Genomic DNA, 106,002 nt, shown 5'->3' with positions numbered 1-106,002 from the left:
AAAGAACCATTTTGGAAACGGTAACAGAATTCTATGGAACGCATATAGTTTAATAAAAAAAGGAAAAAAGGGGATAGGGCAATGGAAATCAATGATACCCAATACAAAGAGGTGGAAGTAAATAAAATGATCATTAATGGGAAGGAACAGGCGGGAAACATTATTAATGCTGAGGACACAAAGAATAAACAGGAGTTGAATGTAACCGTATATACCGCAGCATTACGGAACCCCCGGAAAGCGGAGGGAGGCATAATAAATTTTATGAACTGCTTCAAAAAAGTCCTCATTAAGAATAAACGGAGCTAAGCTCCAATCCTACCCGGAATATCATTTTGACATCCAGCTGGAAAAGCAGAATTACCAGATCGTAAATGGAACCGTATACGTCCAGGACCATAAGCCCTGTGCAGGAGCTGTGGTCCAAATCACCCAGATCAACAGCAGGGATAACACCAGAAGCCTGTTGGGCTATACCCTGACAGATGAGAACGGGTATTATTTATTCTCTATTAAAGCAAAGGCCAACATGAATTATGAATTAGCGGTCTATGCTTCCCTTCTATGATGCAGAAAGGAGGAACCCCATTGAGCGGCTATACAGAAATCATCCTGTCACCAAAGCATTTTAAAAACCGCGACATTTTAAAGACGACCATTACCCTTGAAAAATCTGATGAGGTTTTATTAACAGGTACGATTTATAATTCACGCAGGCAAGCTTTGGAGGGCGCGGTTGTCCGGGTCATAAAAATCACCGGAGAAAAACAGAGAGTGAACATAGGCTATGTGATCACCAACCAGTCCGGGGAATTTGCCATAGCCGTGGAAAAAGACAAGTGTGCCTGTTATCAGCTGGATATTTACGAACCACTGATAACCACATAGGCGGGGTTGCGCATTATGGATCAGATTAATCATGAATACTATATGGAAGGTATATTAATAAAAGGAAGGGTCCGTTACAAAGATTCCTGCCCGGTTAAGGACGCGGTTGTTATATTAGAAAAGCTTGTCCCTGTATATGACCAGGAGTCGCAGGAGCAGGAATTTGAAGAAACCTGTCTTGAACATACGACGACCAATGACCAGGGAGAATTCTACTTTTCTATTACAGATAAAATGAGCAGTTATAAAATAAAGGTTTTCGATAACCATCACAGGTAAAGGAGGAAACATGAAAAAGGTTCTGGTTACAGGAGCGGATGGATTTATAGGAAGTCACTTAACGGAAACACTTGTTGAACGGGGCTACGAGGTAAGGGCGTTTACCTTTTATAACTCCTTCAATACCTGGGGCTGGCTGGATTCTCTTTCTGATGAAATAAAAAAGGAAATTGAGATACAGCCAGGAGACATCCGGGATCCAAACGGCGTAAGAAACGCCATGACAGGAATAGAATCGGTCTTTCATCTGGCCGCATTGATCGCCATTCCCTTTAGCTACCATTCTCCTGATTCCTATGTGGATACCAATATAAAAGGAACGTTAAATGTCTTGCAGGCCGCAAGAAGCCTTGGTACGGATAAGGTGCTCATCACCTCTACCTCTGAGGTCTATGGCAGCGCCAAATACGTTCCCATTGATGAGGCCCATCCCTTTCAGGGACAATCACCCTATTCCGCAACGAAGATCGGAGCCGACCGGCTGGCGGAATCCTTTTACAAAAGTTTTTCCCTTCCGGTGACCATTGTCCGGCCATTTAATACCTATGGCCCCAGGCAGTCTGCAAGGGCTGTGATACCGGCCATCATCAGCCAGCTGCTGACCGGAGCCAGGGAGATACGCCTTGGCAGCCTGACTCCCACCAGGGATTTTAATTACGTAAAAGATACGGTAAACGGGTTTATTGAAATAGAAAAGTCCGAAAAAAACCATTGGGGAAGAAATCAACATTGCAAGCCAGAAGGAAATCTCCATCGGAGAGCTTGCATCGGAGCTGATCCGGCAGATCAATCCCCATGCCAGTATTGTCTGCGGGCAGGAAAGACTGCGTCCACAGAAAAGTGAGGTAAACAGGCTCCTTGGGTCTAATAAAAAGCTAAAGGAGCTTACGGACTGGAACCAGGAATACACTCTTTCCCTTGGTCTTAAAAAGACCATTGAATGGATGGAGAGAAACCTGGATAAGTATAAAGCCGGCATCTATAACCTATAGGAGGGGAGGAAGGAGAATGATACCTTTATCAGTTCCCAACTTAGCAGGGAATGAAAAAAAATATATATTGGAGGCCCTTGACAGCGGCTGGATATCGACAGCCGGCAGCTATGTGGCAAGATTTGAGCAGGACATGGCCTCTTATTTAAATGCCTCCGGCGCAGCGGCTGTTCAAAGCGGAACTGCCGCAATCCATCTGGCCCTGCTTTTATCCGGTGTGAAACCGGGACAGGAGGTGATCGTGCCCACCCTTACCTTTATTGCCTCAATCAATCCGGTGACCTACATAGGTGCCACCCCTGTTTTTATGGATTGTGACGACTCTCTGAATCTGGACTGTGACAAGCTTGAGGATTTTTTTGAAAAAGGAATGTGTCATGACTCCTTCCGGGCTGGTAAACAAGAGCACAAACCGGATCATTAAGGCGGTTGTCGTGGTCCATGTCTTTGGCAATATGGCGGATATGGAACGGCTGAATGCATTGTCTGAACAATATGGAATAAAACTGATCGAGGATGCTGCGGAAGCATTGGGGACCTGCTATGAACAGGGAAAATACCAGGGACAATTTGCAGGGACAATCGGCGATTTCGGTGCTTATTCTTTTAACGGCAATAAGATCATCACCACAGGGGGAGGGGGGATGATGACAGCAAAGGATGACAGCCTTCTGGAAAAAGCAAGGTATCTTGCCGCCCAGGCAAAAGACGATCCCTTCTATTATACTCACAATGAAGTGGGCTATAACTACCGAATGACTAATCTGCAGGCAGCCCTGGGAGTTGCCCAGCTGGAATGTCTGGAGGATTTTATCCGGATCAAGGAAGAAAATTATGATTACTACGAAAATGCCATAGCTTCCATGGAAAGCTTTGAACTGCTTCCGTTTAACCATAAAGCAAGAAACAACCGGTGGTTCTATTCCCTGTTCTTAAAAAAAACAATGGATTAGACCGGGATACAGTCATGAAACAGCTGAAGGAAAATGATATTGAAACAAGGCCCATCTGGCAGCTTTCCCATACCCAGAGGATGTATGAGAACAGCCAGGCTTATTTCATAGAGAAGGCTCCCTTTTACCGGAACCGGGTCATCAATATCCCCTGCAGTACCAGTCTTTTAAAAAAAGGAGATGGATCATATCATTCAAGCATTGAGCCGCATTTAGCAGTCTGAAAGAGGGATAGGCATGGAAGTTCGTAAATTTATTATTGCACCGGATGCTTCTATTCGGGATGCAATCAGACAATTGGACCAGACAGCAAGAAAGATCCTTGTTGTTGAAGAAAATAATAAGCTGGCCGGTGTTCTCACTGATGGGGATATCAGGCGGTGGATCTTAAAGAATAAGGATATTTCCATGCCCGTACGCCTGATCATGAATCCTGCTCCTGTTGTTATAAAAAAAGAAAAAAAGCCATCTGGCCCTGGAGATCATGAAGGAAAAGCAAATCGAAGGGCTTCCCATGGTAAATGACAACAATGAGGTAACTGATATCCTGTTTTGGAATGAGTTAAACGATCATGAACCAGGCCGACAAAGCCGGACCCAGACGCCGGTAGTCATCATGGCAGGCGGCAAAGGTTCCCGGCTGTATCCATATACAAAAATCATTCCAAAGCCTCTGATTCCAATCGGCGACACCCCCATTGTAGAACGGATCATGAATCAGATGATGGAGTACGGGTTTTATGAGTTTTATCTTACCATAAATTATAAAAAGGAGCTTATTAAGGCTTATTTTAATGATGACCATCCCTATCATCTGCACTTAATTGAGGAAGATAAGCCTTAGGGACAGCCGGTTCCTTAAACCTGGTGAAAAAGGATATTAAGGGCAGCTTTCTTGTAAGCAACTGCGATATTTTAGTGGATGTCAATTATACCAAGCTTCTCCTTTATCATCAAACCCATAAAAACAAGATCACCGTTGTCACTGCCATGAAAAACTATGAGATTCCCTATGGGGTGGTTGCCTTAGGGGAAAACGGATCCATTGATGCTTTAAATGAAAAACCCAGATACGAGCTGTTAGTGAGCACCGGTCTTTATGTATTGGAGGAAGAAATATTAAAATACATCCCTGAAGATCAATATTTTGATATGACAGACTTAATCCGCAGATGCCTAAAAAAATGGCCAGCAGGTGGGGGCCTATCCGGTCATGGACAGCGCCTGGCTGGATATGGGGGAATTCAGTGAAATGAAAAAAATGGCTGAGAGAATGAAACTATGAAAGAGGAACTGATCCTGATCGGCGGAGGCGGCCATGGGCAAAGCATCATAGATACCATCAGAGGACAGGAAAAATATAAGATCACCGGCATTCTGGACCCCAGCAAACAAGCGGGCACAGAGGTTCTGGGCATAAAGGTCATAGGAAGTGATGAGGATCTGGCAGACTGTTTTAACCGTGGAATCAGGAATGCGGTAATTGCCATAGGAAGCGTGGGAAATCCCGGTCCAAGGCGCAGGCTGTACGAACAATGCAAGAAAATAGGCTTTGAATTTCCCAATATCATGGATAAAAGCTCCATCCTTTCTGGAACCCTTACCATCGGGGAAGGAAACTTTATCGGAAAGGGAGCCATCATCAATTCCGGAGTTACCATAGGGAATGGAACCATCATCAATACGGGCGCTATCATTGAGCATGGCTGCAGGATTGATGATTTTGTCCATATTGCTCCGGGATGCGTCTTATGCGGAAATGTCTGGATAAGGGCCAATTGCCATATTGGAGCCCATTCCACCATCATACAGGGCCTGACCATTGGGAATGACACCATGATCGGCGCTGGAAGTCTTGTCATAAAAAAATATAGCGTCAAATAAGCTGGCTTATGGAAGTCCGGCAAAGGAGGTAGCTTTCCATGAGTAACGTTATGATAATCGCCGAAGCAGGGGTAAACCATAACGGCGACTTAAACATTGCCAAACAACTGGTGGAGGCCGCAAGCGTCACAGGTGCAGACGCCATTAAATTCCAGACCTTTCGGGCAAAGCACCTTGCAGTACCGGATGCGAGAAAAGCGGACTACCAGATTGAAAATACCGGCCAGACCATGTCACAATACGAAATGTTAAAAGGCCTGGAATTGTCCTGGCAGGAATTTGAAGAGCTGTTTCAGTACTGTTCCTTCCGGCACATTCAGTTCTTATCCTCTCCTTTTGATGAGGAAAGCCTCCTTTTTCTTGACCGGCTTGGAGTGGATCTCATTAAGATTCCTTCCGGGGAGATCACAAATTATGGCTATCTGAAAAGGATAGCATCGTTAAAAAAGCCTGTCATTTTGTCTACGGGAATGTCCACTGAGGAAGAAGTAGGGGAAGCCCTGGAAATCCTGGAGGAAGGCGGAGAAGAAATCACACTGCTCCATTGCTCCAGCTCCTATCCTGCCCTGATGCAGGATGTGAATTTAAATGCCATGGGCACCTTAAGACATAAATTTCACAAGCAGGTGGGCTATTCCGACCATACACCCGGAATCGAAGTTGCCATTGCTGCCGCAGCCCTTGGCGCCTGTGTCATTGAAAAGCACATGACCCTGGATAAAACCATGCCAGGACCGGATCATAGAGCCAGTTTAGAGCCGAATGAATTTAAGCAAATGGTGGACAGCATCAGAAATATTGAACTGGCCCTGGGTGACGGAGTGAAAAAGCCCACGCAGGCTGAATTAAAAAACAGGGACTATGTGAGAAAATACCTGGTGGCTTCCAGGGAAATTAAAAAGGGGGAAGTTTTTACCCTTCAAAATCTATGCGCCAAACGCTGCGGATATGGGATCTCTCCCATGAGGATATACAGTCTGTTGGGAAAGACCGCCGAAAGGAATTATCAGAAAGACGAAAGGATCGGACCATGATCAAATTATGCGTAGTAACCGGAAACCGGGCGGAATACGGCTTATTAAAGCCTGTGATGGACCGTGTCGGACAGGACCCGGATTTTAAGCTGCAGGTCATTGCAACGGGAAGCCATCTGGATACCAGATACGGACAGGGCTGCCAGGACTTTGAAAACAGCGGCATAAACATTGATGAAAAAATAGAGATGAACCTGGCCTCTGATACCTCTCTTGGAATATGCAAATCCATGGGCCTGGAATTGATCAGCTTATCCGAAGCTTATGAGCGGTTAAAACCGGATATGGTTCTGCTTCTTGGGGACCGGTATGAAATCTTCACAGCTGCAAGTGCCGCCCTTATCTGTAAAATTCCCATTGCCCACATTCATGGCGGGGAAATAACAAGGGGCGCATACGACGACTCCATGAGGCATGCCATCAGTAAGATGAGCTATCTTCATTTCACCAGCACAAGGGAATACCGGAAACGGGTCATTCAGCTAGGGGAAGCCCCTGACAGGGTCCATTGGGTAGGCGCTCTTGGCATTGAAAACATGAAAACCATAAAGCTGTTAACCAGACAGGAATTGGAAGAAAAGCTAAAGATCTCACTGGCTCCTCCCATGGCTCTTGTCACCTTTCATCCTGCCACTTTGGATCATGACAGTGCTCCGGCACAGTTTCAGCCGCTGGAAGAGGCCCTTTTGCATTTCCCGGATTTATTTACTGTTTTTACAAAGAGCAATTCCGACACAGGAGGAAACCAGATCAATGAAAGGATTGAGGCTTACGTAAGCAGGAATCCAAAAAAAATCAGCGGTGTTCCCCTCTCTTGGCGTCCGGAACTATTTAAGCCTTATGAACTGCTGCCAGGCTGTGATCGGAAATTCTTCCAGCGGAATCATGGAAGCGCCTTTCCTTAAGGTGCCTTCCGTTAATATAGGAAGCAGACAGGATGGAAGGATTCAGCCTGCCTCTGTCATAAGCTGCAGTTCTTCCGTAAGCGGGATCGTGTCTGCAATCCAGAAAGCCCTTACCTTTGTCCGGTATAAGGAAGAAGCGCCAAACCCTTACGAGGGCCAGGATACCAGCAAACAGATCGTCTCGATTATTAAGCAGGCGTTTGAAAAGGGAATTCAACCGGAAAAGAATTTTTATGACGTGGAATGGAGGCTGTAATGTATAAAAATAAAACTTTTTTGGCAATCATACCTGCCAGATGCGGCTCAAAGGGAATTATAGATAAAAATATCAGAGAAATTAATCACAAACCTCTTATGGCGTATACGTTGGAAGCCTGCAAACGTTCCGGAATATTCGATGATATGGTGGTATCCACAGACTCTGAGAAATATGCCGGGATCGCAGAACGTTTCGGAGCCAGCGTGCCCTTTCTGCGCCCAAAGGAACTGGCTTCCGATGAGGCTTCCTCCAATGACGTCATACTGCATGTCATAGATGGGCTGCGGCATCTTGGAAAAACCTTTGATTGCTTTATGCTTTTACAGCCCACCTCTCCTCTCAGAAACGAAAAACACATAATCGAAAGCGCTGATGTCCTGTTAGAAAATAATGCCGATTCTGTGGTCAGTATCTGTAAATCAGATTCCAGCTCCTGCTTAACCGTTGAGCTTACAGGTGAAGGAAGGGTGAAAGCCCTGTTTTCGGACAAAAAACAGGTCAGAAGACAGGATATGCCGCCGGAATACAGAATAAACGGGGCTATTTACCTGGCTCTGACCAGTTATTTTGTGAAGCATAAAAGCTTTTATGAGGGCGAAACACTGCCCTATTTTATGAATGCCTTTGATTCCATTGACATTGATGATGGGTTTCAGATGAAAATAGCGGAATTGCTTCTGCTTGATAAAAATTTATCAAATCCGTCCTAGTTAAAAATACCATTAATTTCCTTCTGTGATCAGTCCCAGGGCCAGGAGGGCACTTTTTTTCAAGCTCATCTTCCGTTGTAAATTCATTTGGCGTATGGACCTCATTCATTCCGCAGGCCACTACGATTCCCCGGATTCCGCCCCGGACAAAGTGGTTGTTATCGCTTCCGCCCAGGGTATACTGGGTGGAGCCTTTAAAGCCAAGGGACCGGCAGACATCCTTGAACCGTTCCACCACTTCTTCGCCGTCACTTAGTTCATAGGCTTCGATCTGCTTTTCAACAGATATCTCCAGGCTTCCGCCATATCCGGCCGCAGTACCTTCAAAGGCATCCTTTAGCCTGTTCCATTCTGCCAGGGCTTTATGATCCTTTAAGCTTCTAATCTCTCCTGCGACTACGCATTCATCGGAAACAATGTTGGTCTGCTTTCCTCCGCTTATTTTTCCAATGTTTACGGTGGTTTCATTGTCAACCCAGCCCTGCTTTAACTGGGAAATGGCACGGGCCGTAATTTCAATGGCATTGATCCCAAGCTGAGGGCAAAAGCCTGCATGGGCATTCTTGCCCTTCACCCTGATTTCAAAGGAAAGGATGGTAGGCGCTGCGGTTGCGGCTAAGCCGATCGTTCCGCTTAAATCAAATACATAAGCCAGCTTTGACTTTATTCTGGAATAATCGATGAGCTGGCTTCCTTTTCCATAGTTCTCTTCTGCAACCGGGAACAGGACCTCAATATCCCCATGGGGAAGGTTGTTTTCCTTAATCACCCGGACTGCCTCCAATATGGCAGCGATTCCGGAAAGGTCGTCGGCTCCAAGCACGGTATCTCCTTCCGAGGTGATTCTCCCCCGCTCATCCTGGACCGCGCGTTTCCCTATGCCAGGCTTTACCGTATCCATATGAGCCGACAGCAAAATAGGGGCGGAACCGGTGGTTCCCTTTAAATAACCGTAAAGATTTCCTGTAGGAACGGCGGTTCCATATTCAGGAAGCTTTTCTTTCAGCCGGTGACCGGCATCATCTTCCCACACCTCAAATCCAAGCTGTTTTAATTCGCCTGTCAAATAGTCCGCAATTTCCCGTTCATGATAGGTTTCGGAATCAAATTCCACCATTTTTTTAAATTGGCTTACCAGCCTGCTTTTATGAATCATTTTGCCACCTGCTCTTTTCCTATGGGTTCGTTTTATTTATTATCATATCTTGTCAAGCGGATCTTTGCAATCCGCTTCACTACTTACTTGATTCGGTTAAACTTTTCTTCCGGTGTCCTGCTTAATTCCTTCCGGTTTTGTGGAGCAGACCAGATGCCTTCGTAATCGATCTGGTCCACAAAACGGGAATTAAAATCCTGGAAAAAGGACTTGTTTTCCGACTGGGGCGCTGCTATATCCCGGAAGTAGGTATTGTTTCTGAATGCAGGTATCTCATATAAGTCCCTGCAATATTCCCAGATGTTTTTGTAATCAACGATCCTGTGCTTAATGGGGCCCAGGTTCCGGTAATAATGGGTATCAAACCTTGCCAGGGTTACAAAAAGCCTTACATCGCTGTCGGTCACATAATCTCCAAATAAGAAACGGCTTCCTGAAAGACGTTCTTCGATCGAATCCAGTGCATGGTAAAAGTCTTCAAATGCCTCTTCATAGGCTGTGATGGACTGGGCAAACATCATCCGGTAGGTCCCGTTGTTCACATTGGGAAAAAGCCAGTCGTTGTATTCATCAATGTCTTTTCTCAGTTCCTCAGGATACAGATCAGGGGCATCCGGACTCTGAAAGGGACGGAATGCTGTTTCAAAATAATTGGTCAGCCTGTGGTAATCATTATTGACCACCTTTTTTGTGGTAACGTCCACAAGGGCCGGCACGGTGCAGCGCCCTTCATAACCTGGGTCAGCGTTATAGTAAAACTCACTTAAATACCGGGTTCCAAGGACCGGGTCTTTTCTGTCCTCATTATACACGAATTCCCAGCCGTATGCACTGTTTTCTTTGCTGTGACCGACTAAATTGATGCCGATGGCATCCTGAAGGCCCAGCAATTCCCGTACAATAGAGGCCCGGTTGGACCAATGGCAGCCTTTGGCCCAAAAAGCCGGTACCGGCCGCTTTCTGCCTTTAAATCATTCTCCCCGTCTCCAAAGGGGGTTGTAAAACGGTTGGGCTGACGGATAAATGCACCTCTTTCATCGATTTCTTTTTCTATTTCCTTTGGGCGTACCTTTTGCCCGCTATTTGAATCTGACATTAAAATTTTCTCCCATTCCCTCAATATTTTTCCGTATAGATGATCTAAAAGATACCTGCATCAATCTTCCTGACGTAATCCAGTTTGCAGCCAAAGCTTTATAAAATCATACCGTCTCTTCCTTTATTAAAGATTCCCTGGTCCAGTTCTCAGCCTTTTGCAGCACCAACTGCTCCCCATATTAAAATTTGATCCGTTCTCTTCCATGAGGTACTTTCCATATAGAAAGGTCCGGCCCCTTGGGAACGATGCCATAAGGGTTACTGGATACCGCACACAAATGATAGTGCTTTTTGATGGCCTCGAAATCCGTGGTATCTCCAAATCCAGGCTGTGAATATAAGTCCCTTACATATCCCCATAGATTGGGAAAATCGGAAATAAGGTTTCTATTGAGAAGAAAACCATTGTAATAAGCCACATCAAAACGTACCAGGGTCACATACAGGCGGATATCGGATTCCGTGATCTTATCTCCAAACAGATAACGGCTTCGGCCCAGCCGCTCTTCCAGCCAGTCAAGGCGGTGAAATACCAGATGGTATGCCTCTTCGTAGGCCTCCTGGCTTCTGGCAAACCCTGCCTTGTAAACCCCGTTGTTGATTTCATGAAACAGAATTTCATTTAATTCATCGATTTCAGCTCTCAGCTCTTCCGGATATAAATCCGGTGCTCCCGGCTTATGGTATTTCTTCCACTCCACTTCCCAGTACCTGGTCAGGTTAAAATAATCGTTATTCACCACTTTCCCTGTAGTCAGGTCAACAACAGCGGGCACCGTAAACCTTCCCTTATAATCCGGATCTGCCTTTAAATAGGCTTCGCTTAAATATTTGATCTTTAGTACCGGATCTTCCTCATTTTCATCAAGGGTAAAAGCCCAGTCCGTCCGTTCCACATCAGGTCTCACTGGATCCAGAGTACCCAGGCCGATCACTTCTTCAAGCCCAAGCAGGCTCCTTACAATAACGGAGCGGTGGGCCCAGGGGCAGGCCGGAGACCAGACCAGGCGGTACCGGCCGGCCTCTACAGGCAGATTCTCTTCCTCTGCCCCAAAGGGTGTGGTAAACCGGTTTTTCTGCCGTTTGAATTTCCCATTGGATTCAATCTCATCGGTAATAAACTTCTTTGACATATTAATTTCCTCTTTTCTTTCTCATAGCCTGCCTAACCCTTCATATCCTCTCTGCCATATTCATCAACAAAGCGGTATTTTTCAGGAAGCAGAAATCCTTCCTTATCCATCCAGTTAAGAGATTCTTCCGATCCACAAAACCGGCACATGGCCGTTTTATTCCTTTGGAATCCCATTTTTTTCGTATAGGGCAACCGTCCTGGGATGGGTGTATAGGATCACATTCTGGCCCCTGATCTGATCAAGGAGCAGCTCAATCAGTTTTCTGCCGATTCCGTATCCCTGATATTCGTCATCAAGAGCGATATTGTAGATGGCCGCCTGGCAGACGCCATCGGATAAGGCCCTTCCAACACCAACGATCCTTTCTTTGTCACAGACAAACACTACTGCATAGCTGTTTGTAAAGATGGTTTCCTGATCCTTTGCCGACCGGTCTGATAATCCGGAACGCCGAAGCACATCGGCAACCTCCTGCCAGTTAATCCCTTCTTTTACTGTCTTGTATGTTATATCATTCATGGGTTACCTCGATTCCTTCTGTCATATCCTTGCCCCGTTAAATCGTATAATCAGCGCTTTCCAGCATATGAATCTTTACTAAAAACTCCTTTAACCGTGGGTTTTTCGGATTATCAAAAATCTCTTTCGGCGTTCCGTCAGCTACGATTTTTCCGTTTTCCAGGAAAATGATCCGATTTGCCACGTTCCTCACAAAGTTCATTTCATGAGTGACAAGGAGTATGGTATTCCCCTCCTGGGCTGCCTTTTTTATGGTCACCAGCACTTCGCTTACCAGCTCCGGATCCAGAGCCGAGGTTGGTTCATCCATAAGAAGCAGTTTGGGGTCCATGGCCAGTGCCCTTGCGATGGCCACTCTTTGCTGCTGCCCACCGGATAAATGCCTGGGATAGTGGGATAAACGGTCTCCCATTCCCACCTTCTGCAAATGCTTTTCCGCAATGCTTCTGGCCTCGCTTTTCTTTAACCTTTTTACCACCAGCAGCCCTTCCATCACATTTTCCAGGGCAGTCCGGTTCTTGAAAAGATTAAACTGCTGAAATACCATTTCCGTATTTTTCCGCAGCTCCAGCTTTTCCCTGGCTGATTTTGTGGTTAGGTCGATTACCTGATCATTCATTTTAACGGTTCCCTTTTCCGGCTTTTCAAGCAGATTAATGGAACGGAGCAAAGTGGATTTACCGGTTCCTGATGGTCCGATGATGGCTACCACATCACCTTGGTGAATGACCAGATCAATATTATCCAGCACTACGTTATCACCGAATTTCTTACTTAATCCCTGAATTTCAATAACGCTCACACTTATACCTCCTTATCCTTATCCTTTTCCTGTTCCTGCCCATGCTTTTTGGACAGAGCCCGCTCCGCTTTACAGCGTGCCCCGCACCGCCGGGCATCGGGTGTAATGGTATGCCCATAGGGCGTTTCCGCCGAAAACATCTCCGGTACGCTCATTCTTTTCTCGATGTATACAAACAGCCGTTCAATAAAGATTGTCAATACCCAGTAAATGATAGCCAAAGAACAGTAAGCTTCAAAATACCGGTAGCTGTTTCCAGCCAGGATCTTGCCCTGAGCCGTTATTTCAACGACTGAGCAGGTAAATGCAAGTGAGGTTCCTTTTACCAGGCTTATGAGAGAGTTCCCCAGGGAGGGGAGGGCCACTGTCACAGCCTGGGGAAATAATACCCTTCTGAATATCTGGAACCCGGTCATCCCAAGGGCTTGGCCGCCTCAACCTGCCCTTTTTCCACGGACTGTATGGCCGCCCGTATGGTCTCCGAATCAAAAGCAGATTGATTAAGCCCCAGGGCCACGATGGCAAAAATAATTGGCGGTATTCCATTTACGTTATAAGAAGTTCCATTGTAATAGTTATAATATTTTAAAGCGATAGGAATTCCAAAATACGTAAGATATAGCTGGACAATAATAGGGGTTCCCCGTACAACCGAAACAAATAAGGTACATAATTGCCGAAGGACCGGGATATTGTGAATTTTTACTACAGCGATCAAAAGCCCTGCCACCCAGCCAATGATAAGGGCAATTGCCGTCAGCTGCAGTGTTACGGGTAGGTATTTCAGCAATGCGGGAATTTCCGTAAACACCAGCTGCCAGTCAAATATTTTGCTCATCTTGCTCCTCCGGTTTTATTGATAGGATGGGGAATAATCGGATCCAAACCATTTTAAGTTGATTTCCCTGGAAGTCCCGTCCTCTGTCACTTCTTTTAACGCCTTGTTGATATCCTCTACCAGTTTCTCATTCCCTTTGCTGACAATCAGATAGCTGAAGGGTTCTTCCATTAAATCCTTTGAAAGGGTGTTGCTGATGGAAACTCCGGCCACATTAAAATTAAATTCTTTCTGATAATATTCAAACATTGGTTTATCCATTAGCACGAAATCATATTTCCCAGCTTCCACATCCTGGATCTGCAGCACAAGGTCTTCATCGCTGTATTCGATGGCAATGGGATTCTGGGGGTTAGAAGCGTTATAGTTTTCCAGAGCTGTGGTAATATTGATTCCCGCCGAGGAAATGGTTTTTAAGCCGGCAAGGTCATCCCATGTCTCTATTCCTGCTGCTTTATCATTGTTCTTTGCAAAGATGGCAACGTACTCATTGGCAAAGATCGGGTCCGTAAATAAATACTTTTCTTTTCGTTTCTCATTCTTTGCAAAATTGTTTACACCGATCTGATACCTGTCGGAATCCAGACCTGCAAAAATAGATGGGAAATCAGTCACTTCGATCTCAAGCTTATATTGGGGAAGCCGGTCGAAAACGGCTTTGATCAGTTCAATGTTATGACCGGTCAGCTGGTTGCTGCTGTCCACAAAAGTAAAGGGCTTTGGAGAACCTCCTGTTGCCGCATGAACGACTACCGGTTCCGATGTGCCGGCAGCCTCACTGCTCTCTTCCTGGTTTTCCGGTTCCGCTGAACTTTCTGTTTTTGTTGTTTCCTCACCTGCTTTGACGGCTGCCGCATTGGTACTGCCCTTGCATCCAGTCAGGCTCCTAATATGGCCACTGCCGTAAGCACTCCTGCTATTGATTTACCTGCAATATTTCTTTTCATAATTTTTCTCCTATCTTTCCCTTTATTGATGGAATTTCCGCAAACACTGTCTGCCAGTCAAATTTTTGTTCTTCCGGTTTTATTCATAAGATGGGGAAGGTTTCCGTAATCTGGTGATAAAACGTAGAATCAGACTTAAAAGGCCCTGCCTTTTCCGAATTTTTCGTCCCTGTTATTAGGTTCATCAGATGGAACCATCCGGTCCCAGGGGAAGAATGCTGTATGGGTTATGTCCATGGTTCCCCAGGAGATATCCTCTTTTGATGGAATCAAATCCGTGGCTTCTTTAAATGCCGGAATTGTGTACAAATCCTTTGCATAATTCCACAGATTGTCAAAATCTGCAATACGGTTCCTGTTTGTCTTGTGGCTGAAATAGTAAGCCACGTCAAACCGGGCAAGTGTCACGAATAACCGGATATCAGAATCAGTAAGCCGGTCTCCGAACAGATATCTGCCCTTTGAAAGACGCTCTTCCAGCCAGTCAAGCCTTTGAAACAGCACAGCATATGCAGTTTCATATTCTTTCTGGGACTGGGCAAATCCCGCTTTGTAGACTCCGTTATTCACTTCATGGAATAAGATTCCGTTGAGCTCATCGATTTCCTGCCTCAGATCCTCAGGATATAAGTCCGGTGCTCCTGGTTTATGAAATGGCTTCCATACGGTTTCCCAGTAATTTGTCAAGCGGTGATAATCGTTATTGACCACTTTTCCGGTCTTTAAATCCACTACAGCGGGAACGGTTGCCCTTCCTTCATATTCCGGGTCCGTGGCTGCATAGACCTCCGGAAGATAGCGAATTTTAAGAACCGGGTCCACACCTCCCTCAGCAAGAGAAAATTCCCAGCCGTTTTCAGTTCTTACAGGGCTTACCTTACCGACGCTGATCACGTCTTCCAACCCCAGAAGCTTAAGAGCAATGATCTGTCTCGTGGCCCACGGGCAAAGGGGTGTCCATATGAGCCGGTAACGCCCGGCTTCCACAGGAAGCTCTCCTTCCCCCTTGCCAAAGGGTGTGACGAAATAGTTATCCTGCCTTACAAAGGCGCCTGTTTCGGATACTTCATGAGTATCTTCCGTAGTCGCTACCTTTCCGAATCTCTCTTCTATTGCCATATTTTCTTCCTTCTTTCCTAAATTTGAGTACAAAAAAAGCAGATGCCCTCTGACACCTGCCTTCTATGCATAAACGCCATGCACAGGAGTTTCAAGTTTCAAGGCACAAGTAAAATGACCATTTCTTACGCATTTACAGCAACAACACATCGGCATCATTTTTCCATTTCTCTTAAACATTTTTAACTCCTTTCCCAGGATTCCTGTTTCTTTGCATTTCTGCTTCCTGGCATTTTAATTTCTTTGCCTTCCTGTTTCTTTATACCGATATCATACCATTCCTATAGGTTTTTGTATAATAGGTTAAAAATACAGCTGGCAATAAGATAATCTTATAACCAGCTGTTTCCCAAACCACCAGTCATTTTATTTCATAAAACGATTTAGCCAGGTCAAGCCTGCCTAACCTTGGCTCATTGCTTCATGAAAATAAGGGGGTAGACAGATACCGGTCGCCGGAATCCGGCAGCAGGACCACAATGGTCTTTCCCTTATTTTCCGGTCTTTGTGCCAAAAGCTTTGCGGCTTTTAATGCAGCGCCGGAAGAGATTCCCACCAGAATTCCTTCTGATACTGCAAATGTCTTACCTTCCTTAAATGAATCCTCATTCTCAATGGTAATTATTTCATCGTAAATTCCCGTATCCAGGACTTCAGGAACAAAGCCTGCGCCGATTCCCTGAATCTTGTGAGGTCCTGGCTTGCCACCGGAGAGCACCGGACTGCTTGACGGTTCTACTGCTACGATTCTTACATCCGGTTTCTTTTCCTTTAAATACTGGCCCACACCAGTAATGGTTCCGCCTGTACCTACACCGGCAACAAAAATATCTACTTTCCCCTCCGTCTGTTCCCAGATCTCCGGACCGGTAGTTTCCCTGTGAACTTTTGGGTTGGCCTGGTTTCCAAACTGTCCCAGGATAATAGAACCAGGGATGCTGGTTTTCAGCTCCTCTGCTTTCTCAATGGCACCCTTCATACCCTTTGCTCCTTCGGTCAATTCCAGTTCTGCACCATAGGCTCTTAATAAGTTTCTTCGTTCCACGCTCATGGTATCTGGAAGCGTCAGGATGGTCCGGTAGCCTTTGGCTGCCGCAACGGCTGCCAGACCAATTCCGGTATTTCCTGAGGTCGGCTCGATAATGGTCGCTCCGGGCTTTAATATCCCTTTTTCTTCGGCATCCTCAATCATGGCAAGTGCAATCCGGTCCTTTACAGAACCAGCCGGATTTAAGTATTCCAGTTTCGCCAGCAGTGTGACATCCTGGATTCCTTCCTTTGCACTGTATCTGTTTAATTTGAGTATCGGTGTTCCTCCAATGAGCTCCACTGCGCTTTCTTTAATTGTTCCCATATTCTTTACCTCCGTTTTTATATGATATTTAACTTTTTTTGACTAATAAAATAAAAAGAAGCGGCTGCCAATTACGGCACCTGCTCCTTTGTTCCGCTGATAATATGGAAATTTCTCATATTCCAGGCTGCCAGGTATCATAATAAGCACTACAACAAAACTGTATCTTTATTCATACATACAGCCTGACAACAACATCTATTATTATAAAATCCATGATTTCCTGCTACCTTATATTCCATCATATTGATCATTCCTTTTCATTACCTATATGTTTAATAGGTTTATATGTTATAATTATATTAATACAAGGAGAGAAATGTGTCAATACCTTTTTATAATATTTTTTTACAGATTTCCTTACCGGGTATGTACTCATATTGCTGCTTTTCCTGCCACTGAATATTGGAAGTTTTCCATTTTTTTCCTTTTTTTCTTAATAAATCAGGAGAAATCTGGTAACACTAATGGAAAACAAATTAGGAGGAATAAACAATGGTCACACTGAAAGACAGCGTTACAAAAGAGAACCTTTTAAAAGCATTTGCAGGGGAATGCCAGGCTTGGCGCCGTTACGAGTTTGCTGCGTCCCAGGCAAAAATCAAAACCTTCAGGTCTTATACTGGCTTTTCCATTATACCGGAAGCCAGGAAAAGGAACATGCCGAGATATTTTATAATCACTTAAGGGAATTTCATGGACAGGAAATCTCCATAAATGCTGACTATCCCATTGACAATACCAATAACATCCTGGAGCTTTTGCAGCTTTCCGCCAAACATGAAGCTGCCGAGCACGACACAATTTACAAATCCTTCGGCGACAAGGCTAAAGAGGAGGGATTCTCCAATATCGCAAATTCTTTTTATATGATCGCCGAAATAGAAAAAATACACAGCCAGCGTTTTGGCCAGTACGCACAGCTGGTACAGAACAATAAACTATTTGAGAATGATACGCCCACGGAATATATCTGCTTAAATTGCGGCCATATTCACAAAGGCACCAGTGCGCCACAGGTCTGCCCGGTTTGCAGTCATAACCAGGGATTTTTTTGTCCGCCGGGAAGATTCTCCATTTGGAAAATAACAAAGGTCTCCCAGCATGGGCAGCCTTGCCTGCTTTTTTTCAACAATCACAGGCATAGAAAAAACGCCAAAACCCCGCAAAGTATAATGCTTATGCAGCTTTGGCGTTTTTCCATAACAGGAGCTGCCCAAAATCACGATTGGTGAAAGAGAAATTCCATCTTTTTTACAACGTCCTTATGGCTTTCTCCAGGTTCCCCAGAGCCTGTTCCAGAATAGACCGGGGGCATGCGATGTTGATCCTTTCAAATCCCTCTCCCACTGGGCCGAACATAGCTCCGCTGTCCAGCCAAAGCCCTGCTTTCTTTATGATCAGGTCTTCTCTCTCCTCTTCTGTTAAGCCCAGTTCCCGAAAATCCAGCCAGACAAGGTAGGTTCCTTCCGGTTCTATGAGCTTGACCCTGGGTATTTTTTTCCTTTATAAATTCCCGCACATAGGTAATGTTGGCCCTTAAATATACCATAAGCTGCTCATGCCATTCTTCTCCCTGGCGGTACGCCGCTTCACATGCGGTTAATCCCAGGGTATTAAGCTGACTGTACCCGGCTGCAGCTACCTGCCTGCGAAACCTCCGTCTCAGCTTTTGATTGGCAATAAATATATTGGAAATCTGCAGGCCAGCCAGATTAAAGGTCTTACTTGGCGAGGTACAGGTAATGGTCCTGTTTTTCAGTTCCTCGCTTAGACTTGCAAATACCAGGTGCTTTCCCTCAAACACAAAATCCTGGTGAATCTCATCGCTGACCACAAGAATGTCTCTTCGAATGCAGATTTCCCCTAATTTCTCCAATTCCTCCAGGCTCCAGACTCTTCCTACCGGATTATGGGGATTGCACAGTAGGAACAGCTTCACATGGAACACCTCTGCTTTTCTTTCAAAGTCCTCAAAATCTATGTGGTACCTGCCGTCTTCTCCAAGATACAGGGTATTATCAACAATTACTCTGTCATTATCCTCAATGACTTCGCTGAAGGGATAATATACGGGCTGCTGGATCATGACTCCATCCCCGGGATCTGTAAATGCCTGAACAGCCATGGCTAAGGCAAATACAACCCCCGGCGTTTTGACCAGCCATCTGCTTTCCACATTCCAGTGATGCTTTTTTTCCATCCAGTCCCGAATTGCCTCAAAATATTCTTCCTGGACTTCACTGTAGCCAAAAATCCCATGGTCAATCCGCTCATGAAGGGCGTCCAGAACCTTCCCGGATATCTTGAAGTCCATATCCGCTACCCACAAAGGCAGCAGATTTTCCGGTTTTCCCCTTCGCACTGCAAAATCATACTTAATGCTGTTTGTATTTTTACGGTCAATAACTTCGTCAAAATCAATCTTTACCTTACACATAAAATATCCGCTCCAATTCCCTTATCAAATCTTCCGTATCCTCAATTCCCACTGATAATCTTAAGATCCGGTCGGTAACGCCGTTAGCTGCCAGAACCTCTTTGGGCACATCAGCATGGGTCTGGGTAATGGGGTAAGTGATCAGCGTTTCTACGCCGCCCAGGCTTTCCGCAAAGTGGATCAGCTTCACCTCTTTTAAGATCCGATGGGCCAGCTCCTTTGACTCCACCTCAAAGGTAACCATACAGCCAAATCCTGTTGCCTGCTTTTTGCAGACCTCATGGCCGGGATGGTCAGGAATTCCGGGGTAATACACTTTTGTGATCTTTTTTTCCTGACACAGCCATTCCACCAGCTTTCTGGCATTCTCTTCCCCGCGCTCCATCCGGATCGCAAGAGTTTTAATTCCTCTTAATATGAGCCAGCTGTCAAAGGGAGCCAGCCCGGACCCCACCGTTTTAATAATAAACCGGAGCTTTTCGGATATCTCCTCTGAGGAGGTGACCAGAAAGCCTGCAATGGTATCATTATGACCGCCCAGATATTTGGTTCCGCTGTGGACAACAATGTCCGCTCCCAGCTTCAGGGGGTTCTGAAAATAAGGAGACAAAAACGTATTGTCCACGATCAAAAGCAGATGATGCTTTTTTGCAATTTCCGCCAGCCTTCTAATGTCTATGACATTCATCATAGGATTTGTGGGAGTCTCAATATATATTGCTTTTGTGTTCTCGCCTATCAGGTTTTCAAATTCTGCCAGGTCCCCCCGGGAGCAGTCTACGGAACTGATTAAAATCCCGTTCTTTTTGCTGATATTGTCAAACAAACGGATGCTCCCGCCATATAAATCACAGTCGGTTATCATGTGGTCCCCCGGCTGAAACAGTTCCATTAAAGCCGTGATTGCCGCCATCCCGCTGGAAAATGCCAGGGCATCCACCCCATTTTCAAGGGAAGCCACCACCTTTTCCAACTGCTCTCTGGTCGGATTCTGCAGACGGCTGTAATCATAACCGGTGCTTTCCCCGATCCCCTTATGAGCAAAGGTAGCTGTCTGATAAATAGGAAAGCTGATGGCCCCAGACTTGTCTGTCGTGACCCCTTCCCCATTGCCGTATAAACATTTTGTAGAAATCCCGTATTCCATATTCATTCTCCTCTTTCTCATGTTTGGAATCATGCTTCTATTCTTTCCATAAGTATACCAATGGAGTACTGTCAATGGTTATTACTAAAAAACAATCGCCTGCTATAGTTTATTTCTATTGCAAAAGAATTTCATTTCATGGGTTGAATACCTATTCAACCCATGGTAAAATAGGTATTGATACACAAAATAGTTTTGTAAGGTGGTATACTATGAAAATATCGACTCGCGGCCGCTATTCTCTTCGGATGATGATTGATTTAGCCGAGCATTATAACGAGGAGTTCATTGCCTTAAAGGACATTTCCGAAAGGCAGAGCATCTCAAAAAAAATATCTGGAACAGATCGTTCCTTTTTTTAAACCGCAGCAATCTGCTCACTACTTACCGGGGCCACATGGGGGGTTATAAGCTGGCAAGACATCCCTCTCAGATAACCATCGGAGATATATTACTCAGCTCAGAAGGCAGCTTAAATCCTGTCAGCTGCATGGACAATGACCCCAATGTATGCTCCAGGCAGGCGGACTGTCTGACTCTTCCCATCTGGCAGGGGCTGGCAGAAGTCATTGAAAATTATTTAAACAGCATTACCTTACAGGACATTCTTGACAGGCGTCAGGAATCTCCTGAGTACTATATTTAGCTCATCAGAGCACTTCTTTTTCATACTGTTTCAGTTCCGCAATATATTTTTCTCCAAGGATACTTAAGGGCATTTTCTTCTTTTTTATATAACCGATTTTCATTTTATCATCGGTATTAAGAGGAATTGCCCTGTATTCATTTCCGTTTAAATCTTCACAAATAATCCCGGAGCACAGGGTATAGCCGTTTAATCCTACCATGAGGTTTAAAAGCGTGGCCCTGTCATCTGCCTTTATGATCTGCTTATATTCATAAGTGCTGAACACTTCCTCTGCCAGATAAAAGGAATTATTGTTTCCCTGCTCAAAGGACAGGCAGGGATAATTCTTTAAATCTTCGAATTCAATCCGCTCTTTTTCTGCCAGTGGATTGCCTTTCCACAGAAAAACATAAATCCCGCACTGAAATAATTCCACAAACTCCAGCCCGTTATCGTATAGAATTTTTTTTATGGCTTTCTGGTTGAAATCATTTAAGTACAGGATTCCTAATTCGCTTTTCTGGTTCCTTACATTTTCGATGACTTCAAAGGTTTTGGTCTCATGAACGGCAAACTCGTAATCATCCATCCCAAATTCCTTTGCCATATGAATAAAGGCTGAACGGCAAAGGTATAATGCTGCATGGAAACGCTGAATTTCTTTTTAAATTTTTCCTTTTTTTACGAACCGTTCTTCCATCTGGCGGTACTGCTCCAGCATTTGTCTGGCATATCCAAGGAACTCCTCTCCTTCCGGGGTGATCACGATTCCCCGGTTTGAGCGCAGAAACAGCTTAAGGCCAATCTCTTCTTCCAGATCCCGGATGGTACTTGACAGGCTGGGCTGGGTAATAAACAGCTCGGCAGCTGCCTTGTTTATGGATTTTTGGTTTGCAATGCATATGGCATAACGAAGCTGCTGTAATGTCATGGTTTCTCCTTTTCTAATTCTTGTCCACTCTTTTAGGGCAGAACCCACCCCGTTTTGGGGGTTTAAGGGATACCCGAAGGATATTATTTCCCTTCATATCGTACTCAAAGGGCTGCCATAGGAACATGGCAGCCTGTTTTAATCCTGTTAAACTTAACGGTTACTGAACCGCCTTAAATGCTTCTTCCAAATCCTCTATGATGTCAGCCGCATGTTCCGTTCCAATGGATAACCGGATGGTGTTGGGCCTGATTCCTGACTTTTCCAATTCCTCTTCCGTCATCTGGGAATGGGTCGTGGACGCCGGATGAATGACTAATGATTTTACATCGGCTACGTTGGCTAACAGGGAGAATAATTCCAGCTGGTCAATAAAGTCTTTTGCTTTCCTGGCATCTCCCTTGATTTCAAAGGTAAATATGGAACCTCCGCCATTAGGGAAATACTTGCCGTATAATTCCTGCTGCTCCGGATCCTCTGAAATGGAAGGATGGTGCACCTTTTCCACCTGAGGATGATCCTTTAAATACCTGGCCACTTTCAGCGCATTTTCCACATGGCGCTCTACACGAAGGGATAAGGTTTCTAAGCCCTGGAGGAAGAAAAACGCATGGAAGGGAGAAAGAGCTGCTCCTGTATCCCTAAGTAAAATTGCGCGGATCTTTGTTACATAAGCTGCCGCTCCTACTGCCCTGGTAAAGCTGATTCCATGGTAGCTTGGGTTCGGTTCTGTAAGGGAAGAGAACTTTCCGGAAGCCTCCCAGTCGAATGTTCCGCCGTCAATGATGACACCGCCAATGGATGTTCCATGGCTCCGATAAATTTTGTGGCGGAATGGACTACAATATCTGCTCCGTATTCAATGGGTCTCACCAGATAAGGAGTTGCAAAGGTATTGTCTACAATCAACGGGATTTTATGTGCATGGGCGATGCCTGCCAGCTTTTCAATATCAACCACGTCGGAATTGGGATTGCCAAGAGTCTCAATGAATACCAGCTTTGTATTCTCCTGAATGGCTTTTTCAAAGGCTTCGTAATCAAAGGGATCCACAAAGGTCGTTTTAATCCCGTATTCAGGCAGGGTATGCTCCAGCAGATTATAGGTGCCGCCATAGATATTCTTGGCCGCTACGATATGATCTCCGTTTTTTGCAATATTTTCAATGGAATATGTAACTGCGGCCGCACCGGAAGCCACTGCCAGGGCTGCGGCTCCGCCTTCCAGGGCTGCAATCCTGCGCTCAAATACATCCTGGGTGGGATTTGTCAGCCTTCCATAAATGTTGCCTGCGTCTGACAGGTTGAATCTCGCCGCAGCATGATCGCAGTTATGGAACACATAGGAGGAGGTCTGGTAAATGGGAACTGCTCTCGCATCAGTGACCGGATCCGCCTGCTCCTGTCCAACATGTAATTGTAATGTTTCAAATTTAAAATTTCTCTCAGTTCTTGTCTTCTTAGCCATATGAATTTCCTCCTAAATGATATATTGTTTATTTATTTCATATCTTCTTAGTAGGTATTATACCTTGTTTCACGGCTAAGTGTTAATAGATATTATTATGACCTGGTTATAAATAAAACCTATAACAAAGCCTATATGGATTTCTTTCCCAAGCTCCTGCTTATCCATCATATATCCTTAAGTTTTGAATATATATATACAAATTAATAGCGAGGACATTAACCATGAATGAACATTATCCCTTTGTAAATATGCCGCTGCCGTATCCATACGATGCACTGGAACCCTACATTGACACCCAAACCATGTATCTGCACCATGACAGGCTTCAGCAGCGGTATGTTGCAAATCTTAATGGGATCCTTAGGGAATATCCCCAGTTGCAAAACATGTCTTTGGAGGAGCTGCTGTCCGATACGGAAAGCCTTCCTGCGGAAGCCCGTCAGGGCATCATCAATAATGGAGGGGGAGTCTATAACCACATTATTTATTTTGCCGGAATGACCAATTCCATGACCAGGTCCCAGGCCGAAACATTATATCCTGCCATTCAGGATAGTTTTGGATCAGTGGAACAGTTTTTTGATGAATTCAAAAATACGCGCTGTCTGTGTTCGGTTCCGGATATGCATGGCTGGTAGTGGACTCCAACACAAGGCTTAAGTTCGTAACAACACCAAACCAGAATTCCCCTATCTCAGATGGACTTTGTGTGATTGCAGGTATCGACTGCTGGGAACACGCCTATTTTTTTGAAGCGGTTCAACGACAGGGCCGCATACATAGAAGACTGGTTCCATGTGGTAAGCTGGGAGGCGGCGGACGAACGTTATAAAGCGTGCATCAACGCTGAGTCTTAATATGGACGGTCCGGATTATCAAATTCAAATTATTTTTATTGCTGTTTTAAAAAACCTTCAAACCGATGATTTTTAAGATTATCTGTTTGAAGGTTTTCTTTTACCCTCCGGGCATTTTTGTTTCTCATAAAAAAAGTTACTGGTTCATTTCTGCGACAGAATCCATACTTTTAGCAGTCACCTCGACCCAGGCCGGCTTAAAGCCGCTTTTTATGGCATTCCGGACCGATTTGATATTGGACCAGGCGGTGCAGTAAAAGGGGACTTTTCCCCTGTCTAAAACCTCCAAAGCCAGGCGGCTGGTCAAAGCGCTGGCAATTCCCTTCCTCCGGTATTCCGGCAGAACATCAATACCGATCTGCCACATGGTATCGCAGTCAGCGGAGCAGCCCGCCAGCCCTGCCAGTTTCCCATTGTCATAAACGGCCGCTGCTAAAACGTCCAGATGCTTCCGCTTTTCACACAACGCATTGCTCCACTGGGGAGTATAGAAATCCTGAAACTCCTCTGGCTGCAAAATCCTGATTTCATAACCGCAGTCTATGGGGGCAAGGATATTTAAATCTGGGAGAAAGTATTCGGCCATAAAGCAGATTCTCATTCCCTTCTCCTGAAGCTCGTCGTTCAGGATGTGGAGGTTGGGCGTTTCAAAACAATTAATAACAGGATATTTATTGATATATTCTTTAACAAATTCGGCAATCTCCTGGACCACCGATGCAACAATATTGTTTCCATAAGAGATTAAATTACAATATAATGGCAATTCCAGATATTTTCTGGCATTTGCATTTTGAGCTGAAATCATAACCTTATTTTCACTGGTACAAAAATCTCCGGGCTGACAGTTTGCATCAATTGCAGACTGGTTCATTGCGATTTCTATAATTCTTTCATTGGTCATACCGTTTCCTCCTGACCGGATATTCTAATAATCAAAAAGAAGAACCGGCAAAGCGACTCCTCTTTTCTAAAAATAAGGTTCTTGTAAGATCAGGGTATTCCTTAGAATTTACCTTCCTTGCACTTTCTTCAACAGAAACTGTTAAGGCTTGATTTTCAAAGAATTCCAGGGTGTTTGTATGCTATGGACGGGCTCTCTGCCACACTGATTGCTGCTCATAACTCTCCATAATTTTTAATCTACAATACCATAGACAACACTTTATTAAGAAGATATAATTAAATTGCTGTTGACTCTTTCCAGCAGGAAGGAGGTGACACAGTGCAATACATACTTTCATTTCTCATTTCTGTCGTGGCCGGTATATTCTGCTACTATATTGGTAAATGGTTAGACAGAAAAAAGTAACAGCAGCTAGCCTGGGTTACTCCACCCTATAAGGAAAAAGATACCCCAGAAAGTTGCCGCTTTCTGGGGTATCGCTTTGTGTCACAGTACACACACTTTCATTTCTCTGCTAACCTCATATTATATCAAATCTGATAAAATGTCAAGTTTAAGCATAATAGGGATAGCAAACTTTATTGTTCCAGCCACCAGACATTTTTATATTCTTCAAAAATCCTTATTCCATCAGCATTTTATTAAAATTTACCGTCTCTTGCACTCTCTTCGATTCCTACAGCCACAGCCACGGTAGCTCCAACCATTGGGTTATTACCCATACCGATCAGACCCATCATTTCCACGTGAGCCGGAACGGAAGAAGAACCTGCGAACTGGGCATCAGAATGCATACGTCCCATGGTATCAGTCATACCGTAGGAAGCAGGACCTGCTGCCATATTATCCGGATGAAGGGTACGTCCTGTACCGCCGCCGGATGCTACGGAGAAGTATTTTTTTTGCCCTTCTCTGTACATTCCTTCTTATAGGTTCCTGCTACCGGATGCTGGAATCTGGTTGGGTTGGTGGAGTTTCCTGTGATGGAAACGTCAACGCCTTCCTTCCACATAACTGCAACGCCTTCTGTTACATCGTTTGCGCCGTAGCAGTTAACCTTTGCTCTTAAGCCTTCTGAGTAGGACTTTCTCCAAAGCTCTTTTACTTCGCCTGTGTAATAATCCATCTCTGTTTCAACATATGTAAATCCATTGATTCTGGAAATGATCTGAGCTGCATCCTTTCCTAAACCATTTAAAATAACTCTTAATGGTTTCTGACGAACCTTGTTTGCCTTCTCAGCAATACCAATTGCGCCTTCTGCTGCTGCAAAAGACTCATGGCCTGCTAAAAAGCAGAAGCAATCAGTATCTTCTTCCAGAAGCATCTTTCCTAAGTTACCATGTCCCAGACCTACTTTACGCTGGTCGGCAACGGAACCTGGAATACAGAAAGCCTGAAGACCTTCTCCAATCGCTGCTGCTGCGTCAGCCGCTTTTCTGCAGTCCTTCTTGATTGCAATTGCTGCGCCAACGATGTAAGCCCAACAGGCATTTTCAAAGCAGATAGCTGAATCTTCTTCACCTGCTCGTATACATCCAGACCTGCATCTTTTGTAATCTTTTCAGCTTCTTCAATAGAAGCAATGCCATAGCTGTTTAATACAGAATTGATTTTGTCAATTCTTCTTTCATATGATTCAAATAATGCCATTATCTTGTCCTCCTTATTATTGGCCAAATATCTTCGCTTTGATAACCGGTAACCGACAGGCTTGTGCCAAACCGATTATTCATGTCTTGGGTCAATGATCTTAGCAGCTTCGGCAACGCGTCCGTACTGTCCCTTTGCCTTTTCCCAAGCAGTATTCGGATCATCACCCTTCTTGATGAAGTCAGTCATCTTTCCAAGGCTTACGAACTGATAGCCAATGATCTGGTCTTCTTCATCGAGAGCAATACCGGTTACATAGCCTTCCGCCATCTCTAAGTAACGAGGACCTTTCTTTAATGTTCCGTACATGGTACCAACCTGTGAACGGAGACCCTTTCCTAAATCTTCCAGTCCCGCACCTACCGGAAGTCCATCCTCAGAAAATGCACTCTGTGTTCTGCCATATGCGATCTGTAAGAATAATTCTCTCATAGCGGTGTTGATAGCGTCACAAACAAGGTCTGTATTTAATGCTTCTAAAACGGTAAGTCCTGGCAGGATCTCTGCTGCCATAGCAGCGGAGTGTGTCATACCGGAGCAGCCGATTGTCTCTACTAATGCTTCCTGAATAATACCCTCTTTTACGTTAAGAGTCAACTTGCATGCACCCTGCTGAGGAGCACACCAGCCAACGCCATGTGTCAGACCGGAGATATCTTTAACTTCTCTAGATTTTACCCATTTTGCTTCTTCTGGGATTGGAGCAGCGCCGTGATGAACGCCCTGTGCCACTGTGCACATCTCTTCTACTTCCTGTGAATAAATCATGTTAAAACTCCTTTCGAATAAGTAATAATTGTGAACAGTACTTTGTTAAATATATCACATCATACTTGATTACATTTTCTCATATAATGTCGAATTCCGCAAGCCTTTTTTAAGGAAACAGGGGGGATATGATTATCCCCCCTGTTTCCGGATGCCCTATAAAATTCTTCTTACGGAAAGGATCGTCCTGTAAGTAGCTGTTCCCACCTTAATTCCCGTTGCCGGAGAACTGGCATGAACAATTTGTCCATTACCGATATAGATCCCGATATGGCCTGCATAGCAGATAAGATCTCCCGGCTGGGCCTCGGAATAGGATACCTCCCGGCCAGCAGAGCGCTGCTCCGAAGAGCTTCTTGGAAGAGAATACCCGAAATGCCTGTAAATAGCCTGTACAAATCCGGAGCAGTCTGCACCATTGGTCAGGCTGGTTCCTCCAAATACATAGGGGTTCCCCACAAACTGAAGTCCGTAATCTGCGACCGCACGGCCTTCCGCTGTTCCGCCATTGCTCTTGGCTGCAGATGGACCGGTGTACTTGTTGTTGGCATTAGAGGACTTGGGTTTCGAGCTGGTGTTTGCCGCAGCCTTCCTTCTGGCCTCTTCCTCCGCCTTTTTCCTGGCTTCTTCGGCTGCCTTCTTCCTGGCCTCCTCTTCTTTTGCCTTGCGGATCTCCTCATTCTTCTTTGCTACCGTCTTGGCATAAGCAGCCGCATCCTGCTTAGCCTGTGCAAGCTGGCTGTCAAAATTAGATACTTCTTTTTTTCTTCGTGGAGATCAGAGTTTCAAGTGCGGACTGCTGTTCCTTATACTCTAACTCCATGACCTCCATCTCAGCCTTGTCCTCTTCTAAGTCTGACTTATAATCGGCCACCTTCTGCTTTGTCTCCTGGAAGGTTATCAGCATATCCCGATCGTATGTATAAATTCCTTCTACGTATTCCGCCTTATTAAGAAGGTCAGACATGTTCTTCACCTGAAGGAAAATATCCAGATATTCTGTATCTCCCTTTTCATACATGTACTGGATCCTCTTCTTCATGGAGACGTACTGCTTTTCTTCATCTTTCTTAGCCTCTGCATAATCAAGCTCAGCCTGCTTGATCTCTGCTTCCTTGCTTGCCATATCACTTTCCAGAACCTTGATATCAGACAAAAGAGTAGTCAGATCAGAGGTCAGCTTTGACACCTGATTCTGTGCAGCGCTCTTTTTGCTTTCTGCATCCTGGGCTTTTTTATTTGCCTCTTCCAGCTTTTTTTGCGCTTCCTGTTTTTTTCTTTTTCCGCTTTTGACGTGGCCCAGGCGGGAACAGTCTGGCCGCAGACCATTGCACTTACCAACAGACCGCAGAGAAGCTTTTTGAACATTCTCCTGTTTCTTTCATACATATTCTGTATTTTTCGTTTCATCGTCAGTTCCTTTTCCCTTTTTTTTCTACCTTATATGTTAGCGTATAATCATGGTAAAATTCAAGTACTATTTTGTTAAATTTTGATATATTTATGAAATAACCGGATGATTGGCCTCTTTAACCCTCATTCTCTTCTATTCCCCAGTAGTGCGCAGATCATTATTACTGTAAAAATACGGCTAATGCCCATTTCTCTTTTAATCCGCCTGTTCAAGACCCGTTTCCGCCTGGACCAGGTGTTTATCCCTGGGCAGTTTTCCCGACACAATAAGGAAAGAAATAAAAAAATAAAATTCCTTTGATGATGCTTGAAATCGTGAAAGCCCACCAGATTCCGTCAAGCCCAAGGGAGGTACTGCTTAACACCATGGCAAGAGGTATCCTGGCAGAAGTAAACACAACGCTGATGACTGAGCAGAGAAGGGTCCGGCCAAGGCCGGAGAGGGCCCCTACTGTTGTCAGTTCAATGCACATGAACATCTGGCAGATGCCCAGGATCACCAGATAGCGCACTCCCATGGGAATAACCTCTGGTTCATGGATGAACAATCCGAATATTTGCTCCGGAAAGGCGATCAGAAGAACCGTGCAGAACAATCCCCATACAAACATAACTCCCGTAGCCGTAAAATAGCCTTTTTTCACTCTTCCATACTGTCTGGCCCCGTAATTTTGTCCCACAAAGGAATTAATGGCTGCCCCAAATCCATCTGCCGTCATCCATGATATGGATTCGATCTGGCCGCCCACCCGGAGCACTGCCACCGCTGTATCTCCAAATCCGGTCACAAACCGGGTCAGGATCATGGAAATGCTGGTATAGATAAAGTTCTGAACAGAGGCAGGGAAACCGATCCGGATCATGGCTTTCATATAATCCCAGGGAACCTTACAGAGTACCTTCACCTTATCAAACACCACCTGGTCCTTTCGTATGGCAATGAGAAATACTGTGGTGACGACTGCCTGGGCCATGACCGTGGCAATGGCCGCTCCCGCCACTCCTGAACCCTTCAGCGGACCCACTCCAAAGATCAGGACAGGATCCAGTATCATATTCAAAACCAGGCCGATGAAGTTAGCAAGCAGCGGTGTTCTGCTGTCACCCATAGCTGTCATGATCCCGGTAATAATCGAATTCAAATAGGAAAATATAATCAAACCACAGGTGATCTTTAAGTAGACCTGGGCATTATAGGCAACGGAAGCATCGTTCAGTCCGAAAAATCCGATCAAAGGCCTAGCCCCAAAAAATGTTACCAGGCCATACAGCAGCGCAAACAAAAGCCCCATCTGAATCGAACCGGAAGCATAGATTGCCGCTTCCTCTTTGTTGCCCTTTCCAAGAGAATGGGCTACCTTTACCTGGCCGCCCATCTTTGCCAGAGCGACAACGCCCTGGGAAAGCCAGACGTACATTCCCCCTGCGCCGACCGCCGCTACAGCCGGAGAACCGACAAAACCAATCCAGCCATATCTGTCAGACTATAGGCCATCTGAACCAGGGCCGTGACCATGATCGGAAGGGCCAGGCCGGTCAGTGATGTAAAAATGTGTCCTTTTAATAAATCAATTTTCTTGTTCATAAAGTATGTATCACAACCTTTCAAAAGGACCGCCAATAAATGGCGGCCCTTAATTTCTACAGGCAATGAGCCAGACGCAGGAATGGTTCATTCCTGTATCCGGTGAATGCTGCGGATATTTGACTATCTGGATTATTCCTGGGAGGAAAGATATTCATGAATCCCTCTTGCTCCAGCCCGTCCGGCTTCCATAGCCAGAATAACGGTTGCAGCACCTGTTACCGCATCTCCTCCTGCATAAACGCCTTCCTTGCTGGTCTTTCCAGTCGATTCCTCAGCAATGATACATTTGCGCTTATTGATATCCAGTCCTTTTGTTGTATTTGATATAAGTGGGTTAGGTGAAGTGCCCAGGGACATGATAACGGTATCCACATCAATGATGAATTCAGATCCTTTTATCTCCACAGGTCTTCTTCTTCCGGAAGCATCCGGCTCGCCAAGCTCCATTTTGATGCATTTCATTCCTTTTACCCAGCCTTTTTCATCGGTGAGAATCTCTACCGGGTTGGATAAAAGATTGAAAATGATTCCTTCTTCCTTTGCATGGTGAACTTCTTCCGCTCTTGCAGGAAGCTCCGCCTCACTTCTTCTATATACAACATGTACCTCTGCGCCAAGACGAAGGGCCGTTCTGGCAGCATCCATGGCAACGTTACCACCGCCTACCACTGCAACCTTGCTGCCCGCTACGATAGGAGTATCATAATCACTGCGGAAGGCCTTCATCAGGTTGCTTCTGGTTAAATATTCGTTAGCAGAGCATACGCCGTTTGCGTTCTCTCCCGGAATTCCCATAAACATGGGAAGACCTGCTCCGGAACCGATGAATACGGCCTGGAATCCTTCTTCATCCAAAAGCTCGTCAATGGTCACGGACTTGCCGATGATCACATTGGTCTCGATCTTAACGCCAAGCTTTCTTACGTTGTCAATCTCCGGCTGAACTACCCCTTCCTTTGGAAGACGGAATTCAGGAATGCCGTAGGTCAATACGCCGCCCGGCTCATGAAGAGCTTCAAAAATAGTAACCTCATAGCCCAGTTTAGCCAGATCGCCGGCACAGGTCAATCCGGAAGGACCGGAACCGATGACAGCCACCTTCTTGCCATTGGTCTTTTCCGGGGCAGCCGGTACGAAACCATGTTCTCTGGACCAATCCGCCACAAAACGCTCCAGCTTTCCGATGGAAATGGGTTCACCCTTGATTCCGCGGATGCACTTGCCTTCGCACTGGCTCTCCTGAGGACATACCCGGCCGCAGACTGCAGGAAGTGCAGAGGACTGTGCAATGATCCTGGCAGCCTCCTCATGATTTCCGTTTTCTACTTCCTTAATAAATCCGGGAATATTAATGGATACCGGGCAGCCTGCCACGCATTTCGGATTCTTGCAGTTAATGCAGCGGCTGGCTTCTTCTTTTGCTTCTTCTTCGTTATATCCAAGACAAACCTCTTCAAAGTTGGTCGCTCTTACTTTTGGGTCCTGTTCTCTTACTGGTACTTTCTTTAATACATCCATTACTCGTTACCTCCACACATTCCGCAGCCGCCGTGATGAGTATCGCCTTCACGTTCTTTTAAAACCGCGCGCCCTTCTTCAGATTTATACATCATCTGGCGCTTCATGGCCTCGTCAAAATTTACCAGGTGGCCGTCAAACTCCGGTCCATCCACGCAGGCAAATTTCACTTCATCGCCAACTGTAACACGGCAGGCGCCGCACATGCCGGTTCCGTCTACCATGACCGGGTTTAAGCTGACAACGGTAGGAATATCCAGTTCCTTGGTCACAAGGCAGACGAACTTCATCATGATCATCGGTCCGATCGCTACGCACACATCGTATTTATTCCCCTGGTTCTGAACCAGGTCCTTGATTACCTCAGTTACCAGGCCTTTTCTTTCATAGGATCCGTCATCTGTGGTCACATATAAATTTCCGGCCTGCTCTCTCATGGCATCTTCCAGAATCAATAAATCCTTGGTTTTTGCTCCCATGATGACATCCACTTCAATGCCGTGTTCTCTCATCCATTTCACCTGAGGATAAACAGGGGCCGTTCCCACACCTCCGGCTACAAATAAATATTTCTTTTTCTTCAGTTCTTCTATGTCATCGTGTACGAATTCTGAGGCATTGCCCAGAGGACCTACCACGTCTGCAAAGCTGTCTCCGGTCTTTAATACAGCCATCTTTTCTGTACTTGCGCCTACTGTCTGGAATACAATGGTAATGCTGCCCTTCTCACGATCATAATCACAGATGGTCAGGGGAATTCTCTCTCCTTTTTCATCCATCTTGACAATAACAAATTCTCCAGGCTGGCAGGCTTTGGCAATCCGAGGTGCTTCCACATCCATCAGATAGATCTTGTCAGCTAACATCTCTGCTTTTAAAATCTTATACATCTTCATCCTCCTAATGTCTTCGTGAATATACCTGTACACCTTTCCTGATAGCCTTCCCCAACGATCAGGTGAAATAGTACTCGTATCATCTTACCATTTTTAAAGGGTACTGACAACATTTATTAAAAAAATATCAATAAAAATTTATAGATACGGTCGAATTTTGCCGATTTTTCACCGGATTTTGTATCCTGATGAATCAACTGAATATGCCTGTATATCCCGTTGATTCACAAAAGAAAGGCTGAAAAACGCCTTACTCTCAGCCTTTCCTCCGGTACATGCGGAAGGTATAGCATAAATCAAAATAGGTCTGTTCGTCGCTTTCCGCCACCATTTCCCATGTCGGATCCTGGTCTAAATTGGGAAAATGGGTATCAGCGCTGTACATATAGTCAATATAAGTCACATGGGCCGTATCACAATATGGGAGAAACTGCTCATAAACGCTTTGCCCTCCTATAACAAAACAATCCTCTTCAGGATATTTGCTTAGTTCTTCAAGGGCCTCCAAAAGGCTGTGGCAGACAACCGCTCCCTTTACTTTGTAATCCGGGTTACTGGTCAATACGATGTTGGTTCTTCCATAGAGCGGCTGCTTACCGGGAAGGCTCTCAAGGGTCTTTCGTCCCATGACGATCACCTTTCCCATAGTTTCCTCCCGAAACAGCTTTTTATCCTCTGGGATGGAAACAAGAAGCTGGCCCTGATTGCCGATAGACCAGTTTTTATCCACTGCAACAACGATATTCATAGGTCAACCCCTCCTTTTCCTTTATTCTTCTTCCCCAATGATCAGTTCTTTTGCATAAGGAAGAGTTTCGATCCACCGGCATAAGGCATGCCATTCTTCCAGCTTGTGGCTGCGTCTTGCAAAATAGATGTTGATCAGGGTTTCGTAATTTAAAGTGCATGTCCTCATCTGGTTATAGCCGGAGGGAAGAAGCTGGATTAAATCGTACCAGTCTTCTTTTTTTCTTGGTCTCTATGTAACGGAGACGGATCTTTTCCAATTCAGCCACCACGGTTTCCATAAAAGCCAGCGTCCCTTCTGTCATATGGTCATGGCTGAAGTCTTCCAGTTCAAAGGGCTTGCTGTGGATCTTGTGCATGGTACTGGTGGAATTGGCCACGGTGGCAACTTTGTAGGTATCGTATTCTTTCCACCAGTAAAGGGGAGCCGTAATATCCACAGACACCAGGATCTGTCGGATGTATTTGCGGTGATCGCTTCCAGCCTTTCTCAGCCTTTTAGCAAGGCCAAGATCATTGGGTCCAAGGATGTATTCTCCCTTTTCATTATATTCGCTGTCCATACGGTCCCAGCTGTTCATGGGATTTCTTGCACCCCGAATGGCATTTTCTATGTTCATTACACTGGTTCTTTCGCAGTTTAACATGGTATCTTCCTTTCTGTTTGTGTTAATCCTTGTTTCATGGCTCTATTCATTATAGAGCAAAATACCCGTTTCATCCATTGAATTATTTGTCAAGAAGTCTTATATTGTATAATTTCTTTTGAGCCGTATAAATGGATCTGTTTCCATTAAATATATACGCAATGCTGCAGACCACAAAAAAATATGGCAGATAGGAATAACCGAAAACCTCGGCACCTATAAAAACAGGCGCTAAAAGAGTATTTGTGGCACTGCCGAAAACCGCCGCATATCCCATTGCTGCAACAAATTCAACAGGTAACCCCAGGATTCCCGCAATGGCTGCCCCCAGGCTTGCTCCTATGGCAAACAACGGTGTGACCTCTCCTCCCTGAAACCCTGCCGCAATGGTGATGATGGTCAGAATAAGCTTTAAAATCCAGTCCCAGCTGTAGATACGGCCTCCATGAAAACCGGCTGAAATCAAATTCGTTCCCAGCCCGGAATATCTTCCCATTCCAAGCAGAATAAACAAGATTGCCAGAAACGTGCCGGCTATAGCTGCTTTTTTAACCGGATCCTGGAAGATTTTCCCAAGCTTACCTTTCATAAAAGCCAGACCGTATGCAAACAATGACCCTGCCAGACCGAACAGGATCCCTATCAGGAGCAGCTTCACCACAAATGGAGCATTCATCTGGAGCTTCACACCAAGGTCATAATGGAACTTTTCCAATTTCAGTGCTTTTGATACCGTACTGGCTGTAAAGGAGGCGGCTATGGCGGGAAACAGGGCAGAGTACTCCAGGGTACCTGCCGTTAAAACTTCCAGTGCAAAAAAAGCAGGCTGCGATAGGCGTTTCAAATAAACCGGAAAAACCTGCTGCCATACCTGTGACCAAAAAGATCTTGGAGTTATTTTTCACCTTTATTTTACGGCCGACCCAATGGGAAAATGTTGCTCCGATCTGTACGGCGACCCCTTCCCGCCCGGCGCTTCCGCCGAATAAATGGGTGATCCAGGTACTCAAAACCGTTATCGGTATCAGCCGCAAAGGAATTCTGTCTTCATCCCCATGGCCGACCTGAAAAATCAACCCCATTCCTTTTATGCATTTTCCTTCGTCCCAGCGATACAATCTGACTGCCAAAGCTCCTGCCACAGGAAGAAAAATAATCAGCGGAATAAAATATTTTTCCTGTAATTCCGTCACATAAAGCAGAACTTTGCCAAAGCCTGTATCCAATATCCCCACGACTCCGCCGATCACCACTCCGCAAATCCCTAAGATCAGTAATTCCTTGTACTTTATCAGTTTCTTCTCCAGCATATACCAATTCCTCCATGAGATCATGACAACCTGTAAAACCTTCGGTCACTTTATATTTTGCATTTTTATACGAATTCAAACACTGGCAGCTGCGAAAAGCCCGCAAAGTGTGTTTTTCACAACTGCCGCGGCATTCACCCAATGAATATTCCAGCCTATTCATTGGGTTCATTGCCCGCGCAAATAAAAAGCTGACAGTTCCTGTATATTCAATCAAAATATACAGAAGCCATCAGCAAATTGCGGTTTTGATATTCCTATCATGGGAGCGCTTCATTCCCATTTCAAATTTATTATACAGGTTTCTCTTCTCCTGTCAAGGTTTTAATTATTCAATTGGATTTGCCTCTTTGGAACTGTCCCATTGGGTAAATACAGAAATTCCCCCTGGTCTTCTGTCAAACACCGCCGGGAAGGGTATCCATATCCCACAAAATCCGGCTTCCCTTTTCTGTCTTTTTCACCACCAGCTTCTTTCCGATCTGTTCCTTTAATTCCGTCACATGGGAAATGATTCCGATCAGCCGTCTCTCCCCTGCCAGCTCCTGCAGGATGCGGACCGATTTAAGCCTGGATTCTTCATCCAGAGAGCCAAAGCCTTCGTCAATGAAAAGAGCATCCATGCTCACATTTCCTGCCGTGCTCTGAATGATATCCGCCATGCCAAGGGCCATGGCCAGAGCCGCCATAAAGGATTCTCCGCCGGAAAGGGTCTTTACATCCCGCACTTTATCCGTTGCCATGGTGTATACATCCAGATCCAGGCCCACCTCACCCTGTTTTCCAAGGGTTTCTAAATCCCTGCACTGAAGCAGGAACTGACCGTCTGTCATGACATCCAGCCGTTTGTTGGCCGCATGGATCATCTGGTTAAAATACTGTCTCTGGACATAGGTCTGAAAATCCAGGCTGGCAGTACCGGCCATTTTCCCATTGGCTGTCTGGAATAAGGTGTGATACAGCCGGTACGTTTCTTCCAGCTGTTCTCTCTCCTTCCACATCCGTCCCAAATTTTCGGCCGCCTGAAAAGCCCTGCTGCCAATCGCTGTGACCCTGGCTTCTTTAGCCTGTAACTGTTTCTGCTCCTCCTTAAGAGACTCGGCCTGTTCCTTCCACTGCTCCGTTTCTATCCGTTCACGCCCCTTTGTCTGCTCCTCATACTGGCTGCAAACGGTGCGGGCCTTTAACAGTTCCTTTTCGTAATTCCCGGTTTCCTGGTCCCACTGCTTTAAGGTTTCCGGCGTCTGCCTTGCCCTGCGGTAATTCTCTTCCCCTGAAAATCCCAGGGTATTCAAAGCAGACTGAAAGGCTTGATACGCCTGTTCCATGGCAAGCCTCCGCATCTCCCGGTTTTCCTTTTCCGAAGCCAAACGTCCCTTTTCTTCCTTTTCTTTTTCCAAAATATTCCGGTATCGTTTATCCGCCTGCTCCTCTGCCCCTAAAAGCTCTTCCTTCCTCTTTTGGAAGCGTTCCAGCTCTCTTACAGCCTTCTCTTCTTCAGGATATGGCAGAAGGTTCTTCACGTGATCTGCCTCTGCCAGAACGGCTGCCTTATTCACCTGTTTCTGCTGCCAGTCTTTCATGGCCTTTTCTTTTTCAAGCTCCAGCTCCTCAAGTCTGTTCCGGTCCGCTTTTCTTTCTTCCAGGATCCTCTTTAAGAGGCTGTCCGCTTCCAAAGCCTCCTGTTCTTCCTTCTCTGCTTCCTTAAGAAGTGTGCCGGCCCGATTCCTTTCATCAGACATAAGAGCTTTCAGCTGTTCCTGAGGGAAGGTGGCCTTAAACCACTTTTTTTCCTCCTCTTCCAGCAGCTCCTTCTTCTGGCGGAAGCTTCCAACGCCCTGACTGCCGCCTGGGCGGTTTGGGAACGCCGTTCCTCCGCCTGGTTTCTGGCCGCCTTTGCCTGTTCCACCTCTTCCTGGGTAACAGCGCCCTCTGTCAGTTCCGCTTTCACGGGATGATGAATGGAACCGCAGACAGGACAGGGCTTTCCCTCTGTCAGCTCTCTGGCCATAATTCCGGCCTGCAATGCCAGAAATTCCTGAAACCTGGCATTGTAATGCCTTTCTGCCCGTTCATATTCTCCCTGGGCCAATAAAGCTGCTTCCTGGCATCTTCCTTTTCTTACGCCTGCCGCTTCCTCTTCCCTGACCGCCCTCTCAAGAGTTTCCATGGCCTGCTGCCGCTCCAAAAGTTCTGTTTTCTTCTGCCTTATATCCGGCAGATTCCCTGCCTTCTTCTCCGCCTGCTCCTGCCTTGTTTCGTTTGCTGACAGCCGGGCCTTTAGCCGGGACAGTTCTGTTTCAATGTTGCGAAGGCATTTCTCCCCTTCCGCTTCCTCCCGTTTCTTTTCAGCAGAAGTCTTTTCTACTGCCTTCCATCGCTGGTAAAGGGGCATGGCTTCCTGCAGCCGGGCAATGAGAACCGACAGTTCCGGCACCTCACCTGCAGAAGCCTCTCTGGTTTCCTTTGCCTCTTTTTCCGCAGAAGAAAGGGCAAGGGTTATGTCCTCCAGCTCTTTTTCAAGCTGCCCGGCTCTCTTTATGGCCGCTTCATATTCTTTCTTTTTATCCACATACTGGGCCTCCGGGCCATTTGCCTTTTCCGCCCGGACGGCTTCCTTTAACCGCTCCGTCAGCTCCAGCCATTGTTCCTTCCTGGCTTCCAAAAGCTCCAGATGAGCCTTTGCCTGCATAAGGCCGTCAAAAAGGCGGTTTACCTCCTGGGCCCGGCTCAACTGCCCTTCCACCTGGGAAAGAAGCTTTCCTTTATGATCCCGTTCCTCAGAAAGCTTTTGTTCCTTTTCCTTTATCTCTTCCAGGATGGAGCCTAACAGGTTCTGGATCTCTTCCGTCCTTGTTTCCTTAAAACCTAAAAGCTCCTGCCATGGTTCCTTATAAGGACTTTCTTCTAAAAGCTCCACATTTTCAAGCTCATGGAAGCACATCTTGCGGTTGTCTTCCAGACTGTCATAAAGCTGGTTGTTCTTCTCTTTTAATTTCATCTGGATCCGGCTGTAGATCCCGGTGTTGAAAATCCTGGAAAATATCTCTTTCCGCTCTTTGGAAGAGGCATGAAGGAGTCTTAAATAATCTCCCTGGGCGATCATGGCGATTTGGGAGAACTGGTTCTGGTCCACGCCCACGATTTCCTGGATCTTCTGATTAATATCCCGAAGGCTGCCTGCATATTCCGACCCATCGGGCAAAAGAAGGGAGGCCTTTGCCGGAACCGGGACAGTGGTATATTCCCCGTTTTTATTCTTTCGTTTGCTGATCCTTGTATAGGCAGGACTTCTGATAATTTCATATGCTTCCCCGTCCTGGGAAAATTTCAGGGAAACATAGGTTTCCTGGTCTTCTGCCGCATACTGGCTGCGCATCATGGAAGGCTCCCGCTTCTGTCCGCTGGTTTCCCCGAACAGGGCAAATGCCACCGCATCAAAAACAGTGGTTTTTCCTGCCCCCGTATCTCCGGTAATGAGGAAAATGCCATGGCCGATTTTCTCAAAATCCACGGCTTCCTTTCCCCCATAAGAACCAAAGGCGGACATGGTCAACTGCAATGGCTTCATAATCCTTCTTCCTCCTTTGCTTCCTGGACGATCCGTTCCATGGCCTTTTCTTCCTCTTTTGTCATCTCTCCCCCTCTTACCGTCTTGTAAAACTGCCGGAATGCCTCCAATGGCCTAAGGACCGGCACCGTCTCTCCTTCTTCCATCCGTTTTTTCCTGGTCCGCTCATTGTCCACCCGAAGCTCCAGCAAATGATCGAAAACCTCTTCCAAACGCTCTCTGACACGGTAAGGATCCTCTTCATCGGTAAGGGTAACGCTGACAAAATCATGGCGGTTTTCTTCCGTCGCCCTTTTAAGGATTTCAGATAAGCTTCCTCTTTCCCGCCTTACATCCTGGATTCCATGAAGGGGGAGAAATTCCAGTTCCGGCTCTTCCCCCTTTTCCCCCAGATTCACCATTGTGATGGATTTTTTATGGTTTTCCTCACTGACGGAATATTTATAGGGTGTCCCGCAGTACCGGACCGAAGCCCTGCCTACTTTTTGGGAACCATGAAGATGGCCAAGAGCCACGTAATCAAATGCAGAAAGAACGTCAGCCTCTATCCGGTCCAGGCCGCCTGCCATGATGACTGCCTGCTCCGATTCACAGGTTTCCGGGTCTTTATTTCCTGCTGTGTAAAATTGATGGGATAAAAGGACATTCCGCTCCCCTGTATCAATGGTTTCCCTTTCTAATACAGCCTTTACGGCACTCTCGTATCCATTCGGCTGATTCTCCGGAAAAACCTGCCTTACGTACTGGTTTTAAAAAGGGAAGAAAATAGAAATTCACCGGGCCGTTTTCATCCTGCAATACCACCTTTTTTTAAGTACTCCTCAGGGCTTTTTGGAGGGAACACGGATAAATGAATGTGGTGCCGTTCCAAAAAAGCCCCTGCATAGGACAGACGCTCCGGAGAATCGTGGTTTCCTGCAATGATCAAAACCGAAACCTGAGGCTTTATCCCGGAAAGAGCTTCCAGAAAATTGCCGAACATGGTGTAGGCTCCCCGGAAGGAGCCGTTTTATCATAAATATCGCCACAGATCAGGACCGCATCCGGATGATGGACCAACCCATAATCCACGATCTGGTTTAAGACCGCTTCCTGGTTCTCTTTTAAGCTGTAGCCGTTTAACTGCTTTCCGATATGCAGATCAGACAAATGAAAAATTTTCATGGTTTCCTCTTTCCTGCCCATGCCTTTTGGGCATAGCCCGTCCCGCTTTACAGCGTGCCTCGCACCACCGGGCATCGGACATTGGGCGTGAAGGTATGGCCCCAGGCTCTTACCTCACAGGCATTTTTATCTTAAATGTTTAAAATACTCTTCCAGCACATGTTTTATATAATAATACCGTCTTGCATAAGAGTTCTCCACCCGGATCAGTTCAAATCCATGTTGCCGGCATATGGCCTCTTTCCTCTTATCCCGTTTTTTTACGGACTCATCTGCCAGATGTTCCTTCCCATCCAGCTCAATGGCAAGTACCGGGATCTCCCTGTCGCCGAAATCCTTTTCATACAGGACAAAATCAAACCGCCCGTTATAAAACAGGCCGTCTCCCGTGGTATTTTCTTCAAATACCTGGGATATGGCTACCTCTTTTTTTACCGAGCATTTCCTGTTATCACCCAGTATATTTTCAAGGGCGTGATTTAAGCTGGTCAGAAAGGCTTTTTCCGTTTCCGTGCTGTAAGGCTTTACGCCCAGCGCCCGGGAATGGACCTCATCAGGAGTGACCTTACAGTTTCCTCTTGTTTTTACGTATTCCACCAGTTCATATACATCGTCCTTTTCTTCTCCGCAGTGAAGCCTGTCCAGGTTCTTCCTGTCAGATACAATTACAAGCTGTTCCCTTGCCCTTGAAGTGGCTACATTAATCAGCTCCCGGTTGTTCTTAAGCCATTCATAGGTCTTTTCTGAAGTCTGGTTCGTAAGCGCCAGGGAAAACAGAATGATATCCTTTTCATCTCCCTGAAATGCATGGACTGTGCCGCAGCTTACGTCATGGATTCCGTTTTCAGCCAGCATTTCACTAATGCATTCCTTTTGATTGGTAAAGGGCGTTATGATACCGATTTTCCGGTCCGGATTGGCTTTTACATATTCTACGATTTTTTTCGGCCTCCCTGGGAGCCGTGTTTTTATAATCGGTCCGGTTATCCTGGACCTCCATAAAGACCAGGGGATTTTCCGACTGGACCCTGCTTTCTATATTCAGCCGGTTGTTATAATATTTCATGTTATTGAACTGAATGATCTGCTTGCTGCAGCGGTAATGATGGCGGAGAAGGATCTCGTCACTGACGGAATCATTGGCAAGGAATGCCTTGTATATGGAATTTTTGCAGTAATCATATTCATCCGGAACCATATACCGTTTTTTTTAAGATGTCATTGTCCTTTTTATCCAGAAGGATCACCGGATTTAGCTGCTGGGGATCTCCCACCAGCATTAAATTCTCCCCTCTGATAATGGGAACCAGGGAAAGGGCCGTGTTGCACTGGCTTGCCTCATCCATTACCACCAGATCAAAGTAAGGCTCCGGATGTCCGATTTTATGGGAAGAAATACAGGTTGATGCCACCACGGGAAAAATACGGAGGAATTTTCTCACATTCTCAGGATTTCCCAGATATTCATTAAACGCCTTCACCTGATCTGCTTTGTCTTTTATCTCCAGAATATTCCAGAGGCCCGCATTTTTAGGTTCCCCAAGCCTTTTTAAATATTTCACGGAGGTAAAATAAAGATATTTTTTAAACTCCTCTTCATCATCTTCCAGAAGAGCCAGGGCCTGTTCTTCGGTCACCTCTCCGATTTTCTGAAGCTTTTCCTTTACGCGCTCCAGTTGCCGCCCCTGAAGATCGGTCTGGAAGGTCAGATGCTTATTTGCCGTCATCAGGCATTCAATGGCTTCCTTTTGTTCCCTTAAAGCCAAAATCTCTTCGTGCCTTTTAAGAAGAGCGGTCAGCTGCTTCATGCGGTTTGCCTTATCGTCCCTGTTCTTTTCCAGGGTGTTTTCAAATACCTTCCATTTCTTCACCTGCTCATAAAGCTCCTTTATATAAGAAAGGGCTTCATAAACTTTTTCATCGCTTCCCAGACGGATTATTGGAAAGGGAATCAGACCGTTTCCTTTGTAGGAAATGGACTGGAGATCCTTTACCACCGTATCAATGGGATGGTTGTTATAGGAGGTGAGAAGCACAGTTTTTTCGTTAAAAAAATGCCGTAACAATGGTATTGACAATGGAATAGGATTTTCCGGTCCCAGGAGGGCCCTGGACATAGGTCACCGGATATTTTACCCCATTATGGATGGCAAGAAGCTGGTCTAAATTTGCCCGGCGCTGAAGCAGGGTAATGGGATAGTCCTTTCTTCTGTCAGCTTGGCAGTCAGATTTCCAAAAAAAGGCTTTGACCGGATAGGTTGCCCGGTTTTCCTCAAACATGGTGAGTATGCCGCCGTATTCATAGGTTAGATCCACCTTCACATCTGACTCCAGGGCAATGAGATAGGGCCTGTCATCCACTCCCCCAGCGGCACGGCTTTCGTTTATGATCCGGTCTTTTATAAGCTCCTGGTTCTTTTCAAAATCCTCCAAAAGCTCATAATCGGAAGGATCCAGAAACTTCCGGATGCTCTGACTCTCTCCCCCAATGGTAAACTCCCTGCATATGGCGATCTCCTTTGCCGGTTTCAGCACGCGCCGCTTTACATCAAGAAAGAGCCGTTTGTATGCCAGGACATAAAGAGACTCCCGCTTCCTTCCTTTCCCCTTGACTACAATGCTTAACACATTCATGCAAAGCTGGCGCAGCTTCCAGTTTTTCCTGCTTCCTGTTCCCGCTGCATCTTCCTGAAAACGGTTCACGATCTCTTTAAACTGCTGGTCGCTTAAGGGATACTCCTCATTGTTTAAACATTCCCCATCCAGATGGTGGATGAGCGAATAATCGCTTTGATAGGGTCTTGTGTCCAGTCGGCTGCAATCCGTCAAATAATCCAGTATCTTTAAATTCACAGGGGAGGCAAAAAGATTCCGGTATTTTTCAGGATTTTCATTGATATCCTGAACAAGTAAGGGATCTGCTTCATAGTAAGACCCATCCACCACAGAGGAAGAGAGAATGGAATCCACATAAATGCAGGGAAATTTATCCACCGTAAACAAGGTGAGATGAAAGCCCTCCACCTCTAAGGTTTTCTTCTTTGGGTCAATGCCATGAACAGCGATCCAGTATTTGGTTATTTCTTCTTTTTTTATTCCTGTACTCAATGCTCAGCCACTTTCCTTCATGGACTGCTCTGAAAATATTTCTGGCTGTCTGTTCCATAAAAATTCGTCCTTTGCCCTCTGTACCTGTAATCTGTTTTTTTCAATCATACCATAATTCTTAAGTACTGAACAGGGAGAGATAAGAGGTTCCGGCAGTTGATTGGGGCGGCTCTTTTGGAAAACTTCCGTGAGTCTGTCATAACGGACCTGTTCTTCGTCTGTTTCCATAGAGTTTAGGCTGCCCCCAGGACTTTATGGCGTCTTGTATCTTATTTTTTTAAAACAATCCACTCTTCCCTGGCAGCAATACAGAATACTCTTGCCAGAGTACCGAGAATTTGCCTGCATCATGGTACCTGCATATAAGCCATATAATATTTTCTAAAAACGGTAGGGAATTTTTCTGAATTGTGATATTGGTAGATTCAAAGAAAGACAAAGGTTAATCTTGAATTATTGTTTCACTCATGCTATAATATAGGTAGAAAAAGGAACAACCGCCCACATAGGTGAGTTGACCGGAAATAACATTGAGAAGCAAAGCCACCCGAACCGTCCAAAGTTTCAGGGTGGTTTTTACTTTATACTAATGACTCATCAAATAAATGAATGTCAGTAGTGCTAGCAAAAATAGTCTGAACTGCATCAAGTCACTAAAACTGAATTTGTTCTTCATAAGCACCACCCCCATTCTATGTAGAATGAAGGCCAAGCCACCCTGTAACACGATTGTCCCATACATGTATTCTATCATTACATCGAGTCAACGATCTATGTTATACTATAATTTCGTATAACACAAGTTTATATTGTATTTATCTCAATATGTGACATACTATTTGTGTCGAATACTCTATTCGTGGATTGAAAGGTGTTGTATGAGATTTGCATCCATTCTTAAAAAAGCGGTTGCTTGTATAAACAAGCAGCCGCCCTTTTTTTCACTTACTTACATTTTTTTCATTCTTTATTATCTAATTTCAGGCGTCGTTCTACAATCTTATTCTATACCTTCTCCATATAAAAGAATACCTCATACCCTCATCTTTACACTAATCTGCTTTTCAGTTTCATTCCCAAATTCCTAATGTTTGTACGTCAACCGTTTGAACGTGATTCCTTCACACAGGCTAAAAACCGCTCTCCACATTTTTCATTGGATAAACAATCAAAACCGCACCCGGTTTCTGCCTTCTTTTTTTAGCTTGATACAGGAGACAGTCAGCGCTTTCAAGGAAACCTTCCAGTTGTTCCCGTTGATATGGATGGTACAGATCGCACTAATACTGGCAGTTATTCTTGTAATTTCATCCGAATTACTCCTTGGCACTTCCAAAGCCTCAATGCCTGAACGTATTTTCTCCGCAATTAATAATACTTTTTCCAGACTGGTTTCCGATATGAGAACTGCAAATTCTTCGCCGCCCCAACGGCACGGTAAGTCAGTGGCCCGATTTAAAATTTTATTCAAAACCCCTGCCACAGCTTTTAGCATAATATCTCCCTGCCTGTGGCCATATGTATCATTGTAATTCTTAAAGTTGTCCAAATCCATCATCAGCAGTCCGATGGTAGTCTTTTTCCGCAATGCCCTTTGCCATTCATATCCCATATGGTAATCAAACTTACGGCGGTTCGCAAGACCGGTCAACCCGTCATAAAAACCAAGTTTTTCAATGGTAAGCAGTTGTTCTACTATTTTAATATGGATCTTCACGCGTGCATTCAACAAAACTTTATTAAAAGGCTTCCGTATATAGTCGACTGCACCTAAACACAGTGCTTTCTCCTCGTCCTGATCGTTATCCAGTCCTGTGATAACGATAATGGGAACGTTCTGAGTGGATTGGGTTTCTTTCAGTTCCTTTAGAACATCGAACCCGTTGGCATCCGGCAGTATGATATCAAGCAATATTAGATGGGGCCGGAATTGTTTGACCATTTGCATTGCTTCTTTACCAGTGGAAACGACCCTGACGTTATATGTATCTTGTAAGGTATCCACCAACACCTTCTGGCTTACTTTTCCGTCCTCAACAATGAGTATTTTATATACAGTTTCACCTTCCATGATAATCTCCCTGTGCTTTCGTCGAACTAAAATGGCCAGAAACATCCAATGTGCAAATACTCATAAAAATACGGATGCAGCCATTTGGATGCCGTCCATTTTGACATGTACATTGGCAAAACTTTTGTTTTACAATTTTACCCTGTGACGTTTATATTGTCAAGGCAAGATTATTCTAGATTACGCCTCTTTTTCGCAGGAATTACGTAATGCATTCACACCGTCGTTTTTATGGTCAGGCGCTTTATATCTATCTTGGCTTTCTTAGACCTTTTTTTTAACCGAATCAAGCAGGGTCGCGGACTGCGAATATCCTCTTGACCAGATTAGAAGCATTTCCAGTATATCCGTCTCAGAAATCACCACTCGATTCCTTCACACAGTCTAAAAACCGCTCCCCATATTTCTCATACTTAAATTCTCCTACCCCGGACACCGATAACATCTCCTCTTTTGTCTTCGGCTTTACCATGCACATATGTACCAACGTCTTGTCAGAGAAAACAATATAAGGAGGTACCTTTTCCTCTTTGGCAATCTCCATGCGAAGGGCCCGTAGGGTTTCAAACAGCTTTTCATCTGCTTCTGAAAGAGCAGAACCGGATATAGCTGACATTTTCCGTTTCTTTGATTTCTTCTCTTCCTTCACCGGATGTTCCTGTTCCTTTGCCATTTTCATGACAATCTCCTCCCCATCCGCTAAAACTCCCTTTGATTTCCCGGTCAGCTTCACAATAGCATACTCGTCATTTGTGACTGCCAGGAATTCATTTAACATCAAATAATTCATGACCTGTCTCAGCTTGTAAGCAGGCACCTTTGCCAACGCTCCATAATAGGCATTCTGATCCATCCGGTAATTCCGAATTTTCGCAGTATTAGCTCCATGAACGGTATCAATAATCACATTTACGCCATACCGCTGCCGGCAAGACTCCACACAGCCGATCAGTCCCTTGGCAATATCCGTCACATCCACTGTTTCAAACTGGCTTAAGCAGTTGGAACAGTTGCCGCAGTAATTCTCTCCATACTCTCCGAAGTACCGCAGAATGTAGTCCCTGAGACATTCGTTGGTAAAGGAATAAAAGGTCATCTTCTTAAGCCGTTCACGGTCCCGCTCCATGACCATCTGGCGGGTAAGGGAATCCAGCTCCTGATTATCCTGGTTGTTGTCAATAAACATCTGATTGGTCACCACATCCTGTCCGCTGTATAACAGGATACATTCCCCCGGTTCTCCATCTCTGGAGCACCTTCCCACTTCCTGATAATAGGATTCCAGGTTTTTTTGGCATGTTGTAATGGATAACAAACCGTACATTGGATTTATCAATTCCCATGCCAAAGGCATTGGTCGCCACCATGATCTGGCTTCTGTCGAAGATAAAGTCATCCTGGTTCTTCCTCCGCTCCCCGTCGCTTAACCCTGCGTGGTACCTGGTTGCCGAAAATCCCTCCTGATTCAGCCGGTCACATACCTCTTCCACCAGCTTTCTGGTCAGACAGTAAATAATCCCGCACTGATCCGGGTGACATTCCACGTAGTTCTTTAACGTAGCATACTTATCCTTGGGAGATTGGACGCCCAGATAGAGGTTGGGCCTGTCATATCCCGTAGATACCACGGCAGGCTCCCTGAGCATGAGAATATCAATCACATCTTCACGGACTTCTTTTGTAGCAGTGGCCGTAAACGCGCTGATGACCGGACGTTTGGGAAGCTTATCAATAAAATCCACGATTTTTAAATAGCTGGGCCTGAAATCCTGTCCCCATTGGGATACACAGTGAGCCTCATCCACAGCTACCATGGAAATGTTTGTGTTTAATGCGAAATCCAGAAATTCATCCGTCACAAGACGTTCCGGTGCTACATAAATAATGGGATATCGCCCTTCCCGCGCATAGGCCAGGGTCTTATAATACTGACTTGCAGTCAAAGAACTGTTAAGATATGCGGCATGAATGCCTGCCTGATTGAGAGTTGTAACCTGATCTTTCATAAGGGAAATCAGGGGAGAAATAACCAGTGTAATTCCTTCCATCATGAGAGCCGGTATCTGGAAGCACAGGGATTTTCCTGAACCGGTGGGCATGATCCCAAGGGCGTCTCTTCCTGACAAAATGCTGTCGATAAGAATTTCCTGCCCCTCCCGGAAACTGTCGTAGCCGAAATAGTGCTTTAATGCTTGAAATTTATCCATATAACTTTTGTTTCTTCTCCTTATCATTTGTTTTTTCAATTAGTTTTATTTCATTATATCATTTGTATTTAAAATATGCCACAGGCTTTCTTGAATTGGGGGATTGTTTTTTCTGCCATCGGGAACTGATTACTGATGACGGATGTAATTTGGGATTTGTATGTGCAGTATTTATGCTTTGATTAAGCAGGGTTCATTACCGGTATGGTGCAGATCAGCCGTCTGCATATTGTATTTTTTTCAACTCTTTGTTTTAGCTTAATGAAAATGCTAAATAACGCTGGATTTTAACAATCAATCATACTATAATTACTAATGCATTTTATTGTATTTTGAATTTTAATTTATAACCAAGGAGAAAAATCTTGAAAACTAATATTGGATTGTACCTGGCTCTGCTTTTCGGCGTCTTTTCCCTTTCTACCTCAGCAATTTTTGTGCGCCTGGCAAATGCGCCTTCTGCCATAACAGCATTTTTCCGGTTATTTTTTGCTTCACTGATTCTTTTGCCTTTTTTTGTTAAGCAGTAAACAAAATAGGCGTCAATTACTGACACTTTCTAAAAAACAATGGGCTCTTGGGATTTTGTCAGGGCTGCTCTTATCTGCCCATTATATGATGTGGTTTGAATCCCTGCGGCATACGTCGGTGGCAAGTTCAACAGTTATCGTAACATTGCAGCCCCTTTTTTCGATTGCAATCGGATATGTCTTTTTGAAGGAACGATTTCACAAGCTGGCAATCGGGGGCTGCCTGATCGCCATTATGGGCTGCTTTATGATCGGATGGGGAGATTTCCAAATCAGCTCTCAGGCACTGTTTGGAGATTTATTAGCGTTATTGGCTGCTGGCATTATCAGCGTCTATTTTTTTATCGGCCAGGCAATGAGAAAGGAATTGTCCGCTGTTCCTTATTCCATTATAAGTTATTTAAGCAGTTCCGCCTTTTTAGGATGCTATGCCATGATTGAGGGTAACTCTTTCATTGGCTATCCTCAAGCTGCCTGGATAGCCTTTGGGGGACTGGCACTCATTTCAACTGTTTTTGGACAATTTATTTTTAACTGGCTGTTAAAATGGATTCCTGCAACAGTGATATCCATGAGCATATTAGGCGAAACCATAGGTACATGTATTCTGGCCTATTTTATATTAAATGAGGCAATTTCCTTTCAGCAGGGTGTAGGGATAACAACGATTTTATTAGGGCTGATACTCTTTTTTATCAGTCCTCAAATTCATAAGGAACGGCAATGTTGATAACCGCTGTACAGCGGTATAGTACCTTTATTTTTCTAAAAAGGCAGATAAAAAAGCATAGTAGGCAAGCATGTGACCAGCACCGTTTTTTGCTCAGTTACTACCTTTTTCTATCCGGTCAGAATCCATGAGTTCGCAGCACTCTTGGGATAAGTATCCGACCGCTTCAATCAATCTTATTTTGATGTTCATTTTGACGTTTCCATGGTATACTTTTTGGTATTACATATAAGGCGGTGATAGAATGATTTTTCAAATCAGCATATTTGCGCTAATAACCTGTTTTTACATTGCCTATTTTGTGAAGCAAATCCTTCTTCGGAAAAAAAGGCATTCACACAAACCGGCTGGCAAAAGGCCGCAAACCTCCTAAAACGGCTGCAATAGAAACGGCTCTTCTTGCAGCAACCTACGGCATTGCGGCTATTCAGTACGTAAGCGTTTTTTTTCTCCCGATTCATGCTTTCTCTTTCATTTCCTGTAAGTATACGATGGACAGGAATTGTAATTACCGGGGGCGGGGTTATTTTCTTTGTGCTTGCTATTACCTCCATGCGTGACAGTTGGCGCGCAGGTGTGGACGAAACCCAGAAGACTTCCATTGTCACAAGGGTATATACAAGGTCAGCAGAAATCCTGCTTTTGTGGGCTTTGATATGCTGTATATTGGATCTGCACTTTCCCTGCCCAATGTGATCATGATCGCTGCCGCGATCATCGGCATCCTGCTGCTGCATTTTCAGATTCTAGAGGAAGAAAAGTATTTGCCCCGTGCTTTTGGGGATGAGTATTTGCAGTACAAGAGCAGCACACCGCGATACTTCCTGTTTTTCTAACCCCTTACTTGAGGCAAGGAAACCGGTTCATTGTCTAAAAAGTGTAATTTCATCCTCTGCTCTCCTACTACTTGATACCCGCATAAGAACATGACAAGGAGCTAAGAAAGCCAGCAACATCAAATATTCCTTGAAATTTACACCCGTCTTTGCTATAATGGCCCAAGGGAATGAAGTTCTCCCTGTGCTGATGAAAGCCGAACCGCTTATTAAGCTGATGACTTCTGCAATTATTTCATTGCAGAAGTGTCGGCTTTTTTTGCATTTCTGCACAAAGGAGGATATATATGCTTTTCAGTCTTGCAATGATGGTTCTTTGCGGCATGATATTGAGCGGAACCATGCAGAAACTAAAACTCCCCGGCCTTGTGGGGATGCTTCTCACCGGTATTGTATTAGGGCCGTATGCGCTGAATTTGATTGCTCCGGATCTGCTGAATATTTCCGCTGATTTGAGACAAATTGCCCTGATCGTGATCCTTACAAGGGCAGGACTCGCGCTGGATATTAAGGATTTAAAGAAGGTTGGCCGCCCGGCAATCCTTATGTGCTTCATTCCGGCAAGTTTTGAAATAGCCGCCACTACTATTTTTGCACCAATGTTTTTCCCTATTTCCCATTTAGAAGCAGCTATCATGGGAACGGTGCTCGGTGCGGTCTCTCCGGCAGTTATCGTGCCTAAAATGCTAAAGCTGATGGAAAATGGCTACGGCCGGGCAAAGAGTATTCCACAGCTTATCATGGCCGGAGCTTCCGTTGACGACATTTATGTAATTGTCCTTTTTACATCATTTATGAGCATGTACGAGGGAAGCAGCTTTGATGCCATAACTCTTATTAAAATACCTATTTCCATTGTGACAGGCTTGTTGGTGGGTATTTTACTGGGCCTCGCCTTGGTGAAGCTGTTTCAAAAAAATCCATATTCGCGATACCGCCAAGATTTTAATTTTATTAAGCACTTCGTTTCTGCTGGTTTCTCTCGAAACAGCCATTAAAGCATATGTGCCTATGTCCGGCTTGTTGGCTGTCATGGCTTTAGGCGGTACCATTCTGAAGCAGTATGATATCTTAGCAAAACGCCTGTCTGGCAAGTTCTCAAAAATCTGGGTGGCTGCTGAATTGATGCTGTTCATATTGGTGGGCGCAACAGTGGATATAAGCTATGCGGCAAAGGCCGGATTTATGGCTGTTGCTCTTATCTTTATCGCCCTGCTGATTCGGATATGCGGCGTATTTGTCTGCCTTGCAAAGACTCCAATAAACAAAAAGGAACGCATGTTTTGTGCCATTGCCTATTTGCCAAAAGCAACTGTACAGGCGGCAATCGGCGGGCTTCCTTTGGCGGCAGGAGTTGCAGCCGGCAATACAATTTTGACGGTTGCGGTTTTAGCCATCTTGATCACTGCTCCGCTTGGAGCGATGGGCGTGGATGCAACTTATAAAAGGCTGCTTGTAAGAAGTGACGGCCACGCAAAAACCCTTACGCCCGGTAAACGGTAATGAGCTCATGCCGATTGTATGGGGGATTCCTTTATGGTCAAGTCAAGCGGATATTCGCACTCCGCTTCACCCGGCATAATCTCATAGCTGCTATCGCAGCTTAGGGGCTTGTACCCCTTCTGACACAAGTAAACAACACAAGTACCCCCACCTACCACTTATGCCTTTCCAGCATTGAAGTGGGGGGACTTACTTGGTGAGGTTAAAGAACCTTACAACTCTGCCACATGCTCCAAATCGGAAAGGGGCATGTGGTTTTTCTATCTTCAAGGCAGTCTGTAAGCCTACTTGATTTACAGCAAGAACAAAGTTATGAAACACAGCTGATCAGAAGCAATTTTTTTTAAATGCCTATAAAGTTCTGTGGAAAAGAAAATATAACTTCTTTTATCATATCAACGTTTTTTTCAATCTTGCCTAAATGTTTGAATACTTGATCAGACATTAGTAAATAAATCAATTCATTAATTCACTAACTGATTTTTGCTAAAATCCGTTACTTATGGAAGACCATTTATTCATTAGGAAGGTTTACCATATCCCTGAAATTCTTAAACTGTTTTTCAATATCCGGATTTTGCATAAAAAAACTCCATCAGCACCTTTATTTCCAATACAGTCAAATCTCCCAGCATGTGTTCAACCAATTCTGCTTCTTCCAAAGGACGTGGGCTTCTGAGCATAGTAAAAAAAACGCTCCAAAGTATTATGACGTTGCAGCAGATAATCGCCGGTTATTCTTCCCTCATCAGTCAGCAGGATATTTTCAAAACTATCGTATCTCAAATATCCAAGCTGGACAAGCTTGGATACCATCTTTGACGCAGACGATGGACGGACGTGCAGCCGCCCTGAAAGTCTGTTTATGCGAGTGCATTTTTCTTCCAGACATAATCGGTATGCCATTTCAAGATAGTCCTCAAGAGCAGGCGTTAGTCTGCTCTCTTTTTGTTTTTTTCAGTTCATATCCCCGGACGGTACGGAATTCCTGAGACGGAAGCTGGCTCATTGTCATTCATCCTCTGTTTTTCAGACTTTATATAGTGTATTCGTAACAATTTCTACTTAGGTCTCATAAATTAGCCAAGGGAAACGGTATTTCCTCCCCTAACGGATCGGGATGATGAAATAATTGATTTCATTTGCAAACCACTTGCACTTTTATATATTTAGGCATATAATATAATAAGATTTAGGTATACCTAAATTAATATTTAAAACAACACAACAGGAGGAAATTATGAATATTTGTACAAAACAGCTTTTTCGCAGTAAGATGCCTGCATTAACAGTAACCGCCCTTATCCTGTTGATTGGATGGATCGGGAAAGTTTTAGCGGTATAAAAGAACACTCTTTAAACAATATCCTTACCCACGCCAATGGCGGGGTTTATATGTCTAAAACGGAGGAAGATAAAATGACACCAAACAAAGAAGATTATTTAAAAGCTATTTATAAGCTGGGAGGCATGGAAGAACTGGTAAACAATAAGCAGATTGCGGAAACTTTGCAGATCGCTCCCGCTTCTGTGACAGAAATGCTGGGAAAGCTGAATCGGGAAGGGCTGATTCATTATGAGCCTTACAAAGGCTCGTGCCTGACGCCTGAGGGAATTCAGGTTGCCATTTCACTGGTAAGGGGCCACCGGCTCTGGGAGGTTTTCCTGATGCGACATCTTGGGTACTCATGGAGTGAGGCGCATGAAGACGCAGAACTGCTGGAACATATCACACCGCCACGCCTTACCGCCCGGTTGGATCAGTTTCTGAATTACCCGGCCTATTGCCTCACGGAAGCGCAATTCCCCATCCTGACGGCCAAATCGACCACGCTCCGCTGCTGACCTTGAATCTGCTTCCTATGGGCACGGCTTCCCATATACGGCGTGTAAAGGAAGAAAAGGAACTGCTGGACTATCTGCAGGAAAGTGGAATCACCATCGGATGCTCTGTCCGCATTATTGAAGCTGCGGCATATGAAGGGCCGCTGACGCTTGACCTGGAAGGCAGGCGTGTTCAAATCAGTTATAAGGCCGCCTGTCAAATCTATGTAGACGAGATCGAGGGGATTTGACACCAAATATATTTTTAGGAGGTTTCCCATGAATCAAAAAAACCAAAGGCCTTCTTGGCACGATCCTGAGTTTCACATTATTGCTTACGGGCTGCTCTGCTCCGCCGGTAAACACAGACTCTTCAAAAGATAAATTAAATATTGTAGCCACCACCACCATGCTGGCTGATCTGACTGCAGTCATAGGCGGAGAACGGGTTACAGTAAACGGCCTTATGGGGCCAGGTATTGACCCACACCTGTATCAGGCCAGTGCCGGAGATGTTTCCCTGATGCAGAAAGCAGATGTGGTGGTATATAACGGCCTGCATCTGGAAGGAAAAATGGGGGAAATATTTGAAAATCTATCCAGTCAGGGACCTGCAGTCATCTGCATTGAAAAGGGCTTAGACGAATCCATGCTTCTTGCATGGGAGAATGACAATTCCATCCACGATCCTCATATCTGGTTCGATGTTTCCCTATGGAAGGATGCAGCTAAAACCGTTGCAAAAGGATTAGCAGAAGCCGATCCCGCTGGAAAAGCAGATTATGAAGCAAATCTGGACGCCTACTTAAAAGAACTTGATGAGACGGATACGTACATTCGCGGCAGGGCTGCTGAGCTGCCGGAGTCACAGCGCGTACTGGTGACCGCTCACGATGCATTTCAATACTTTGGCAAAGCCTACGGATTTGAGGTACGGGGCCTGCAGGGCATCAGCACCGATGCGGAAGCAGGTACAGCCGATGTCAGTGATCTGGCCAATTTTATTGTGGAACGGCAGATCAAGGCGATTTTCGTAGAATCTTCCGTACCGCCAAAAACCATTGAAGCGCTGCAGGCTGCGGTAAAAGCGAAGGGCTTTGATGTTTCCATCGGCGGGGAACTTTATTCTGACTCCCTAGGCGATGCCGAGTCTGAAGCCGATACTTATGTCCTGACCGTTAAAGCAAATATTGACACAATTGTGGATGCCTTAAAGTGACAGGAGGAAATCATATGGAAAAACAACAAAACTATGCGGTGGAGGTAGAAGATTTAACCGTAGCCTATGACGCCAAGCCTGTCCTTTGGGATATTGACTTAAAAATCCCAAAGGGAAAGCTGATGGCGGTGGTCGGTCCAAACGGGGCCGGTAAAACCACCTTAATCAAAGCTATGTTGGGGCTCTTAAAGCCTGTCACCGGAGCCGTCCGGTTTCTGGACGGGAATGAAGATATACGTACCTTGAAAAACCGCATCGGCTATGTACCTCAAAGCGGCAGCGTGGACTGGGATTTTCCGGCCACGGTACAGGATGTGGTGCTGATGGGCTGCTACGGCAAGTTAGGCTGGATCCGCCGCCCAAGTAAATCGGATGTAGAACTGACGAAACAAATGCTGGCAAAGGTGGGCATGCAGGAGTATGCTTCCCGTCAGATCAGCCAGCTCTCCGGCGGCCAACAGCAACGGGTTTTCCTGGCCCGCGCCCTGGCACAGGAAGCAGAAGTCTATTTTATGGATGAACCCTTCAAGGGGGTAGACGCTCAGACGGAACGGGCTATCGTAGCACTGTTAAAAGAGCTGAAGGAACAGAATAAAACCGTGGTGGTCGTCCATCACGATCTGCAGACGGTACCTGATTATTTCGACTGGGTTACCCTGATCAATCTGCGCGTGGTTGCCTGTGGGCCTGTGGAGGAAGTATTCCACGAAGACAATTTGAAAAAGACCTACCACAGCTCTGGTGCGCTGTTAAGGGGTGTGATGTGATGTTTAACAATATTATCTCATTATTTTCCGATTATACATTCCAGACAGTGGCTCTTGGTTCCGCCCTCCTAGGCCTGATCAGCGGAGTACTCGGCAGCTTTGCAGTGCTTCGCAGGCAGAGCCTTCTGGGAGACGGAGTATCCCACGCTGCCCTCCCCGGAGTAGTGATGGCCTTTGTTCTGTCAGGCAGTAAAAATACAGAAATTCTCCTGCTGGGCGCCCTTATTTCCGGTTTGCTGGCAACGCTGTTCATTGTCAGTATTGTGCGTCATACCCGCGTAAAATTTGACAGTGCTCTGGCTCTGGTAATGTCCGTTTTCTTTGGATTGGGCCTGGTGCTGCTTACCTACGTACAGAAGATTCCAAACTCCAATCAGGCTGGGCTTAAACGCTTTATCTTCGGGCAGGCGTCCACGCTTTTACAGCGGGATATCATTCTGATGGTAATTTGCGGCCTTATATTGCTTGTACTGGTGCTGCTGTTCTGGAAGGAATTTAAGCTTTTCACTTTTGACAGCGACTTTGCCAGAGCCTTGGCTTTTCCCCAAAGAAACTAAATCTCCTGCTGTCATTTATGGTCGTGCTGGCAATCATTATCGGATTGCAGACGGTGGGCGTTATCCTCATGAGCGCCATGCTGATTACTCCTGCGGTTGCCGCACGCCAGTGGACCAATAAGCTATGGGTCATGGTGACGCTCTCAGCACTTTTCGGAGCCGTATCCGGCATCTCAGGAACGGCAGCCAGTTCTCTCGTTCCAAAGCTGCCCACAGGCCCGGCTATCGTGGTTTGTGTTAGCGTCATCGTGATCATCAGCATTCTGTTCGCTCCTGGGCGCGGTGTTTTGCACAGAGTATATCAACGCAGAAAAAACAAGGTTTTATATAAGCTGGAAGGAGGTGTATCGGATGGCACCGCAAATTGAAATTCAAATCATAGCCGTTATTGTAGCTGTGGCCTGTGCTCTCCCCGGAACATTTCTGGTACTTCGTAAAATGTCAATGATGTCGGATTCCATTACCCATACGATTCTATTGGGAATTGTGCTCACATTTTTCGTCACCCACGATCTTTCCTCGCCTTTGCTGATTATGGGTGCCGCACTGATGGGAGTGGTGACTGTGTGGCTGACGGAGCTGCTGAGCCGGACACGGCTGCTGGCGGAGGATGCCGCCATCGGCGTGGTGTTCCCCCTGCTCTTTTCCATAGCCATTATCCTGATTACACGTTATGCCGGCTCGGTTCACCTGGATACTGACTCGGTACTATTGGGAGAGCTGGCTTTTGCTCCTTTTGACCGTATGGTCATAGGCGGCGTGGATATGGGGGCAAAAGCCATTTATACAACAGGGGTTCTGCTGCTGATCAATCTGGCGGCGATTATCATTTTCTTTAAAGAACTAAAGATAGCGACCTTTGATCCCATGCTGGCCGCTGTGCTGGGCTTTTCCCCTGCATTGGTGCATTACGGGCTGATGACACTGGTATCCCTTACCACAGTCGGGGCATTTCAGGCAGTAGGATCTGTGCTGGTGGTAGCTTTATGATCGGCCCTCCAGTGACGGCTTATCTGCTGACAGACGATTTAAAATGGATGCTGATTTTAAGCGGGATCATTGGAGCAGTCAACGGAATTCTGGGGTATCAGGCGGCAGCACTGCTGGATGTTTCCATTGCAGGCAGCATGGCTGTGATAACTGGATTGGTCTTCTTCCTTGTGTTTATTTTTGCACCTCGCAGAGGACTGATCCGTTCACTTCTCAGACGGAGGAATCAGAGACTGGAGTTTGCTAAAGCGACGCTGCTTTTTCACCTTTCTAATCATGAGAACAGTGCAGAAGAAAATGCGGAAGCAGGCGTTGATACCATAAAGACGCATCTGCACTGGACTGGTGAGTTTACTTCGATAATCATCAGATCTTTAGAACGGGAGGACTGTGTTCAGCTATCCGGTGGTTTGGTAAAATTGACGCCAGAAGGACGGTATGCCATTATGCGTAACTACATCACGCTTTTCGCACGATAATATTCTTCATAAAAATCCAGACCCTATTCTTATAATTGATGTGACCTCCAATCGTTAGATTTTTTAGGTCTGACTTTTTGGGGACACATCAAACAGGAAGGGTCTGGATTTTTAATAGTTGTTTTAGATATTTAAATACAAAAGCTGTTGGGATGTAGATTTACCTGAAACATAATTCACTCGGTTAATTATGCATTTTCTTACCTTTCAAAGCAGCAGCTGACGCCCGCACTGCCCCATACATGATTCCTGCACAAGGCCAGATGATCCATGTCCTGCTCCAATTTCCCGTATAAAAACTGATGCCAAGGTACACTGCGGTAATGGTACACCAATAGATTGCATGCAGGTGTTCTGTCCGCTTCTTTTCCAGTTTTTTTCTCTGCCGTATAATCCCCCTCCTGCAGCAGCATCTGAAAACAGCCTTTTTTTTCTCTCCTGCTATTACGAACAAAAATACAGCACAGGCTACTATGATCAGCAGGAAATCAACGCACATTACATAGACAAGGCTTGAACTGCTTAACGCAATCGCTGTCATCAATGGCAAAGCACAGATAATACATAGGAAAACACCTGCCACATTACAGATTCTATAGGTTCCTTCATACTCTGCCATCCTTTTCCGTACTATCCCTTCCACTCCATATTCCAGACGAAAAACTTCTTTCTCTAAATATTGGTAAGATTCCATTTTCATTCCATGCATTACAAAAAAACACTGTGGCAATACCAACAATCAGAAGCAATATGGCCACCCCAAATCCTCCTGCCATGTTTTCACTGATATTTACATCCTTTAATTCTGATAATCCTCCCAGAAAAATCAGCACGACAGGAGACAAAATATAAGCCGCTATCCCTGATGCCACTTTTTTTCGCTCCGCGGATCTTGGTCTCTATGAAATGATTGGCCATTTCCAGAGTAACCGTCTTTTGTACCTCATCGCAATCAGATTCCATGGTAATAGATGCCGGGGCTGTCTCCATCTCTTCCTTTAATAAATAATCCGTGCTGACATCAAATACCTGACTAAGTTTTAAAATTCGTTCTAAATCAGGAATTGAAGTTCCGGACTCCCACTTGGATACGGACTGCCTTGATACGCCCATCTGGTAAGCCAGTTCCTCCTGGGACCATCCGGCCTTCTTACGCAATGCAATAATTTTTTCTGCTAATATCACAATGCACCTTCCTTTCAAAATTTATTTATGTCATTCCATCTTCAAATGCACTGTAATAAATATCTGCGTTCACCTGGTGATATATGACTGTCTGCATTATAGCATTTTCAACGGTTGACAACTACCAAGTGCGCTATATAATTTGTCAACTGGTGGTTGCAGATTCTACTTTACTATATCAATGACCGTTTTTACAATACAAATGTGATGATTTAATGGAAATACTAAAAGAATCTTTATCGTTCCATTTCTGATCCGATCTCTAAAATTGGGTCTGAGGACAAAGTAAATTACTGTTAAACTACATCCCAAAAATAATACATTAAAATATGCAGAAAAGACTTGACTACTACGTAACGTGATAGTGTACCATTTAGTCATGGAACGAAACAGAATATTCGCCGGCAAATATCTGAATTGTTCTCTCAATTATTCAAGTTAAAGGGGCTGATAATCATGAAAACTATAAGCCAGGTTGCTGAATTAACAGGTATCAGCACACGCACGCTGCAATACTATGATGAAATTGGTCTTTTAAAACCAAGTGAATTAACACCATCTGGTTATCGCTTATACAGCGATGAAGTCTTGCAAAAGCTGCAGCAAATTTTATTTTTTTAAAGAACTGGATTTTAAACTGAAAGAAATTAATGAAATACTGCAAAAACCAGAATTTGATAAAATGGAAGCTTTTAAGAAGCAAAAGAAGTTACTCTGTTTAAAACGTGATCGCATAGACAAACTTATTGAGCTTCTGGATCGATTAGAAAAAGGAGAACAGTGCATGAGTTTTAAAGAATTTGACCTAAATGAATATATCGAAGCATTGGAGCAATTCAAAAATCAAAAGGAAGACGATGTTATAAAGCATTGGGGCAGCATCGAAAACTTCAATCAGCTTATACAAAAAAATTAAAGATGATGAATCCAACGTAGCCAAACTTGCCATTAAACAATTTGGAAGTATTGAAAAATATACAGAAGCCATGAAATACAATCTGGAACATTTTTCGGATTTAATGGAACAATCAAAAGAACTCGCCAAAAATAAGGACGAACTATTGCAGAAAAGCAATGATTTATACATGAATTTAACTTCTGATTTAACGAAAGATGCTGCTTCTAGAGAAATTCAGGATACTGTTCACGAAATAATGGAGTTTTACAGCGAAAACAATTTAGGGATAGATATGGGTGATGGCTTCTGGGATATGGTAATAGAAAGCTATTCCCATGATACTGTCAGGGAAATCACTGATAAAAAATATGGAGCCGGTGCTTCCGAATATATTATGAAAGCATTGCAATATTACTTTCACGATAAAACTCTCAAATAAAAAACAGAGCCGCTTTAGATCCAAAGTAAAAAAAAGAAACACCGGAATCGCCTCTATTCATAAAGAGTCAGAAATCCTTGAATTTACAAGGATTTCTGACTCTTTATAGTTTACTCAAATTCAATCGTAGCCGGCGGTTTCCCCGTACAATCATAAAGCACCCGGTTCACGCCCTTCACTTCATTCACAATTCTTCTGGTCACTGTCCCTAAAACCTCCCAAGGCAGTTCCGCAGATTCAGCCGTCATAAAGTCAGAAGTTAGCACTGCTCTCAGTGCGATGGCATAATCATAGGTTCTCTCATCTCCCATGCAGCCAACTGAACGCATATTAGTCAATGCTGCAAAGTACTGTCCAAGTCCCTTATCAACACCAGCTTTAGCAATCTCTTCTCTATAGATCGCATCTGCCTCCTGAACGATTCTCACCTTCTCAGGGGTAATTGCACCGATGATCCGGACGCCAAGTCCCGGACCTGGGAATGGCTGACGGTAAACCAAATATTCCGGAATACCAAGCTCCAGGCCTGCCTTTCTCACTTCATCCTTAAACAGCAGCCTCAAAGGCTCAATAATTTCTTTAAAATCCACATGCTCAGGAAGTCCTCCCACATTGTGATGGGACTTGATCACAGCAGACTTACCAAGACCGGACTCGATCACGTCAGGATAAATGGTTCCCTGTACAAAGAAATCCACTGTTCCGATCTTCTTAGCCTCATCCTCAAACACACGGATAAACTCCTCGCCAATGATCTTGCGCTTTCTCTCAGGATCTTCCACTCCTGCCAGCTTGCCATAAAAGCGGTCCTGGGCATTTACGCGGATAAAATTCAAATCATAAGGTCCCTCCGGCCCAAATACAGCCTCAACCTCATCTCCCTCGTTCTTACGAAGAAGGCCGTGATCAACAAATACACAGGTAAGCTGTTTTCCGACAGCCTTTGCCAGCATAACTGCAGCTACGGAGGAGTCTACACCGCCGGATAAGGCGCAAAGCACCTTGCCGTCTCCAACCTTTTCCCTGATGGCCGCAATGGAAGCCTCCACAAAGGAGTCCATCTTCCAGTCACCGGAGCACTTGCAGACATTATAAACAAAATTGGAAAGCATCTTGGTGCCCTCCTGGGTATGCATAACCTCAGGATGGAACTGTACGGCATAAAGGCCGCGCTCCTCGCATTCCATACCAGCAACTGGGCACGCCGGAGTATGAGCTGTAACATGGAACCCTTCCGGCGCTTTCTCTACATAATCCGTATGGCTCATCCAGCAGACCGTTTTGGAGCTTACATTTTCTAAAATTTTACTGTCAGCCTCTATGTCAACTTCTGTCTTGCCGTATTCACTGACAGGCGCTGTGGCAACCTTGCCGCCCAGCATATATGCCATTAACTGAGAACCGTAGCAGATTCCCAGAATCGGTATTCCCATTTCAAAGATTTCCTTCGTACAGCGGGGAGATTCCTCCTTATATACGCTGTTTGGACCACCAGTAAAAATGATTCCTTTCGGATTCATTTCTTTGATCTTGTCCAGTGACAGTGTGTGGGGATGAACCTCACAGTAAACATTGCATTCTCTGACCCTTCTGGCAATCAACTGGTTGTATTGTCCACCGAAATCCAGAACGATAATCATTTCTCTCTCCACGGTATTCCTCCTAATATAGTCTTCAACAATAAAGCTTTGGGTTACATTATATTCTACTTCCACTTGCTTGACAAGTATTTTCTTGAAATCTTCCCTGCCCTGTTTTCCCAACTCTTTTTAATTTTTATAAATGAATGAATCAAGCAGATATGCTTACACATCCACTTGATTCATAAATTCAAAGCCAGAAGATATTCTTCTCAACCTTATCTCATTCAGCCAAAAAAGCCTATTCTAAATATCTTTTCACATAATATCCTGTGTATGAAGAAGGGCATTCCGCCACCTCTTCCGGCGTGCCCTGGGCGATTATGGTACCGCCCTTTTCGCCGCCCTCCGGTCCGATGTCAATGAGGTAATCTGCAGTCTTGATCACATCCAGGTTGTGTTCAATAACAACCACCGTATTGCCGCCTTCCGACAGCTTACGTAAAATCTCGATCAGCTTATGGACATCCGCAAAGTGAAGACCGGTCGTAGGCTCGTCCAGAATGTAAATAGTCTTTCCTGTTCCCCGCTTGCTCAGCTCCGTAGCCAGCTTGATTCTCTGGGCTTCTCCGCCCGAAAGCTCCGTAGACGCTGTCCCAGCCTGATATAGGAAAGTCCCACATCATTGAGAGTGGAAATCTTCCTTGCAATGGAAGGAACATTTTCAAAAAAATTTCAACGCTTCTTCTACTGTCATATTCAGGACGTCATAAATATTTTTTTCCCTTGTATTTTACATCCAGTGTCTCACGGTTATACCGTTTTCCGCCACAGACTTCACAGGGAACAAAAACATCGGGAAGGAAATGCATCTCGATCTTAATGATTCCGTCGCCGCTGCAGGCTTCGCAGCGTCCGCCTTTTACATTAAAGCTGAAACGTCCCTTGGAATATCCCTTTGCCTTTGCGTCAGGAGTGGAAGCAAATAAGTCACGGATTAAATCAAATACTCCCGTGTAGGTTGCCGGATTGGACCTTGGTGTCCGCCCAATCGGGGACTGATCGATGGCAATGATCTTATCCAGCTGCTCTGTTCCCTCAATTGCCTTATGTTTTCCCGGAATGATCCTGGCACGGTTCAATTTTCTCGCCAGAGATTTGTAAAGGATCTCGTTGACCAGAGAGCTCTTTCCAGAACCGGATACACCAGTTACACAGGTCATGACTCCCAGAGGAAAGGTCACGTCAATGTTTTTTAAATTGTTCTCTGCTGCACCCTTAACAGTCAGATAACCGGCAGGCTGCCTTCTCTCCTTTGGAACCGGAATTTTAATCCGTCCGCTTAAATAAGCGCCTGTAATGGAATTCTTATTCTTCATGATCTGCCTGGCATTCCCCGTAGCCACCACATTTCCACCGTGTTCCCCGGCACCCGGGCCGATATCCACAATGTAATCCGCTGCCATCATGGTATCCTCGTCATGCTCCACCACGATCACGCTGTTTCCCAAATCCCGCAGATGCAAAAGTCTTTAGTAATTTATCATTATCCCTCTGATGAAGGCCGATGCTTGGCTCGTCCAGAATATAAGCCACGCCTACCAGGCCGGAACCGATCTGGGTCGCAAGACGGATTCTCTGGGCTTCGCCGCCGGACAGGGTTCCTGTAGCACGGGTGAGGGTCAGATAGTCAAGTCCAACATCAATGAGGAATGAAATCCTGGCCCGTATTTCCTTTAAAATCTGGTCTCCAATGGCGTGCTGCATAGGGGTCAGTTCCATCTCGTCCATAAAATTCCGGAACTTAACAATGGACATATTGGTTGCTTCGTAAATGTTCTTATCCCCCACCGTAACAGCAAGAGACTCTTTTTTCAGCCTCATCCCCCGCAGGAAGGACAGGGAGTGATCCGCATAAAGGATTCATATTCTGCCTTGGAGGACTCGGAGTAAGTCTCCCGGTATCTCCGGGCAACATTCTGAACCAGCCCCTCAAAGGCCACGTCATAAATGCCCTCTCCCCTCTGTCCTTTATAATGGACCTTTACTTCCTTTCCATTGGTTCCATTAATGAGAACGTCATGAATTTCCTTAGGGTAATCCTCAAACGGCGTATCCAGCCGGAATTTATATTCCTTCGCAAGGGCTTCCAAAACAGCCCGGGTATAGCTGCCCTTATCCGTACAGGACTGCCAGCCCAGCACCACAATGGCTCCCTGGTCAATGCTTAAGCTCTTATCCGGATCATCAGATCCTCGTCAAATTCCATCTTATATCCAAGTCCAAAACAATCCGGGCAGGCACCGAAAGGATTGTTAAAGGAAAAGCTTCTGGGCTCCACCTCATCAATGCTGATGCCGCAGTCCGGACAGGAAAAGCTCTGGCTGAAATTAATGGGCTGTCCATCCACCACATCCACGGTCATCAGACCGCTTGCCAGCTCCATAACCGTCTCAATGGAATCGGTCAGACGCTTTTCGATTCCTTCCCGGATCGCAAGACGGTCCACCACAACCTCAATGGTGTGCTTGATATTCTTATCCAGCTTGATTTCCTCGGAAAGTTCATAAAGATTTCCGTCAATGCGGACCCTTACGTATCCACTTCTCCGGGCATGCTCCAAAACCTTTGCATGCTCCCCTTTCCGTCCGCGGACAACAGGGGCCAAAAGCTGGATCTTTGTCCGCTCCGGCAGTTCCATGATCTGATCCACCATCTGATCAATGGTCTGCCTGCGGATTTCCCGCCCGCACTTTGGACAATGGGGAATGCCGATCCTTGCATATAAAAGCCTCATATAATCATAAATCTCAGTAACCGTGCCCACCGTGGAACGGGGGTTGCGGTTGGTAGACTTCTGGTCTATGGAAATAGCCGGTGACAGCCCTTCAATACTCTCCACATCCGGCTTTTCCATCTGTCCTAAGAACTGCCGGGCATAGGAGGAAAGAGACTCCATATAGCGTCTCTGCCCCTCGGCGTAGATGGTATCAAAAGCAGGGAAGACTTTCCCGAACCGCTGAGGCCGGTTAAGACAACCAGCTCATTTCTTGGGATATCCACGGAAATGTTCTTTAAGTTGTGCTCATTAGCACCTCTTATCTTGATATACTGTTTTGCCATAATAAACTCCTGTAATAAACTAAAATCATGAATATGGAATGCGGACCATATCTGGCCCGCACCTGAATCACTCAGCAACCGATTTTCTCTATTATATCATATCTTTTTTCTTATTGCAAACATTTGTTCGAAAATCCCTTGACTTCTGCCGCGTCATGACCGGCCCTGCTCCAACAGAGTCCCTTCTATATGCAGTCTTTTCCAGTCAGCAGGGTGGACAAAATGGAGAGTCCTGCCCCCTTACTAAATAAAATTAATAAACAATGAATCTTAAATACTAACTTTAGTTTATTTAACCGCAAATTTTTCTTGCAGATGCTGCACTTCCTCTTTTTTTGTCGCACCAATCCTTGTATTTATTTGCATACTGGAAAATTAAGGAAAGCTTGTTCTCTTAAATAAGAGATGGTATAATATGGCATACGCAAAATGCAACAATAATGGTATAAACTTTAATCTACAAAAAAAAGTATCTGGCCTCTATGGATTAAAAAGAGATTCTAAATAAAGATTACAACGTGTTTGCCGGTGGTGGTGGAGCAGATATATCATCATATTTACAAGAGTATAATTACAAATAAGTATATGATAGATTCTACTCAGAACGCGTAAAGAAATCACGGCGGCCAGACAAAAAAATCGCAATAGGCTATTTAACGCTCTGTAAGGAGATGTTACACATAGTAACAGAATAGGCGTCAGAGGTCTCACCAATTTATTTTCTGTATAAGTTTTTCAATTTCAATGATTAAGGGGTAGGAGCATGAAAGAAATAGATTCAAACAAACACGCATGGAGCCAGGTTTCTCAAGACCACTACTTTGCATTTAAGAAATCCCTTTTAAATGGAAGCCACAAGTTCAATAAATATATTAAAAATGAGCTTGGAGATTTGAGTGGTAAGAAGATCATACATTTACAATGTAATACCGGAGCAGATACTATATTGCTTGCAGGAATGGGAGCCAGTGCAACAGGCGTTGACTTAGTGCCGGATAATATCAATTATGCAAAAAAACTGGCAGAAGATTTGAATATTACAAATGTTGATTTTATAGAATCCGATATCATGAAGTTCATGGATCAACATAAGGAAAAATATGATGTCGTATTCGTATCTGAGGGAGCAATCGGCTGGCTTCCTGATCTGAAAAAATGGGGAGAGACCATACGTCATTTACTCAAGGATGATGGATTTTTCTATGTTTTTGACAGCCATCCGTTTTTTTCTGGCAATGGATGAACAAAAGCTTGCCAACAATATAATGGAAGTAAAATATCCTTATTTCGGGAAAGAACCCGATGTTGATGATTCTATAGGTGGATATGCCTCAGAGCCAAAGCATGGTGTAAAGGCATATTTTTGGATGTATACTGTTTCAGATTTAATCAATTCCCTTACTTCTGCGGGGCTGCATATCCAGTATTTCAATGAATTTAAGGAAAACTTTTTTTGATGCCGGCGGCTTGCGCAATATAGGAGATGGACTTTTTAATTATGATTATAATACGGATAAGTTCCCAATGTCCTTTAGCATAAAAGCAACTGTGTATGACAAGTGAAGAACGAAAACCTGAAACGAGACTGCCATTCATAATTATAATGCCGGGACGGTTTGCTTATTGCAGCTTGCCGTCTTTTTTTACCCCTTGATTCGCCTGATTTACCGGATACGGCTTCCGGTATCGGGAAGTTTTACAGGCTTTGATATAGTAGATGGGAAAAGGGAGATCATACCATGAAAAAAATTATAGAAGTAGCTAATCTAAGAAAAAATTACGGCAAGATAACTGCTGTAAAGGATATCAGCTTTTATGTGGAACAGGGCAGGCTGTTTTCCTTTCTTGGTCCTAATGGTGCAGGAAAATCCACCACCATTGATACTTTATGTACCTTATTGGATTTTGATAATGGGCAAATCACTATCAACGGGCTTGACCTTAGGAAGGATAGTCAGGCGATCCGGCAAATGATTGGTGTCGTGTTTCAGGACGGCGTGTTGGATACGTTACTCACTGTAAGAGAAAATCTGACTATCAGGGCAGGCTTATATACATCGGATAAAGCCAGGATCAAAAATGCCGTACAGGAAGCCGTGGCAGCAACAGAATTGGAGGAATTTATAGACCGGCCTTACGGAAAGCTTTCCGGTGGTCAGCGGCGCCGGGCAGATATTGCCCGCGCGCTGGTCCATACACCCCAAATCCTGTTCCTTGACGAACCTACTACCGGCCTTGATCCCCAAACCCGGAAAAGCATTTGGAACACGATCAGACAGCTTCAAATAAAAACAGGCATGACGGTTTTTCTGACAACCCATTACATGGAGGAAGCTGCCGAATCGGATTATATAATTGTAATCGACCATGGGGAAATTGCTGCCAAAGGTACGCCTGCCGCATTAAAGACGCGGTATACCACTGATACCTTAAGATTGTCCGTTCTGGATGAATCGGCCCTGCGGCAGATCATGGAGGAACTAAAGCTGGATTTTACCGCTTCGGCAGGCGAATTTGTTGTAAAGCTGCCGGATACCATGGCCGCTATTCCTATAGTGGAAAAATGCCAAAGCTATATCAACAGCTTTCAGGTCCTGCAGGGCACCATGGATGAAGCATTTATCGGCATTACGGGAAGGGAGCTGCGGCAATGAAAATATTTATTAAACGCAATTTAAAGCTGTTTTTTCGTGATAAAAGTGCAGTGTTTTTCTCTCTGCTGTCTGTTTTCATCATTATTGGGCTTTACGCGGTGTTTTTAGGAGATGTCTGGCTGAACAATTCCATGAACGATCTTAAGCATGCCCAGGTTTTGATGATTAACTGGCTGGTGTCAGGACTTCTCACCGTGACATCCATGACCACCACAATGGGGGCTTTTGGTGTTATGATCGATGATAAAGTCCAAAAAATCAACAAGGATTTTGATTCTTCCCCTATCAAACGAAGCAGCATAACTGGCGGATATATTGGAAGCTCCTTTTTAATCGGCGTGATCATGTCACTTGTTACGGCTGTGGCCGCAGAAATTTATATTGTACACAGCGGCGGGGAATGGCTCACTCCCCTGGCCTGCATCAAGGTCTTTTTATTAATGCTTCTTACATCGTTAACTAATACCTCTTTGGTTTGCTTTGTCGTGTCTTTTTTTCAACAGCCATAGCGCCTTTGGCACAGCCAGCACCATTCTTGGTACTCTGATCGGGTTTTTAACCGGCATATATCTTCCCATAGGGACTTTACCTCCGTCGGTTCAAACGGTCATAAAAGTATTCCCTGTATCCCATGCCGCATCGCTGTTTCGCCAGGTGCTGATGGAGTCATCCATGCAAAATTCCTTTGACGGAATACCTGCCATCTATTTGGAGGATTTTAAGGAATACATGGGTGTGACCTTTCGTTTTGGCGGGCATGAGGTGACACCGGCTGCCAGCGTTGTGATCTTAATCGGCACTGCAGTTGTGTTTTATAGTCTCTCCCTTGTCAATATGTTGAGAAAGAGAAGATAGTATGCCTCGATCACAGACACAAGAAATGGAGAACCTGTTTTCATTTTATGTTCATAGGCAAGGAGGAGGGTGTCTCAAGGCACCCTCCCGGAAAATTATCCGTTTACACTCTTTTCCACTGCTTTCAGCCACATCAATTTTCACATCAAGGGCCCGCTTTTCCGGAATATTAATCTCCATATTGAAGTATCTGTTCCTGACTGATCGGATCAGCAGTTCTCTTATGTGTTTCTATTAACGAGAGCGTTTCCCCATATCCATAGACAGGCGGCCTGATCCTGTCTAAGCTTCAGCCTCCTGCAGGTATCCTTCACTTACTTGATGAGGTTAAATCAAATCAGCAGCAATCCACATAAAACGTCCTGGCGGTGTTGTCCAAACCTCCCTGTAGGTGGCAATATTGCTGGAGGCCAATAGGGAAGGTCTTCATTTCCCCTGGTCTGGACACCTACCGGCATCTCTCCAACGGTTTCTCCCAACAAAGCTGTATATTCCTGTCCGTAGTGGTTTCCTTCCCCATAGATCAGAGACTGGCCGAAGGGGTTCTTTCCAAGAGTCCAGTAAAGCTGCTCCCTGGCAATTTCAATTAACTCTTCATCGCCAAAATACGTTCCTATGATGGAGGCCGCTTTTCCCATGGACAGCTGGATCGCTGAGTTTCCACGGAAGGAAAACCACACCGGGAAGATTCTCACATAGTATCCGTCTCCCAGGTCAATGCCCTGTTTCAGCTGTTCCACATAATTGACCCGTTCTCTGTCATAATCAACCTTTGGATGCACAACATGGAAGGTTTCCTGATCCTCTGCCTCGCTGATATGGTGGATTCCGGCCGGCAGCATGCCAAAGGGAGCCGTATATTTCTGCAGGCCTTTTAAATACTCCCCATGGAGTTTTAAGCCCTCTTCCCACACAGCCTTGTTTTCATGCTCTGCAAGAGCACCGCATACCTCTGCCAGTGCCATGGCGAAAATCTGGTCCCTTGCCTGATGGGAGAAATGTACGATATGGGTTTTGTTTTCATCCCTGCAGAAGAATCCTTTCATAGGCAGGTCATCCCTGGTCTCCTGGCAGGAAATCACTTTATCTGCATACTTAGCAGCCTTATCATAAAAATAGCTGTCACCGGTAATTTTATAAATCCTGGCAGCCGCCCATGCTGCTGCAGCATAGTACTGGGAAAGGCTGGAGCCTGCCGTATGTTCCAGTAAATGATGCGGTCCTTCCACACCAACCTTCCGGAACCGTTCATCGGCAAAACGGAAGTCTTCCCTGGCTACATCCACACACTTCCATGCCAGCTCCCGGTCCAGTTCCTTAAAGGCTTCTCCGGAAGCGGCTTCTACTGCGGCAAAAACAAAGTTTTCAAAGGACCGGTTGTGAACATCTGCTTCACAATCATCCATATTTCCGATAAAGTTGTCGGTCCACCTGCGGATGGCCGCCTGGGATGCCCGGTAGCCGTCTCCAAATCGCATACGAAGCACAAAATCCAGTCCCCAATTGGCTTCTTCCATCATTCTGCCAAAAAGCATTGGATCGGAATCCTTTACCTTCCCTGCGGAAGCGATCATGGCATCTAAGATTTCCGCCGTCTGCATGGTCTGCTGGGAAACATCTGCCGCATCGTGCCAGCCTCCCGAATACACCAATTTTACCCCATTATGTTCTGCGATCACATCCTGATGACAGGTTCCATGGCCGCCTGGAACCGGATAGCCGCACCGTTCACAATACAGGAAATTGGTCAGCTTCCATAAAGTACTTTCCAACACGTCATTTCCTATGATGAACCGTTCGCTTACCGTATTTCCAAACCGGATCCTGTATGTGCCTTCGGTTTTTAAATCTGAGAAATCCAATACCCCGAAGCTTCCCAGATGATTCTCCACCTTCTCAATCTGCCCATGGTATGCCACTTCTTCCTCTAAGCAGCCTTCTTTCACGATTTCAAATTCTTTGGCTGAGGTATTGGCGATTGCGGTTTTTCTCCCGTCTGTAAAGTAACCGGTTGTAGAAAATACTGCTTCCTCTTCCTCACACTGCCAGCCATGAACGACTCCCGGCTTTACCTCCTGAAGCTGGATATCGCAAAATTCAAATCTTAAGTCATTGCCAGTGCTCACTTCCTTGCCATACCGGTGAATGTTAAATGAAATTTCCTCGATTGCATCATGGGCAATGGAATCGATTTCCCAGGTACAGGTATTCCATTCATTATTTTTCAGATTGATGGCATGAAAGCTTCTCTTGAATAGACATCAGGTATCTTGGTCACCCCATTATTGACAAAACCAACACGCACAATAGGACTGTGAAGACCGGGGCAAATGGGACGGATCTTAAACCATATCCGGTTCCCTTTTCCTAACTCCAGCCCCTTCACATTCAGCCTTGCAATATAGCTTCCAAAGGTGGCATAAAGCCCTGCTGCCGCATCGTTTGCCCGGACTTCATCCTCCGGCCAGTGGTCTGCCCGTGACTTTGTTTCCAGGCACAATATGTTTCCTTCTATTATTTGAACTTCTCCCTCGCCCTCAAAGCTCCACGGCTCCAGGCTGGTTCCATCCCATAAACTCACAGAAGATAAGACCGGCTTTTTTTAAGTTATAGGTTTCCATGCTTTTGTCGTATTCCGGCTTCAGTGGGTAATGTACGTATAATGACTCTAGTAAACTTTTTTTTAAATTGACGTTCCATTTTATCCCTCATTCAAAATTTATTCTTCAATTTCAAATATAGCTTCCGTCTCAACAGGAATATTTCCAGGCAATACGTTGACTCCTATGGCTGAACGGGCCGGTACATTCTCCTGGCCCAAAAGCTGTAACAGTAATTCACTTCCTCCGTTAGCCACTGCCGGCTGCTCATAAAAGGTATCCACACTAGCCACAAAGGTAAGAATTTTGATTGCTCGTTTTACCCGGTTCAAATCCCCGATCTTATCCTGTAACACTGCAAGAACATTTAACATGGCATCCCTGGAAAAGGTTTTTCCCTCTTCTGTGGTAAATTCATTTCCAAGCTTTCCACAAATTCCTTCTCCTCCCATCACCGGCCCGCAGCCTGATATGTATACCAGGTTGCTTCCAAATTCCTGGCAAGGGGAGTATATTCCTCCCTTAGGCGGAGCTGCCGGGATCTCCAAATCAAGTTCCTTCAGTTTTTCATAAATATTCATGTCTGCTTCCTTCTTTCCTTGTTTTTGCCCATTTCTCCAGGGCATACAGATATCCCTGGAAAGGGTTTAATACCCCAAAGCTTACTTCGCCTTCCATTTTAATATCCCATGGCTTACTGTGTGGTATCTGGCTTAAAGCCCTTTCTTAACAGCTTCCCTCCGGCACGGTCCAAAAGAATGCCGTCTGCCAGCACCTGTCTTCCTCCCATGAACACCAGGTCCATACCCGTACATTGGTCATGCTTTCCGGTATAATCCGCATGATCTAAGAATCTCTCCGGCTGAAATACCAAAACATCTGCCTGGTACCCGGGCCTTAAAAGCCCCCTGTCCTCAAGGCCCAGCCGTTTTGCAGGCAGATAAGTCATCTTGCTGACAGCCAGCTCCATGGACAGCACGTTTCGTTTTAGTACAAAATCATTTATAAATCTGGCTGTTGTGCCAAGGAGACGGGGATGGGCGTTCTTTCCGTTACCGCCGTACAGGGCGTCTGAAATCAGCAAGGTAAAGGGCAGACGGGCTACCGCATCCACATCCTCCTGGGACATGCTTAGCACAATAATTCCCACTTTCCCGTTTTCCTCTGCAAGCAGGTCAGCCACAAGGTCGGAAGGTTCTTCATACCCAAGCTTCTTTGCCAGCGCATCAATTGTCTGTCCCTGCATAAATCCATTTTTTTCCAGGGTTACGGAACTGATGATGATCCGGTCCCAGCCAATGCTTTCTGACATATTGTCCCAGCCCTGGTGGGCTTTATTTAACTCGGACCGCAGCCTTTGCTTCCCCTCCGGCCCTGATAAACCTTTTACGAGAGCCTCGAAGGATTCAATGGTTGGCGGAAGAAGGGACTGGAGGGTGGTGGAACCGCCGTCATAGGGATAAAAATCCGCAGTAACATCCTGCCCTGTTTCCCTTGCCTGTTCAATCCTGTGAATGGCCTCAAATATCTTGCGGTTCCAGTTCTTGATTCCCGTTGATTTCAAATGGCTGATATGTAAGGGAACCCCTGCCTTTGCCGCCACATCGATCACTTCCTCCACCGACTCCACAAGACTGTCTCCCTCTCCCCGGATATGAGTGCAGAGAATGCCGCCATTTCCGGCAATTGCCTTTACAACTGCAGTAAGCTCCTCCCGGCTTGAATAGCATTCCGGCTGATACATAATTCCCAGGGTAATCCCAAATGCGCCCTGGGCCAATGCACTTTTTACATACTCCTGAGCTTTTATCAGTTCTTCCTCCGTATATGCCTTGCTTCCAAAGCCCTTTAGAGCCACCTTGATGCTGTCCGAGGCCGCAAAAAAGCCCATGTTGACCGGAAGGTCTATTGCTTCCAGAGCATTCCTGTAATCCTCATAGGTTTCAAAGGCCATAGTTTCCGGAAGCCTTCCGATTACAGGCTCCAGGTAATCATATAATTCCTTCCGCCATGAGGGAACCGAAGGAACAGGAGCAAGACCGCAGTTTCCCACAAAGGTGGTAGTGATTCCCTGGGCCAGCTCTATTTCCCCAAAATGGGGATTGGTAAACGGTGCAATATCACAATGGCGGTGAATGTCAATGAAACCGGGTGTTACTGCCTTCCCGGAGGCATCGATCCTCTGGGCGTCTTCTTTCTCAATATCCGGGGCAATTTCAATGATTTTTTCCCCCTCTATCAGAATATCACCCTGAAACGGCATATTTCCGCTGCCGTCATAGATCAATCCTTTTTTTAATAAGAATGTACCTCATACCAGCATTCCCCTTGCATCTACTTTTTGTTTTCTGAGAGAACCATTTTCCAGGAGGTAAACGGAATTCTGCATATTGACAGCTGTACATACATGGATGGGGATCAGGGAAAGCACCTGGCCCACATAAAGCCCTGTTTCCCCGTTTATGGCCGTAATGATCCCATGTTCTTCATTCATCCGTGACAGTCTTAAGTTGTCATTTCCTTCCACCACTGCATACCCGGGATAGTGAAACGGTGGCTGTCCCGGAACCACATCTGTAGGAAAACACTTGGTTCCTCCGTCTACCACGGCATATTCCGTATGCTGACAGCTGACTACGGCAGCATAGAACCGGACAGCGATCTCACTGATATCGGCCACTTTTTCCTTTGTCAGCATAAAATCATCAAAAATGTAGGTGCCCGGGCGGATCTCATTTACCTTTCCCGTCTGTGCCACTAAGGCGCCTGTGGGGGAAGACCCAGCACTGATGTCCTGAATCCGGACTCCCGCATTTTTCAGCATTCTGGCAGTTTCGGCATCATGTTTCCTTCTTCCTCCGCAGCCAGAAGATTATCTTCTGTAGGCTTGCCAGACAGGATCAGGCTCTTGAACGTATAAATGCCGGTCAGGTTCAAATGCTTCATCTGTCTGATAGCAAGAGCCAGTTCTACGGCCCGGTCCATGGGTACTCCCGTGCGTCCGGCTCCTGTATCGATCTCCATACGGACCTCCAGCACTACATCCTGGTCACAAGCTGCCTGATTCAGCGCCTCTGCACCTTCCAGGCTGTCAACGGCCAAAATGAGCCTTTTGATCCTTTTTGCCAGGGCAATTGACCTCTGGATACGGAAATGTCCGATCATGGGATAAGCAATGAAAATATCCTCCATACCACCGTCAGCCATGACCTCGGCTTCGCTCACCTTGGCACAGGTGATCCCGCTTGCGCCGGCCTTTATCTGCATTCCGGCAAATAAGGGCATTTTATGTGTCTTGATATGAGGGCGCAGCCGGCAGCCGGCTCTATCTGCTGCTTCCTGCATCCGTCTGATATTTTTTTCTGCCAGATCCATATCAATAACCAGGCAGGGTGTCTCTAACTGTTGTATCTGTTCCTGTGTAAGTTTCATCCCTTTCCTCCCTTCCCAGCTTCCATAGCTGTCAGCCACACTCTGTACTGCCAGGTTCTCTTTCACCGTGAATTTACGCCTTCAAACCACTGGTTGCAATTCCTTCCACAAAGTTCGTCTGGAAAATCCCAAAGCATACAATGACCGGAAGTACAAATACAACTGCCGCAGCCATCAGCCTTGCCCAATCTATGGAATACTCGCTCATATACTGCTGAAGTCCCAGGGAAAGTGTATACATGCCTGGCTTTGTTATAAAAATCAAAGGATATAAATAATCACTCCAGGCATCCAAAAAGGCGTATATTCCGATCGTGGTCAGAACCGGCTTACAAAGAGGAAGTGCGATTTTATAATAACGCTGGAATTCCGTGGCTCCATCGATTTTTCCCGCCTCGATCAGGCTGTTTGGAATGCCTGCAAAAAACTGCCGGACAATGACAATATAATATGCCTTTCCGAAAAATGCTGGCAATATCAGGGGTACATATGTATTGGTAAGGCCCAGCTTTGAATAAATCTTATACAAAGGCACCATGGTAACCGTTATGGGGATCATCATCGTCGCCATGACCAGACCAGAGATGATGTCAGCGCCTTTCCATCTGATTTTTACCAGTGAATATGCGACCATTGGCGTGACCAGAAGCTGCCCTATAAGGGAAATAGCCGTGATAAACACTGTATTTCCCATGTATTTAAAATATGGAATTGCTGCAAAAGCTGCCGGGTAGTTTTCCTTCACCCATTTACGGGGAAACAGCTTTACCGGAATGGTGAACGCATCGCTGTTGGTTTTAAAAGAAGTGAGCACCATTACCATAAAGGGTGATATGAAAATCAAAGCCAGCAGGGCAACCATAGCAAAAAATAAAACCTTGCTTATATTTTTCTTCATCCTTATTCACCTCCGGCATTTTCTGTTGCTTTTCTCGTTACCTTGGTCATAACAACTGTCAGGACCGCAACAACCATAAACAGCAGCCACGCCATTGCCGAAGCCTTGCCCATTTTTAAATAGGTAAATGCATTATGGAACACATACAGCGGATACATAAGAATGGAATTCTCAGGACCGCCGGCGGCGCTTCCGCCTTTTACTCCGGCATTTGCAGTAATAATGATGTACACCTGCTGAAAATACTGGAATGCATTTATAGTGCTTAAAATGGCCTGATACACCAGAACATGAGCTATGCATGGTACCGTAATATGGAAAAACCTGGCGGCTTTTCCGGCTCCGTCGATTTCGGCGGATTCATAGTAGCTTCTTGGTACGGACTGTAAGGCTGACATGCAGACTAACATCATGGTTCCCGTATTCCACGTTCCCATAAGGACCAGCGCCCATTTGGTATAATGGGCATCCATAAGCCATGCCGGCCCGCTGATCCCAAACCAGCTTAATACGTTATTGATGTAGCCGTAGGTAGGGTCAAACATCCAGATCCATACCATAGTTGCAGCAACCATGGGGATTACGGAAGGCAGGAAAAATGCTGTCCTGACAAACCCCCGCCCCTTAAAACCGGCGCATACGATGCTGGCCAGAAGCAGCGCTGCGAACAGGTTGATCGGCGTAGATACAAAGGCCATAAATAAGGTATTTCCCAGACTCTTCCAAACAAGGGGATCATGAAAGATGTCTTTGAAATTATTAAGTCCCACCCACTGCGGAGCTGTCACGGCATTGAACTTTGTCAGGCTGTAATACAGAGAGCTTATCAGCGGATATACGCTAAAAGCCAGAAAGCCCAGAATCCACGGAGATGAAAACAGCAGCCCGTTTATAAAATCCCGCTGTGTCGCGTTTCGTCCCTTCATTCCTTTTCCCCTCTCAAACATTAAGATCAGGGCACTGCAATATGCAGATTTCTGCTCACAGCGCCCCTCATAAGTGAATTATTATTTTAAATTTGCACTCTGTCCTGCAAGAGCTTTCATTGCCTCTTCAGGAGTCTTTGCGCCTGAGTAGACCGTATCCAGTGCTGCATTGATCATAGATATGTATTCGTCATAATCTGCCATTACCGGATACTGAATGCCCTTTTCCAGCTTCAGTGCATCAATAAATTCTGCAAATCCAGGAACTGCCTTGATATCAGCATCATCGTATAAAGCTTTTACAGCCGGAAGATTTCCTGTTCCAAGGTCAATGATCCTGGCTCCTTCCTCACTGCAGAGCCATTTTGTAAAGTCCCAGGCTCCCTCTTTATTCTTAGCCATTGCCGGTACTGCTACAGAGTCGGTCTCATACCGGCTGGTTCCTCTCAGTTCCGGGTTCGCCTGTGTTCCGGGAATCAGGGTAATGCCGTAATTAACAGTTGATTTAAAGTTCTTCATCATTGTTGGCAGCCAGGAACCGTCAAGGCGGAACAGCTGCTTGCCCTGGAAGAACATATCCTGCTCTGTATAACGGTTTGTATTAGCTGTACCGATAAACCCGTCAAGAGCTTTTCCGCCAAACTGGTTTCTAAATTTTACGTTCATATTAAGGCTGTCTAAAATGCCTGCGTTATCTGGTGTAACTTTTGAATTCTCATCCCACCATCTTCCACCAAAGCCATAGATCAGCTCCTGTCTTGCAGAGGCATATGGGAATAAGGGATATCCAAGCACTTCGATATTTCCGCTGCCATCTACCTTTGTAGCCTTTACAGCCATTTCATACATCTCTTCCATGGTTTTAGGCGGCTCGGTGTAACCGGCTTCTTTTAAGAGATCCTTGTTGTAATACATCTGAATCGTGTAGGCATCAAGGGGAAGTGCATACATGCTGCCGTCAATGGTATTTGCCTTTACAGCCTGTTCTGAATAGATGGAGGAATCAAAGGATTCCTTATCTGCATATGGCTGCAAACTCTCCAGCAAGCCATTCTTCTGATACTGGGTCACTGTCTGGTTGCTTATTTTGATGACATCGGGTGACTCGTTGCTGCTCATGGCTACAATTACTTTCTGGGCATCTGTAACGCTTAACCCTTCCACCTTATAATTGCTCTGGGAAGCGTTGTACTCACTGATCGCTTTCTCATAGACAGCCGCTTCATCCCTGTGTTGTTGTACCAGAAAGTGATCACCTGCGCTTCCTTGTTTTCTGCCGGAGCAGATGTTTCCCCAACCGTTGTCTCTCCGCCGGCCGCTGTTGTCTGTACTGCGGTGGCCTGTGCCTGCGAACTGCTGCCGCAGCCTGTGAGCGCCATTGCAGCCATACCTGCAGCCATGATGATGCCAATTGCTCTTTTCATAAAATACCTCCTTGCAATAATATTATTTGAACTTTTTGTTTACTTACTTTCAACATTTTGTTTAATCTATAATCAATATATACTATACTTATTATCTTTTGTCAACAATAATAATTGGATTAATCCATATTTTTTGTTTGTTTTATATAATATTTATTTTTAAACTTCAACAGATTTAATAAATACATTATTGTCACTGGACTTTAGCTCTCATTTCATTTATAATTTATTTAGACATTTTGTTGAAAGGATAAATAATACTATGGGATATGTTTCTGATAACCTGAATCTGTTGTCTGACATTGCAAAATGCATTGCCATGCAATTCGGAGAAAACTGTGAAGTGGTTTTACATGATCTGACCCTGCCATATGACCAGACGATCGTCGCAATCTGGAACGGGCATGTGACCGGAAGAAAAGTTGGAGATGGAGGCACCAATGCCGGATTAGAGATTTTAAAGGGATCCGCATCACCGGATGACCAGTACAGCTATATCAACGCCACACCCAGCGGACGGGTTTTACGTTCTTCCAGCAAGTATTTCCGTGATGAATATGGAAAAGTGAACGGAAGTATGTGCATTAATTTAGATATTACAGATATGATTAAATGTGAAAACACCTTACGGTCCTTTACCAGTTCCGGCTCCTCCTCCCTCACCCAGACCCCGGAACTGTTTGTGGGCAATGTTGATGAGCTGCTGGAGATCATGATGAAGGAAGCAGTCAATATGACCGGAAAATCCGTGGGGAATCTGACCAAAGAAGAGAAGGTGGCTATTGTCCACAGCTTAGACGGCAAAGGGTTTTTCCTGATAAAGAAGGCCGCGGAAAAACTGGCTGACTTTTTGGGATTGTCCAGATACAGCATCTATAACTATCTGAATGAGAGTCATTAGTCTGCCATGGCCGGTATAATAAAGAGGTTCTTCCTCAAGCCTTGAAATAGCTTGAATAAGAACCTCCTTCTGATCTAAAACCAAAGGGCAGATGCCTGGGGCAGCCAATGAAGCGGCCTTTTTTCGCTTATAACACTTTATTCCGTGAACAGAAAACTTTCCTGTTCAATACCAATTCTTGTCTCGCAGATTGTGGCAGCCAGTTTCTGCAAGTCTGGTTCCTGTATCTTATTTTCATCAAGCATGGCTTTCAGCTTTTCCAGTTTTGACTCTTCAATCTGATAACCATATTTTGAGTATTTTTCCCAAGTCTCCATGTCCATGTGCAAGGGCCTGAGCCTGGGGAACATTTGATTCCTGATAAATTCAAAAATCCGGATTCCACCATAATCCAAATCTCCGGTATGGTAAAATTCCACCTTATCTTCCGGAAGGATCGAAGCCAGCTCTCCAAGAACCCTTCTCTCACCAGGAGAGAAATATCCATGAGAAAACAAAACAAGGGTTCCTGCTTCAAAGGGAAATGTCATATAATTAGCCTTGTTTTCCACAGTTATAATTTTTTTAATCTTTTGTTCAGGGACTATGGAAACATTTTTAAGAGTTACACTATTTAAAACCGTTCCATAAGGAAAAAGGGATAAATCAATTTCTTTATCATCGATTTTGATAAGCAGATCTCCTTTTAACGATAATTCATCCGCATAGTGATCCAAATAAATCTGAGCCAGGATCTCCGACTCGGTCATATTGTCATCGATAATATCATAATATTTTTTGGCAATTGATGCTATACTCTTTTGTAACTTTTTTTTCAAAGACCTTGGAACCTCCTAAATATTGTTTACTGAACACTCTTTTGTATACAGATCCTTCTAACCTGTCAATTCCCAAAAAACAGTTAAAATTCAGTTCCCTGTTTTCATGGCTGAGTTCCTCCGGTTCCTTGCCGGCCTCTAAGCTTTTAAGAATTCCGTCATAATAAGCCCGGATCCATGGTTTATGAATCTTTTTTTGCCTGTTCTTCCACAGCTTCCTTCATTTCCCTGATACGGTCTGATTTAGGAATCTTCCCTGCCTTTTTATATAGCGCTCTTACATCGCCGTAAGAATAATTCACATGAGAAATATCCGACCTGTCGGTAATCCATTTACACCGTACAAGCCCCTGACTCTCTAGTTCTGCAGCCTGCTTTAAAAAGTTCTGTTTCCCAAGAGCATCTAAATCCTTTTGTTTAATTTCAATATTTCTATTGCCTTTTGCACCCTCTCTCCAAGCAACAGTGCTTCTTTCTATTTCACTAATAATCATATCAATCAACGTCTGCATAATTCTCCTCATCATCAAGCTCCCGCATCAGCTCCGGAAAGCTTTCTCTCTCAAATTCCTGAATGGATATGGACTTCTTATTGGGATTGGCGAACACAAAGGTCTTGTCCACGTTTTCCACATAATTCTGAATCTTGTCATTTGTTGCGCTGATAATGGCCTGGAAGCCCAGTCCCCTGATCAGTTCAATACAGCTTGCCACCTTTTCTGCATCCATCTTGGAAAACGCCTCATCAAGCACTACCAGGCGGAGGGTAGGATTTCTCTGTATCTTTGGAGACAGGCTGATCCGGTAAGCCTGGGCAAAGCTGGCCAATAAGGCTACATAAAGAGGATTTTGTCCCTCGCCCCCGGAATTCTTCCTGATCATCTTGCTCAAACGGATCTTAATGACCTCATCCTCGTTCTGAATGATCTGCTGCATGTCAAAGGATAAATACGTCCGGTAATCCGCATATTTATCCATGTTCCGCTTGGCCTCCTCCATCTGCTCCGACGTAGCGTTTTCCGGCGGGATGAAAATGTTTATCAAATCATTGATGATTTCCCCATACTGGTTCTCATGTTCTACAGTAAACAGGTTCATCTGGTTATCAAGGGAATTCGTAAGATGAGCAGGATTTACCTCCAGGGAATCATCCATGAACATATCATAATATCTCCCATCCGGTCCCTTATTCCTTCCAATAACAAACTGGTACTTATCCTTGCCGAAATCCAGCTTGCTGATGATCTTATTCAGCTCATCTTTTCGCAAAAGCGCATCCCTTATGGCACTTCGGATCTTGAACATAAAATCATCCTTAAAATGAAGGACAGCAGACTTTGCCTGCTCGGCAGCCATCTTTTTGTATTCTTCCAGATTTCCGCACTCCATGCTCTCAAGAAGGCGGTCATATTCCCCATTATCCTTTGCTGTCAGGGAAAAATTCCGGTTGGGATATCTTCTGGCATACTCGCCTCTGGAACCTACAAGGTCCTGGAAAGCCTGGTCACGGGCTTCCTCTGCCTTCCTGCATTCTCCGAAAAATTTATTTTTAAGCTGGTCATACCGGTAATTTTCTTTGCCTTCCAAAATTTCATTTATCTTGTCTTCCAGTTCCTCATCCGGTTCAAATTCCCGCTCTTTTAAAACCAGTTCTTCCTGCAGCTGCAGGGATTCCCCGCGGAACCGTTCTAAATCGCTGTTGATTCCGTAAATCAGCTCAGTCATTTTGCTCTGCTCCGCCCTCTTCCTATCGCAAAGCTGCAAGATGGCTTCCCTCTCCTTTACCCATTCTTCTACATCCTGGGCCTTCAGTTTTTCCAGCTTCTGTTCCAGCCGCCTGATTTCTTTTTCCTTTTCCTTAAGAGCCTCCATGTCCTGCTGCCACTCCAGGTAAACACCTGCGTCTTCACCTAAGTCCTCCATGGATAAGATCCGCCGGCATTCCTTTAAGACCTGTTCCTGGGGCTTTTTCTCCTCTTCCAGGGAAACCAGGTTCTTTTCAAGAAGCCGGATCCTTCTCCTGACGCTGTCCTTGCCAATATATGCAAATTTCGTATAATTATCGGGATTCATATGCTGCAGGCGGAAGGTATGGTATAACATGCAGTCAGGGGTCACTCCAATGCGGCAGCGGCGCAGTTCTTCTAAGCTTCTGCATTTGACGACCCTTCCCAGAAGCAGGTCAATGTATGGCTGTAAATAAGCTTCTCTCACCGTAATTTCTTCGGCAAGGCCGTCTTTTACCACTTCATAGGAATTCTGCCCCACCTTTTCCGTATCCAGGACCGCCACATTAAAATATTCAGTCCTGTCCAGTTCCCCGTAAACAGCCATGGCCGCTTCTGCGTAAGCCGGGGCAACTACCAGGGACAGCTTGTTATTGCCCAGATAGCCTTCCACTGCATTTCTCCAGGTCTCATCCCTGATATCCAGAAGATCGGCAAGCACATGGACCTCCACCGCCTTGCCGGTTTCCTCCAAAAGCCGCTGCTGGATCAGGGACCGGGCGCGTTCCAGATACTTTGGATACGCCTTATTTCCAGCCTTTAGCTGAGCCAGCTCTTCACTTGTCTGGCGCTCCTTTTTCCGGATATCCCGCAGAATCCCTTCCGCCTCTTTCTGGGCTTCTTCTGTTTCCTTCCTCATTTCGGCAATGGATTTTTTTCAGGCGGTTTAGCTTCTCCTCATCAATGGTATTTTTCTCAAACTCTTCTATATCCCATATGGTCTGGTTGGAGGTTGCCTCTTCGTCAATCCATTCCTTCAGCCGCTCCCCTGTCTGGGACCATTTGGTAAAGCTTTTATTTAAATGGGCCGATAATTCCTTTGCAGAGTCCAGCTGATTCTTAAGATCCTCATAGCCGGTGGAAGAAATCCGCTTAAGGAGCTCATTCCCCTGCCTGGTCAAGTCTTCCATCTGCCCTTCAAGGGCTGTCCTCTGGCCTTCCTGGCGGCCTAAATCCTCTCTTGCAAGCCTGGATTTATCCGTCAAAGCTGGATTCTGGCTGATAATCCAGAATCTCCATTTTGCGGAAGAAATATGTATTTTTGCCTATCTCCTCTTCTTTTTCAAGAACTGCTGAGAACTTTTCCCTCATTCCTTTTAAGTAACCGATCTCCTGGACCGTGTCTTCGATCTTCTTTCGCATCCGTCCGTACTGCATGACACTTTCCTGCATATCCTCGATATGAATGTCCTGCTCCATGCAGATGTATTCCTTTACAAAATCCTCCAGCTTGATGTTCATGCGGAAGGGAATGGCCCGCTTGAACAGAAGGGGGAATTTTTCCGAATCAAGACCGCCTAAGTATACATCATACAGCTGTCTGCGGAACCGCTCGTTATGGGAGGTCGCAAAATAAGCGTCTTTGGGGTAAATGGTCTGCAGATAAGCGGTCACTTCATGAGTGGTCATGGTCCTGGAACCGGTACGGTAGCCATTTTCCCAAAGAGGGCCTTTGTGCCAGAAGAATTTCCTGGATATTTCATTGGTGGCTGTCTCCACGTCAAAGACGATTCCAATGCACTGGCATTCTCCCGTATCCGTCCGTTTCAGTTCCAGCACAATGGTGGTGGAAAAATTCTGGTTCCTTAAATAGGCGAATTCGTTGTTCTCACCGATATTCACCATACCCCGTAAATATTCGATCAGGCTCCGGTCCGAATCATCGGCTGCAGCCTTGTTAAAGAATCCGCGTCCGTCAGTATTGGCGTAAAGGAGAATCTGCATGGCATCAATGACCGTGGATTTTCCGCTGCCTGAATGTCCGGTAAAGAAGTTGATCTCCTGGTTAAAGGATAAGGTCTTCCGGCTGATATAATGCCAGTTATTAAGGAGTATCCGGGACAGGGCTTCAAATTTCTGATTCGTCATCGTCATCGTCTCCTTCTCCAAATGCTTCTAACAGGGCCCGCACGTCATCTCCGAACAGCACCACATTGATGCAGGGATAGATGATCATACGGCTGTCCCCATCCAAGTCCTCCAAAATATCCAGAGGCTCCAGAATCTGATACTTTTTTAACAATGTGATTGCCCGCCGTATTTCCGTCGGTGCAGGCTGTTTCTTAAATAATCGGTAATTTCCCAGCTTTTCATGGATCTCGCTTAATGTAGTGTAGATGTTGATGCTGGTGGAAACTGCCGCCATCTGCTCATCATAGATCAGTTTTAAGATCAGCAGATAAAGGGTTGCCAGTTTAGGGAGCTTGTCTCCCACCGTGTTCTCTCCCTGGATATAAATAATACCAAGCTGGCTGTTTTCCATAACAGCCACTCCGCTGACAGCCAGATAGGCCCGGATAAATTCCAGATGCTTGTTGCAGATTTTAAATTCCGGATTATAGGCAAACCGGCTTGTCCGCTTGTCGTACTTGTGCTCCAGAACAAAGGTCTGCTGCAGAAGAAGCTTTAAGCCTGCCCTTACTTCTTCCTTTTCCCCCTGTCCCAGGGCGTCATAATATGGAATCTGGCTGATGATGCCAGCACTTTCTTCATAGGTCATGATTCTTTCCTCCTTACAAATACCAGCTTTGGATAGCGGTACCTGCCGTTGTCAATGAGCTCCGCCTCCTGGTCCTCCACCTGATACAGGCTTTTTCTTCTGGTGGAGTAATCATAGGCAAGGATCAGCTTTTCAAATTCCTCAGGAGAATTAACCGTATCTTCCGTTACCTCCATGCGTCCATTTTCCAGATGAGCTTCAATGTAGCTTTCGATCTCCTGACCGCTGTAGCGGCTTTTTAAACGGTTTAAATTCAGGACCTCTTCCATGGTAAGCTCCACAGCCTCTTCCTCCGGCATTAAATTCTCCTTAAAGCCTGACCTGGCCCTTCTCTTTTTATAAAGGGATTTTTCAGAGAGAATGGATATCTGGGATAAATTCATGTGGCTTCCCACTTCTTTTATGGCCTCATCCTGGTCCTCTGACTCAGACAGATGATTTAAAAGCCTGATAACAAGCCCTTTCATGCTGTCTTCCTGGTTTAACAGATAATTAAGCCTTGTAACTGTTGCACGGATATACCGGGAATGCTCCCTGTCCATATTGGCGATGCGGTGTTCGATATCATCGAATCCTCTTTCGATCTGATCCAGCTTTTCCCCAATATCCGCTACCGTCACCTTCTGGCCGCTGCGGCGGCTCATCTGCTCCATCCACTCTTCATCTTCCCGCATGGAGCTGATCCACCGCTTGATATCATTTTTGTAAAGATAAAAGTTATCAGAAGTCTTTAACAAGTGGTATTTCTTTTTTACAATTTCCTCCACATATCCTTCCAGATGCTCCTTTAACAGTTCCCCATATGCCCTCTGCTCCAAAAGGCTTGCAAAGAATTTGTCCATGTTGTGAAGCATGTCCTGTAAAGTCTTGTTAAGCCGCTTGGTATTGACATAAGCAGTATTCAAAAGGCTTATCCCGGCTCTTGGATCATTTTTCAAGGAGAACAGGATGGCATAAACATTCTGGATGTAAATCTGGGTCTCATCCTCTTCATCACTTGCAAGCTTAAAAAAATGCCTCAATCATGACGGCAGCATAATCAGGGATCACGATATTGACCGTCATGGAGGCATAATCATCCACTTTTCTTAGCCAGCCTGCCTTTAAAAGCCAGTTTAAGACCCTGGCCGCAGGAGGCTCCAAAGCATCCGCCTCATCTTCCAGCTCATCCTGCCAGATGACCAGCCGCTTCGCGGCAAAATACTCCTCTAAAACCTGAATGCAGACTTCACGGCTTAAAAAAAATAATTGCTGTATTCATATTCCTCATTGATTTTTAATAAAGCTTCTATGTAGGTGGACCGGTTAATGGAACGGAACAATCCCCAGAACCGGTCCGGTATCTCATTCATTAATATCATTTGTTTCTGTCTCATCTCCTGTTTTTCTGCTTCCTCTGACTTAAACCATGAATTACCGGCCTTATCTTATAAAAGCAGACAAAAAGAAACGGCTATCACGATTTTGACAGCCGATTGATCTTCGTTTTCACGGGTTTTTTTGTTTAATCCAAGGCCTCTTTCTTTATATTATAACAAAAATCCTCTTTTCTTACAATAAAATTATGGAAACGGCAGCGTAAATAAACTTTCGGAAATGAAAGGACAGAACTCACCCTGCTCAATTTGATTTTGTTTTAAATTTTCTTATATTCTCTAACTGCTCAAGCATATATTGACAGCAATCCCATAAAGGGATAATCTCTTTTCCATCAATTCAGCTGCAATACTTTTCTTTCTCATATTATCTCATCTTCTGCACAAGTGCCGTGCTTGATTTCTACTATCCACATAAGACCAGGAAATTATTCCCTGTCAAGCCTGCCCATTGCATTGTACAGGTATTTCTTCGAAAGGATTTCTAATATTTATGTCACATGATAATTTCATTAATCCATATGTTATTCCCCTGTCTTTTTCATATTTTATGCACTTTATACAACACATGTTATCTCGTCTTTAACTATATTTTAATTTTTATCTGCATTAAACTTAGATATCTTAGTTTTTTTCTAGCATATTATTGACATTTTAAACAATACGTGTTAACATGAGTTATGTGCTAGTTTTGATTTAAACAGCAGACAGCTTTCGTGTTAACAGAAACATCTATTTTAAGGAGACCAGCTATGAAAAAAATTATTATTGCGTCTCATGGAGATTTATCCAAAGGGATGAAAAGTTCTCTTCAGATGATATTAGGATCTATGGCCGACCCCATCGTCACCTACAGCCTGTATCCTGGTCAGAGTGCTATGGACTTTGCCAAACAGATATCTGAGGAAATTCAAAACAATCTGCAGGATGAGTATGTTATCTTTACCGATGTATATGGTGCAAGTGTGTGTACCTCAATGTATCCCTTGACTGTAAACCCCAATGTAATTCTATTTGCAGGTATGAACCTGAACCTTATTATTGAGTATATGGTGTCCTACCCCGATCCTTTGAGACAAGAAGACATTGAACAGTTGTTATTGCTCTCCAGAGAAGGCTTACGGCAAGTAGCATCTGATGCGGCAGAAACAGAAGATGATTTTTAAAATAATTTAATATAAAGGAGATACTTTATAATGATAAAAAATGATTTTCTGGCGTTATTCGCCAAACCCAAACCGGTTATGGGCATGATTCATCTAAAAGGGATTGATGATAATGATGTTTATCAACGGGCACAGAAAGAAATTGATATCTATTTAACCAATGGAATTGATGGTATTATTCTGGAAAATTATTTTGGTAACTACTACCAATTGGACAGAATACTGGAATATGCTCACAGCCAAAACCTGCCTATACCATATGGAGTCAACTGCCTGAACATGGATGCCATGGGCTTTGAATTGGCCATAAGGCACAGTGCCTGCTTTGTTCAGCTTGATTCTGTTGTCGGTCATGTAAAACCAAGGGATGAGGCTACTGTTGAAGCATTTTTAAATATGTACCGTGAACGCAGTAAAGTACCTGTCATGGGCGGTGTACGATTCAAATATCAGCCTGTTTTATCCGCAAACTCGACCGAAAAGGATCTGGTTATTGCCAAAAGCCGTTGTGATGCAGTGACCGTAACACAAGATGCTACAGGACAGGAAACTTCCATGGACAAAATCCTCCAGTTCAGAAATGCGTTGGGGGATTTCCCGCTAATCGTTGGAGCAGGAGTGACCAAGGAGAATATACGCAGCCAATTTGAAGTAGCCGATGGAGCGATAGTAGGAAGCTACTTTAAAGATACAAGGAAAGATACTGGTGAGCTTTGCGGGAATCATATAAAAGAACTGATGGAACTGGTAAACGATATAAGGAGGTAATGATATGATTAAGATGGTAAGGGTGGACCACAGGCTGCTTCATGGTCAGGTAGCATTTGCATGGACCAAAAATCTAGGCGTAGACTGTATTCTCATTGCCAATGATGAAGTGGCAAAGGATACATTGCGTATGGGTGCTCTCCGAATGGCCGCTCCGTCCGGCGTAAAATTGGTAATAAAAAGCATTGAAGATTCCGTTGCCAACATTAAGGCAGGAAAAACAGACAAATACAACCTTTTCATCCTTCTGGAATCTATTGAGGACGCCTATCGGCTAACGGAAGAGGTTCCTGAAATTAAATTTATCAATCTCGGCGGTATAAAAGCTGCCCCTGACAAGCGTCAGATTTCTAAAGCCATCTTTGTATCTGATAAGGACTGCGACCTGCTTCGCAAAATGAATGACAAAGATGTGAAATTGGAAATACGCATGGTTCCAGACGAAAAACCTTTAAATGCCATGGATTTAATCTAAATAAAGCTTACGAAAGGAAAATAAAATATGCAAAGCTTAGGTTTCCAGGCCGCCTTACTATTTTTAGTCGCGGCATTCGGTTATTTGAACAGCTTCTTTGGCAGTGGCAACATCGGGCGCCCTATTATTATGTCCACACTGACAGGCCTTATATTGGGGGACATGCAATTAGGTATCATCACAGGTGCCACCCTGGAATTAATCTGGCTGGGTGCCTTTCCTATTGGTGCCAGCAATCCGCCTGACTATACTGCCGGTTCAGTGATTGGCACCGCCTACGTAATACTTTCCGGTTCCGATGCAGCCTCCGCTGTACTTCTTGCTGTTCCAATCTCTACTCTCTGTGCTATGCTGTCCAATTTCTTAATGATGTTTGTAGTGCCCATGCTTGGTGCCCGGGCCGACCGCTATGCAGAGAAAGGTGACTGCAATGGCGTAGACAATATGCATTATATGGCTATTATTGTCCAGGTCATACCTCAATCTCTGGTTGTTGCGCTGGGCTTCTATCTTGGAGTACCGGTAATGGAACAGGTTGTAAACAGTATACCAGCATGGCTGAATGACGGCTTGAACTATGCCACAGGAATCATTCCTGCCATTGGTTTTGCCATGATAGCCAGAATGATTATGAACAAACAACTGTCCTGCTTCCTTTTCCTTGGCTTCCTTCTGGCTGCCTATCTAAAAATGCCAGTTATCGGCCTGGCTGGTATCGGGTGCTGTATTGTAGCATTCCTGCATTTTAATTCCCATGAAGAAAAGGCAGCTGTAGAAGGAGGTTCATTCGATGACAATGAATTCTGAGAAGAAAAAAATATCCAAAAAAGAATTAAAACAAATTTATATACGCTCCTGCCAGCTGGATATTTCCTGGGACTATGAACGTCAGCAGCATCTCGGCTACTCTTATGGCATGACACCTGTCATCCGCAAACTGTATCCTGGCGAGGAAAATAAAGAAAAACGCGTGCAGGCCCTGAAACGCGGTCTGGAATTTATGGCCATTACCCCACAGCTTTCCACCCTTCTTATGGGTATCAATGCGGCTATGGAGGAAGAAAATGCCTGCAACCCCGAATTTGATGGTAATTCCATAAATGCAGTTAAAACCTCCCTAATGGGACCTTTGGCAGGGATCGGCGATTCACTGATTCCTGGAACCCTGCGTATTATCGCCGCAGGTATAGCAATCTCCTTTGCACAATCAGGAAATATTATGGGACCGCTTCTGTACCTATTGATTTTTAACATTCCAGCCTTTATTATCCGCTATTACTGTCTAAAATACGGTTATGGGATAGGATCCAGCTTCATCTCCAAGGTTGCTGACAGTGGAATCATGCAGAAGATATCCCACTATGCAGGGATCATTGGCCTTATGGTAATAGGCGGTATGATTTGTAACCAAATCTGGCTTGACTTGCCAATCATGGTAGGAAGTGGTGATTTTGCAGAACCCCTGACCAACTATCTGGATCAAATCATGCCTTGCCTGATTCAGCTTGGACTGTTTGGAGGTATGTACTTCTTATTAGGTAAGAAAGTAAAGACCACTACCATATTAATCTCTTTGATCATTATCTGCTGTGCCCTTAGTTTTATCTTCAGATAAATTATACCTGACACCATAGAGATTACACCGAATAAAATCATCGGCTTAATCCGACATAAGAAACATAAGAATCAATGCAGTCATTATAAGAAAACTACTGGCTATTAAGTCAAGCGGATATTTGCAATCCGCGCCCCCACTTGATGAGGTTAAACTAAAAACCAGCAGCACTGAAAATGCCCATATTTCTCTGAAGAATTATGGGCATTTTAAATACGATTCTTTTAATTATTTTATATCTGTTTGAACTATTTTTCTTACGCTCTTTACCAAGTGAAAGGTTTTGGCAGATTCTTGCATGGTAATTCCATCAGGCATAGAATTATCAATATCCTTACTATTTTCCCATATTTCTTCCTGCCGTTTCTTTCCTTAAGATATTAAGCATATACCGTTATAATTACTTTGCACACCTTCCGTTCATCACCACTTCAAAGCTCCTCTATAGGATAATGGGTATAAAATGCAACTGCTGAAATTGCATAAAATTCCAGCAGATTTCTCCGGTAGTCATAATGTTTTATTGGGGATTTACCGATTATTCAGACTGATTAATAGATTTCACTGTGAATTTATAAATGTCTGTCCTGATATACTGCTGGTTAAAGTATAGAATCTGGCCCTGGTCTCCAAGCACGCTCTGACTAACGCACAGAAGCGGCATCCCCACTACACAGCCAAGGACTTCCGATTGCTCTTTATTCGCATATTTAATATCCATAATATCAATAAAAGAATGTGCTTTTTTTGCCAGTTCGTTTTCTTATAACATCCATCAGTAGATTATTCTCTACATCCTCGTTTAATATAAACTCCAGGTTTGCATGGAAATAATCTTCCTCCAGAATGGACGGCACATCGTTAACCAGGCGCAGCCGCTTTATGCAGATTACCCTTTCCCCTTCATCAATTCCCAGATGTTTGGTAACCCACTTGTCCCCCTCTGTCAGCCCTTTTGAAATAATCTTTGTACTTGGCCTTTTCCCCATTTTCAAGCAAGATCTGGTAAAGCTTCCTTCTTCCGATATTGTATCCATATAAACTGGCATGGTGACAAATGTTCCTTTTCCATGCTTCTTTTCCAGAATGTTCTCGTTACACAGTTTCTGTATACCACTACGCACCGTTACGCGGCTAATCTTATACATTTCACTTAGCTTCGCCTCCGATGGAATCATGTACCCCACTGGATATTCTCCTGATTTTATTTTGGTCAATATGGCATCATATAACTGCTGATATAATGGTGTCGCAATATTATCCTGAAACTCCTCCATAGCAACCTCCTGCTCTGAATCTTTACCCGTTTTTGCTATCCACTATGGATTATTTTAACATATTACTGTAAAAATAACAACACAGCTTAACAGGTATTCCACTATAAGACATGATAACACGTGTTGTCATTATGGTCAATACCTTTCAAAAGAACGGGCGTAAAAGGATGAAAAAAGGCAGCTGCTGCACGGCTCTGTCCATGCATCAGCTGCCTCCTGATCTTTAATCTTTAATATTTCCAACGTCTAAAACGGATTCCTTCATTTCCTTCTTTTCATCTGTCCAATCGGAAAGGCCGTCTTCCACTTCCTTTGCGCCTTCGCCGTTTTCAGAATCCTTGCTCTCTTCCTTTGGCTCCGGAATTCCCTTTGCTTCTCTGAATATCTTCATGAATTCCTTACCGGTAATGGTTTCTCTCTCAATCAGGAATTCTGCGATCTTATCCATTACATCCCGGTTCTCCGCCAGAAGGCTCTTGGCTTCTTCATAAGCTTCCTTGAGCATTTTCATGACTTCCTCATCTACCTGGGAAGCAGTGGCTTCCGCACAGTTCATTACGGTACGTCCGCTTAAGTACTGGTCTTCCTTGGTTGCCAGCCCCATAAGGCCAAATTTCTCCGACATGCCGTACTGGGTGATCATGGCCCGCGCCACCTTGGTAGCCTGTTCAATATCATTGGCAGCACCGGTGGTTACGGTGTCAAAGACAATATCCTCTGCCGCGCGGCCGGCCAGATAGCCTACCAGCATGGCATGAAGCTCTTTCCTGGAATTTAAGAACTTTTCTTCTTCCGGCACATGCATTACATATCCCAAAGCACCCATGGTCCTTGGAACAATGGTGATTTTCTGCACAGGCTCTGAATCCTTTTGAAGGGCGCTGACCAGGGCGTGTCCCACTTCGTGATAAGAAACAATGCGACGCTCCTCCTTGTTAAGGACGCGGTCCTTTTTCTCCTTACCTACAAGCACCACTTCCACAGCCTCAAATAAGTCCTTCTGAGACACCGAATGACGGCCGTTCTTCACCGCCAGGATAGCAGATTCATTGATCATGTTGGCAAGATCAGAACCAACGGCTCCTGAGGTTGCCAGAGCAATGGCATCTAAATCAACGGTATCGTCAAGAAGCACATCCCTTGCATGAACCTTTAAGATATCCACACGGCCTTTTAGATCCGGCTTATCCACAATGATCCGGCGGTCAAAACGGCCCGGACGGAGAAGAGCAGGATCCAGGATCTCAGGACGGTTGGTTGCTGCCAGAACTAAAAGTCCCTTAGAGGAATCAAAACCATCCATCTCAGAAAGCAGCTGGTTTAAGGTCTGCTCTCTCTCATCGTTTCCTCCGCCGAATTTGGAATCACGGCTCTTTCCGATGGCATCTACCTCGTCTATAAAAATAATACAGGGAGCGGATTCCTGAGCCTGCTTAAATAAATCCCGGACACGGGAAGCTCCCACACCTACAAACATCTCTACAAAATCAGAACCGGACAGAGAATAAAAGGGAACATGGGCCTCTCCTGCAACCGCCTTGGCAAGCAGGGTTTTTCCCGTTCCGGGGGGGCCTACAAGAAGTGCTCCCTTGGGAAGCTTTGCACCGATCTTTGTATATTTTCCCGGATTATGGAGGAAATCCACGATTTCAGTTAAGGATTCCTTTGCCTCATCTTCACCCGCCACGTCCTTAAAGGTAATACCTGTTTCCTTCTGCACATAAACCTTGGCGTTGCTCTTTCCCACGCCCATGAGTCCGCCTCCGCCGACCCTGCGCATCATGAAATTCAAAAGGAATCCCATGGCAGCAAACAAAAGCAGATAGCTGACAATGGTCTGAATGAAAAAGTTGCCGTCACGGCGGGTCCGCAGGGTTTCCACTCCGGCAGTGCGAAGCCGCTCAGCAAGATTTAAATCGTTGTCCATCCTTACCGTATAATAGGTAACGCCAGGTTTATATCCTTCCCAGGTTTTCTTGGGTTTTATCGTAATCTTTGAATCTTCTACATTAACCGACTCCACCTGCTTGTTATCTACCATATTCATAAAGGTATCATAGCTCAGCTCCTTATTGGCCCTCATCGTAATTGCGCCGTGGAGATAAGAGATCCCTGCTACCGCAATAAGAAACGCGATAACCCATATGGCGATAGCTTGGGCATTCTTCGGCATCTTATTATTATTTTGATTCTTGTTATCCATCTGTGTGAATTCTCCAATCCGGATAGTCTCTACCCATTTTATACCTCTATCATTATAGTGTCAGTTTCCCCATAAATCAAGAAAAGAATTATTAAATCCTTATAAACACCGGGCTGGTTTTATTTAACAGCAATGAGTTTTTTTATCATAGGAAAGCTTCCATGTAAAATTTTACACTTAATATTCTAAGTTTTTTTCATAAGGCTCTGGATTTTTTTCAAAAAAATAGCTGTATAATGTCGTTTTTAAAATTATTCACATACTATCACAATATCACAAAAGGAGGTTACACTGTTATGTCAGTGAAATACGTATTTGTCACCGGAGGAGTCGTGTCCGGACTTGGCAAAGGTATTACCGCAGCATCTCTTGGACGTCTGCTAAAGGCAAGAGGCTATAAAGTCACGATGCAGAAATTTGATCCCTACATCAACATTGATCCAGGCACCATGAATCCGGTACAGCATGGTGAGGTTTTCGTCACCGAGGACGGCGCTGAAACCGATCTTGACCTTGGCCACTACGAACGTTTTATCGACGAAAACCTGACTCAGAATTCCAACGTTACCACCGGTAAGGTCTACTGGACCGTACTGACCCGTGAACGGCGCGGGGACTTCGGGGGAGGCACCGTACAGGTTATCCCTCACATTACCGACGAAATTAAAAGCCGTTTTCACTGCAGCAACAGCAACTCCTCTGAAACAGAAATCGCTATCATAGAAGTAGGCGGAACGGTAGGCGACATCGAAAGCCAGCCATTCCTCGAAGCGATCCGTCAATTCCAGCACGAAGCAGGCCACGAGAATGTCATTCTCATCCACGTGACCCTGGTTCCATATCTAAAGGTTTCCGGCGAACTGAAAACCAAACCGACCCAGTCCAGTGTAAAAGATCTACAGGGAATGGGTATCCAGCCCGACATCATTGTATGCCGTTCCGAACTGCCCCTTGATGACGGGATCCGAAGCAAGATCGCACAATTCTGTAACGTTCCCAAAACCCATGTACTCCAGAACCTGGATGTGGAAGTATTATATGAGCTTCCTCTTGCCATGGAGGAAGAGCATTTAGCGGAAGTCGCATGTGAAAGCTTAAACCTCCCATGCCCAAAGCCTGATCTGACGGAATGGACTTCCATGATCGAAAACTGGAAACATCCGGAAAAGGAAGTGACAGTCGCCCTGGTAGGCAAGTACATCCAGCTTCACGACGCCTATATTTCCGTAGTGGAAGCATTAAAGCACGGCGGTGTCTTCCACCGGGCCAAGGTTCATATTAAATGGATCGATTCAGAGCTTGTTACCGATGAGAACGCAGCCAGTTTGTTCAGCGATGTAAGCGGGATTTTAGTTCCCGGCGGTTTTGGCAGCCGGGGCATTGAAGGAAAGATTTCATCCATCCGTTATGCCCGGGAAAACAACATCCCATTCCTGGGCCTCTGCCTTGGCATGCAGATGGCCATCGTGGAGTTTGCCCGCCATGTGGTTGGATTTGAAGACGCCCATACCTCAGAACTTGACACAGACACCACCCATCCGGTCATCCACTTAATGCCGGATCAGGACGGCATCGAGGACATCGGCGGCACTCTGCGCCTGGGCTCCTATCCCTGTGTGCTGGACAAGTCCTCCAAGGCTTATAAAGTATACGGAGAAGAGTTGGTCCATGAGCGTCACAGGCACCGCTACGAGGTAAACAATGACTACCGTGAAGAACTGGTAAATGCAGGAATGAAGCTTTCCGGCATTTCCCCTGATGGGAGAATTGTGGAAATGGTGGAAATTACTTCCCACCCCTGGTTCATGGCCACCCAGGCTCATCCCGAGTTTAAATCAAGGCCAAACAGACCGCATCCGCTGTTTCGGGAATTCATTGGTGCGGCCATTAAAAACCAATAAACAATCAGGTTTTAAGATAAATCAGGGAGTCCGGACTCTTATCAAAGGGTCCGGGCTCCCTGTTTAATGGGTCAAGCGGATATTCGCAATCCGCTTTGCTACTTGACTCGGTTAAATTAATAATTTTCTTTATATTATTATTTTCTTTCATTTTTTTCTTGCACTTTTTCAATCTTATGTATATAATATAATGCAACGTGTATCTGCTACAGAGACAGTTGTGTTTGCATGGGATACATATAAAGGAGGATAATCATTATGAAATTGAAAAAAAGTATTTGCAATCACTCTTGCAGCATGTATGACTGCCAGCCTGATTGCCGGTTGCAGCACTGGTTCCTCATCTTCTGCTTCCGATGGTGAAAAGGTCGTTAAGATCGGCGTGTTCGAACCCACCACCGGAGAAAACGGGGGCGGCGGATTACAGGAAGTCCTGGGAATGCGCTATGCAAACAAGACCCATCCAACGGTTAAAATCGGTGGAGAAGAGTATCAGGTAAAACTGGTGGAAGTGGATAACAAATCAGATAAAACAGAAGCAGTCAACGCAGCACAGAAGCTTGTCAGCGAAAAGGTCTCCGTTGTGCTTGGAAGCTATGGCTCCGGTGTTTCCATTGCCGCAGGACAGATATTTGCAGATGCAAAAATTCCTGCCATAGGCGCCTCCTGTACCAACCCTCAGGTAACCCAGGGAAATGATTTTTATTTCCGTGTATGCTTCCTGGATCCGTTCCAGGGTACGGTCATGGCCAATTATGCCAATGACAACGGGGCAAAGACGGCTGCCATCGTTACTCAGTTAGGAGATGATTATTCCTCCGGCCTTGGTTCCTTCTTCAAGACAGCGTTTACAGGCTTAGGCGGTACCGTTGTAAGCGAAGAACAGTTCCAGACCAACCAGACCGACTTTAAGGCGATCCTTACAAATATCAAGGCTCAGAATCCTGACATCATCTTTGCACCGTCTTCCATAACCACGGCTCCTCTTATCATCAAACAGGCCCGTGAACTTGGAATTACAGCTACCATCGCTGCAGGCGATACCTGGGAGAACTCTACCATCATTGAAAACGCCGGCAATTCCGCAGAAGGCGTTGTCCTTTCCACCTTCTTTGACGAAGCAGAACCGGCCAATGAGGAAGCAGCAGCCTTCATCTCCGGCTTTAAGAGCTATTTAAAGGAAAATAAGCAGGACGAAATCATCCCGGCCGTATCCGCACTGGGATATGATGCTTACCTCAGCGCATTAAAGGCAATTGAAACCGCAGGCTCCACTGACGGCGCTGCCATCTGTGATGCATTAAAAGGCGTATCCATTGACGGCGTTACCGGAAGCATTTCCTTTGATGAAAATGGAGATGCCAAAAAAGACATGGCCTTCATCAAGACCATTGAAGACGGCAAGTTCAAATTTTTAACGACTACTACGGTAAAATAATAGTAAGATACCGTGACAACGCAATCATTACCAGATGAGTGGGGACGTATTTCCTTCCCCACTCGTTCCATTTGCACAAGCAATATTTCATACTCAACAGATAGGAGGCATCTCGCCACATGAGTCTTACAACCTTTTTCCAGCAGTGCCTGACCGGTATCTCCCTGGGCGGCGCTTATGCGCTGATTGCCATTGGCTATACCCTGGTTTACGGTATCCTGCGGCTCATCAACTTCGCCCACGGCGACATTTTCATGATGGCCGGTTACTTTATGATATTTGCCATGGCAAGTTTTCCATGGTACATTTCCATTCCAGTGGTTTTACTGGTCACCGTATTATTAGGCGTATCCATTGAACGGGTAGCTTACCGCCCCTTACGCACCGCTCCCAGAATGTCCGTCATGATTTCTGCCATCGGCGTCTCCTACCTTTTGCAGAACCTGGCTACCTATCTGTTCACAGCTCTTCCAAAGGGATATCCGGAAATTCCGTTTCTAAAGAAGATCTACCAGATCGGCGGCCTTTCCGCATCCTTTGTCACATTCTTAACGCCGGTCCTGACCCTTATGATTGTTTACGGGCTTATTACCCTGATCAATAAGACAAAGATCGGCATGGCCATGCGGGCGGTTGCAAAGGATTATGATACTGCCGCCCTTATGGGGATCAAAATCAACCGCATCATCACCTTTACCTTTGCTATTGGCTCTCTTTTAGCTGCCGTTGGCTCTGTGCTTTATTTTACGGACCGCATGACCGTATTCCCATTCTCCGGCTCCCTGCCTGGCTTAAAATGCTTTGTTGCCGCAGTATTCGGCGGTATCGGCAGCATTCCAGGCGCCGTGATCGGAGGCTTTATCCTTGGTCTTGGCGAAACCGCCCTGGTAGCCATGGGATATTCCACCTTCAGCGACGCATTTACCTTTGTTCTGCTAATCATCATTCTCCTGATCAAGCCTACGGGACTGTTCGGTGAGAAGACGACCGATAAAGTGTGAGGTGCCCCCTATGAAGAAAAACTCAGTTTCCAAAAACAAACTTTATACCCTGGCCGCTCTTTTAGCCATCATTGGCCTGCTGGCTTTTTTTACAGGCTAACACTTCCAGGTACAGCTATCAGATCTCCATCCTGGAACGAAGTGCCATTTATGCGGTTGTTGCCGTTTCCATGAACCTGCTTACCGGTTTTACCGGATTATTCTCCTTAGGCCAGGCCGGTTTTATGGCAATCGGTGCCTATACCGTGGCCATTCTTACCATTCCTGTTGACAGCAGAGCAAGCGTTTACTACGTTAACGGCATCTCTCCTGCTATCGCAAACCTGCACTGTCCTTTCTGGCTGGCCCTTATTATTGCAGGACTCATTGCCGCAGCCATGGCCGCCCTTATCGGCATTCCGGTTCTCCGGTTGAAAAGTGATTATCTGGCCATTGCTACCCTGGGCTTTTCTGAGATCATCCGGGCAGTCATTGCGGCTCCCCAGTTAGACAGGATCACCAACGGTTCCTACGGATTAAAAAGCATCCCTGGTTTTCCCAACCTGTTTACAGCCTTTGGGCTTCCGGTCCTTTGCATCCTTTTAATGGTCCTTCTCATTAATTCCTCTTACGGGCGGGCGTTTAAGGCTCTCCGTGAAGATGAAGTGGCCGCTCAGGCCATGGGGCTGAACTTATTCCGATACAAGGAGCTGGCTTTTGTCATCTCTTCCTTTTTCACAGGCGTAGGAGGAGGACTTCTGGCCATATTCATGCGTTCCATTGACTCAAAGACCTTTTCCATTAACCTGACCTATGATATCCTGCTGATCGTAGTCCTTGGAGGAATTGGAAGCATTACTGGAAGCGTTATCGGCGCCTTCCTGGTCACCGCAGGCAGGGAATGGCTCCGCTTCTTTGATAACCCTCTGGTTATCGGCGGATTTGAAGTTCCCCTGTTCCGCTCCGGTTTCCGTATGGTCATCTTTTCTATTTTATTGATGATGGTCGTGCTCTTCTACCGCCGCGGGATCATGGGCAGCAACGAATTCTCCTGGGAAGGGCTTGGACGGCTTATCCGAAGCATTCCAGCCAGGCTGAAGAGAAAAGGCAAAGCACAGAAGCACCTGCGGGTATACCTTTATCTCCAGAAAGCGTGGACAGCAATAAGAAAGGAGATAACGCATGATGTCAGATACAGCAAAAACTCCAATTAACGTGCTCCACATGCAGGACATTACCATGCAGTTCGGCGGCGTTGTGGCTGTAAACGGCCTGACCCTTGACGTAAACCAGGGAGAGATCGTGGCCTTGATCGGTCCCAACGGCGCGGGAAAAACAACCGCATTTAACTGTGTTACCGGTATTTATGAGCCTACCTTCGGACAGGTGGATTTTATGGGAGAAACCATTCTTTCCAACACCCCAAAGGGAAAAATGAAAAAAACATATCTGGGAGAAGCAGCGCCAAGACCCATTCCTGTAATCAGCAGCACACCGGATGTAATCACAAAAAAGGGCATTGCCCGTACCTTCCAGAACATCCGCCTTTTCGGTCAGCTGTCTGTATTCGATAACGTGCTCATTGCAAAGCACATGAGGGCAAAGCAGAATGTATTTTCCGCAACTCTCCGGTTAAACCGCAGGGAAGAGGAACGGATGCGGGCAGAAACCACTGTCCTTTTAGAGGAACAGAACCTGCTTCATTTAAAGGATGAGATTGCTTCCTCCCTTCCCTACGGCTTACAGAGGCGCCTGGAAATCGCCAGGGCCCTTGCAACGGAACCAAAATTTCTGCTTCTTGATGAGCCGGCTGCAGGCATGAATCCACAGGAAACCCAGGATTTAACAGATTTTATCAAAAAGATCCGGGATTCCTACCATCTTACCGTTTTCATGATCGAGCACCATATGGATCTTGTCATGCAGATTTCGGACCGCATCTATGTTCTGGATTTCGGCAAGCTGATCGCACAGGGAACACCGGAGGAGATCCAGAACAATGAACGGGTAATTGAAGCATATCTGGGGGTGAGCGACGATGCTGAAGATTGATAACTTGCGAGTGAATTACGGAGGAATCGAAGCCGTTAAGGGAATTTCCTTTGAAGTGCCGGATAAGAGCATTGTGACCCTTATTGGGGCCAATGGAGCCGGAAAAGTACGACTTTAAAGTCCATAGTAGGGCTGGTGAAACCGTCTGCCGGAAGCAGCATCACCCTGGATGGGGAAGAATTGATCGGCAAAGATACGCCGGATATTATATCTAAGGGAATTGCCCTGGTACCGGAAGGGCGCCATGTGTTTCCGGATATGACTGTTATTGAAAATATCAAGATCGGAGCCTACTTAAGAAATGACGATCTTAGGGACGATATTAACTGGGTCTATGATTTATTTCCCAGGCTGAAAGAAAGGAGCTGGCAGCTTGCCGGTACCCTTTCAGGAGGGGAACAGCAGATGCTGGCAGTTGCCAGAGCTTATGAGCCATCCAAAAATCCTAATGATGGATGAACCCTCACTGGGGCTTGCTCCGCTGATTGTAAAGGATATTTTCTCCATTATCCGGGAGATCAACAAAAAAGGTGTGACCGTGCTTCTCATTGAACAGAACGCCAATATGGCCCTTCATACGGCTGATATCGGCTATGTGCTGGAAACCGGGCGCATCACCATGACAGGGTCCGGGAAAAAGCTGTTGGCCGATGAGTCGGTAAAAGCGGCTTATCTTGGAAAAAAGAAAGATTAAAATAAAGGCTGCAGACTGGCGGCCCCTTTCTTATGGGGCGTCAGTCTGCAGCCTTTTCATTTGTTTTACCTATCATTTTCACTGGATCACCCGTCGTATGGTGACCGGCTTCCTGTAATTCCAGGAGGAGATTTTGATCCCGCTCCTGCGGTTTGCCGCATGGACGATCTTTCCCTTTCCAATATACATGGCCACATGGTCGATTTGCCTTCCGCTTGCATAGAACAGCAAGTCGCCAGGCTCCATGCTGGAAGCAGGTATGACTTCTCCCTCTTCGGCCTGCTGCCTGGAGGTACGGTCTAAATGGACCCCCGCGGCATGTTCCATTACATACTGGATAAAACCGGAGCAGTCCGCCCCTGTATTGGGATTGGTGCCGCCCCACCGGTATGGGTTTCCTACAAATCCGACCGCATAATTTACAACCTGATTGCGGAGGTCACTGCATTTTTCCGCTTCAGGTATGGTATATGCGACCGTGGCATTTTCCGGTATATAGGCATAAGCTGTCTGACCATTATACTGGATTGTTGCCCATCCCCCTTTGTTGGAGATAAAAGGATAAGTTTCACCCTCGTGAATCCTGCCCAGTACTTCAGAATCCGTATTCGGTTTGCTGCGGACCCGAAGGGTTTCGGTGTCTACCCGGAGCATCAGCTTCATGTCATAGTAGGCAATTGCTCTGGCTTCCTGTCCGGTGGTCAGATATTTTCCGTATACATAACCGGTTATCTGCCTGACTTTATTTTATACCAGCCATTTTCTTCTGACAGCACACTGCTGCCGGCATGGTTTTTTAATTTCCCCACGATTTCCGCATCATTCTTTGGTTCTTTCCTGATGTTCAAGGAATCCTCCACCACACTCACTCCAAGATTCTGAAATATTGAGTTGAAGGTTCCATACCTCACTTTTTCCTGCGTAAGACCGGCCGGCGTTTCCGCTCCTCCCTGTTTCATGGATTCCTGATATTGATCCATATAGACCGAAATGCCTGCTACTGGCGAACCGGTCTTGACAGAAGGCTCTGATTTTGCGGCCTGTACATCTGCTGTTCCTATCCATACGGCGCTGCCGCATGCAATAGCAAAGCCTAGTACCTTCCATGCTTTGTCAGTCATATGCACTTTCCTTCGCAAGTTTTGGCCTTTCCTTTTACAAATGAGTGATTTGCTGATCTGAAAGGGCTTTTAAATACCGCATCCCGTATTCTCTATCCTTTCCGATCTGTGCCTTTAATTGTTCCAGCCCTTCAAATTTCCGTTCAGGACGGATGAAATGCAAAAGCTGTACTTCTATAGTCTTTCCATAAATATCATCATTTATACCATAAATAAATGTTTCTGCTCCAACAGGGGAAATTCCCTCCACCGTGGGCTTTTTTTCCGATATTAGTAATACCTCCATAATAAGTACCGTCAACATATACTTTGGACACATACACGCCGAATAAAGGAAGGTGTTTCTCCGGCGGGGGCATAATATTTGCTGTGGGGAATCCCAGAACAGCCCCTCCGATATGGTTACCGTGAACTACGGTTCCATGTATGGCATATGGCTCTCCCAAAAGCTCGTTGGCCTTTTCCATATTTCCGGCATCCAGCTGTTCCCTGACGTAGGTACTGCTGATATCCCGTTGCTCATCCTGCTCTTTTGGAATAACGATCAGTTCATATCCGTACCGGTCTTTCCACCGGGAAAGGCTGTCCGCATTTCCTGCTCCCTTATAGCCAAAGGAACAATCCGTGCCAACTACGATGATCCTGGCGTTCATCTGGCCTGCCAGAACACGCTTTACGAATTCCTCCGGCTCCATATGGGAGGTTTCCTCTGTAAAGGGATACTCCACTAGATAATCGATACCGATCTTTTCCAGATTGTTTTTTTCTCTCCAGATTGGTAGTAATGACCTTCTGGGGGCTTCCTGTCATAAGTGCATTGGGGGACATGTCAAAGGTAAGGACAGCCGTCTTATACCCTTTTTCTTCCTTTATCTCTCCCATCCGCTTTAACAGCTTCTGGTGGCCTCTGTGGCGTCCGTCAAATTTCCCCAGAGTTACAACTGCAGGCTCTTCAATCTGAAATTCTCTGGTTCCGGCTATATATTCCATGATTCATTTCCTCTCTCCTGCCCTGTTTTCTGGGCATATAGGGATCCCTTAAGGCGTTCCTCCCAGAAATACCTTTTGAGGCTTAAGAAGCTTCTTCTCTCTGTCAGGTCCGTAAACACCGATGAACTGGTTTCTGCTGTCATATACTCTTACAGGCCCGTCAGGAAACCAGGAATCTCTCTCAGCCTGGTTTCTGTAAAATGGGTTTCCATTGTGGACCAGCTTATCAAAATCCGGCTTCATTTTAAGAGCCGGATATTCTGAAAACACCTTGTCCACAGCAAGGATGTGTTCTTCCAGGGTTCCCTCATCCCGAAGCTCCTCGATCCTGGCCAGGGTCAGGCTGTCCTTTAAGCAAAACCCGGAAACCTGGGTGCGGAGAAGGGATTCCATGCAGCCCCCGCAGCCAAGCTTTCTTCCGATGTCATAACAAAGGGTCCGGATATAGGTTCCCTTGGAACAGGTTACGGTCATGGTTACCCTGGGAAGCTCGATCCGGTCTACACTGATCTCCAGTATTTCCACAGGCCGGGCTTTCCGCTCCACTTCTTTTCCGGCTCTGGCCAGCTCATAAAGCTTTTTTCCATCCACCTTTAAAGCGGAATACATGGGTGGTATCTGATCGTAATGGCCCAGAAAGCTTAGTACTGCTTCCTTCACCTGAGCTTCATCTATATTGACCGGATATTCCGCCAGAACTTCTCCCGTAGTGTCCTGGGTATCAGTTTCCCTGCCCAGAAGCAGGACTGCCTCATAAGTTTTGGTCTTATCCGTCAGCATATCGCAAAGCTTGGTCGCCTTTCCCAGGCATACGGGCAGCACTCCTTCTGCCATTGGGTCCAGGGTTCCTGTATGTCCTATCTTTTTCTGCTTTAAAATACCTCTCATTTTCGCCACAACGTCATGAGAGGTAAATCCTTTTTCCTTGTATACATTAATAATGCCGTCTGCCATAGCTCCTGTCTCCTAGTTAAGCTGTTTTGCAATCTGGTTCGACAGATTGTTGATCACGTCATGAACGCTTCCTGCCATGGTACAGCCGGCCGCTTTTTTATGGCCGCCGCCGCCGAAATAAACGGCAACTTTGCTCACGTCAAGATCCGTGGTGGAGCGCAGGCTCACTTTATACTCCCTGCATGAGACCTCATACATGAATATGGCGCATTCCACACCCTCTGTGATTCGAAGCTGATCAATGATTCCATCCATATCTGCACCGGTAACACCGTAAAAATCCATATCCTTTTTGCTTACGGCGCTGAAAATACACCGGCCGCCATGAAAGGTTATGCTCTCTAATAAAGCCCTGCCAAGAATCTGGTTCTGGATATAGGTCTTCCGGTAAAAGCTGTCATCGATGATCTTTGAAAAGTCGATGCCCTTTTCCATCAGCTTTCCTGCAATCTCCATGGTCTTTTTGGAGGTGCAGTCATATTTAAACACTCCGGTATCATGGATGATGCCGGTATAAATGCATTCCGCGACTTCCCTGGATATCTTATTTTCATCCAAAAGGCCGTAGAGCACCTCACAGGTGGAACTGGCATCATCCTGTACTATATTCTCTTCTGCGTATCTTAAATTGGTAACGTGGTGATCCACACAGAGACTCTTTTGGGCGGCAGTGAAGAACTTTAATGCCTCTCCGAACCGGAGCGTATCGCTGCAGTCCAGGCAAACACAGAGATCATATTCCTTATCCTTTGAAAAGTCGCTGACAATGCGGCCAAAATTCTTAAGATAATCAAACTTTGAAGGAGGGGTCTCAAGATAAACCACAGCCTCCACTTCCGGATGATTCTCCTCCAGGTAGTTGTAAGCCGCCAGACAGGAACCAACACAGTCTCCATCCGGACGGACATGACCGATAATTGCTACCGTTTTTACATCTTCAAGCACTGTGTCAAAAAAAACTCACAAGGGCACCTCCCTAATCTCTGATATCTTTTGTTACCTCGTCTATCAATTTGGACATATTTACTCCATACTCAATGGACTGGTCCAGAATAAACTTGATCTCCGGCGTGTTGCGAAGGTTCACTCTCCTTGCCAATTCACGGCGGATATACCTTCTGCACTCTTTAATCCTTCAATGGTAGCCTTTCCGGCCTCCTCATCTCCCAGAATACTGATGTATGCCTTGCAGTATTTTAAATCCGGAGTAACCTGGACGTCAACCACGGTAGTCATGGGATGGATTCTTGGGTCTTTGATTTCCAGACGGATAATCTCGCTTAATTCCCTCTGGACCTCCATGTTGATTCTTGTATTCTTTATACTGTTTTTACGCATGTTATTCCTTTCGCTTTTTGTCCGCATTTTCAAAAAGACCAGCCCGCAGTTACGGGCTCATCTTTTCAAAATTCCAGGATACAGGTTCCTAGCGGGGAACCTCTACCATGGCATATGCTTCGATCATATCGTCTTCCTGGATATCATTAAACTTCTCAAATACAAGGCCGCACTCGTAACCTGTTGCAACTTCCTTCACATCATCCTTAAATCTCTTTAAGGAAGCCAGAGGGCCTTCGTAGATCTTATTACCGTCACGTGTGATGCGGACGCTGCAGCCTCTCTGGAATTTCCCATCCATTACGTAGGAACCTGCAATGGTACCTACGCCGGAAGCCTTAAAGGTTTGGCGCACGGTTGCGTGGCCGATAATCTTCTCTTCGAACACAGGATCAAGCATGCCCTTCATAGCTGCCTCTATATCCTCAATGGCCTGATAGATTACCTTGTAAAGTCTCATATCCACTTTTTCCCGGTCCGCTATGGATTTTGCAGTCACATCCGGTCTTACGTTAAAGCCGATGATGATCGCATTAGAAGCGGAAGCCAGAGAAACGTCAGACTCATTAATTGCACCTACGCCTCCGTGGATTACCTTTATCATAACCTCTTCGTTAGACAGCTTCACAAGGCTCTGCTTTACCGCTTCCACGGAACCCTGTACATCCGCCTTTACGATGAGCGGAAGCTCTTTGATGTTACCAGCCTTGATCTGGCTGAATAAATCATCCAGTGATAACTTAGCTTTTGTATCTTCCAGTAATTTATTCTTACCTTCGGAAATAAATGTCTCAGCAAAGCTTCTTGCTTCTTTCTCATTTTCAGTTCCAACCAGGACTTCGCCTGCATTCGGAACATCGTTAAGTCCTAAAATCTCAACCGGAGTGGATGGACCTGCTTCTTTTACTCTGCGGCCCTTGTCATCCATCATGGCACGGACTTTTCCGTAACAGGAGCCTGCGGCAACCGTATCGCCCACATGAAGAGTTCCCTTCTGTACCAGTACGGTAGCAACCGGTCCCTTGCCCTTGTCAAGCTCAGCCTCAATAATAAGACCTCTTGCCCGGCGGTCCGGGTTAGCCTTTAATTCCTTTACTTCTGCGGTGAGAAGAATCATTTCCAGAAGTTCCTTGATGCCTTCCTTGGTATGAGCTGAAACCGGAACAAATACGGTGCTTCCGCCCCAATCTTCAGGAATCAGTTCATATTCAGATAATTCCTGCTTTACCCGGTCAACATTGGCACTTGGCTTATCAATCTTATTAATGGCAACAATGATCTCCACTTCGGCTGCTTGGCATGGTTGATTGCCTCTACAGTCTGAGGCATCACGCCGTCATCAGCTGCTACTACAAGAATTGCGATATCCGTTGACTGAGCGCCTCTCATACGCATGGCAGTAAAGGCTTCGTGTCCGGGAGTATCCAAAAATGTGATCTTCTCTCCTTTTACTTCAACCGTATAAGCACCAATATGCTGTGTGATTCCGCCTGCCTCTCTGGAGGTTACATTGCTCTGGCGGATGGCATCAAGAAGGGAGGTTTTACCATGGTCAACATGGCCCATAACGCAGACTACCGGCGGCCTGGAAACCTTATCTGTCTCATTTTCCTCTTCCTCTTTCAGCAGTTCCTCAATAACATCTATTTTTATTTCCTTCTCGCAGAGAACATCATATCCCATGGCGATCTCTTCTGCCTGATCAAAATCGATTTCCGTATTAAGCGTTACGATCTTACCTTGTAAAAACAGCTTCTTTACAATGGCGGATGGCTGAAGCTTCATCTTCTCAGCCAGCTCCTTAATGGTCATAACCTCCGGAATCGTGATGGTCTTTATCTCTTCTACCTTAGGCTCTACATGCACTGGAGGCTGAACCGGAGTTTTTAATGGCTTTCCACCCTTGCCCTGTGCTCTTTTCTTAGCCTCATCATCTTTATCTCTTTTATCAAATCTGCCATTTTTATAAGCGTTCTTTGTGGCCCTGTTGCTGGTAGCTTTGCCTGGATGGGGGTATCAAAGGAACCTGTCTTTGGAGCGCTATCTCTGCCTGTACGTGGTCCCTG

The 106,002-nt window shown here is 45.3% G+C and carries 113 protein-coding genes, 13 pseudogenes and 2 riboswitches; of the genes and pseudogenes, 50 read left to right on the top strand and 76 right to left on the bottom strand.

The genetic code is table 11. The annotated features are described in order from the left end of the window. Positions 1-418 precede the first annotated feature (418 nt). The 15 genes and pseudogenes from JCM10519_RS32080 to JCM10519_RS32040 all read left to right on the top strand — a co-directional run bounded on the left by JCM10519_RS32080 (position 419) and on the right by JCM10519_RS32040 (position 7,904). On the top strand, positions 419-568 hold the full coding sequence (locus JCM10519_RS32080; protein ID WP_347844822.1) for a hypothetical protein: 150 nt from the start codon (positions 419-421) through the stop codon (positions 566-568). Between the two features lie 20 nt (positions 569-588). Continuing rightward, positions 589-888 (top strand): hypothetical protein, encoded by a 300-nt coding sequence (locus JCM10519_RS19345; RefSeq protein ID WP_054741205.1) that lies wholly within the window; start codon positions 589-591, stop codon positions 886-888. A 15-nt stretch (positions 889-903) separates the two neighbouring features. Continuing rightward, the gene (locus tag JCM10519_RS19340; protein WP_054741202.1) at positions 904-1,167 is read left to right on the top strand and encodes a hypothetical protein; all 264 of its coding nucleotides are present in this window, start codon (positions 904-906) and stop codon (positions 1,165-1,167) included. A 10-nt stretch (positions 1,168-1,177) separates the two neighbouring features. Continuing rightward, positions 1,178-2,159, top strand: a pseudogene (locus tag JCM10519_RS19335) (NAD-dependent 4,6-dehydratase LegB). A 16-nt stretch (positions 2,160-2,175) separates the two neighbouring features. Further along, entirely contained in the window at positions 2,176-2,583 is a 408-nt protein-coding gene (locus tag JCM10519_RS32075; protein ID WP_347844821.1) for an aminotransferase class I/II-fold pyridoxal phosphate-dependent enzyme, read from the top strand. Then, positions 2,519-3,112, top strand: coding sequence for a DegT/DnrJ/EryC1/StrS family aminotransferase (locus tag JCM10519_RS32070; RefSeq protein WP_347844820.1), 594 nt, complete (start codon positions 2,519-2,521; stop codon positions 3,110-3,112). The genes JCM10519_RS32075 and JCM10519_RS32070 overlap by 65 nt, the downstream gene beginning before the upstream one ends. Before the next feature lie 14 nt (positions 3,113-3,126). After that, positions 3,127-3,336 carry a hypothetical protein gene (locus tag JCM10519_RS32065; protein WP_347844819.1) on the top strand — a complete coding sequence of 70 codons (210 nt, stop codon included), beginning with the start codon at positions 3,127-3,129 and terminating at the stop codon, positions 3,334-3,336. Positions 3,337-3,349: 13 nt separating this feature from the next. Continuing rightward, a complete protein-coding gene (locus JCM10519_RS32060) occupies positions 3,350-3,637 on the top strand; it encodes a CBS domain-containing protein (RefSeq protein WP_347844818.1) in 288 nt (95 codons plus the stop codon). Beyond that, on the top strand, positions 3,597-3,956 hold the full coding sequence (locus tag JCM10519_RS32055; RefSeq protein ID WP_347844817.1) for a sugar phosphate nucleotidyltransferase: 360 nt from the start codon (positions 3,597-3,599) through the stop codon (positions 3,954-3,956). The genes JCM10519_RS32060 and JCM10519_RS32055 overlap by 41 nt, the downstream gene beginning before the upstream one ends. Before the next feature lie 23 nt (positions 3,957-3,979). Further along, positions 3,980-4,363 carry a sugar phosphate nucleotidyltransferase gene (locus tag JCM10519_RS32050; RefSeq protein WP_347844816.1) on the top strand — a complete coding sequence of 128 codons (384 nt, stop codon included), beginning with the start codon at positions 3,980-3,982 and terminating at the stop codon, positions 4,361-4,363. Between the two features lie 30 nt (positions 4,364-4,393). Continuing rightward, positions 4,394-4,996: an acetyltransferase gene (locus tag JCM10519_RS19320; protein WP_347844815.1), complete on the top strand. Its 603-nt coding sequence runs from the start codon at positions 4,394-4,396 to the stop codon at positions 4,994-4,996. Between the two features lie 38 nt (positions 4,997-5,034). Further along, on the top strand, positions 5,035-6,030 hold the full coding sequence (neuB, locus tag JCM10519_RS19315) for an N-acetylneuraminate synthase (protein WP_054741200.1): 996 nt from the start codon (positions 5,035-5,037) through the stop codon (positions 6,028-6,030). Then, the gene (gene neuC, locus JCM10519_RS19310; protein ID WP_347844814.1) at positions 6,027-6,935 is read left to right on the top strand and encodes a UDP-N-acetylglucosamine 2-epimerase; all 909 of its coding nucleotides are present in this window, start codon (positions 6,027-6,029) and stop codon (positions 6,933-6,935) included. The genes neuB and neuC overlap by 4 nt, the downstream gene beginning before the upstream one ends. Next, positions 6,871-7,191, top strand: coding sequence for a UDP-N-acetylglucosamine 2-epimerase (locus tag JCM10519_RS32045; RefSeq protein WP_347844813.1), 321 nt, complete (start codon positions 6,871-6,873; stop codon positions 7,189-7,191). Before neuC ends, JCM10519_RS32045 begins: the two co-directional genes overlap by 65 nt. Continuing rightward, on the top strand, positions 7,191-7,904 hold the full coding sequence (locus JCM10519_RS32040; protein ID WP_347844812.1) for an acylneuraminate cytidylyltransferase family protein: 714 nt from the start codon (positions 7,191-7,193) through the stop codon (positions 7,902-7,904). Before JCM10519_RS32045 ends, JCM10519_RS32040 begins: the two co-directional genes overlap by 1 nt. Here JCM10519_RS32040 and JCM10519_RS19300 read toward each other — a convergent pair. The 10 genes and pseudogenes from JCM10519_RS19300 to cysK form a co-directional block, all read right to left on the bottom strand. After that, positions 7,807-9,060, bottom strand: a complete 1,254-nt coding sequence (locus tag JCM10519_RS19300; protein WP_347844811.1) for a M20/M25/M40 family metallo-hydrolase — start codon at positions 9,058-9,060, stop codon at positions 7,807-7,809. The genes JCM10519_RS32040 and JCM10519_RS19300 overlap by 98 nt on opposite strands. A gap of 83 nt (positions 9,061-9,143) precedes the next feature. Then, a complete protein-coding gene (locus JCM10519_RS19295; RefSeq protein WP_347844810.1) occupies positions 9,144-9,950 on the bottom strand; it encodes a glutathione S-transferase C-terminal domain-containing protein in 807 nt (268 codons plus the stop codon). Beyond that, positions 9,914-10,156 carry a hypothetical protein gene (locus JCM10519_RS32035; protein WP_347844809.1) on the bottom strand — a complete coding sequence of 81 codons (243 nt, stop codon included), beginning with the start codon at positions 10,154-10,156 and terminating at the stop codon, positions 9,914-9,916. The genes JCM10519_RS19295 and JCM10519_RS32035 overlap by 37 nt, the downstream gene beginning before the upstream one ends. A gap of 181 nt (positions 10,157-10,337) precedes the next feature. After that, positions 10,338-11,291, bottom strand: coding sequence for a glutathione S-transferase C-terminal domain-containing protein (locus JCM10519_RS19290; protein WP_054741196.1), 954 nt, complete (start codon positions 11,289-11,291; stop codon positions 10,338-10,340). A 156-nt stretch (positions 11,292-11,447) separates the two neighbouring features. Continuing rightward, positions 11,448-11,813 (bottom strand): GNAT family N-acetyltransferase, encoded by a 366-nt coding sequence (locus JCM10519_RS19285; protein WP_347844808.1) that lies wholly within the window; start codon positions 11,811-11,813, stop codon positions 11,448-11,450. Positions 11,814-11,850: 37 nt separating this feature from the next. Continuing rightward, complete coding sequence (locus tag JCM10519_RS19280) at positions 11,851-12,615, bottom strand: ATP-binding cassette domain-containing protein (protein WP_054741194.1); 765 nt, start codon at positions 12,613-12,615, stop codon at positions 11,851-11,853. Positions 12,616-12,617: 2 nt separating this feature from the next. Further along, positions 12,618-13,453 (bottom strand): annotated as a pseudogene (locus tag JCM10519_RS19275) (amino acid ABC transporter permease). A 15-nt stretch (positions 13,454-13,468) separates the two neighbouring features. Further along, the gene (locus JCM10519_RS19270; protein WP_347844829.1) at positions 13,469-14,335 is read right to left on the bottom strand and encodes a transporter substrate-binding domain-containing protein; all 867 of its coding nucleotides are present in this window, start codon (positions 14,333-14,335) and stop codon (positions 13,469-13,471) included. Between the two features lie 200 nt (positions 14,336-14,535). After that, a complete protein-coding gene (locus JCM10519_RS19265; protein ID WP_347844807.1) occupies positions 14,536-15,519 on the bottom strand; it encodes a glutathione S-transferase C-terminal domain-containing protein in 984 nt (327 codons plus the stop codon). Between the two features lie 421 nt (positions 15,520-15,940). After that, positions 15,941-16,873 (bottom strand): cysteine synthase A, encoded by a 933-nt coding sequence (gene cysK, locus JCM10519_RS19260; protein WP_054741189.1) that lies wholly within the window; start codon positions 16,871-16,873, stop codon positions 15,941-15,943. Positions 16,874-17,436: 563 nt separating this feature from the next. Here cysK and JCM10519_RS19255 point away from each other — a divergent pair. Then, on the top strand, positions 17,437-18,108 hold the full coding sequence (locus JCM10519_RS19255) for a ferritin family protein (protein WP_347844806.1): 672 nt from the start codon (positions 17,437-17,439) through the stop codon (positions 18,106-18,108). A gap of 98 nt (positions 18,109-18,206) precedes the next feature. On the opposite strand, the gene JCM10519_RS19250 is transcribed toward JCM10519_RS19255, so the two are convergent. Both JCM10519_RS19250 and JCM10519_RS19245 read right to left on the bottom strand, forming a co-directional pair. After that, positions 18,207-19,313, bottom strand: a complete 1,107-nt coding sequence (locus tag JCM10519_RS19250) for a MalY/PatB family protein (protein WP_347844805.1) — start codon at positions 19,311-19,313, stop codon at positions 18,207-18,209. Further along, positions 19,306-20,460: an aminotransferase class I/II-fold pyridoxal phosphate-dependent enzyme gene (locus JCM10519_RS19245; RefSeq protein ID WP_054741187.1), complete on the bottom strand. Its 1,155-nt coding sequence runs from the start codon at positions 20,458-20,460 to the stop codon at positions 19,306-19,308. Before JCM10519_RS19245 ends, JCM10519_RS19250 begins: the two co-directional genes overlap by 8 nt. A gap of 212 nt (positions 20,461-20,672) precedes the next feature. On the opposite strand from JCM10519_RS19245, the gene JCM10519_RS32030 reads away from it, so the two are divergent. Continuing rightward, positions 20,673-20,822: an Rrf2 family transcriptional regulator gene (locus JCM10519_RS32030; protein WP_347844804.1), complete on the top strand. Its 150-nt coding sequence runs from the start codon at positions 20,673-20,675 to the stop codon at positions 20,820-20,822. Then, entirely contained in the window at positions 20,795-21,106 is a 312-nt protein-coding gene (locus tag JCM10519_RS19240; protein WP_347844828.1) for an Rrf2 family transcriptional regulator, read from the top strand. Before JCM10519_RS32030 ends, JCM10519_RS19240 begins: the two co-directional genes overlap by 28 nt. Positions 21,107-21,110: 4 nt before the next feature. Here JCM10519_RS19240 and JCM10519_RS32025 read toward each other — a convergent pair whose 3' ends face one another. From JCM10519_RS32025 to JCM10519_RS19230, 3 genes and pseudogenes are all read right to left on the bottom strand, one after another. After that, positions 21,111-21,677, bottom strand: coding sequence for a LysR family transcriptional regulator substrate-binding protein (locus JCM10519_RS32025; RefSeq protein ID WP_347844803.1), 567 nt, complete (start codon positions 21,675-21,677; stop codon positions 21,111-21,113). A gap of 75 nt (positions 21,678-21,752) precedes the next feature. Beyond that, positions 21,753-22,019, bottom strand: coding sequence for a LysR family transcriptional regulator (locus JCM10519_RS32020; protein ID WP_347844802.1), 267 nt, complete (start codon positions 22,017-22,019; stop codon positions 21,753-21,755). Between the two features lie 160 nt (positions 22,020-22,179). Next, positions 22,180-23,486, bottom strand: a pseudogene (locus tag JCM10519_RS19230) (O-acetylhomoserine aminocarboxypropyltransferase/cysteine synthase family protein). 224 nt (positions 23,487-23,710) lie between these two features. Between JCM10519_RS19230 and JCM10519_RS19225 the strand changes: the two are divergent. Both JCM10519_RS19225 and JCM10519_RS32015 read left to right on the top strand, forming a co-directional pair. Beyond that, on the top strand, positions 23,711-24,127 hold the full coding sequence (locus JCM10519_RS19225) for a hypothetical protein (protein WP_347844801.1): 417 nt from the start codon (positions 23,711-23,713) through the stop codon (positions 24,125-24,127). Continuing rightward, the gene (locus JCM10519_RS32015; RefSeq protein ID WP_347844800.1) at positions 24,127-24,321 is read left to right on the top strand and encodes a Fe-Mn family superoxide dismutase; all 195 of its coding nucleotides are present in this window, start codon (positions 24,127-24,129) and stop codon (positions 24,319-24,321) included. The genes JCM10519_RS19225 and JCM10519_RS32015 overlap by 1 nt, the downstream gene beginning before the upstream one ends. A gap of 161 nt (positions 24,322-24,482) precedes the next feature. Here the strand turns inward: JCM10519_RS32015 and JCM10519_RS19220 are convergent, their stop codons facing one another. From JCM10519_RS19220 to JCM10519_RS32010, 4 genes and pseudogenes are all read right to left on the bottom strand, one after another. Continuing rightward, entirely contained in the window at positions 24,483-25,250 is a 768-nt protein-coding gene (locus tag JCM10519_RS19220) for a GNAT family N-acetyltransferase (protein ID WP_054741185.1), read from the bottom strand. A gap of 644 nt (positions 25,251-25,894) precedes the next feature. Beyond that, positions 25,895-26,906: pseudogene (locus JCM10519_RS19215) on the bottom strand (GGGtGRT protein). Between the two features lie 75 nt (positions 26,907-26,981). Next, on the bottom strand, positions 26,982-27,674 hold the full coding sequence (locus tag JCM10519_RS19210; RefSeq protein WP_013273550.1) for a nitrogen-fixing protein NifU: 693 nt from the start codon (positions 27,672-27,674) through the stop codon (positions 26,982-26,984). Positions 27,675-27,830: 156 nt separating this feature from the next. Continuing rightward, the gene (locus JCM10519_RS32010; protein WP_347844799.1) at positions 27,831-28,133 is read right to left on the bottom strand and encodes a C40 family peptidase; all 303 of its coding nucleotides are present in this window, start codon (positions 28,131-28,133) and stop codon (positions 27,831-27,833) included. Between the two features lie 85 nt (positions 28,134-28,218). Here JCM10519_RS32010 and JCM10519_RS32005 point away from each other — a divergent pair, with 85 nt between their 5' ends. Next, positions 28,219-28,380 carry a hypothetical protein gene (locus JCM10519_RS32005; RefSeq protein ID WP_347844798.1) on the top strand — a complete coding sequence of 54 codons (162 nt, stop codon included), beginning with the start codon at positions 28,219-28,221 and terminating at the stop codon, positions 28,378-28,380. A gap of 42 nt (positions 28,381-28,422) precedes the next feature. Here the strand turns inward: JCM10519_RS32005 and JCM10519_RS32000 are convergent, their stop codons facing one another. The 21 genes and pseudogenes from JCM10519_RS32000 to recQ all read right to left on the bottom strand — a co-directional run bounded on the left by JCM10519_RS32000 (position 28,423) and on the right by recQ (position 47,914). Then, complete coding sequence (locus JCM10519_RS32000) at positions 28,423-28,863, bottom strand: hypothetical protein (protein WP_347844797.1); 441 nt, start codon at positions 28,861-28,863, stop codon at positions 28,423-28,425. 463 nt (positions 28,864-29,326) lie between these two features. Next, on the bottom strand, positions 29,327-30,505 hold the full coding sequence (locus JCM10519_RS19200) for an MATE family efflux transporter (RefSeq protein WP_347844796.1): 1,179 nt from the start codon (positions 30,503-30,505) through the stop codon (positions 29,327-29,329). 20 nt (positions 30,506-30,525) lie between these two features. Continuing rightward, positions 30,526-30,672: a hypothetical protein gene (locus JCM10519_RS31995; RefSeq protein WP_347844795.1), complete on the bottom strand. Its 147-nt coding sequence runs from the start codon at positions 30,670-30,672 to the stop codon at positions 30,526-30,528. A gap of 132 nt (positions 30,673-30,804) precedes the next feature. Further along, the gene (gltA, locus tag JCM10519_RS19195) at positions 30,805-32,193 is read right to left on the bottom strand and encodes an NADPH-dependent glutamate synthase (protein WP_054741183.1); all 1,389 of its coding nucleotides are present in this window, start codon (positions 32,191-32,193) and stop codon (positions 30,805-30,807) included. Next, complete coding sequence (locus JCM10519_RS19190; RefSeq protein ID WP_054741181.1) at positions 32,193-33,083, bottom strand: sulfide/dihydroorotate dehydrogenase-like FAD/NAD-binding protein; 891 nt, start codon at positions 33,081-33,083, stop codon at positions 32,193-32,195. The genes gltA and JCM10519_RS19190 overlap by 1 nt, the downstream gene beginning before the upstream one ends. A 262-nt stretch (positions 33,084-33,345) precedes the next feature. Further along, on the bottom strand, positions 33,346-33,837 hold the full coding sequence (locus JCM10519_RS19185) for a dihydrofolate reductase (RefSeq protein WP_054741180.1): 492 nt from the start codon (positions 33,835-33,837) through the stop codon (positions 33,346-33,348). 21 nt (positions 33,838-33,858) lie between these two features. Further along, positions 33,859-34,483 (bottom strand): annotated as a pseudogene (locus JCM10519_RS19180) (hypothetical protein). Between the two features lie 82 nt (positions 34,484-34,565). Continuing rightward, entirely contained in the window at positions 34,566-35,255 is a 690-nt protein-coding gene (locus tag JCM10519_RS31990; protein ID WP_347844827.1) for a chloride channel protein, read from the bottom strand. Next, positions 35,179-35,793, bottom strand: a complete 615-nt coding sequence (locus tag JCM10519_RS31985) for a chloride channel protein (RefSeq protein ID WP_347844794.1) — start codon at positions 35,791-35,793, stop codon at positions 35,179-35,181. The genes JCM10519_RS31990 and JCM10519_RS31985 overlap by 77 nt, the downstream gene beginning before the upstream one ends. A gap of 216 nt (positions 35,794-36,009) precedes the next feature. Beyond that, positions 36,010-36,083: riboswitch (Fluoride riboswitch) on the bottom strand. A gap of 108 nt (positions 36,084-36,191) precedes the next feature. Next, positions 36,192-37,535, bottom strand: a complete 1,344-nt coding sequence (locus JCM10519_RS19170) for an SbcC/MukB-like Walker B domain-containing protein (RefSeq protein WP_054741177.1) — start codon at positions 37,533-37,535, stop codon at positions 36,192-36,194. Positions 37,536-37,543: 8 nt separating this feature from the next. Next, positions 37,544-39,364: an AAA family ATPase gene (locus tag JCM10519_RS19165; RefSeq protein ID WP_054741175.1), complete on the bottom strand. Its 1,821-nt coding sequence runs from the start codon at positions 39,362-39,364 to the stop codon at positions 37,544-37,546. Then, positions 39,361-39,933, bottom strand: a complete 573-nt coding sequence (locus tag JCM10519_RS31980; RefSeq protein ID WP_347844793.1) for an exonuclease SbcCD subunit D C-terminal domain-containing protein — start codon at positions 39,931-39,933, stop codon at positions 39,361-39,363. Before JCM10519_RS31980 ends, JCM10519_RS19165 begins: the two co-directional genes overlap by 4 nt. 218 nt (positions 39,934-40,151) lie before the next feature. Beyond that, on the bottom strand, positions 40,152-40,346 hold the full coding sequence (locus tag JCM10519_RS31975) for a hypothetical protein (RefSeq protein WP_347844792.1): 195 nt from the start codon (positions 40,344-40,346) through the stop codon (positions 40,152-40,154). Continuing rightward, positions 40,310-40,528 carry a metallophosphoesterase gene (locus JCM10519_RS31970; protein WP_347844791.1) on the bottom strand — a complete coding sequence of 73 codons (219 nt, stop codon included), beginning with the start codon at positions 40,526-40,528 and terminating at the stop codon, positions 40,310-40,312. The genes JCM10519_RS31975 and JCM10519_RS31970 overlap by 37 nt, the downstream gene beginning before the upstream one ends. A gap of 126 nt (positions 40,529-40,654) precedes the next feature. After that, complete coding sequence (locus JCM10519_RS31965; RefSeq protein ID WP_347844826.1) at positions 40,655-41,392, bottom strand: AAA domain-containing protein; 738 nt, start codon at positions 41,390-41,392, stop codon at positions 40,655-40,657. Beyond that, entirely contained in the window at positions 41,388-41,726 is a 339-nt protein-coding gene (locus tag JCM10519_RS31960; protein ID WP_347844790.1) for a hypothetical protein, read from the bottom strand. Before JCM10519_RS31960 ends, JCM10519_RS31965 begins: the two co-directional genes overlap by 5 nt. Next, complete coding sequence (locus JCM10519_RS31955; RefSeq protein WP_347844789.1) at positions 41,713-42,564, bottom strand: AAA domain-containing protein; 852 nt, start codon at positions 42,562-42,564, stop codon at positions 41,713-41,715. The genes JCM10519_RS31960 and JCM10519_RS31955 overlap by 14 nt, the downstream gene beginning before the upstream one ends. Positions 42,565-42,574: 10 nt before the next feature. After that, positions 42,575-43,636: a hypothetical protein gene (locus JCM10519_RS31950; protein ID WP_347844788.1), complete on the bottom strand. Its 1,062-nt coding sequence runs from the start codon at positions 43,634-43,636 to the stop codon at positions 42,575-42,577. Positions 43,637-43,639: 3 nt separating this feature from the next. Then, complete coding sequence (locus tag JCM10519_RS31945) at positions 43,640-43,864, bottom strand: hypothetical protein (protein WP_347844787.1); 225 nt, start codon at positions 43,862-43,864, stop codon at positions 43,640-43,642. 940 nt (positions 43,865-44,804) lie between these two features. Further along, the gene (locus tag JCM10519_RS19150; RefSeq protein ID WP_054741173.1) at positions 44,805-45,707 is read right to left on the bottom strand and encodes a diguanylate cyclase; all 903 of its coding nucleotides are present in this window, start codon (positions 45,705-45,707) and stop codon (positions 44,805-44,807) included. A gap of 352 nt (positions 45,708-46,059) precedes the next feature. After that, positions 46,060-47,914 (bottom strand): annotated as a pseudogene (recQ, locus tag JCM10519_RS19145) (DNA helicase RecQ). 516 nt (positions 47,915-48,430) lie between these two features. On the opposite strand from recQ, the gene JCM10519_RS19140 reads away from it, so the two are divergent. The 4 genes from JCM10519_RS19140 to JCM10519_RS31935 all read left to right on the top strand — a co-directional run bounded on the left by JCM10519_RS19140 (position 48,431) and on the right by JCM10519_RS31935 (position 51,513). Then, positions 48,431-49,174 carry a DMT family transporter gene (locus JCM10519_RS19140; RefSeq protein ID WP_347844786.1) on the top strand — a complete coding sequence of 248 codons (744 nt, stop codon included), beginning with the start codon at positions 48,431-48,433 and terminating at the stop codon, positions 49,172-49,174. 563 nt (positions 49,175-49,737) lie between these two features. Further along, positions 49,738-50,010 (top strand): methyltransferase, encoded by a 273-nt coding sequence (locus tag JCM10519_RS19135; protein ID WP_347844785.1) that lies wholly within the window; start codon positions 49,738-49,740, stop codon positions 50,008-50,010. 157 nt (positions 50,011-50,167) lie between these two features. Continuing rightward, a riboswitch (Fluoride riboswitch) is annotated at positions 50,168-50,244 on the top strand. Between the two features lie 53 nt (positions 50,245-50,297). Further along, positions 50,298-51,008, top strand: a complete 711-nt coding sequence (locus JCM10519_RS31940; protein ID WP_347844784.1) for a cation:proton antiporter — start codon at positions 50,298-50,300, stop codon at positions 51,006-51,008. Further along, the gene (locus JCM10519_RS31935; RefSeq protein ID WP_347844825.1) at positions 50,929-51,513 is read left to right on the top strand and encodes a cation:proton antiporter; all 585 of its coding nucleotides are present in this window, start codon (positions 50,929-50,931) and stop codon (positions 51,511-51,513) included. The genes JCM10519_RS31940 and JCM10519_RS31935 overlap by 80 nt, the downstream gene beginning before the upstream one ends. 639 nt (positions 51,514-52,152) lie before the next feature. Here the strand turns inward: JCM10519_RS31935 and JCM10519_RS31930 are convergent. Beyond that, positions 52,153-52,419 carry a hypothetical protein gene (locus tag JCM10519_RS31930; protein WP_347844783.1) on the bottom strand — a complete coding sequence of 89 codons (267 nt, stop codon included), beginning with the start codon at positions 52,417-52,419 and terminating at the stop codon, positions 52,153-52,155. Positions 52,420-52,908: 489 nt separating this feature from the next. Between JCM10519_RS31930 and JCM10519_RS31925 the strand changes: the two genes are divergently transcribed. From JCM10519_RS31925 to JCM10519_RS19100, 6 genes and pseudogenes are all read left to right on the top strand, one after another. Continuing rightward, the gene (locus JCM10519_RS31925) at positions 52,909-53,358 is read left to right on the top strand and encodes a metal-dependent transcriptional regulator (RefSeq protein ID WP_347844782.1); all 450 of its coding nucleotides are present in this window, start codon (positions 52,909-52,911) and stop codon (positions 53,356-53,358) included. A 2-nt stretch (positions 53,359-53,360) separates the two neighbouring features. Further along, positions 53,361-53,588: a FeoA family protein gene (locus JCM10519_RS31920; RefSeq protein WP_347844781.1), complete on the top strand. Its 228-nt coding sequence runs from the start codon at positions 53,361-53,363 to the stop codon at positions 53,586-53,588. An 80-nt stretch (positions 53,589-53,668) separates the two neighbouring features. After that, positions 53,669-54,556, top strand: a complete 888-nt coding sequence (locus tag JCM10519_RS19115) for a zinc ABC transporter substrate-binding protein (protein WP_347844780.1) — start codon at positions 53,669-53,671, stop codon at positions 54,554-54,556. 14 nt (positions 54,557-54,570) lie between these two features. Then, positions 54,571-55,323 (top strand): ATP-binding cassette domain-containing protein, encoded by a 753-nt coding sequence (locus tag JCM10519_RS19110; protein WP_054741167.1) that lies wholly within the window; start codon positions 54,571-54,573, stop codon positions 55,321-55,323. After that, positions 55,323-56,248 (top strand): annotated as a pseudogene (locus JCM10519_RS19105) (iron chelate uptake ABC transporter family permease subunit). The gene JCM10519_RS19110 and the pseudogene JCM10519_RS19105 overlap by 1 nt, the downstream one beginning before the upstream one ends. Further along, a pseudogene (locus tag JCM10519_RS19100) lies at positions 56,232-57,349 on the top strand (metal ABC transporter permease). Before JCM10519_RS19105 ends, JCM10519_RS19100 begins: the two co-directional pseudogenes overlap by 17 nt. 184 nt (positions 57,350-57,533) lie before the next feature. Here JCM10519_RS19100 and JCM10519_RS19095 read toward each other — a convergent pair. Beyond that, positions 57,534-58,043 (bottom strand): hypothetical protein, encoded by a 510-nt coding sequence (locus tag JCM10519_RS19095; RefSeq protein ID WP_347844779.1) that lies wholly within the window; start codon positions 58,041-58,043, stop codon positions 57,534-57,536. Positions 58,044-58,129: 86 nt separating this feature from the next. Continuing rightward, on the bottom strand, positions 58,130-58,534 hold the full coding sequence (locus tag JCM10519_RS19090) for a helix-turn-helix domain-containing protein (RefSeq protein WP_054741163.1): 405 nt from the start codon (positions 58,532-58,534) through the stop codon (positions 58,130-58,132). Positions 58,535-58,990: 456 nt separating this feature from the next. On the opposite strand from JCM10519_RS19090, the gene JCM10519_RS31915 reads away from it, so the two are divergent. From JCM10519_RS31915 to JCM10519_RS31905, 3 genes are all read left to right on the top strand, one after another. Next, a complete protein-coding gene (locus JCM10519_RS31915; RefSeq protein WP_347844778.1) occupies positions 58,991-59,155 on the top strand; it encodes a MerR family transcriptional regulator in 165 nt (54 codons plus the stop codon). Between the two features lie 61 nt (positions 59,156-59,216). Then, positions 59,217-59,450, top strand: a complete 234-nt coding sequence (locus tag JCM10519_RS31910) for a hypothetical protein (protein WP_347844777.1) — start codon at positions 59,217-59,219, stop codon at positions 59,448-59,450. Positions 59,451-59,520: 70 nt separating this feature from the next. Beyond that, positions 59,521-59,871 (top strand): TipAS antibiotic-recognition domain-containing protein, encoded by a 351-nt coding sequence (locus tag JCM10519_RS31905; RefSeq protein WP_347844776.1) that lies wholly within the window; start codon positions 59,521-59,523, stop codon positions 59,869-59,871. Between the two features lie 110 nt (positions 59,872-59,981). Here the strand turns inward: JCM10519_RS31905 and guaA are convergent, their stop codons facing one another. Beyond that, positions 59,982-61,523 (bottom strand): glutamine-hydrolyzing GMP synthase, encoded by a 1,542-nt coding sequence (gene guaA / locus JCM10519_RS19080; protein WP_054741161.1) that lies wholly within the window; start codon positions 61,521-61,523, stop codon positions 59,982-59,984. 229 nt (positions 61,524-61,752) lie between these two features. After that, positions 61,753-64,574, bottom strand: a pseudogene (gene uvrA, locus JCM10519_RS19075) (excinuclease ABC subunit UvrA). Between the two features lie 763 nt (positions 64,575-65,337). Here uvrA and JCM10519_RS31900 point away from each other — a divergent pair. From JCM10519_RS31900 to JCM10519_RS31890, 4 genes are all read left to right on the top strand, one after another. Further along, a complete protein-coding gene (locus tag JCM10519_RS31900; protein ID WP_347844775.1) occupies positions 65,338-65,817 on the top strand; it encodes a class I SAM-dependent methyltransferase in 480 nt (159 codons plus the stop codon). 496 nt (positions 65,818-66,313) lie between these two features. Then, a complete protein-coding gene (locus JCM10519_RS19065) occupies positions 66,314-67,228 on the top strand; it encodes an ATP-binding cassette domain-containing protein (RefSeq protein WP_054741158.1) in 915 nt (304 codons plus the stop codon). Continuing rightward, the gene (locus tag JCM10519_RS31895) at positions 67,225-67,737 is read left to right on the top strand and encodes an ABC transporter permease (RefSeq protein ID WP_347844774.1); all 513 of its coding nucleotides are present in this window, start codon (positions 67,225-67,227) and stop codon (positions 67,735-67,737) included. The genes JCM10519_RS19065 and JCM10519_RS31895 overlap by 4 nt, the downstream gene beginning before the upstream one ends. A gap of 151 nt (positions 67,738-67,888) precedes the next feature. Beyond that, complete coding sequence (locus JCM10519_RS31890) at positions 67,889-68,083, top strand: hypothetical protein (RefSeq protein ID WP_347844773.1); 195 nt, start codon at positions 67,889-67,891, stop codon at positions 68,081-68,083. 332 nt (positions 68,084-68,415) lie between these two features. Here JCM10519_RS31890 and JCM10519_RS19055 read toward each other — a convergent pair whose 3' ends face one another. From JCM10519_RS19055 to JCM10519_RS31870, 10 genes are all read right to left on the bottom strand, one after another. After that, entirely contained in the window at positions 68,416-70,209 is a 1,794-nt protein-coding gene (locus JCM10519_RS19055; RefSeq protein WP_347844772.1) for a glycoside hydrolase family 9 protein, read from the bottom strand. Between the two features lie 98 nt (positions 70,210-70,307). Continuing rightward, the gene (locus JCM10519_RS31885; RefSeq protein ID WP_347844771.1) at positions 70,308-70,664 is read right to left on the bottom strand and encodes a hypothetical protein; all 357 of its coding nucleotides are present in this window, start codon (positions 70,662-70,664) and stop codon (positions 70,308-70,310) included. Between the two features lie 138 nt (positions 70,665-70,802). After that, complete coding sequence (locus JCM10519_RS19050; protein ID WP_054741156.1) at positions 70,803-71,264, bottom strand: Atu1372/SO_1960 family protein; 462 nt, start codon at positions 71,262-71,264, stop codon at positions 70,803-70,805. 113 nt (positions 71,265-71,377) lie between these two features. After that, positions 71,378-72,970: an amidohydrolase family protein gene (locus tag JCM10519_RS19045; protein WP_347844770.1), complete on the bottom strand. Its 1,593-nt coding sequence runs from the start codon at positions 72,968-72,970 to the stop codon at positions 71,378-71,380. Positions 72,971-72,994: 24 nt separating this feature from the next. Further along, entirely contained in the window at positions 72,995-73,507 is a 513-nt protein-coding gene (locus tag JCM10519_RS31880; protein ID WP_347844769.1) for a hypothetical protein, read from the bottom strand. Next, positions 73,501-74,181, bottom strand: a complete 681-nt coding sequence (locus JCM10519_RS31875) for an alanine racemase (RefSeq protein WP_347844768.1) — start codon at positions 74,179-74,181, stop codon at positions 73,501-73,503. The genes JCM10519_RS31880 and JCM10519_RS31875 overlap by 7 nt, the downstream gene beginning before the upstream one ends. Positions 74,182-74,188: 7 nt before the next feature. Next, positions 74,189-75,013, bottom strand: coding sequence for an ABC transporter permease subunit (locus JCM10519_RS19035; protein ID WP_054741154.1), 825 nt, complete (start codon positions 75,011-75,013; stop codon positions 74,189-74,191). Positions 75,014-75,015: 2 nt separating this feature from the next. Next, positions 75,016-75,939, bottom strand: a complete 924-nt coding sequence (locus tag JCM10519_RS19030; RefSeq protein ID WP_054741209.1) for an ABC transporter permease subunit — start codon at positions 75,937-75,939, stop codon at positions 75,016-75,018. Between the two features lie 81 nt (positions 75,940-76,020). Further along, complete coding sequence (locus tag JCM10519_RS19025; protein WP_347844767.1) at positions 76,021-77,103, bottom strand: ABC transporter substrate-binding protein; 1,083 nt, start codon at positions 77,101-77,103, stop codon at positions 76,021-76,023. Then, positions 77,091-77,363: a hypothetical protein gene (locus tag JCM10519_RS31870; RefSeq protein ID WP_347844766.1), complete on the bottom strand. Its 273-nt coding sequence runs from the start codon at positions 77,361-77,363 to the stop codon at positions 77,091-77,093. Before JCM10519_RS31870 ends, JCM10519_RS19025 begins: the two co-directional genes overlap by 13 nt. 262 nt (positions 77,364-77,625) lie before the next feature. Between JCM10519_RS31870 and JCM10519_RS19020 the strand changes: the two genes are divergently transcribed. After that, entirely contained in the window at positions 77,626-78,264 is a 639-nt protein-coding gene (locus JCM10519_RS19020) for a PAS domain-containing protein (RefSeq protein ID WP_054741152.1), read from the top strand. A 137-nt stretch (positions 78,265-78,401) separates the two neighbouring features. Here the strand turns inward: JCM10519_RS19020 and JCM10519_RS19015 are convergent, their stop codons facing one another. The 9 genes from JCM10519_RS19015 to JCM10519_RS31845 all read right to left on the bottom strand — a co-directional run bounded on the left by JCM10519_RS19015 (position 78,402) and on the right by JCM10519_RS31845 (position 84,964). Continuing rightward, positions 78,402-79,082: a Wadjet anti-phage system protein JetD domain-containing protein gene (locus JCM10519_RS19015; RefSeq protein ID WP_054741150.1), complete on the bottom strand. Its 681-nt coding sequence runs from the start codon at positions 79,080-79,082 to the stop codon at positions 78,402-78,404. 182 nt (positions 79,083-79,264) lie between these two features. Then, complete coding sequence (locus JCM10519_RS19010; protein WP_347844765.1) at positions 79,265-79,585, bottom strand: hypothetical protein; 321 nt, start codon at positions 79,583-79,585, stop codon at positions 79,265-79,267. Beyond that, positions 79,578-81,728, bottom strand: a complete 2,151-nt coding sequence (locus JCM10519_RS31865; protein WP_347844764.1) for an SbcC/MukB-like Walker B domain-containing protein — start codon at positions 81,726-81,728, stop codon at positions 79,578-79,580. Before JCM10519_RS31865 ends, JCM10519_RS19010 begins: the two co-directional genes overlap by 8 nt. Then, on the bottom strand, positions 81,646-82,074 hold the full coding sequence (locus JCM10519_RS31860) for a hypothetical protein (protein ID WP_347844763.1): 429 nt from the start codon (positions 82,072-82,074) through the stop codon (positions 81,646-81,648). The genes JCM10519_RS31865 and JCM10519_RS31860 overlap by 83 nt, the downstream gene beginning before the upstream one ends. After that, positions 82,064-82,957 (bottom strand): ATP-binding protein, encoded by an 894-nt coding sequence (locus JCM10519_RS31855; RefSeq protein WP_347844762.1) that lies wholly within the window; start codon positions 82,955-82,957, stop codon positions 82,064-82,066. Before JCM10519_RS31855 ends, JCM10519_RS31860 begins: the two co-directional genes overlap by 11 nt. Then, positions 82,938-83,588: a DUF4194 domain-containing protein gene (locus tag JCM10519_RS19000; protein ID WP_054741146.1), complete on the bottom strand. Its 651-nt coding sequence runs from the start codon at positions 83,586-83,588 to the stop codon at positions 82,938-82,940. Before JCM10519_RS19000 ends, JCM10519_RS31855 begins: the two co-directional genes overlap by 20 nt. After that, positions 83,585-84,610 (bottom strand): Wadjet anti-phage system protein JetA family protein, encoded by a 1,026-nt coding sequence (locus JCM10519_RS18995; RefSeq protein WP_347844761.1) that lies wholly within the window; start codon positions 84,608-84,610, stop codon positions 83,585-83,587. The genes JCM10519_RS19000 and JCM10519_RS18995 overlap by 4 nt, the downstream gene beginning before the upstream one ends. Further along, positions 84,594-84,809, bottom strand: coding sequence for a Wadjet anti-phage system protein JetA family protein (locus JCM10519_RS31850; RefSeq protein WP_347844824.1), 216 nt, complete (start codon positions 84,807-84,809; stop codon positions 84,594-84,596). Before JCM10519_RS31850 ends, JCM10519_RS18995 begins: the two co-directional genes overlap by 17 nt. A gap of 14 nt (positions 84,810-84,823) precedes the next feature. Beyond that, on the bottom strand, positions 84,824-84,964 hold the full coding sequence (locus JCM10519_RS31845) for a hypothetical protein (protein WP_347844760.1): 141 nt from the start codon (positions 84,962-84,964) through the stop codon (positions 84,824-84,826). A gap of 752 nt (positions 84,965-85,716) precedes the next feature. Between JCM10519_RS31845 and JCM10519_RS18990 the strand changes: the two genes are divergently transcribed. Genes JCM10519_RS18990 through JCM10519_RS18970 form a run of 5 tightly spaced genes read left to right on the top strand, consistent with a single transcriptional unit; the run spans position 85,717 to position 88,988 of the window. Continuing rightward, positions 85,717-86,130, top strand: coding sequence for a hypothetical protein (locus tag JCM10519_RS18990; RefSeq protein ID WP_054741144.1), 414 nt, complete (start codon positions 85,717-85,719; stop codon positions 86,128-86,130). Positions 86,131-86,160: 30 nt separating this feature from the next. Further along, positions 86,161-86,898: a BtpA/SgcQ family protein gene (locus JCM10519_RS18985; RefSeq protein WP_054741142.1), complete on the top strand. Its 738-nt coding sequence runs from the start codon at positions 86,161-86,163 to the stop codon at positions 86,896-86,898. Between the two features lie 4 nt (positions 86,899-86,902). Then, the gene (locus JCM10519_RS18980) at positions 86,903-87,373 is read left to right on the top strand and encodes a PTS sugar transporter subunit IIB (RefSeq protein ID WP_054741140.1); all 471 of its coding nucleotides are present in this window, start codon (positions 86,903-86,905) and stop codon (positions 87,371-87,373) included. Between the two features lie 27 nt (positions 87,374-87,400). Continuing rightward, complete coding sequence (locus JCM10519_RS18975) at positions 87,401-88,180, top strand: PTS sugar transporter subunit IIC (protein WP_054741139.1); 780 nt, start codon at positions 87,401-87,403, stop codon at positions 88,178-88,180. Then, a complete protein-coding gene (locus JCM10519_RS18970; protein ID WP_054741137.1) occupies positions 88,164-88,988 on the top strand; it encodes a PTS system mannose/fructose/sorbose family transporter subunit IID in 825 nt (274 codons plus the stop codon). Before JCM10519_RS18975 ends, JCM10519_RS18970 begins: the two co-directional genes overlap by 17 nt. A 725-nt stretch (positions 88,989-89,713) precedes the next feature. Here JCM10519_RS18970 and JCM10519_RS18965 read toward each other — a convergent pair. Together JCM10519_RS18965 and ftsH are read right to left on the bottom strand one after the other, a co-directional pair. After that, positions 89,714-90,265: a GntR family transcriptional regulator gene (locus tag JCM10519_RS18965; protein WP_054741134.1), complete on the bottom strand. Its 552-nt coding sequence runs from the start codon at positions 90,263-90,265 to the stop codon at positions 89,714-89,716. A 223-nt stretch (positions 90,266-90,488) separates the two neighbouring features. Continuing rightward, positions 90,489-92,468, bottom strand: a complete 1,980-nt coding sequence (gene ftsH, locus JCM10519_RS18960; RefSeq protein WP_054741132.1) for an ATP-dependent zinc metalloprotease FtsH — start codon at positions 92,466-92,468, stop codon at positions 90,489-90,491. A gap of 296 nt (positions 92,469-92,764) precedes the next feature. On the opposite strand from ftsH, the gene JCM10519_RS18955 reads away from it, so the two are divergent. The 6 genes and pseudogenes from JCM10519_RS18955 (at position 92,765) to JCM10519_RS18925 (ending at position 99,533) form a co-directional block, all read left to right on the top strand. Then, positions 92,765-94,369 carry a CTP synthase gene (locus tag JCM10519_RS18955; RefSeq protein ID WP_054741130.1) on the top strand — a complete coding sequence of 535 codons (1,605 nt, stop codon included), beginning with the start codon at positions 92,765-92,767 and terminating at the stop codon, positions 94,367-94,369. A gap of 301 nt (positions 94,370-94,670) precedes the next feature. Beyond that, complete coding sequence (locus JCM10519_RS18945) at positions 94,671-95,807, top strand: ABC transporter substrate-binding protein (RefSeq protein ID WP_054741126.1); 1,137 nt, start codon at positions 94,671-94,673, stop codon at positions 95,805-95,807. Positions 95,808-95,926: 119 nt separating this feature from the next. Continuing rightward, entirely contained in the window at positions 95,927-96,808 is an 882-nt protein-coding gene (locus tag JCM10519_RS18940; protein ID WP_054741124.1) for a branched-chain amino acid ABC transporter permease, read from the top strand. A 71-nt stretch (positions 96,809-96,879) separates the two neighbouring features. After that, positions 96,880-98,001 (top strand): branched-chain amino acid ABC transporter permease, encoded by a 1,122-nt coding sequence (locus JCM10519_RS18935; RefSeq protein ID WP_347844759.1) that lies wholly within the window; start codon positions 96,880-96,882, stop codon positions 97,999-98,001. Beyond that, on the top strand, positions 97,970-98,839 hold the full coding sequence (locus tag JCM10519_RS18930; protein ID WP_347844758.1) for an ABC transporter ATP-binding protein: 870 nt from the start codon (positions 97,970-97,972) through the stop codon (positions 98,837-98,839). The genes JCM10519_RS18935 and JCM10519_RS18930 overlap by 32 nt, the downstream gene beginning before the upstream one ends. Beyond that, positions 98,826-99,533, top strand: a pseudogene (locus JCM10519_RS18925) (ABC transporter ATP-binding protein). Before JCM10519_RS18930 ends, JCM10519_RS18925 begins: the two are co-directional and overlap by 14 nt. A gap of 78 nt (positions 99,534-99,611) precedes the next feature. Here JCM10519_RS18925 and JCM10519_RS31840 read toward each other — a convergent pair. From JCM10519_RS31840 to JCM10519_RS18890, 10 genes and pseudogenes are all read right to left on the bottom strand, one after another. Next, positions 99,612-100,196 carry a C40 family peptidase gene (locus JCM10519_RS31840; protein ID WP_347844757.1) on the bottom strand — a complete coding sequence of 195 codons (585 nt, stop codon included), beginning with the start codon at positions 100,194-100,196 and terminating at the stop codon, positions 99,612-99,614. Positions 100,197-100,261: 65 nt separating this feature from the next. Then, the gene (locus tag JCM10519_RS31835; RefSeq protein ID WP_347844756.1) at positions 100,262-100,654 is read right to left on the bottom strand and encodes an SH3 domain-containing protein; all 393 of its coding nucleotides are present in this window, start codon (positions 100,652-100,654) and stop codon (positions 100,262-100,264) included. Between the two features lie 34 nt (positions 100,655-100,688). Then, positions 100,689-100,940, bottom strand: coding sequence for a riboflavin kinase (locus JCM10519_RS31830; RefSeq protein WP_347844755.1), 252 nt, complete (start codon positions 100,938-100,940; stop codon positions 100,689-100,691). Next, complete coding sequence (locus JCM10519_RS31825; RefSeq protein WP_347844823.1) at positions 100,852-101,121, bottom strand: riboflavin kinase; 270 nt, start codon at positions 101,119-101,121, stop codon at positions 100,852-100,854. Before JCM10519_RS31825 ends, JCM10519_RS31830 begins: the two co-directional genes overlap by 89 nt. 90 nt (positions 101,122-101,211) lie before the next feature. After that, positions 101,212-101,644 (bottom strand): annotated as a pseudogene (locus JCM10519_RS31820) (riboflavin biosynthesis protein RibF); the annotation flags it as partial. A 48-nt stretch (positions 101,645-101,692) separates the two neighbouring features. After that, on the bottom strand, positions 101,693-102,598 hold the full coding sequence (truB, locus tag JCM10519_RS18910) for a tRNA pseudouridine(55) synthase TruB (RefSeq protein WP_054741120.1): 906 nt from the start codon (positions 102,596-102,598) through the stop codon (positions 101,693-101,695). Positions 102,599-102,610: 12 nt separating this feature from the next. After that, positions 102,611-103,543: a DHH family phosphoesterase gene (locus tag JCM10519_RS18905; RefSeq protein ID WP_054741118.1), complete on the bottom strand. Its 933-nt coding sequence runs from the start codon at positions 103,541-103,543 to the stop codon at positions 102,611-102,613. 31 nt (positions 103,544-103,574) lie between these two features. Then, positions 103,575-103,936 (bottom strand): annotated as a pseudogene (gene rbfA, locus JCM10519_RS18900) (30S ribosome-binding factor RbfA). A gap of 88 nt (positions 103,937-104,024) precedes the next feature. Further along, positions 104,025-105,802 (bottom strand): annotated as a pseudogene (gene infB, locus JCM10519_RS18895) (translation initiation factor IF-2). 20 nt (positions 105,803-105,822) lie between these two features. Beyond that, positions 105,823-106,002 (bottom strand): hypothetical protein (locus tag JCM10519_RS18890; RefSeq protein WP_054741116.1); only part of this gene is annotated, 180 nt, incomplete at its 5' end.

The organism is Clostridium sp. NkU-1 (assembly GCA_001312405.1).
The sequence above is the reverse complement of the archived record's forward strand: the minus strand, read 5'-3'. Positions and strand labels throughout refer to the sequence as shown.

Excerpts from the sequence above, each read along its gene's own strand:
- JCM10519_RS19340 (WP_054741202.1), top strand. The coding sequence starts at position 904 with ATGGATCAGATTAATCATGAATACTATATGGAAGGTATATTAATAAAA.
- JCM10519_RS32075 (WP_347844821.1), top strand. The coding sequence starts at position 2,176 with ATGATACCTTTATCAGTTCCCAACTTAGCAGGGAATGAAAAAAAATAT.
- JCM10519_RS32065 (WP_347844819.1), top strand. The coding sequence starts at position 3,127 with ATGAAACAGCTGAAGGAAAATGATATTGAAACAAGGCCCATCTGGCAG.
- JCM10519_RS32060 (WP_347844818.1), top strand. The coding sequence starts at position 3,350 with ATGGAAGTTCGTAAATTTATTATTGCACCGGATGCTTCTATTCGGGAT.
- JCM10519_RS32055 (WP_347844817.1), top strand. The coding sequence starts at position 3,597 with ATGAAGGAAAAGCAAATCGAAGGGCTTCCCATGGTAAATGACAACAAT.
- JCM10519_RS19320 (WP_347844815.1), top strand. The coding sequence starts at position 4,394 with ATGAAAGAGGAACTGATCCTGATCGGCGGAGGCGGCCATGGGCAAAGC.
- neuB (WP_054741200.1), top strand. The coding sequence starts at position 5,035 with ATGAGTAACGTTATGATAATCGCCGAAGCAGGGGTAAACCATAACGGC.
- neuC (WP_347844814.1), top strand. The coding sequence starts at position 6,027 with ATGATCAAATTATGCGTAGTAACCGGAAACCGGGCGGAATACGGCTTA.
- JCM10519_RS32045 (WP_347844813.1), top strand. The coding sequence starts at position 6,871 with ATGAACTGCTGCCAGGCTGTGATCGGAAATTCTTCCAGCGGAATCATG.
- JCM10519_RS32040 (WP_347844812.1), top strand. The coding sequence starts at position 7,191 with ATGTATAAAAATAAAACTTTTTTGGCAATCATACCTGCCAGATGCGGC.
- JCM10519_RS19300 (WP_347844811.1), bottom strand. The coding sequence starts at position 9,060 with ATGATTCATAAAAGCAGGCTGGTAAGCCAATTTAAAAAAATGGTGGAA.
- JCM10519_RS32035 (WP_347844809.1), bottom strand. The coding sequence starts at position 10,156 with ATGTCAGATTCAAATAGCGGGCAAAAGGTACGCCCAAAGGAAATAGAA.
- JCM10519_RS19290 (WP_054741196.1), bottom strand. The coding sequence starts at position 11,291 with ATGTCAAAGAAGTTTATTACCGATGAGATTGAATCCAATGGGAAATTC.
- JCM10519_RS19285 (WP_347844808.1), bottom strand. The coding sequence starts at position 11,813 with ATGAATGATATAACATACAAGACAGTAAAAGAAGGGATTAACTGGCAG.
- JCM10519_RS19265 (WP_347844807.1), bottom strand. The coding sequence starts at position 15,519 with ATGGCAATAGAAGAGAGATTCGGAAAGGTAGCGACTACGGAAGATACT.
- cysK (WP_054741189.1), bottom strand. The coding sequence starts at position 16,873 with ATGGGAACAATTAAAGAAAGCGCAGTGGAGCTCATTGGAGGAACACCG.
- JCM10519_RS19250 (WP_347844805.1), bottom strand. The coding sequence starts at position 19,313 with ATGTGTAAGGTAAAGATTGATTTTGACGAAGTTATTGACCGTAAAAAT.
- JCM10519_RS19245 (WP_054741187.1), bottom strand. The coding sequence starts at position 20,460 with ATGGAATACGGGATTTCTACAAAATGTTTATACGGCAATGGGGAAGGG.
- JCM10519_RS32030 (WP_347844804.1), top strand. The coding sequence starts at position 20,673 with ATGAAAATATCGACTCGCGGCCGCTATTCTCTTCGGATGATGATTGAT.
- JCM10519_RS32025 (WP_347844803.1), bottom strand. The coding sequence starts at position 21,677 with ATGGATGATTACGAGTTTGCCGTTCATGAGACCAAAACCTTTGAAGTC.
- JCM10519_RS32020 (WP_347844802.1), bottom strand. The coding sequence starts at position 22,019 with ATGACATTACAGCAGCTTCGTTATGCCATATGCATTGCAAACCAAAAA.
- JCM10519_RS19225 (WP_347844801.1), top strand. The coding sequence starts at position 23,711 with ATGAATGAACATTATCCCTTTGTAAATATGCCGCTGCCGTATCCATAC.
- JCM10519_RS19220 (WP_054741185.1), bottom strand. The coding sequence starts at position 25,250 with ATGACCAATGAAAGAATTATAGAAATCGCAATGAACCAGTCTGCAATT.
- JCM10519_RS19210 (WP_013273550.1), bottom strand. The coding sequence starts at position 27,674 with ATGATTTATTCACAGGAAGTAGAAGAGATGTGCACAGTGGCACAGGGC.
- JCM10519_RS19200 (WP_347844796.1), bottom strand. The coding sequence starts at position 30,505 with ATGTACGTCTGGCTTTCCCAGGGCGTTGTCGCTCTGGCAAAGATGGGC.
- JCM10519_RS31995 (WP_347844795.1), bottom strand. The coding sequence starts at position 30,672 with ATGAACAAGAAAATTGATTTATTAAAAGGACACATTTTTACATCACTG.
- gltA (WP_054741183.1), bottom strand. The coding sequence starts at position 32,193 with ATGGATGTATTAAAGAAAGTACCAGTAAGAGAACAGGACCCAAAAGTA.
- JCM10519_RS19190 (WP_054741181.1), bottom strand. The coding sequence starts at position 33,083 with ATGTATAAGATTTTAAAAGCAGAGATGTTAGCTGACAAGATCTATCTG.
- JCM10519_RS19185 (WP_054741180.1), bottom strand. The coding sequence starts at position 33,837 with ATGAATATCGTTGTTGCAGTGGATAAAAACTGGTCTATCGGCAATCAG.
- JCM10519_RS31985 (WP_347844794.1), bottom strand. The coding sequence starts at position 35,793 with ATGCTGGAGAAGAAACTGATAAAGTACAAGGAATTACTGATCTTAGGG.
- JCM10519_RS19170 (WP_054741177.1), bottom strand. The coding sequence starts at position 37,535 with ATGTCTGATGAAAGGAATCGGGCCGGCACACTTCTTAAGGAAGCAGAG.
- JCM10519_RS19165 (WP_054741175.1), bottom strand. The coding sequence starts at position 39,364 with ATGAAGCCATTGCAGTTGACCATGTCCGCCTTTGGTTCTTATGGGGGA.
- JCM10519_RS31980 (WP_347844793.1), bottom strand. The coding sequence starts at position 39,933 with ATGGCAGGCGGCCTGGACCGGATAGAGGCTGACGTTCTTTCTGCATTT.
- JCM10519_RS31975 (WP_347844792.1), bottom strand. The coding sequence starts at position 40,346 with ATGTTCGGCAATTTTCTGGAAGCTCTTTCCGGGATAAAGCCTCAGGTT.
- JCM10519_RS31970 (WP_347844791.1), bottom strand. The coding sequence starts at position 40,528 with ATGAAAATTTTTCATTTGTCTGATCTGCATATCGGAAAGCAGTTAAAC.
- JCM10519_RS31960 (WP_347844790.1), bottom strand. The coding sequence starts at position 41,726 with ATGGTTCCGGATGAATATGATTACTGCAAAAATTCCATATACAAGGCA.
- JCM10519_RS31945 (WP_347844787.1), bottom strand. The coding sequence starts at position 43,864 with ATGGAAACAGACGAAGAACAGGTCCGTTATGACAGACTCACGGAAGTT.
- JCM10519_RS19150 (WP_054741173.1), bottom strand. The coding sequence starts at position 45,707 with ATGGAAGGTGAAACTGTATATAAAATACTCATTGTTGAGGACGGAAAA.
- JCM10519_RS31940 (WP_347844784.1), top strand. The coding sequence starts at position 50,298 with ATGCTTTTCAGTCTTGCAATGATGGTTCTTTGCGGCATGATATTGAGC.
- JCM10519_RS31930 (WP_347844783.1), bottom strand. The coding sequence starts at position 52,419 with ATGGCATACCGATTATGTCTGGAAGAAAAATGCACTCGCATAAACAGA.
- JCM10519_RS31925 (WP_347844782.1), top strand. The coding sequence starts at position 52,909 with ATGTCTAAAACGGAGGAAGATAAAATGACACCAAACAAAGAAGATTAT.
- JCM10519_RS19110 (WP_054741167.1), top strand. The coding sequence starts at position 54,571 with ATGGAAAAACAACAAAACTATGCGGTGGAGGTAGAAGATTTAACCGTA.
- JCM10519_RS19095 (WP_347844779.1), bottom strand. The coding sequence starts at position 58,043 with ATGGAATCTTACCAATATTTAGAGAAAGAAGTTTTTCGTCTGGAATAT.
- JCM10519_RS31915 (WP_347844778.1), top strand. The coding sequence starts at position 58,991 with ATGAAAACTATAAGCCAGGTTGCTGAATTAACAGGTATCAGCACACGC.
- JCM10519_RS31910 (WP_347844777.1), top strand. The coding sequence starts at position 59,217 with ATGGAAGCTTTTAAGAAGCAAAAGAAGTTACTCTGTTTAAAACGTGAT.
- JCM10519_RS31905 (WP_347844776.1), top strand. The coding sequence starts at position 59,521 with ATGAAATACAATCTGGAACATTTTTCGGATTTAATGGAACAATCAAAA.
- JCM10519_RS31900 (WP_347844775.1), top strand. The coding sequence starts at position 65,338 with ATGAAAGAAATAGATTCAAACAAACACGCATGGAGCCAGGTTTCTCAA.
- JCM10519_RS19065 (WP_054741158.1), top strand. The coding sequence starts at position 66,314 with ATGAAAAAAATTATAGAAGTAGCTAATCTAAGAAAAAATTACGGCAAG.
- JCM10519_RS31895 (WP_347844774.1), top strand. The coding sequence starts at position 67,225 with ATGAAAATATTTATTAAACGCAATTTAAAGCTGTTTTTTCGTGATAAA.
- JCM10519_RS31890 (WP_347844773.1), top strand. The coding sequence starts at position 67,889 with ATGGAGTCATCCATGCAAAATTCCTTTGACGGAATACCTGCCATCTAT.
- JCM10519_RS19050 (WP_054741156.1), bottom strand. The coding sequence starts at position 71,264 with ATGAATATTTATGAAAAACTGAAGGAACTTGATTTGGAGATCCCGGCA.
- JCM10519_RS31880 (WP_347844769.1), bottom strand. The coding sequence starts at position 73,507 with ATGCTGAAAAATGCGGGAGTCCGGATTCAGGACATCAGTGCTGGGTCT.
- JCM10519_RS19035 (WP_054741154.1), bottom strand. The coding sequence starts at position 75,013 with ATGAAGAAAAATATAAGCAAGGTTTTATTTTTTGCTATGGTTGCCCTG.
- JCM10519_RS19030 (WP_054741209.1), bottom strand. The coding sequence starts at position 75,939 with ATGAAGGGACGAAACGCGACACAGCGGGATTTTATAAACGGGCTGCTG.
- JCM10519_RS31870 (WP_347844766.1), bottom strand. The coding sequence starts at position 77,363 with ATGAAAAGAGCAATTGGCATCATCATGGCTGCAGGTATGGCTGCAATG.
- JCM10519_RS19020 (WP_054741152.1), top strand. The coding sequence starts at position 77,626 with ATGGGATATGTTTCTGATAACCTGAATCTGTTGTCTGACATTGCAAAA.
- JCM10519_RS31865 (WP_347844764.1), bottom strand. The coding sequence starts at position 81,728 with ATGAGGAAGGAAACAGAAGAAGCCCAGAAAGAGGCGGAAGGGATTCTG.
- JCM10519_RS31855 (WP_347844762.1), bottom strand. The coding sequence starts at position 82,957 with ATGACGAATCAGAAATTTGAAGCCCTGTCCCGGATACTCCTTAATAAC.
- JCM10519_RS19000 (WP_054741146.1), bottom strand. The coding sequence starts at position 83,588 with ATGACCTATGAAGAAAGTGCTGGCATCATCAGCCAGATTCCATATTAT.
- JCM10519_RS31845 (WP_347844760.1), bottom strand. The coding sequence starts at position 84,964 with ATGAGACAGAAACAAATGATATTAATGAATGAGATACCGGACCGGTTC.
- JCM10519_RS18990 (WP_054741144.1), top strand. The coding sequence starts at position 85,717 with ATGAAAAAAATTATTATTGCGTCTCATGGAGATTTATCCAAAGGGATG.
- JCM10519_RS18985 (WP_054741142.1), top strand. The coding sequence starts at position 86,161 with ATGATAAAAAATGATTTTCTGGCGTTATTCGCCAAACCCAAACCGGTT.
- JCM10519_RS18980 (WP_054741140.1), top strand. The coding sequence starts at position 86,903 with ATGATTAAGATGGTAAGGGTGGACCACAGGCTGCTTCATGGTCAGGTA.
- JCM10519_RS18975 (WP_054741139.1), top strand. The coding sequence starts at position 87,401 with ATGCAAAGCTTAGGTTTCCAGGCCGCCTTACTATTTTTAGTCGCGGCA.
- JCM10519_RS18970 (WP_054741137.1), top strand. The coding sequence starts at position 88,164 with ATGACAATGAATTCTGAGAAGAAAAAAATATCCAAAAAAGAATTAAAA.
- JCM10519_RS18965 (WP_054741134.1), bottom strand. The coding sequence starts at position 90,265 with ATGGAGGAGTTTCAGGATAATATTGCGACACCATTATATCAGCAGTTA.
- ftsH (WP_054741132.1), bottom strand. The coding sequence starts at position 92,468 with ATGGATAACAAGAATCAAAATAATAATAAGATGCCGAAGAATGCCCAA.
- JCM10519_RS18955 (WP_054741130.1), top strand. The coding sequence starts at position 92,765 with ATGTCAGTGAAATACGTATTTGTCACCGGAGGAGTCGTGTCCGGACTT.
- JCM10519_RS18945 (WP_054741126.1), top strand. The coding sequence starts at position 94,671 with ATGACTGCCAGCCTGATTGCCGGTTGCAGCACTGGTTCCTCATCTTCT.
- JCM10519_RS18940 (WP_054741124.1), top strand. The coding sequence starts at position 95,927 with ATGAGTCTTACAACCTTTTTCCAGCAGTGCCTGACCGGTATCTCCCTG.
- JCM10519_RS18930 (WP_347844758.1), top strand. The coding sequence starts at position 97,970 with ATGATGTCAGATACAGCAAAAACTCCAATTAACGTGCTCCACATGCAG.
- JCM10519_RS31840 (WP_347844757.1), bottom strand. The coding sequence starts at position 100,196 with ATGAAGCTGATGCTCCGGGTAGACACCGAAACCCTTCGGGTCCGCAGC.
- JCM10519_RS31835 (WP_347844756.1), bottom strand. The coding sequence starts at position 100,654 with ATGACTGACAAAGCATGGAAGGTACTAGGCTTTGCTATTGCATGCGGC.
- JCM10519_RS31830 (WP_347844755.1), bottom strand. The coding sequence starts at position 100,940 with ATGGAGGTATTACTAATATCGGAAAAAAAGCCCACGGTGGAGGGAATT.
- JCM10519_RS31825 (WP_347844823.1), bottom strand. The coding sequence starts at position 101,121 with ATGGAAAAGGCCAACGAGCTTTTGGGAGAGCCATATGCCATACATGGA.
- truB (WP_054741120.1), bottom strand. The coding sequence starts at position 102,598 with ATGGCAGACGGCATTATTAATGTATACAAGGAAAAAGGATTTACCTCT.